The organism is Pseudomonas jilinensis, from assembly GCF_003586265.1.
In the GTDB taxonomy this organism is placed as follows: Bacteria; Pseudomonadota; Gammaproteobacteria; order Pseudomonadales; family Pseudomonadaceae; genus Halopseudomonas; species Halopseudomonas phragmitis.
In genome coordinates this window covers 1-115,343 of the sequence record NZ_QJSA01000010.1, presented here as the reverse complement: position 1 = coordinate 115,343, position 115,343 = coordinate 1, and the positions used below count along the sequence as shown (strand labels likewise).

At 61.4% G+C, this 115,343-nt stretch carries 99 protein-coding genes (1 of these 99 running past the window's edge); 55 read left to right on the top strand and 44 right to left on the bottom strand.

Annotation, left to right across the window (positions count from 1 at the left end; genetic code table 11):
• Window positions 1-3,780 carry the 5' portion of a cobaltochelatase subunit CobN gene (cobN, locus tag C2846_RS12130; protein ID WP_119701554.1) on the bottom strand. Its footprint begins 96 nt before the window's first position, so 3,780 of the gene's 3,876 nt are visible here — the first part of the coding sequence; its start codon is at window positions 3,778-3,780; the stop codon falls past the left edge of the window.
• On the bottom strand, window positions 3,780-5,750 hold the full coding sequence (locus C2846_RS12125; RefSeq protein WP_240638199.1) for a TonB-dependent receptor domain-containing protein: 1,971 nt from the start codon (window positions 5,748-5,750) through the stop codon (window positions 3,780-3,782). The genes cobN and C2846_RS12125 overlap by 1 nt, the downstream gene beginning before the upstream one ends.
• Before the next feature lie 355 nt (window positions 5,751-6,105).
• Here C2846_RS12125 and C2846_RS12120 point away from each other — a divergent pair, with 355 nt between their 5' ends.
• Window positions 6,106-6,816, top strand: a complete 711-nt coding sequence (locus C2846_RS12120) for a DUF1294 domain-containing protein (RefSeq protein ID WP_080048997.1) — start codon at window positions 6,106-6,108, stop codon at window positions 6,814-6,816.
• Here the strand turns inward: C2846_RS12120 and C2846_RS12115 are convergent.
• A complete protein-coding gene (locus C2846_RS12115) occupies window positions 6,813-7,757 on the bottom strand; it encodes an arsenic resistance protein (protein ID WP_080048998.1) in 945 nt (314 codons plus the stop codon). The genes C2846_RS12120 and C2846_RS12115 overlap by 4 nt on opposite strands.
• A gap of 37 nt (window positions 7,758-7,794) precedes the next feature.
• Window positions 7,795-9,384, bottom strand: coding sequence for an ABC-F family ATPase (locus C2846_RS12110; protein WP_080048999.1), 1,590 nt, complete (start codon window positions 9,382-9,384; stop codon window positions 7,795-7,797).
• A 205-nt stretch (window positions 9,385-9,589) separates the two neighbouring features.
• Here C2846_RS12110 and C2846_RS12105 point away from each other — a divergent pair, with 205 nt between their 5' ends.
• The gene (locus C2846_RS12105; protein ID WP_080051624.1) at window positions 9,590-10,831 is read left to right on the top strand and encodes an SLC13 family permease; all 1,242 of its coding nucleotides are present in this window, start codon (window positions 9,590-9,592) and stop codon (window positions 10,829-10,831) included.
• Here C2846_RS12105 and C2846_RS12100 read toward each other — a convergent pair.
• Window positions 10,828-11,979, bottom strand: coding sequence for a GGDEF domain-containing protein (locus C2846_RS12100; RefSeq protein ID WP_240638201.1), 1,152 nt, complete (start codon window positions 11,977-11,979; stop codon window positions 10,828-10,830). The two genes, C2846_RS12105 and C2846_RS12100, sit on opposite strands and share 4 nt — an antisense overlap.
• A gap of 223 nt (window positions 11,980-12,202) precedes the next feature.
• Window positions 12,203-13,291 (bottom strand): NADH:flavin oxidoreductase/NADH oxidase, encoded by a 1,089-nt coding sequence (locus C2846_RS12095; protein WP_119701551.1) that lies wholly within the window; start codon window positions 13,289-13,291, stop codon window positions 12,203-12,205.
• 87 nt (window positions 13,292-13,378) lie between these two features.
• Between C2846_RS12095 and C2846_RS12090 the strand changes: the two genes are divergently transcribed.
• Window positions 13,379-13,681 carry an ArsR/SmtB family transcription factor gene (locus C2846_RS12090; protein ID WP_080049002.1) on the top strand — a complete coding sequence of 101 codons (303 nt, stop codon included), beginning with the start codon at window positions 13,379-13,381 and terminating at the stop codon, window positions 13,679-13,681.
• A gap of 3 nt (window positions 13,682-13,684) precedes the next feature.
• Here the strand turns inward: C2846_RS12090 and C2846_RS12085 are convergent, their stop codons facing one another.
• A complete protein-coding gene (locus C2846_RS12085) occupies window positions 13,685-13,963 on the bottom strand; it encodes a peptidylprolyl isomerase (RefSeq protein WP_080049003.1) in 279 nt (92 codons plus the stop codon).
• A gap of 3 nt (window positions 13,964-13,966) precedes the next feature.
• The gene (gene hexR, locus C2846_RS12080; protein ID WP_080049004.1) at window positions 13,967-14,842 is read right to left on the bottom strand and encodes a transcriptional regulator HexR; all 876 of its coding nucleotides are present in this window, start codon (window positions 14,840-14,842) and stop codon (window positions 13,967-13,969) included.
• A gap of 111 nt (window positions 14,843-14,953) precedes the next feature.
• Between hexR and zwf the strand changes: the two genes are divergently transcribed.
• Together zwf and C2846_RS12070 are read left to right on the top strand one after the other, a co-directional pair.
• Window positions 14,954-16,405, top strand: coding sequence for a glucose-6-phosphate dehydrogenase (gene zwf, locus C2846_RS12075; RefSeq protein ID WP_119701550.1), 1,452 nt, complete (start codon window positions 14,954-14,956; stop codon window positions 16,403-16,405).
• Between the two features lie 175 nt (window positions 16,406-16,580).
• Complete coding sequence (locus tag C2846_RS12070; RefSeq protein ID WP_119701549.1) at window positions 16,581-17,657, top strand: extracellular solute-binding protein; 1,077 nt, start codon at window positions 16,581-16,583, stop codon at window positions 17,655-17,657.
• A gap of 8 nt (window positions 17,658-17,665) precedes the next feature.
• Here C2846_RS12070 and C2846_RS12065 read toward each other — a convergent pair whose 3' ends face one another.
• Window positions 17,666-18,574: a LysR family transcriptional regulator gene (locus C2846_RS12065; protein ID WP_119701548.1), complete on the bottom strand. Its 909-nt coding sequence runs from the start codon at window positions 18,572-18,574 to the stop codon at window positions 17,666-17,668.
• A gap of 124 nt (window positions 18,575-18,698) precedes the next feature.
• Here C2846_RS12065 and C2846_RS12060 point away from each other — a divergent pair, with 124 nt between their 5' ends.
• Together C2846_RS12060 and speB are read left to right on the top strand one after the other, a co-directional pair.
• A complete protein-coding gene (locus C2846_RS12060; RefSeq protein ID WP_119701547.1) occupies window positions 18,699-19,778 on the top strand; it encodes an extracellular solute-binding protein in 1,080 nt (359 codons plus the stop codon).
• Window positions 19,779-19,795: 17 nt separating this feature from the next.
• On the top strand, window positions 19,796-20,740 hold the full coding sequence (gene speB, locus C2846_RS12055; RefSeq protein WP_119701546.1) for an agmatinase: 945 nt from the start codon (window positions 19,796-19,798) through the stop codon (window positions 20,738-20,740).
• Between the two features lie 9 nt (window positions 20,741-20,749).
• Here speB and C2846_RS12050 read toward each other — a convergent pair whose 3' ends face one another.
• The gene (locus C2846_RS12050; protein WP_119701545.1) at window positions 20,750-23,593 is read right to left on the bottom strand and encodes a putative bifunctional diguanylate cyclase/phosphodiesterase; all 2,844 of its coding nucleotides are present in this window, start codon (window positions 23,591-23,593) and stop codon (window positions 20,750-20,752) included.
• A gap of 219 nt (window positions 23,594-23,812) precedes the next feature.
• Here C2846_RS12050 and uvrD point away from each other — a divergent pair, with 219 nt between their 5' ends.
• Window positions 23,813-25,984, top strand: a complete 2,172-nt coding sequence (uvrD, locus tag C2846_RS12045) for a DNA helicase II (protein WP_080049011.1) — start codon at window positions 23,813-23,815, stop codon at window positions 25,982-25,984.
• A gap of 82 nt (window positions 25,985-26,066) precedes the next feature.
• Entirely contained in the window at window positions 26,067-27,167 is a 1,101-nt protein-coding gene (locus tag C2846_RS12040; RefSeq protein WP_080049012.1) for a TRAP transporter substrate-binding protein, read from the top strand.
• A 99-nt stretch (window positions 27,168-27,266) separates the two neighbouring features.
• Here C2846_RS12040 and C2846_RS12035 read toward each other — a convergent pair whose 3' ends face one another.
• Window positions 27,267-27,845 (bottom strand): hypothetical protein, encoded by a 579-nt coding sequence (locus tag C2846_RS12035; protein ID WP_080049013.1) that lies wholly within the window; start codon window positions 27,843-27,845, stop codon window positions 27,267-27,269.
• Between the two features lie 112 nt (window positions 27,846-27,957).
• Between C2846_RS12035 and C2846_RS12030 the strand changes: the two genes are divergently transcribed.
• From C2846_RS12030 to C2846_RS19170, 5 genes are all read left to right on the top strand, one after another.
• Entirely contained in the window at window positions 27,958-28,443 is a 486-nt protein-coding gene (locus tag C2846_RS12030) for a MarR family winged helix-turn-helix transcriptional regulator (RefSeq protein ID WP_119701544.1), read from the top strand.
• A 125-nt stretch (window positions 28,444-28,568) separates the two neighbouring features.
• Window positions 28,569-29,510, top strand: coding sequence for a hypothetical protein (locus C2846_RS12025; RefSeq protein WP_080049015.1), 942 nt, complete (start codon window positions 28,569-28,571; stop codon window positions 29,508-29,510).
• A gap of 98 nt (window positions 29,511-29,608) precedes the next feature.
• Window positions 29,609-30,454, top strand: coding sequence for a hypothetical protein (locus C2846_RS12020; protein ID WP_119701543.1), 846 nt, complete (start codon window positions 29,609-29,611; stop codon window positions 30,452-30,454).
• A gap of 383 nt (window positions 30,455-30,837) precedes the next feature.
• The gene (locus C2846_RS12015; protein ID WP_131038217.1) at window positions 30,838-31,641 is read left to right on the top strand and encodes a hypothetical protein; all 804 of its coding nucleotides are present in this window, start codon (window positions 30,838-30,840) and stop codon (window positions 31,639-31,641) included.
• A gap of 292 nt (window positions 31,642-31,933) precedes the next feature.
• The gene (locus tag C2846_RS19170; RefSeq protein ID WP_420849050.1) at window positions 31,934-32,332 is read left to right on the top strand and encodes a DUF4124 domain-containing protein; all 399 of its coding nucleotides are present in this window, start codon (window positions 31,934-31,936) and stop codon (window positions 32,330-32,332) included.
• Between the two features lie 133 nt (window positions 32,333-32,465).
• Here the strand turns inward: C2846_RS19170 and C2846_RS12010 are convergent, their stop codons facing one another.
• The 3 genes from C2846_RS12010 to C2846_RS12000 are packed head-to-tail and all read right to left on the bottom strand — an operon-like array spanning window position 32,466 to window position 34,831.
• The gene (locus C2846_RS12010; RefSeq protein WP_119701541.1) at window positions 32,466-33,836 is read right to left on the bottom strand and encodes a TRAP transporter large permease; all 1,371 of its coding nucleotides are present in this window, start codon (window positions 33,834-33,836) and stop codon (window positions 32,466-32,468) included.
• Window positions 33,836-34,396: a TRAP transporter small permease subunit gene (locus C2846_RS12005; RefSeq protein ID WP_080049018.1), complete on the bottom strand. Its 561-nt coding sequence runs from the start codon at window positions 34,394-34,396 to the stop codon at window positions 33,836-33,838. Before C2846_RS12005 ends, C2846_RS12010 begins: the two co-directional genes overlap by 1 nt.
• A 42-nt stretch (window positions 34,397-34,438) precedes the next feature.
• Window positions 34,439-34,831: an acyl-CoA thioesterase gene (locus C2846_RS12000; RefSeq protein WP_080049019.1), complete on the bottom strand. Its 393-nt coding sequence runs from the start codon at window positions 34,829-34,831 to the stop codon at window positions 34,439-34,441.
• Window positions 34,832-35,079: 248 nt separating this feature from the next.
• Here C2846_RS12000 and C2846_RS11995 point away from each other — a divergent pair, with 248 nt between their 5' ends.
• The 9 genes from C2846_RS11995 (at window position 35,080) to arsJ (ending at window position 45,326) form a co-directional block, all read left to right on the top strand.
• Complete coding sequence (locus tag C2846_RS11995; protein WP_080049020.1) at window positions 35,080-36,054, top strand: PstS family phosphate ABC transporter substrate-binding protein; 975 nt, start codon at window positions 35,080-35,082, stop codon at window positions 36,052-36,054.
• A gap of 144 nt (window positions 36,055-36,198) precedes the next feature.
• A complete protein-coding gene (locus tag C2846_RS11990; RefSeq protein ID WP_080049021.1) occupies window positions 36,199-38,496 on the top strand; it encodes an ABC transporter permease subunit in 2,298 nt (765 codons plus the stop codon).
• A gap of 23 nt (window positions 38,497-38,519) precedes the next feature.
• Entirely contained in the window at window positions 38,520-40,184 is a 1,665-nt protein-coding gene (gene pstA / locus C2846_RS11985; protein WP_080049022.1) for a phosphate ABC transporter permease PstA, read from the top strand.
• A 46-nt stretch (window positions 40,185-40,230) separates the two neighbouring features.
• The gene (gene pstB, locus C2846_RS11980) at window positions 40,231-41,076 is read left to right on the top strand and encodes a phosphate ABC transporter ATP-binding protein PstB (RefSeq protein WP_119701584.1); all 846 of its coding nucleotides are present in this window, start codon (window positions 40,231-40,233) and stop codon (window positions 41,074-41,076) included.
• A gap of 17 nt (window positions 41,077-41,093) precedes the next feature.
• Window positions 41,094-41,816 carry a phosphate signaling complex protein PhoU gene (gene phoU, locus C2846_RS11975; protein ID WP_080049023.1) on the top strand — a complete coding sequence of 241 codons (723 nt, stop codon included), beginning with the start codon at window positions 41,094-41,096 and terminating at the stop codon, window positions 41,814-41,816.
• 147 nt (window positions 41,817-41,963) lie between these two features.
• Entirely contained in the window at window positions 41,964-42,320 is a 357-nt protein-coding gene (locus C2846_RS11970; RefSeq protein WP_119701540.1) for a metalloregulator ArsR/SmtB family transcription factor, read from the top strand.
• A 9-nt stretch (window positions 42,321-42,329) separates the two neighbouring features.
• The gene (arsH, locus tag C2846_RS11965) at window positions 42,330-43,043 is read left to right on the top strand and encodes an arsenical resistance protein ArsH (RefSeq protein WP_119701539.1); all 714 of its coding nucleotides are present in this window, start codon (window positions 42,330-42,332) and stop codon (window positions 43,041-43,043) included.
• A 40-nt stretch (window positions 43,044-43,083) separates the two neighbouring features.
• The gene (locus C2846_RS11960) at window positions 43,084-44,088 is read left to right on the top strand and encodes an ArsJ-associated glyceraldehyde-3-phosphate dehydrogenase (RefSeq protein ID WP_119701538.1); all 1,005 of its coding nucleotides are present in this window, start codon (window positions 43,084-43,086) and stop codon (window positions 44,086-44,088) included.
• Window positions 44,089-44,093: 5 nt separating this feature from the next.
• Window positions 44,094-45,326, top strand: coding sequence for an organoarsenical effux MFS transporter ArsJ (gene arsJ, locus C2846_RS11955; RefSeq protein WP_119701537.1), 1,233 nt, complete (start codon window positions 44,094-44,096; stop codon window positions 45,324-45,326).
• Window positions 45,327-45,371: 45 nt separating this feature from the next.
• On the opposite strand, the gene C2846_RS11950 is transcribed toward arsJ, so the two are convergent.
• Window positions 45,372-45,683 carry a c-type cytochrome gene (locus C2846_RS11950; RefSeq protein WP_080049028.1) on the bottom strand — a complete coding sequence of 104 codons (312 nt, stop codon included), beginning with the start codon at window positions 45,681-45,683 and terminating at the stop codon, window positions 45,372-45,374.
• A gap of 258 nt (window positions 45,684-45,941) precedes the next feature.
• Between C2846_RS11950 and C2846_RS11945 the strand changes: the two genes are divergently transcribed.
• Entirely contained in the window at window positions 45,942-47,099 is a 1,158-nt protein-coding gene (locus C2846_RS11945; RefSeq protein ID WP_080049029.1) for an iron-containing alcohol dehydrogenase, read from the top strand.
• 123 nt (window positions 47,100-47,222) lie between these two features.
• Window positions 47,223-48,125, top strand: a complete 903-nt coding sequence (locus C2846_RS11940) for a response regulator (protein ID WP_080049030.1) — start codon at window positions 47,223-47,225, stop codon at window positions 48,123-48,125.
• Here C2846_RS11940 and phoR read toward each other — a convergent pair whose 3' ends face one another.
• The 4 genes from phoR to C2846_RS11920 all read right to left on the bottom strand — a co-directional run bounded on the left by phoR (window position 48,126) and on the right by C2846_RS11920 (window position 51,839).
• Window positions 48,126-49,418, bottom strand: a complete 1,293-nt coding sequence (phoR, locus tag C2846_RS11935; protein ID WP_269434101.1) for a phosphate regulon sensor histidine kinase PhoR — start codon at window positions 49,416-49,418, stop codon at window positions 48,126-48,128.
• 47 nt (window positions 49,419-49,465) lie between these two features.
• Complete coding sequence (phoB, locus tag C2846_RS11930) at window positions 49,466-50,155, bottom strand: phosphate regulon transcriptional regulator PhoB (protein ID WP_119701583.1); 690 nt, start codon at window positions 50,153-50,155, stop codon at window positions 49,466-49,468.
• Window positions 50,156-50,400: 245 nt separating this feature from the next.
• On the bottom strand, window positions 50,401-51,291 hold the full coding sequence (gene ubiA / locus C2846_RS11925) for a 4-hydroxybenzoate octaprenyltransferase (RefSeq protein WP_119701536.1): 891 nt from the start codon (window positions 51,289-51,291) through the stop codon (window positions 50,401-50,403).
• Entirely contained in the window at window positions 51,285-51,839 is a 555-nt protein-coding gene (locus C2846_RS11920) for a chorismate--pyruvate lyase family protein (protein ID WP_240638198.1), read from the bottom strand. The genes ubiA and C2846_RS11920 overlap by 7 nt, the downstream gene beginning before the upstream one ends.
• A 142-nt stretch (window positions 51,840-51,981) precedes the next feature.
• Here C2846_RS11920 and C2846_RS11915 point away from each other — a divergent pair, with 142 nt between their 5' ends.
• The 3 genes from C2846_RS11915 to C2846_RS11905 all read left to right on the top strand — a co-directional run bounded on the left by C2846_RS11915 (window position 51,982) and on the right by C2846_RS11905 (window position 53,794).
• The gene (locus C2846_RS11915) at window positions 51,982-52,149 is read left to right on the top strand and encodes a rubredoxin (protein ID WP_080049032.1); all 168 of its coding nucleotides are present in this window, start codon (window positions 51,982-51,984) and stop codon (window positions 52,147-52,149) included.
• A 15-nt stretch (window positions 52,150-52,164) separates the two neighbouring features.
• A complete protein-coding gene (locus C2846_RS11910) occupies window positions 52,165-53,316 on the top strand; it encodes an NAD(P)/FAD-dependent oxidoreductase (protein ID WP_119701534.1) in 1,152 nt (383 codons plus the stop codon).
• A 205-nt stretch (window positions 53,317-53,521) separates the two neighbouring features.
• Window positions 53,522-53,794, top strand: a complete 273-nt coding sequence (locus tag C2846_RS11905) for an HU family DNA-binding protein (protein ID WP_080049034.1) — start codon at window positions 53,522-53,524, stop codon at window positions 53,792-53,794.
• A 109-nt stretch (window positions 53,795-53,903) separates the two neighbouring features.
• Here the strand turns inward: C2846_RS11905 and C2846_RS11900 are convergent, their stop codons facing one another.
• The 3 genes from C2846_RS11900 to C2846_RS11890 all read right to left on the bottom strand — a co-directional run bounded on the left by C2846_RS11900 (window position 53,904) and on the right by C2846_RS11890 (window position 58,582).
• On the bottom strand, window positions 53,904-55,313 hold the full coding sequence (locus C2846_RS11900) for an aminoacyl-tRNA deacylase and HDOD domain-containing protein (RefSeq protein WP_080049035.1): 1,410 nt from the start codon (window positions 55,311-55,313) through the stop codon (window positions 53,904-53,906).
• A gap of 279 nt (window positions 55,314-55,592) precedes the next feature.
• The gene (gene recG, locus C2846_RS11895; protein WP_080051629.1) at window positions 55,593-57,674 is read right to left on the bottom strand and encodes an ATP-dependent DNA helicase RecG; all 2,082 of its coding nucleotides are present in this window, start codon (window positions 57,672-57,674) and stop codon (window positions 55,593-55,595) included.
• Window positions 57,671-58,582 carry a hydrogen peroxide-inducible genes activator gene (locus C2846_RS11890; RefSeq protein WP_080049036.1) on the bottom strand — a complete coding sequence of 304 codons (912 nt, stop codon included), beginning with the start codon at window positions 58,580-58,582 and terminating at the stop codon, window positions 57,671-57,673. Before C2846_RS11890 ends, recG begins: the two co-directional genes overlap by 4 nt.
• 79 nt (window positions 58,583-58,661) lie before the next feature.
• Here C2846_RS11890 and C2846_RS11885 point away from each other — a divergent pair, with 79 nt between their 5' ends.
• The gene (locus C2846_RS11885) at window positions 58,662-59,522 is read left to right on the top strand and encodes an NAD-dependent epimerase/dehydratase family protein (RefSeq protein WP_119701533.1); all 861 of its coding nucleotides are present in this window, start codon (window positions 58,662-58,664) and stop codon (window positions 59,520-59,522) included.
• 9 nt (window positions 59,523-59,531) lie between these two features.
• Here the strand turns inward: C2846_RS11885 and C2846_RS11880 are convergent, their stop codons facing one another.
• The 4 genes from C2846_RS11880 to gmk all read right to left on the bottom strand — a co-directional run bounded on the left by C2846_RS11880 (window position 59,532) and on the right by gmk (window position 63,100).
• Complete coding sequence (locus tag C2846_RS11880) at window positions 59,532-59,912, bottom strand: RidA family protein (RefSeq protein WP_119701532.1); 381 nt, start codon at window positions 59,910-59,912, stop codon at window positions 59,532-59,534.
• A gap of 18 nt (window positions 59,913-59,930) precedes the next feature.
• A complete protein-coding gene (spoT, locus tag C2846_RS11875) occupies window positions 59,931-62,066 on the bottom strand; it encodes a bifunctional GTP diphosphokinase/guanosine-3',5'-bis pyrophosphate 3'-pyrophosphohydrolase (RefSeq protein WP_119701531.1) in 2,136 nt (711 codons plus the stop codon).
• A 65-nt stretch (window positions 62,067-62,131) separates the two neighbouring features.
• Window positions 62,132-62,392, bottom strand: coding sequence for a DNA-directed RNA polymerase subunit omega (rpoZ, locus tag C2846_RS11870; RefSeq protein WP_080049040.1), 261 nt, complete (start codon window positions 62,390-62,392; stop codon window positions 62,132-62,134).
• 84 nt (window positions 62,393-62,476) lie between these two features.
• Window positions 62,477-63,100, bottom strand: a complete 624-nt coding sequence (gene gmk, locus C2846_RS11865; protein ID WP_080049041.1) for a guanylate kinase — start codon at window positions 63,098-63,100, stop codon at window positions 62,477-62,479.
• 634 nt (window positions 63,101-63,734) lie between these two features.
• Here gmk and C2846_RS11860 point away from each other — a divergent pair.
• The 12 genes from C2846_RS11860 (at window position 63,735) to C2846_RS11805 (ending at window position 79,515) form a co-directional block, all read left to right on the top strand.
• Window positions 63,735-65,045, top strand: a complete 1,311-nt coding sequence (locus C2846_RS11860) for a nucleotide sugar dehydrogenase (protein WP_080049042.1) — start codon at window positions 63,735-63,737, stop codon at window positions 65,043-65,045.
• 146 nt (window positions 65,046-65,191) lie between these two features.
• Window positions 65,192-66,619 carry a mannose-1-phosphate guanylyltransferase/mannose-6-phosphate isomerase gene (locus C2846_RS11855; protein WP_080049043.1) on the top strand — a complete coding sequence of 476 codons (1,428 nt, stop codon included), beginning with the start codon at window positions 65,192-65,194 and terminating at the stop codon, window positions 66,617-66,619.
• 11 nt (window positions 66,620-66,630) lie between these two features.
• Complete coding sequence (locus tag C2846_RS11850) at window positions 66,631-68,178, top strand: glycosyltransferase (RefSeq protein WP_095625852.1); 1,548 nt, start codon at window positions 66,631-66,633, stop codon at window positions 68,176-68,178.
• Between the two features lie 18 nt (window positions 68,179-68,196).
• Entirely contained in the window at window positions 68,197-69,360 is a 1,164-nt protein-coding gene (locus tag C2846_RS11845; protein ID WP_080049045.1) for a PilZ domain-containing protein, read from the top strand.
• Between the two features lie 10 nt (window positions 69,361-69,370).
• Window positions 69,371-70,855: an SEL1-like repeat protein gene (locus C2846_RS11840; RefSeq protein WP_119701530.1), complete on the top strand. Its 1,485-nt coding sequence runs from the start codon at window positions 69,371-69,373 to the stop codon at window positions 70,853-70,855.
• An 8-nt stretch (window positions 70,856-70,863) separates the two neighbouring features.
• The gene (locus tag C2846_RS11835) at window positions 70,864-72,252 is read left to right on the top strand and encodes an alginate export family protein (protein WP_119701529.1); all 1,389 of its coding nucleotides are present in this window, start codon (window positions 70,864-70,866) and stop codon (window positions 72,250-72,252) included.
• An 18-nt stretch (window positions 72,253-72,270) separates the two neighbouring features.
• The gene (locus C2846_RS11830; protein ID WP_119701528.1) at window positions 72,271-73,698 is read left to right on the top strand and encodes an MBOAT family O-acyltransferase; all 1,428 of its coding nucleotides are present in this window, start codon (window positions 72,271-72,273) and stop codon (window positions 73,696-73,698) included.
• Window positions 73,699-73,707: 9 nt separating this feature from the next.
• On the top strand, window positions 73,708-74,814 hold the full coding sequence (locus C2846_RS11825) for an alginate O-acetyltransferase AlgX-related protein (RefSeq protein ID WP_119701527.1): 1,107 nt from the start codon (window positions 73,708-73,710) through the stop codon (window positions 74,812-74,814).
• A gap of 17 nt (window positions 74,815-74,831) precedes the next feature.
• Window positions 74,832-75,476: an alginate O-acetyltransferase AlgF gene (locus C2846_RS11820; RefSeq protein WP_080049050.1), complete on the top strand. Its 645-nt coding sequence runs from the start codon at window positions 74,832-74,834 to the stop codon at window positions 75,474-75,476.
• A gap of 31 nt (window positions 75,477-75,507) precedes the next feature.
• Complete coding sequence (locus C2846_RS11815) at window positions 75,508-76,914, top strand: alginate O-acetyltransferase AlgX-related protein (RefSeq protein ID WP_240638197.1); 1,407 nt, start codon at window positions 75,508-75,510, stop codon at window positions 76,912-76,914.
• Entirely contained in the window at window positions 76,905-78,023 is a 1,119-nt protein-coding gene (locus tag C2846_RS11810) for an alginate lyase family protein (protein ID WP_240638196.1), read from the top strand. Before C2846_RS11815 ends, C2846_RS11810 begins: the two co-directional genes overlap by 10 nt.
• 16 nt (window positions 78,024-78,039) lie before the next feature.
• Window positions 78,040-79,515 carry a right-handed parallel beta-helix repeat-containing protein gene (locus C2846_RS11805; protein ID WP_165443815.1) on the top strand — a complete coding sequence of 492 codons (1,476 nt, stop codon included), beginning with the start codon at window positions 78,040-78,042 and terminating at the stop codon, window positions 79,513-79,515.
• Here the strand turns inward: C2846_RS11805 and arfB are convergent, their stop codons facing one another.
• Window positions 79,516-79,929, bottom strand: coding sequence for an alternative ribosome rescue aminoacyl-tRNA hydrolase ArfB (arfB, locus tag C2846_RS11800; protein ID WP_119701525.1), 414 nt, complete (start codon window positions 79,927-79,929; stop codon window positions 79,516-79,518). It lies immediately after the preceding gene.
• A gap of 7 nt (window positions 79,930-79,936) precedes the next feature.
• Window positions 79,937-80,803, bottom strand: a complete 867-nt coding sequence (locus C2846_RS11795) for a YicC/YloC family endoribonuclease (protein WP_119701524.1) — start codon at window positions 80,801-80,803, stop codon at window positions 79,937-79,939.
• Window positions 80,804-80,929: 126 nt separating this feature from the next.
• Between C2846_RS11795 and rph the strand changes: the two genes are divergently transcribed.
• Window positions 80,930-81,649: a ribonuclease PH gene (gene rph / locus C2846_RS11790; protein ID WP_095625863.1), complete on the top strand. Its 720-nt coding sequence runs from the start codon at window positions 80,930-80,932 to the stop codon at window positions 81,647-81,649.
• A gap of 36 nt (window positions 81,650-81,685) precedes the next feature.
• The gene (locus tag C2846_RS11785; RefSeq protein ID WP_119701523.1) at window positions 81,686-82,066 is read left to right on the top strand and encodes a DUF4870 domain-containing protein; all 381 of its coding nucleotides are present in this window, start codon (window positions 81,686-81,688) and stop codon (window positions 82,064-82,066) included.
• Window positions 82,067-82,083: 17 nt separating this feature from the next.
• On the opposite strand, the gene C2846_RS11780 is transcribed toward C2846_RS11785, so the two are convergent.
• Window positions 82,084-82,863 carry an exodeoxyribonuclease III gene (locus tag C2846_RS11780; protein ID WP_080049057.1) on the bottom strand — a complete coding sequence of 260 codons (780 nt, stop codon included), beginning with the start codon at window positions 82,861-82,863 and terminating at the stop codon, window positions 82,084-82,086.
• 71 nt (window positions 82,864-82,934) lie between these two features.
• Here C2846_RS11780 and pyrE point away from each other — a divergent pair, with 71 nt between their 5' ends.
• Together pyrE and C2846_RS11770 are read left to right on the top strand one after the other, a co-directional pair.
• Complete coding sequence (pyrE, locus tag C2846_RS11775) at window positions 82,935-83,585, top strand: orotate phosphoribosyltransferase (protein WP_080049058.1); 651 nt, start codon at window positions 82,935-82,937, stop codon at window positions 83,583-83,585.
• Between the two features lie 59 nt (window positions 83,586-83,644).
• Window positions 83,645-84,223 (top strand): DUF4124 domain-containing protein, encoded by a 579-nt coding sequence (locus C2846_RS11770; protein ID WP_240638195.1) that lies wholly within the window; start codon window positions 83,645-83,647, stop codon window positions 84,221-84,223.
• A gap of 121 nt (window positions 84,224-84,344) precedes the next feature.
• Here C2846_RS11770 and C2846_RS11765 read toward each other — a convergent pair whose 3' ends face one another.
• From C2846_RS11765 to coaBC, 5 genes are read right to left on the bottom strand one after another with little or no spacing between them, the layout of a single operon-like run.
• A complete protein-coding gene (locus tag C2846_RS11765) occupies window positions 84,345-84,779 on the bottom strand; it encodes an acyl-CoA thioesterase (protein ID WP_119701521.1) in 435 nt (144 codons plus the stop codon).
• Between the two features lie 2 nt (window positions 84,780-84,781).
• Entirely contained in the window at window positions 84,782-85,690 is a 909-nt protein-coding gene (argB, locus tag C2846_RS11760) for an acetylglutamate kinase (RefSeq protein ID WP_080051631.1), read from the bottom strand.
• A 19-nt stretch (window positions 85,691-85,709) separates the two neighbouring features.
• Entirely contained in the window at window positions 85,710-88,220 is a 2,511-nt protein-coding gene (locus tag C2846_RS18955) for a phosphomannomutase/phosphoglucomutase (protein WP_119701520.1), read from the bottom strand.
• A gap of 46 nt (window positions 88,221-88,266) precedes the next feature.
• Window positions 88,267-88,722: a dUTP diphosphatase gene (gene dut / locus C2846_RS11750; protein WP_080049062.1), complete on the bottom strand. Its 456-nt coding sequence runs from the start codon at window positions 88,720-88,722 to the stop codon at window positions 88,267-88,269.
• A 9-nt stretch (window positions 88,723-88,731) separates the two neighbouring features.
• Complete coding sequence (gene coaBC / locus C2846_RS11745) at window positions 88,732-89,949, bottom strand: bifunctional phosphopantothenoylcysteine decarboxylase/phosphopantothenate--cysteine ligase CoaBC (RefSeq protein ID WP_119701519.1); 1,218 nt, start codon at window positions 89,947-89,949, stop codon at window positions 88,732-88,734.
• 146 nt (window positions 89,950-90,095) lie between these two features.
• Here coaBC and radC point away from each other — a divergent pair, with 146 nt between their 5' ends.
• The 3 genes from radC (at window position 90,096) to rpmG (ending at window position 91,354) form a co-directional block, all read left to right on the top strand.
• Window positions 90,096-90,770: a RadC family protein gene (gene radC / locus C2846_RS11740; RefSeq protein WP_095625870.1), complete on the top strand. Its 675-nt coding sequence runs from the start codon at window positions 90,096-90,098 to the stop codon at window positions 90,768-90,770.
• 180 nt (window positions 90,771-90,950) lie between these two features.
• A complete protein-coding gene (gene rpmB, locus C2846_RS11735; RefSeq protein ID WP_080049065.1) occupies window positions 90,951-91,187 on the top strand; it encodes a 50S ribosomal protein L28 in 237 nt (78 codons plus the stop codon).
• An 11-nt stretch (window positions 91,188-91,198) separates the two neighbouring features.
• Entirely contained in the window at window positions 91,199-91,354 is a 156-nt protein-coding gene (gene rpmG / locus C2846_RS11730; RefSeq protein ID WP_003464575.1) for a 50S ribosomal protein L33, read from the top strand.
• Between the two features lie 68 nt (window positions 91,355-91,422).
• Here rpmG and C2846_RS11725 read toward each other — a convergent pair whose 3' ends face one another.
• Together C2846_RS11725 and desA are read right to left on the bottom strand one after the other, a co-directional pair.
• Complete coding sequence (locus C2846_RS11725) at window positions 91,423-92,322, bottom strand: peptidoglycan DD-metalloendopeptidase family protein (protein WP_080049066.1); 900 nt, start codon at window positions 92,320-92,322, stop codon at window positions 91,423-91,425.
• Between the two features lie 82 nt (window positions 92,323-92,404).
• On the bottom strand, window positions 92,405-93,592 hold the full coding sequence (gene desA / locus C2846_RS11720) for a delta-9 fatty acid desaturase DesA (protein WP_119701518.1): 1,188 nt from the start codon (window positions 93,590-93,592) through the stop codon (window positions 92,405-92,407).
• 138 nt (window positions 93,593-93,730) lie between these two features.
• On the opposite strand from desA, the gene C2846_RS11715 reads away from it, so the two are divergent.
• The 6 genes from C2846_RS11715 (at window position 93,731) to C2846_RS11690 (ending at window position 102,070) form a co-directional block, all read left to right on the top strand.
• Window positions 93,731-96,013, top strand: coding sequence for a putative bifunctional diguanylate cyclase/phosphodiesterase (locus C2846_RS11715; protein WP_119701517.1), 2,283 nt, complete (start codon window positions 93,731-93,733; stop codon window positions 96,011-96,013).
• Window positions 96,014-96,215: 202 nt separating this feature from the next.
• Window positions 96,216-96,734, top strand: a complete 519-nt coding sequence (locus C2846_RS11710) for an ATP-dependent zinc protease family protein (RefSeq protein ID WP_080049077.1) — start codon at window positions 96,216-96,218, stop codon at window positions 96,732-96,734.
• Window positions 96,735-96,939: 205 nt separating this feature from the next.
• Window positions 96,940-98,025, top strand: coding sequence for a pyruvate dehydrogenase (acetyl-transferring) E1 component subunit alpha (pdhA, locus tag C2846_RS11705; protein WP_119701516.1), 1,086 nt, complete (start codon window positions 96,940-96,942; stop codon window positions 98,023-98,025).
• On the top strand, window positions 98,022-99,017 hold the full coding sequence (locus C2846_RS11700; RefSeq protein WP_119701515.1) for an alpha-ketoacid dehydrogenase subunit beta: 996 nt from the start codon (window positions 98,022-98,024) through the stop codon (window positions 99,015-99,017). Before pdhA ends, C2846_RS11700 begins: the two co-directional genes overlap by 4 nt.
• A complete protein-coding gene (locus C2846_RS11695) occupies window positions 99,014-100,123 on the top strand; it encodes a dihydrolipoamide acetyltransferase family protein (RefSeq protein WP_080049080.1) in 1,110 nt (369 codons plus the stop codon). Before C2846_RS11700 ends, C2846_RS11695 begins: the two co-directional genes overlap by 4 nt.
• A gap of 114 nt (window positions 100,124-100,237) precedes the next feature.
• On the top strand, window positions 100,238-102,070 hold the full coding sequence (locus C2846_RS11690) for a putative bifunctional diguanylate cyclase/phosphodiesterase (RefSeq protein WP_165443814.1): 1,833 nt from the start codon (window positions 100,238-100,240) through the stop codon (window positions 102,068-102,070).
• On the opposite strand, the gene C2846_RS11685 is transcribed toward C2846_RS11690, so the two are convergent.
• From C2846_RS11685 to trhP, 5 genes are all read right to left on the bottom strand, one after another.
• The gene (locus C2846_RS11685; RefSeq protein ID WP_080049082.1) at window positions 102,048-103,217 is read right to left on the bottom strand and encodes a GGDEF domain-containing protein; all 1,170 of its coding nucleotides are present in this window, start codon (window positions 103,215-103,217) and stop codon (window positions 102,048-102,050) included. The genes C2846_RS11690 and C2846_RS11685 overlap by 23 nt on opposite strands.
• A 106-nt stretch (window positions 103,218-103,323) precedes the next feature.
• Window positions 103,324-104,382 carry an FAD:protein FMN transferase gene (locus tag C2846_RS11680; protein WP_205890199.1) on the bottom strand — a complete coding sequence of 353 codons (1,059 nt, stop codon included), beginning with the start codon at window positions 104,380-104,382 and terminating at the stop codon, window positions 103,324-103,326.
• Between the two features lie 13 nt (window positions 104,383-104,395).
• On the bottom strand, window positions 104,396-105,193 hold the full coding sequence (locus tag C2846_RS11675) for an undecaprenyl-diphosphate phosphatase (protein WP_080049083.1): 798 nt from the start codon (window positions 105,191-105,193) through the stop codon (window positions 104,396-104,398).
• A 107-nt stretch (window positions 105,194-105,300) separates the two neighbouring features.
• Window positions 105,301-106,656: a magnesium transporter gene (gene mgtE / locus C2846_RS11670; protein WP_080049084.1), complete on the bottom strand. Its 1,356-nt coding sequence runs from the start codon at window positions 106,654-106,656 to the stop codon at window positions 105,301-105,303.
• A gap of 259 nt (window positions 106,657-106,915) precedes the next feature.
• Window positions 106,916-108,199 (bottom strand): prephenate-dependent tRNA uridine(34) hydroxylase TrhP, encoded by a 1,284-nt coding sequence (gene trhP, locus C2846_RS11665; protein ID WP_080051634.1) that lies wholly within the window; start codon window positions 108,197-108,199, stop codon window positions 106,916-106,918.
• A 195-nt stretch (window positions 108,200-108,394) separates the two neighbouring features.
• Between trhP and C2846_RS11660 the strand changes: the two genes are divergently transcribed.
• Window positions 108,395-109,414: a cyclase family protein gene (locus tag C2846_RS11660; RefSeq protein WP_080049085.1), complete on the top strand. Its 1,020-nt coding sequence runs from the start codon at window positions 108,395-108,397 to the stop codon at window positions 109,412-109,414.
• Here the strand turns inward: C2846_RS11660 and C2846_RS19165 are convergent.
• The 3 genes from C2846_RS19165 to C2846_RS11645 form a co-directional block, all read right to left on the bottom strand.
• Window positions 109,347-110,057, bottom strand: a complete 711-nt coding sequence (locus tag C2846_RS19165) for a methyl-accepting chemotaxis protein (RefSeq protein ID WP_420849049.1) — start codon at window positions 110,055-110,057, stop codon at window positions 109,347-109,349. The genes C2846_RS11660 and C2846_RS19165 overlap by 68 nt on opposite strands.
• Window positions 110,058-111,735: 1,678 nt before the next feature.
• Entirely contained in the window at window positions 111,736-113,682 is a 1,947-nt protein-coding gene (locus C2846_RS11650) for a TRAP transporter permease (RefSeq protein WP_080049087.1), read from the bottom strand.
• A 66-nt stretch (window positions 113,683-113,748) separates the two neighbouring features.
• On the bottom strand, window positions 113,749-114,906 hold the full coding sequence (locus C2846_RS11645) for a TAXI family TRAP transporter solute-binding subunit (RefSeq protein WP_080049088.1): 1,158 nt from the start codon (window positions 114,904-114,906) through the stop codon (window positions 113,749-113,751).
• Between the last annotated feature and the right edge of the window lie 437 nt (window positions 114,907-115,343).

Below are 115,343 nucleotides of genomic sequence, written 5' to 3'. Positions count from 1 at the left end.
GTCTTCGGCTGCTGGTGGTTCGACGGGCTCCAGCATCTGTCCCTCAACCTGCTGCAAGGGCTGCTCGCTGGCTGTTGCGGCGGCTGCATTGCTGGTCTCGGCTGGGGCCGAGTTGGCAAGGTCTGGGGCTGTACCGTCCAGGCCGAAACCCTGGGCCATGTCGGCAATGAACTGGCGGGTCAGCGGGCTGCCGCTATCCACGGCAAACTCCTGTTGCAACTGCTGCCAGCGCTCGGCCAGTTGCTGACGGGTCTGTGCTGATGCATCCCAGTAGCCCTTGCGCATGGCTTCGGCCATGCGTTCGAGTATCTGTGCCTGGGCGGTGGGGTTGTGTTGCTCGAACCACTGGCCTGTACCCAGCTCGCGGGTATCGCTGACATAGGTATCGAACAGCGCCTGCCATTGATCATCACGCACGCTTGAGGTATCCACGGCTTGCCAGCCAAACAGGTTGTTGGTGGCGTTGAGTACCTCCAGCGTCCCGGCATAGCCTTCCTGCTGCATGGCGCCAATCCAGTGTGGATTGAGGTAGCGGACGCGCAACTCGTCGGCGAGAAAACGAGCCAGGGCAGTGGTTTTGACCTCATTGCTACGCAGGTCGGAAATCAGCAACTGCGGAGCCTTGCCGTCGAGGTGGCGGATGGCGGCGGACAATCCACCAAGAAACTCGAACGGGTGATCGGTCGACAGTACGCCGTGCAGGTTGGATGAGCGCGACATGATGGCGACCTGGGTGCCGCGCAACTGCTCGGCCAGCAGGTTAGCCTGTGGCGGGTTGTCACCCCAGCCTTGACTGCCGTAGGCGTGCCGGCTGCTGGCAAGAAACTGCTGGGCCAATTCGGCTTCGTCATCCCATTCTGTTGAGCGCAGTGCGAGCTCAGGCACGCCGGTGCCGTATTCACCCGGTGCGTTACTGAAGATCCGATAGCCTGCAGCGGCGGCCGCCTGCTCAGCACTCATGCCGTGATCCTGCAAGCTGGCGGCGATTCGGCGGTTGTTGTCGGCGATGGGGTTGCCGGGTTCATCCAGTTCGGCCAGGCGTTGCAGGGCATCGTCCAGCAGGCGCATGAAGCTGTCGAACTGGTCACGATAGACCCCGGTAACCTGCACCACCACATCGCTGCGCGGGCGGCCCAGCTCGGCGGCCGGAATGATCTCCAGCGTGCTTACCCGCCCGCCTGCGTCCCAGACCGGCCGCAGGCCCAGGGCGTGGAGTATCTGGGCCTCGGTAACGCCCAGATGGCGGATGGCTTCTGACGACCACAGACTGAAAGCCAGCTTTTCTGGCCATTCACCGCCATGTTCAGCCCGAAATGCCTGCAGCAGTTGCTCATGGGCGTGGGCCGCGCTTTGGTAGGCGGCCCGTGCCGGTATCTTGTCCGCCTCGAAGGCGTACAGGTTGCGCCCGCTGGGCACATCCGGGTTGCGGATCGGATCGCCGCCGGGGCCTGGAGCGACGAAGCGTCCGGCCAGGCCGGCCAACAGGGCCTCATTTTCCTGGGTATCGCGCAGGTGCCGGTCCAGTTCCCGGGCCCGTTCAGCATGGGCCGCTAGCGCAGCGGGCAAGTGCTGGGTCTGCTCGCTGTCGAGCATCTGGCGCACGGCACGGTAGGCCGGGCTGTCCGGCAACTCGGAGTGATCACTGACAAACAGCTCCTCGCTGTCGGTATCCAGGGTCGCATAGAAGGGCTCACCAAGCTGCTGCATGATGGTGCTGATGCGCTGCGCTTGTTCAGCCGGCTGACCAAAGGTGTGCAGGCCCAGTGGCATGGCTATACGGGCCAGTTCGTGCAGATGGTCGTGCAGTTGTTGGAAAAACGTGTCGAAATCGCTGGCGCTTTGCTGTTCGCTCCAGCCCAGATCCTTGTGCAGGTGGGCGGCAATCGCCGTCGTGCGGATCTGCTCGGAGACCTGATGGCGGACCATGCCGGCGTCCAGTTGCTCATATTCGTGAATCAGATGGTGCAGGTCTCGCAGTTGGTCGTAGAGTCCGGCCGGGGCGAAGGGGGGCGTTTGGTGGCTGATGGTCACCGCGCGGCCACGGCGTTTGGCCTGAATGGCTTCGCCCACGTTGTCCTGAATGTATGGGTAGAAGATCGGCAGGTGGCCGGCGCTCAGCCAGGGGTAGTCATCGGCCGCCAGGCCGCGATCCTTGCCCGGCAGCCACTCCTGGGTGCCATGGGTACCCAGGTGAATCAGGGCATGGCGGTCTTGCAGATAGCGATAGGCCGCCAGGTACAGATGGTCGGGGGCGCTGGCGGTATCGTGATAGTGATCGTGGGGTTCGGCCTGGCGCGGCATTTGCGGCATGATCAGCAGATTTCCGAGCTGCCAGCGCGGGATGATGAAATAGCGTTCGCCATCAATCTGGTGTACGGCGCGGTGTTGGCTTGCCGCGCCGGCCTGCTGCAGTTCGAGCCGGCGGCGTTGGGGCAAGCTGTCGAGCCAGCGTTGGTACTCGCTCAGCGGGTAAGAAACGGCCAGATCCTCAGCCAGCAGAGTGGTCAGGGCGACGCTGCCATAGAGCGCGCCGAGCATGCGCTGGGCCTTGCTGATCACCTGTTGTTCGGTAACAGGTGGGCCAACCCGATACCCTTCGGCCAATAAGGCCTGCTGGATGGAGACGATACTGCGTGGCAGGTTGAGGTTGGAGGCGCCCAGGTTTTTCTCGCCAGCCGGGTAGTTCCAGAACATCAGCGCCAGTTGCTTGTCCTGGGCGGCTGTGCGGCGCAAGGCGACCAGTCGTTGCAGTTTGGCAATCAGTGCATCGGCCTGGGCTGGCAACAGATCATCCACCCCCGCTGTGCTGGCCGACAGCACCAGGGGGTCACTAATCCCCCAGCCTTCAGGCCCGGCGAGGAAAACCGCGGTCGTGCCTGGGCTAACGCCACTGCTTGCCTGTGGCCAGTCACGGGCTTCACCGTCGCGAAAGCGCAAGGTCTGGATAACCGGAATGTCCAGTTCCAGGAAATCCCGGCTGCGGGCCGAGCCATTTTGCATGTGGGTCAGGTTGACCAGTACATCCGGGAATTGGTGGCTGAACACGCCAGGTAAGCCTTGCTCCTGCGAGGCGTCAAACCAGAACACCTGCGGCAGCAGGCCGGCGGCCTCGCTGTGCTCGATCAGTTGGTCTAGCTCGCGGGTCAGCATGTCGCCGACTACGCCCGAATGAATCAGGTAGGCGACGCTGCCGTTGAAATTCTGCGCCCGTGTTGCCTGCCAGGCCAGATAATCCTGCTGGCGGCTGAACAGCTGCGGTGCCTGCGGGTGGTAGAAGCCGGTGGCGGGCAGGCGTTCGGGAGCCGTCAGCAGGGCCGGCGGGATTGGCTCCCCGTGTAGCAGCGCGTGAAGCAACTGGAAGAACCGCTGGAAGTTGCTTACACCGCCAGCGCCATACAGTCCCGCCAGTGCGCCACCCACCGGGGCCGGCAGCCGCTCCCAGGCCGGCGGACCGCCGCCGACGGTCAGTAGCGGCTGGTCAGTGATCAGTGGCTGCACCACAGCGCTGACCCGGGCCCGGTCATTTGGCCGAGGTACATCGAGCACCACCAGCTGGCTACGCTCGATGGCCGCCAGCAACGCATCGGCGTCACTGGTTTCGACATTCAGATGCTCAAGCTGCAACTGTTGCGACTGGGCAGTAGGCTGCAAAAGATGGAACTTCTCCGCTGACACGAAGCTGTTGTGCAGGAACAGGACCACCGGGCCGGCGCTCTGGGCCATTGCCAGCCCGGACAGGAGTAGCGCGGCAACAGCGCTGAGACAACGCAGCAGCGGCATCAGAACCTCGCACTCAGACCGACAAAGTAGCGCCTGCCTTCATCGGCGCGGTCGTAACGCTCGGGGTCATCGTTGGCCAGGCGCTTGTCGGTCAGGTTCTCGATCCCGCCATGCAGGCTCAGGTTGTGGTTCAGCTCATAGTCCACATACCAGCTCAGCAGGGTATATCCGGGCCGATCGCGTTCGGTGGCCGAGCGGTACTGCGAGCCGTGGTATTCGCTGCGCAGCCGGGTGGCCAGTTGCGGTTGTACGGCCCAGGCCAGTGTGGCGTTGGCGCGGTGGCGGGAGCGGTCGGCCAGGCGCTGGTCGGCGCTGCGGTCAATAGCGTCCAGGTAGGTGTAGTTGCTGTCCAGTCTCAGGTTCGTCAGCAGATCCACGCCAGCGCTAAGCTCCAGTCCCTGCAGACGCACCTTGGCGATGTTTTCGTACTCCAGGCAGATGCGGCCTGGCTCGAAACAGGTGGGTTGGCGCACGGTCTCGATCAGGTTTTTCACATCGTTGTGGAACAGCATGGCGCTGGTGGTCCAGCGTCCCCGGTCAAGTGTGGCGCCGAGTTCGTGGGACTGGTTGGTTTCCGGCTTCAGGTCCGGGTTGCCGCGGATGATGCCGCGTCCACCGATGGCGGCGCGTGACTCGAATTCCGGCGACAGCTGCTTAAGCGACGGCGCCTTGAAGCCGCGCCCGGCCCCGGCCCTGAAGGTCAGCTCATCGTTGGCATGGAACATCAGGTAGGCCCGTGGGCTGGTTTCCCAGCCAAAGTCCTGGTGGCGGTCGAAGCGACTGCCCAATACCAGCTCCCATTGCCGGCCTAGCCACATTTCGTCCTGGGCGAACAGCGCGTAATGATCCTGAGACTGCTTGCCACGGCGGTTGACCGTAGGGTCTTCCAGGCTTTCACGCCGGGTTTCGGCACCCAGGGTCAGCTTGTGATGGCTGCCGACCATGAAGCCTGTCCGTCCGTCCAGTACGGTGTCGGTAAAGGTATTGGGGCCGCTGGCATTGCCGCCATCACTGCGGTAAGCCTTGCGCTCCAGAGTGGAACGATACAGCCGCAGTTGGGACTGGCCCCAGTGCCAGTCACCGCTATGCGATAGCGAGTAGCGGCGGCGCTGAACATCGTTTTCGACCTTGTAGAAAGGGCTTGCGGTGCTGCTGCGTGCGCCTTTCTGATCTTCATTGCCTGCCTCTAGCGAGGCGTCGATGCGCTGGTTGGCGTCGGGCGTCCAGCTTAGTCCCAGGTGGCCGTTCAGCGCTCGTTGATCATCCAGTGCCGCCAGGGCGCGGTTCTCTGCATCACGCAGGGCCTCCCGGTGCCTGAACTCACCCCAGGCATTCAGTCCCAGCTTGCCTGGCACCAGCGGCCCGCCCAGATAGAACCCAGTCTTGTACTGATTGCCGTCCAGGCTGTGGTCGTTGATCGTTGCATAACTGCTGAACGAACCTTGCCAGTGATCGGTGGCGGAGCGGGTGATCACATTGACGACACCGCCGAGTGCCTCGGAGCCATACAGCGATGACATGGGCCCGCGTACGATTTCGATCCGTTCGATGGCTTCGGTGGGTATCCAGCCCAGCTCGAAATCCGAGTGGGCAATGGCTGATGCGGAGATATTGATCCGCTGGCCGTCGATCAGCATCAGTGTATGTTCGGAACTCATGCCGCGAATGGAAATGCCGCGCCGCCCCAGGCCGACGTTCTCCAGATCGACCCCGACGCTGTTGCGCACGGCATCTGCCAGGTCATGGACGGGCTGGTTGCGCAGGGTGGCGCCGCGGATGACGCTCACGCTGGCTGGCGCGTTGCTCTCGTCGCGCACGGAGGCGGTAGCGGTGACAACCGTCGCAGGCAACCGGGTGATATCGTCCACTGCGGCTTGCTGGTGTGATCCGGGCTTTTGCGCCCAGGCACTATTCCCCATCAGTATCAGTGCGATCAGGCAACCTCTGGCGGCCTCACGTCTCGCGTTCATGGCTTGAATCCTTGCTGGCATTGTTGTGGTCCAACCGGCCGTGACATGGTGCCGCTGGAAGGTTGGCAGTTTTACGGGTATGGCTCGGATCGCCAGGCTCATACGCGCTTGTAGAAGGCGGTCGCAGAATGAGCCCGGGCATTGAGCGGGCTATTGTTGCTCTAATATTGTTATAACATAACAATTAAATGGGTTTCATCCATGAATTGGCCAGCACTGCGATTATTGAGCTGGCAGGTGTGTATGCTGGGGGTTGATAAGGGCGTTCTGGAGCAAGCCTGGATGTGGGGATAGCGGCCATCAGGTAACTGATAGACAATGGCGCGGCCTACTTTTGGATAATCGAGGTCGCTAGATGGAACAGCGCGGCACACTGCAAAGCTGGAATGACGATAAGGGGTTTGGCTTTATCCTGCCGGAGCAGGGCGGTGACCGCCTGTTCGTGCACATATCCGCCATGCGCGGTGATCGCCGGCCCAATCAGGGTGACAAGGTTCTCTATGTGGCCGGGCGTGACCAACAGGGGCGTCTGCGGGCTGAGCATATGCGTGCGGAAGGTTTGGCGCTGGATCGGCCGGCCATTCGTAAAAAGCCGCGAGCGGGTATGACGCCAACCGCTCGGCCGCAGCGCGCAGACTCGCCCAGATACCCGCCGGTAAAGGCGTCACAGGGCATGCGCAATCCCGGTCTGAAGTTGCTGGTCTTTGCCCTGTTGCTGGTCTTGCCGGCGGTTGCCTCAGTACAACTGCTGCTCACCGGCAACGGTTGGGTGCTGATGGCCTATCTGCTGGTCAGTGTGTTCTGTTTTCTATTGTATTGGTCGGATAAGCACAAGGCCAGCAAAGGTCGCTGGCGCACCGCGGAAACGACCTTGCATGCCGCTGAGCTGCTGGGTGGCTGGCCGGGGGCACTGGTGGCCCAGCAGGTGTTTCGGCACAAGACCCGCAAGGTGAGTTACCAGAGCACTTTCTGGCTGATTGTGGCGGCGCACCAGGTCTTTTGGGTTGATTGGTTGGTTCTGGATGGGCGCTATCTTGGGCATCTGCTGGTGCGCGCCCTGGGTTAGTGGCGGCGCGGTAGCCACCAGAGAAAGAACAGCATGCCCAGCAGCTCGACCAGGGACTGGACGACGATCACCAGGGCGGTGAGCTCCCAGCCGGCGGGCAGGGCCAGGGCCAGCGGCAGGACCACAAAGGAGTTGCGGGTGCCGAAGCTGAACGCCAGGGTGCGCTGCTGAGCTATCGGTAACCGCCAGAGTCTGGCCAGGGCCGCAGCCAGTAGCAGGGCCAGAGCCAGATAGGCCAGATAGATCGGGACCACGCTCGGAAGCAGCGGCAGCGCATCGGCCAGGGTCTCGGCCTGGCTGGCGGCAATCAGCGCAATGACCAGTGCCAGCAACGGAATTGGCCACCAGGCCAGTTGTTCACGCAGGTGCTCACGGCCGTTGCGTGCCTCGATCCAGCGCTCGCTCAGGGCTGCCAGCAGCAGCGGTAGCAACACCACCAGCACCGCGGCGGCCAATAGCTGCGGCGCCAGCGTCAGGTAGTCCGGAGTATCGCTCAGCAGCCAGAGGTACAGCGGCAACAGCAAGACCTGCAACAGCAGGTTCAATGGGGTGACGGCGATAGCGCGGGCGGTATCGCCACGGCCCAGTTGGGTGAAACTGATAAACCAGTCAGTGCAGGGCACCAGCAGCACCAACAGTACGCCCAGGCGCAGGGCCGGCTGATCCGGCAGCCACTGGATCAGGCCCCAGACCAGCACTGGTATGACCAGAAAGTTGCCGCACAGCAGCGCGGTGAGAAACCGGCGGTCGCCGAGCGCGGCGCGGGCATGCAGCAGCGGCACCTGCAGGAAGGTGCAGAACAGCAGCGCGATCAGCATTGGCCATATCAGCCGCTCCAGTGCTGCAGCCAGATCGGGCAGGCTGTGCCCGAGACCGAGCCCGGCGCTGATCGCCGCCAGATACAGCCATAGCTGATGGCGCTCCAGTGTCAGTCGGTCCACACCAGGCCTCCTCAGCCGCTTGTACACCCTCTGGAGCTTAAACCAGCACGCCCTGACTGCGCAGGTAGTCGTCGTAGCTGCCGGAGAAGTCGGTCACGCCATTGGCCGACAGCTCGATGATGCGGGTGGCCAGCGAGCTGACGAACTCGCGGTCGTGGCTGACGAAGATCAGCGTGCCGGGGTAGTTCTCCAGCGCCAGGTTGAGCGCCTCGATCGACTCCATGTCGAGGTGGTTGGTTGGCTCGTCCATCAGCATCACGTTGGCCTTTTTCAGGATCAGCTTGCCGAACAGCATGCGGCCTTGCTCGCCCCCGGAGATCACCTTCACCGACTTGCCGATCTCATCGTTGGAGAACAGCATGCGTCCGAGGGTGCCGCGCACCAGTTGCTCGCCACCCTGGGTCCACTGTGCCATCCACTCGAACAGGGTGCAGTCGGCCTTGAAGTCGTCGGCATGATCCTGGGCGAAATAGCCGATATCGGCGCTCTCGGCCCATTTCACCTCGCCATTGATCGGCGCCATCTCACCGACCAGAGTGCGTAGCAGGGTGGTTTTGCCGATCCCGTTGGGGCCGATGATCGCCACTCGTTCGCCCGCCTCGATTTGCAGATTCAGGCCCTTGAACAGCAGCTCGCCGTCAAAGCCCTGGCTGACATTCTCCAGAGTCACTGCCTGGCGGTGCAGTTTCTTGAACTGCTCGAAGCGGATGAACGGGCTGACCCGGCTCGAGGGTTTGACCTCTTCGAGTTGGATCTTGTCGATCTGCTTGGCCCGGCTGGTGGCCTGTTTGGCCTTGGAGGCATTGGCCGAAAAACGGCTGACGAACTGTTGCAGCTCGGCGATCTGAGCCTTCTTCTTGGCGTTATCCGAGAGCAGCCGCTCGCGGGCCTGGGTGGCGGCGGTCATGTATTCGTCGTAGTTGCCGGGGAACAGCCGCAGCTCGCCATAATCCAGGTCAGCCATGTGGGTGCACACGCTGTTGAGGAAGTGGCGGTCGTGGGAAATGATGATCATGGTGCTGTTGCGCGCAGTCAGCACAGTTTCCAGCCAGCGGATGGTGTTGATGTCCAGGTGGTTGGTCGGTTCGTCCAGCAGCAGTACCTCGGGATCGGAAAACAGCGCCTGGGCCAGCAGCACGCGCAGCTTCCAGCCGGGAGCGACTTCGCTCATCGGGCCGTGGTGCTGTTCCAGTGGAATCCCCAGTCCGAGCAGCAGTTCGCCTGCGCGGGATTCGGCGGTGTAGCCGTCAAGTTCAGCGTATTCTGTCTCCAGTTCGGCGACTTTCATCCCGTCTTCTTCGCTCATTTCCGCCAGCGAGTAGATGCGATCGCGTTCAGCATGCACTTTCCACAGTTCCTCATGGCCCATGATCACGGTGTTCAGTACCGTGTGTTCCTCATAGGCGAACTGGTCCTGGCGCAGCTTGCCCAGACGCACATTGGGCTCGAGCATCACCTGCCCGGCCGAGGGCTCCAGCTCGCCACCCAGAATCTTCATGAAGGTCGACTTGCCGCAGCCATTGGCGCCGATAAGGCCGTAACGGTTGCCATTGCCGAATTTGACGGAAACGTTTTCGAACAGCGGCTTGGCGCCGAACTGCATGGTGATGTTGGCGGTGGAGATCACGATGGAAACCTGCGGGTGGAGAATGTAGGACCGGGCAGAACGCGCGGGCCGGGCATTGTAGCGGGCAATGCGGCGCGATGACAGTCGTTGACGGACAGACAGGATGTGAGTGGCTTGTCAGACCCGGAAAAAACTGCTGCAGTTGCCCGGAGCCGACCGACTCAGGCCGCGCCACTTCAACAGACTCTAGAGAAGCCCCTTGATCATGTGGCCAACCTACTTATTGCTCGCGGTGTTTGTACTGACCTATATCGGCATGGCACTGGGGCGCATGCCCGGTATGCGCCTGGACCGTACCGGCATAGCGCTGCTGGCGGTTGTGTGCCTGCTGGTCAGTGGCTTGCTGGAAGTCGATCAGGCAGGGCAATGGATCGATCTGCCGACCCTGGTACTGTTGATGGGGCTGATGATCATTTCCGCTCAGTTCGCCGCCGCCGGAGCCTACGATGCGCTGGCCCGGCGGCTGGTCAATGCCCGACTGTCATCCCAGGCGCTGCTGGGGCTGACCATCGCCACGGCGGCATTGCTGTCGGCGCTGCTGGCCAATGACATCATTGCTTTTGCCATGGCACCGATCATTGCTGAGGGCACCCGCCAGCGCGGTCTGGACCCCAGGCCCTTTCTGATCGGTCTGGCCTGCGCCTGCAATACCGGTAGCGCGGCGACCTTGATCGGCAATCCGCAGAACATCCTGATCGGTCAGGCCGGCCAGCTGGATTTCTGGGCCTTCGCCGCGGTCTGTGCGGTACCGGCGCTGCTGGCCACGCTGGTGGTCTGGCTGGTAGTGGGTTGGGTGTGGCGTCAGACCCTGGCTGCCGAGCCCAGCAAGCCGGCCGAGTCTGGAGTTTTGCTGCGAGCCAATGGCTTTTCCACCTGGCAGACCAGCAAGGGCGTGGTTGCAGTGCTGGCCTTACTGGCGCTGTTTACCACCTCACAGGCCAAGGAAATCAGCGCGCTGCTGGTTGCTGCGATTCTGCTGATGAGCCGGGTGCAGGCCAGCCGGGATATGCTGGGGGCGGTGGATTGGCACCTGTTGTTGCTGTTCGCCTGCCTGTTCATCGTCACCGGTAGTCTGTCGCTGACCGGATTCGATCAGCAGGCCATGGCCTGGTTGTTGGGTTCAGGCTGGGACCTTGAACAGCCATGGTTGCTAGCACCGCTGATGCTGGCGGGCAGCAACAGCGTTGGCAATGTCCCGTTGGTGATCCTGATGCTCAGTGTCTGGCCCCAGGCCAGTGAGCAGGCGTTGTATGCCATGGCACTGCTATCGACCTTGGCCGGCAATCTGCTGATCGTCGGCAGCCTGGCCAATATCATCGTGGTCGAGCGCGCTGCCCAGGTCGGTGTGACCCTGAGTTTCCGCGCCCATGCCCGTTGCGGTATTCCTGTCACCCTGATCAGCATGGCGCTCGCGCTGGCCTGGCTGCACTGGGTTGGCGGATTCTAGGCGGCCATTTCTACCCGGTTGCGGCCATTCTGCTTGGCCAGGTACAGCGCTTGGTCGGCGCGGCTGATGGCCTGCTGGCTGTCCAGTTCGCCCCCCGGCTCCAGGCAGCACAGGCCGATGCTGATGGTCAGGGTCAGCGGTCGGCTGTCGCGGGTCAGGAAGGTAGACTGCTCAATGCTCTGGCGCAGTTGCTCGGCCAGCTCCCGGGCGCCGCTGGCCTGAGTATTGGGCAGTACCACCAGAAACTCCTCGCCGCCTAGCCGCCCGGCATGATCTTGGGCCCGCAGCCGCGAGCGCAGGGTGTCGGCCAGCAGTTTCAGCGACTGGTCGCCGACCTGGTGGCCATGCCGGTCGTTGATCAGCTTGAAATGGTCGGTATCCAGCATCATCAGGCTCAGGGGTTGTTGCTGGCGGTTACTGGCGGCCAGCAGGCGCTCCAGTACCTCCAGTATGTAACGGCGGTTGGGTAGTCCGGTCAGTTCATCATGCATGGCCAGCTTGAGCATTTGGGCGTCGGCCCGCTCCTTGACCATCAGAATCAGCCCCATGCCAACCAGAATCATGCTGACGGTCGCGGTCAGGAAGGTGGCCATCTGAATCGGGTTGGAACTGGTGATCAGCAACATCTGATCCATGCCCAGCGCTGTGCCTACGCCCCGATAGGCCATGGTGGCGATGATCATGCCGAAGGCGGTGATCAGGAAATACTGACCGCGCCCGTCAGTCTGGCGATGCCGGCTGAACACGATCACCAGTACCAGTATGGCTTGATACAGGACGATTGCAGCCATCACCACTACCCTGGCCGCCAACTGATCGAGCAGGGCATATAGCACCAACGGTACGACCAGTAGCGGCCAGTAGGTCAGCCAGCGGTTCAGTCGCCGTTGCTGAAATTGCATCAAGCCCTCGGCAAACAGCACGAACACACCGGCCAGCAGCGTGTTGGCAACGATAATGGTGAGAAAGTCGCTGAGTTCACCGCGCAGACTGTAGAGGGTATACACCGAGCTGTGCAGCGCCAGAGCCAGCGTCCAATAACCTAACCCTTCCTTGCGCTCCGGCCGCCAGACCAGGGCAGTGCAGATGGTCATGGTCAGGCTGACGATGATGACCATCATAAACATGGTAGGGATGTGCGCTTGCATGATGGTCACTGTACGTCTCGTGGCGCTGGCAAGAGTGATAGCTAAAGTGTGGCACTTTATGCTGCCCCGGGTGCAGGTTTTTCATCGGATTCATGAGTTGGAGGCTGAATGATTCAGCCGCGCAAACCGGTGGATAAAATCCGCCGGATAGGTTTGGGGGAGGTGGGCAGGGTGATGGCAGTCCCGGACAGGAGTCCGGGACTTTCAGGGGACGGTGTTGTGCTTAGTAGCGCGCCAGCCAGTGCGCGTAAGGCGCGGGCAGGGTCCAGGAGGCCTGGTCGAGCTTGAGCTCTCGGGCGGCATGGTAGGCCCAGTGCGGGTTGGCCAGGTGTGCCTTGCCGACCATGACAACATCCAGTTGCCCGCTATTCACTGCATTTTCCGCGATATTCGGCTCACCAAAGCCCCAGGCCGAGGAGACCGGAATGTCCGCTTCGCGACGCACCCGCTCGGCAATCGGGCCCATGAAGCCAGGTGCCCAGGGAATCTGAGCCTCGGGGGTATTGAAACCGATGCTGACACTGATCATGTCCAGGCCATCGGCTTTCAGGCGTTTGGTCAGGTCGATCGACTCGCTCAGGGTTTGCTCGTCGCGGCCGTCGAACTCGATGACCCCGAAGCGGATGGTCAGCGGCAAATGTGCTGGCCACACCTCACGTACCGCGGCGAAGGTTTCGCGGATGAAGCGGCTGCGGTTCTCGTAGCTGCCGCCATAGGTGTCGGTACGCTGGTTGGCATGCTCGGAGAAGAAGCTCTGGGCCAGATAGCCATGGGCAAAGTGCAGTTCCAGCCACTCGAAACCGACCGCCAGGGCACGCTGGGCGGCGGTGACGAAATCGTCCCGCACCCGGGCGATATCGTCCAGGCTCATTTCCCTGGGCTGCTTGCTCAGATGGGCACCGAAGGGCACGGCCGAGGGAGCGATGGTCTGCCAGCCGCGCGGGTCATCGTTGCCGATGTGATCATCGCCTTCCCAGGGCCGGTTGGCGCTGGCCTTGCGCCCGGCATGGGCGATCTGGATGCCGGGTACCGCGCCCTGGGCCTTGATGCTGCGCACGATCGGGGCGAAGGCCTGGGCCAGATCATCATTCCAGATCCCGGCGCAGGCCGGAGTGATGCGGCCTTCGGGGGCCACGGCGGTAGCCTCGACGATCACCAGGCCTGCGCCGCCACGGGCCTGAGCGCTGTAATTGGCCAGGTGCCAGTCATTGACCAGGCCGTCGACGGCTGAATACTGGCACATCGGCGGTACGGCAATCCGGTTGCGCAGGGTGACGTCCTTGAGGGTGAAGGGTTGAAACAGTGCGGACATGGGAAATACCTGTGGGTTAGTTGTTACGTTAGTTCGATAATATTGGAACTATGGCCGTAAAGTAAACCCTTGTGTAGAATTTGATCCATGCGACCGTTCAAACACCCCAATCCCGATGATTTTGTCCTTGAGCGCGTGCTCTATGCGCTGAGTGATCCGGTGCGCCTGGAAATTGTGCGTCGGCTGGCCGAGGTCGGCGAAGCCAGCTGTGGTGAGCTGGATGGCGGGCGGCCGAAGTCGAGCATGTCGCACCATTTCCGGGTGCTGCGCGATGCCGGGCTGGTATGCACCTATGGGGTGGGCACTATGCACATGAATTCGCTGCGCCGGGCTGATATCGACAGCCGCTTCCCCGGCCTGCTGGATGCTGTTCTGGCTAACAGTCAGTAAGCCTCAATCGCGGTAGAACACCTGCACCAGATGCCAGCCGAACTGGGTCTTGACCGGCCCATGCACCACTTTCAGGGCCTTCTTGAAGATGATCTGGTCAATCGCGCGGACCATCTGGCCCGGGCGCACTTCGCCCAGATCGCCGCCGCGCTTCTTCGACGCACAGGTAGAGTACTTTTTGGCCAGAACGTCGAACGCTTCACCGGCGGCAATGCGCTTTTTCAACGCCGCGGCTTCGGCTTCGGTCTTGACCAGAATATGGCGGGCCATGGCGACGGGCATGGGTTACTCCTGGGTATCGGCGCTGCGTGCCCCGGCCTTGTTCGAAAGGCGCAGGCCGCGCAGGCTGCGCTTGACGTTCTTCAGGTGGTTGACCAGCTCCGGGCCGCGGCGCATGGCCATGCCCATGGCCAGCACGTCGATCACTACCAGGTGGGCGATGCGTGAAGACAGCGGGGTGTAGATGTCGGTGTCTTCCGGCACGTCGATCGGGATATGAATACCGGCCAGCTCGGCCAAGGGGGTATGGCTGGGGCACAGGCTGATCAGGGTAGCGCCGGTTTCGCCAACCAGGCTGGCCGAGTGCAGCAGATCCTTGGTCCGCCCGGTCTGGGAGATGGCCACGGCGACATCCTGGGGCCCCAGGGTCACTGCCGACATGGCTTGCATATGCGGGTCGGAATAAGCGGCGGTAGAGACCTGCAGACGGAAGAACTTGTGCTGGGCGTCGCTGGCTACCGCACCCGAGGCGCCAAACCCATAGAACTCCACCCGCCGGGCCTTGGCCAGCGCGGCGATGGCGGACTCCATGGCCTGCGGGTCGAGGCGCTCGCGCACGTCCATCAGGGTCGCCAGGGTGGTGTCGAAGATCTTGTGTGAGAGTTCGTCGACGTTGTCGTCTTCACTGATCGAGAACTGGCCGAAGCTGGCGCCGGCGGCCAGACTCTGGGCCAGGCGCAGTTTCAGGTCCTGAAAGCCGCTGCAACCAATTGCCCGGCAGAAGCGTACGATGGTCGGTTCACTGACCCCGACTTCGCGGGCCAGATCGGCCATCGACGAGTGCATGACCTGGGCAGCCTGGGCCAGCACAAAATCGGCTACCTTGAGCTCGGATTTGCGCAGCGTAGGGCGGCTGACGGCGATATGCTGGAGTAAATTCACGTTGGCTTCTGGTAGTCTTGAGGGTCGAAATGGCCGAATTTCTTGTAGTTATACTACAAAAATGGTCAAAACGTCTTGAATGGGAGAATCGATGTGCCTGCACATCGCGGCATGGCCTGTGACATTGTAGTGCTGGGCGGGACCGGCGATCTGGCCCTGCGCAAGCTGCTGCCGGCGCTGTACTACCTGCACCGCGACGGTTATCTGCATGCGGGTACGCGGATTCTGGCGGCGGCCAGGGCCAAGCATGCGGCCGAGAGCTACCGCCGATTGGTGCAGCGGCATGTCAGCCAGCATGTGGCCCTGGGGGATTTCGACAGCGGGACCTGGGACGCTTTCGCCGAGCGGATTGACTACCTGAGTCTGGACGTCAGTCAACGGGTCGAGTTCCCGCGTCTGGCCCAGGCCTTGGGCAAGGTCCGTGGGCGAGTGCGGGTGTTCTATCTGGCAACCTTCCCCAACCTGTTCGCTGCTACCGCCAAGCACTTGGCTTCGGTGGGGCTGGTCGATGAGCAGGCCCGCATCGTGTTGGAAAAACCGTTGGGCGAAAGCCTCAAGACCGCGACCCAGATCAATGACCAGATCGGCGCCGTGTTTGACGAGTCACGGGTGTTCCGAATTGATCACTATCTGGGTAAGGAAGCAGTACAGAACCTGCTGGCGCTGCGCTTTGGCAACGCTCTGCTGGAGCCGCTGTGGCGCAATGCGCATATCGACCATGTGCAGATCAGCGTGCTGGAAACGGTCGGGGTCGAAAATCGCGGGGGCTACTACGATCAGGCTGGGGCGATGCGCGACATGGTGCAGAACCATTTGCTGCAGTTGCTCTGTCTGGTCGCCATGGAAGCGCCGGTGCATTTCGAGCCCGAAGCGGTGCGTAACGAGAAGCTGAAGATTCTCGAAGCCTTGCGGCCGATCACCGGTATGGATGTGCAGGATCGTACCGTACGGGGTCAATACGCCGCCGGAGAACGGGCTGGTGAACAACTGCCGGCCTACTACTTCGAAAAAAGTGTGGATCATGACAGCAATACTGAAACCTTCGTTGCGCTTAAGGCCGAGATCGACAACTGGCGCTGGGCTGGAGTGCCGTTCTATCTGCGTACTGGCAAATGCCTGGCCCAGCGCAAATCGGAAATCGTCATCCAGTTCAAGGCCGTACCGCATCGGCTGTTCTCCCAGAACGGCGGCGACCCGGCGCGCAACCGGCTGGTGATCCGCTTGCAACCGGATGAGAGCATCAGCCTGGCGCTGATGGCCAAGTCACCGGGACGGGGCATGGCGCTGCAGGAAGTTGAGCTGGATCTGAACTTTGCCAAGGCCTTCAAGCGCCGGCGCTGGGACGCCTATGAGCGGCTGTTGTTGGACGTGATCGAAGGTGACGCCACCTTGTTTATGCGCCGCGACGAGATCGAAGCAGCCTGGCGCTGGGTCGATCCGATCATCCAGGGCTGGCAGGACTGCTATCGCTCACCCAAGCGCTACGCTGCCGGCAGTTGGGGGCCGGACGCCGCTGACAGCCTGTTGGAGCGTCAGGGGCATTGCTGGTTCGATGAAAACTGATTCTGCTGTCGGCTGAAAGGATTGCGCTAAAGCGTCGGAGTGCCAGGTTGAAGGGCAAGAACTGACCTGGGTCACAATAAAGGCCTATAGCGGGCCGATTGAATTTATTTGAAGCAGGGCCTGTGTAAAGATGAGCCGGCATCATTTGAATTCCAACCGGCGTGAGATCTGAACCATGCGATTGCTTTGCTGTGTGTGGCTGTTGTGCTGCAGCCTGCCGTTGGCCGCCAGTCAGCAGCTCAACCTGTTCAACTGGCCAGAATATCTTCCACCTGAAGCGATTCAGCGATTCCAGGAACAAACCGGGATTGAAGTGCGTTACGACACCTTCGACAGTCCCGAAGTGCTGGAAAGTACGCTGCTGGCCGGCGCCAGTGGCTATGACCTGGTGTTCCCATCCACCACCGTGCTGGCTAAGGCAATCCAGGCCGGTGCCTTGCAGCAGATCGACGGCAGTCGCTATCAGTATGCTGCTGAGCTGGATCCAGAGTTGATGCAGTTTTTGGCGGTGGCCGATCCCAATAACCGCTATGCCATGCCCTACACCTGGGGCACGATAGGGTTGGGAATCAATCGCCAGGCGGTGGAACGACGCCTGGGACAGATCCCGCTTAACAGTCTCGATCTGCTGTTCAAGCCCGAATACGTCAGCCGCCTGAAAGATTGCGGCGTCTCGATTCTGGACTCACCACAGGAAGTCATCGCCATCGCCCTCAACTACCTGGGGCATGATCCGTATGCCAGTTACCCGCCGGCGCTCAGACAGGTCGCCGAGTTGCTGGCCGGGGTACAGCCGAATTTGCGCTATGTCGGCAGCGCCCAACATATTGACGATCTGGCCAGCGGCGAAATCTGTCTGGCACTGACCTTCAACGGTGATGCCGGGCTGGCGGCGGCACGGGCCGCAGAGTTGGGGCAGCCGTTCGAGGTGGTCTATCGTATTCCCCGTGAAGGGTCCGTGGTCTGGTTCGACAGTATGGCGATTCCGGTTGATGCGCCGAATTCCGAGGCCGCGCACCGGTTGATCGACTTCATGCTCCAGCCCGAGGTGCTGGCCGAAGTGACCAATGAGCTGTTCTTCGCCAACGCCAGCCTGGCAGCGGGGCCGCTGGTTGATCCGCAGATTGTCGCCGATCCGGACATCTATCCCACCGAGGCAGTCAGGGCGCGGCTGTTCGTCGAGCGTCAGTTGGGTGTGGCCGATCAGCGTCAGCGCACTCGATTGTGGAGCCGGGTTGTCGCCCAACACTGAGTAAGGACTCAAGGGTTCAGCGGGCTCTGAAAGCTGGCCAGCAGATCCGCCTCGAAGGCCTGTTGTGCATCACTGGGATGCTGGCCCCGATGGCGTGCCAACTGGAAGCCGACCTCAAAGCGCAGTTGCTCGGGCAGCAAGGCACGCAGACGTCCGCGCGCGACCCAGCGCGCGCCGATATGCTCGGGCAGATAGCCGATATGCTGGCCTGAGAGGATAAATGCCAGCGCACCTTCGACCTGTTCGGTCTGGGCGCTGCTGGCTTCGCTCAGGTGCGGCTCACGTGGCGGAAACAGTCGATAGGGATGGTGTACCCGGTCGGCCAGGCGCAGGTCCTCTGGGGTTGGTGCCGGGTTTGTGAACAGCGGGTGAGTACTGGCACAGTACAGGCACTGGCGCTCCTGAAATAGCAGCCGGTAATCGATGGCGGCCTGTTGCCCGGCAAAATAGCCGACTGCCAACTGCAACTGATTCTGCAACAACCGCCGTTCCAGCTCCGCCGGCATGGCGGTGATCAGCTCGATCTGCACCGCCTGATTGCGCTGCCTGAAGCGCCCGATGGCCTGGGCAATGCGCTCCAGCACAGCGTCGGCCAACCCTTCGGACAGTCCCAGATGCAGTTCGCCGAGCAGCTTGTCGGCCATGCCCTGAGCCTCGTGGCGGAAACTGTCGATGGCCGCAAACAGCCGCCGGGTTGCCTGCAGCACCTGCTCGCCCTTGGGGGTCAGGCGAAAGCCGGCCTTGCCGCGCTCGCACAAGCGAAAGCCCAGACGGGTTTCCAGCTTGGCCATCTGGGTGCTGATGGTCGACTGGCCCACCCCCAGTTCACCCTGAGCGGCGCTGAAACCACCACACTCGGCCACGGTGACAAACAGCCGCAACAGTTGCAGATCCAGATCGCGTAGCTGGCTGAGCATGGCGCCTCCAAACATTGATGAATGTCGATGCCAAAATAGAACACTTTGCATTTTTATAAAACAATGCCCATGCAAGCATGTTCAGGCCCGATAACAATTCATTAGCCTGTGCGAGATTCAGACCATGCGACTGTTCCTATTAGCGCTGCTGCTGGGCGGCAGCTTGCCACTGGCGGCCAGCCAGCAACTCAACCTGTATAGCTGGGCCGACTATGTACCGGCCCAGGCCTTGCAACGGTTTCAGGACACCACCGGAATCCAGGTCCGTTATGACACCTTTGACAGCCTGGAGGTGCTGGAAAGCAAGCTGCTGACTGGACGCAGCGGCTATGACCTGGTGTTTCCAGCCTCAACCAGCCTGGCCCGGGCGATTCAGGCCGGTGCCCTGCAGCCGATCGAGGCTGGCGAATTTACCCATGCCGCCAGCCTGGATCCGGAACTGCTGGCACTGCTGGCCGAGGCTGATCCGGGTAATCGCTACGCCATGCCCTATACCTGGGGCACCGTGGGCCTGGGGATCAACCTGCAGGCGGTCGAGCAGCGGCTGGGGGCTGACGCCCCGCTGAACAGCCTGGACCTGCTGTTCAAGCCGGACTACGCCCAGCGCCTGAAGGATTGCGGGATTGCCGTGCTGGACTCGCCCCAGGAAGTGATTGCCATCGCCCTCAACTACCTGGGTCATGACCCCTACGCCAGCGCTGGCCCGGCCCTGGAGCAGGCGGCGCAACTGCTGGCGGCGCTGCAGCCGAATGTGCGTTATGTCGGCAGTGCCCGACACATTGATGACTTGGCTCGGGGTGAAGTGTGTCTGGCGCTGACCTATAACGGTGATGCCGGCATGGCGGCGGCGCGGGCCGCAGAGTCGGGCCAGCCGTTCGAGGTGATCTACCGTATCCCGCGTGAGGGCACCCTGATCTGGTTCGACAGTCTGGCGATTCCGGTGGACGCCCCCAATCCGGCAGCGGCCCGGCAATTGATCGACTTTCTGCTCCAGCCCGAAGTGCTGGCCGAGTTGACCAATGAGCTGTTCTTCGCCAATGCCAGCCTGGCGGCTGAGCCGTTGATTGATCCACAGATCGCCGCCGATCCAGACATTTATCCGCCGCCCGAGCTACGGGCCCGGTTGTTCGCCGAGCGCCAGTTGAGTCTGGCCGAGCAGCGTCAGCGCAACCGTCTGTGGACCCGTTTTCGTACCCAGTATTGAGCCCGAGGAGCTTTCCTATGGATCACAGCCCCAGCAACGACCAGGCCTTCACCCGTGAGAGCCTGTACGGCACCGCCGCCGAACCAACCTATGCAGGCGTCACCAGTTTCATGCGTCGACGCTACAGCCGGGATCTCACCGGCGTCGATCTGGTGATCAGCGGCGTGCCCTTCGACACTGCCACCAGCAACCGGCCGGGTAGCCGCTTCGGCCCGCGAGCGATTCGCGCCGCCTCGGTACAGATGGCCTGGGCCCGGCACTACCCCTGGGAGTTCGACCCGTTCGAGCGACTGGCCTGCGTCGATTATGGCGACTGCCTGTTCGATCATGGCCGCCCGGAAAGCGTGCCGGCCAGTATCCAGGCCCATGCCGAACAGATTCTGGAGGCCGGCTGTGGGCTGTTGACCCTGGGTGGTGATCACTTCATCAGCTACCCGTTGCTCAAGGCCCACGCCCGGCGTCATGGCCCGCTGGCGCTGATTCATTTTGACGCCCACAGTGACACCTGGCCGGACCCGGAGCATGAGCGCATCGATCACGGCACCATGTTCTATCATGCCGCGCGCCAGGGGCTGGTCGACCCGGCCTGCTCGGTGCAGGTGGGACTGCGCACCACCAACGATGACGTAATGGGGTTCCAGGTGCTTGATGCGCGTGAGGTCAATCGCAGCAGTCCGGAGACGATTGCCGAGCGGATTCGTGCACGGGTTGGCCAGCAGCCAGTCTATCTGACCTTCGACATCGACTGTCTGGACCCGGCTTTCGCGCCCGGCACCGGTACCCCGGTGTGTGGCGGTCTGTCGACTCATCAGGCGCTGGAGATTCTGCGTGGGCTGCGTGGGATCAATCTGGTTGGGATGGATCTGGTTGAAGTGGCGCCAGCCTACGATAGTGCGGAAATCACCGCGTTGGCTGGTGCCACCCTGGCAATGGAGATGATCTGTCTGTATGCCGCTCGCTGAGTCCGGGGCCTAGTTCATCAGGCCCCGGTGCTCCTCCAGCATGGCGGTAAAGTCGGCCGCCGAGAGCGGCCGGCTGATCAGATACCCCTGCACTTCGTCGCAGCCGTACTGCTTGAGATAGGCCAGCTGCACATCGCGCTCGACCCCTTCGGCAACCACGCGCAGGTCCAGGCTATGGGCCATGGCGATGATCGCCCGGGTAATCGCCGCGTCCTGGCTGTGTTGGCCCAGATCGGTGACGAATACCCGATCGATCTTCAGGGTATCGACCGGGAAGCGCTTGAGATAGGCCAGCGAGGAGTAGCCGGTGCCGAAGTCGTCGACTGCCAGGCGAATCCCCATGGCCCGCAGCTCGGCGATATTGTGGGCCACCGCATCGACATGTTCGAGGAACATGCTTTCGGTCAGCTCCAGCTCCAGATACTCGGCCGGCAACTGGCATTCCTCAAGGATATGCTGGACCCGGCGGGCGAAGTGGCTCTGGCGCAACTGCTGCACTGACAGGTTGACCGATACGCAGACCGGCGTTGGGCCCTGGTGATACCAGTGGCTGGCCTGACTGCAGGCTTTGTGCAGCACGGCATCGCCCAGGGCGATGATCAGCCCGGTTTCCTCGGCCATGTCGATAAAGTCGCCCGGCATCACCAGACCACGCTGTGGATGTTGCCAGCGTACCAGCGCTTCGGCGCCGCTGATGCTATCGTCGTTCAGGTGCAGCTTGGGCTGGTAATGCACCACCAGTTGGTTGTCTTCGATGGCCTTGCGCAACTGGTTTTCCAATTGCAGGCGCTCCAGGCTGTAGGCCCGCAGTTCTCGGGTGAAGAACCGGTAGGTGTTGCCGCCCAGGTGCTTGGCATGCTGCATGGCCTGGTTGGCCTGGGTGATCATCAACAGGCTGTCACGGGCGGTATCCGGGAACTGGCTGATGCCGATAGAGGCAGTGACCACCAGTTCATGGCCCATGATGCTGACCGGCTGGCGCAGGCCTTTGAGCAGTTGAGCGGCCAGTTCGCTGAGCTGTTCGAGGCTGGTGTCGCGTTCGACCAGAATCACGAACTCGTCGGCCGACAGGCGCGCCAGGGTATCGGCCTCGGGAGCCAGATCGCTCAGGCGCCCGGCCACCAGTCGCAGCAACTGGTCGGCTACGTCATGCCCGAGGGTGTCGTTGATGTACTTGAAGCGGTCCAGGTCGATATGTAACAAGGCCAGCCCGTAGCGGTACTGACGGGCCCGGCCGGTGGCTTCCTGCAGGCGCTGGTTGAACAGGTTGCGATTGGCCAACTGGGTCAGCGCGTCGAAATTGGTCAGGTACTGAAGCTGTTCTTCGGTCTGGCGGTGGGTGGTCAGATCGGCGAAGAAGCCGACCAGATGGGTGGTTTCACCCTTGTGGTTGCGCACGACGGTCAGTTGCAGCCACTGTGGGTAGCGCTCGCCGCTGCGGCGTTGTTCGAGCAGCTCGCCCTGCCAGCGATCCTGGGTATGCAGCAACTGGCTCAGGCGCTGATAAGTGTCGAAAGCGTCGGCCAGATCGTTCAGGCGGTAAATCGGTTGACCGATCACATCCCCGGCAGCGTAGCCACTGATTACGCTGAAAGCCTGGTTGACCGCCAGGATTTTCAGCTCGGGATCAAGAATGTAGATACCTTCGGAGGTGGCCTCGAATACGGTTGCTGCCAACTGCGCCTGTTCCTGCTGGTGCTTGCGGGCGGTGATGTCGCGACGGGTGCCGATCATCCGGGTTACCCGGCCGCTGTCATCGCGGGCCACCGCCCGGCCACTGTCTTCGACCCAGATCCAGCGGCCATCGGCGTGCCGAACCCGGTACTCGATGCGATAGGACGGGGTATTGCCACGCATGTGCCGAACCAGGGTTTCCTGCAGCGGCCGCACATCGTCCGGGTGCAGGCGTGGGCGCAGATCCCTGAGCATGCTGGTGACCGACTCGGCCGGTAAGCCGAAAATCTCTTGCAGGTGGGAGTGAAATACCTGATCGGTTTCCAGGTTCCAGTCCCATAGCCCCAATTCACTGGCTTCCATTGCCAGGCTGAGCTGGGTTTCGCTGGCACTCAGGGCCCGGGTTGCCTGTTCCAACTCGGCGGTACGCTGACGTACCCGCTCCTCCAGGGCGTCATGGCTGTCTCGCAGATGCTGTTCGGCCTGGCGCCGCTGCTGGATTTCCCGGGTCAGTTGCTGGTTCAGTGCCTCGGCCTGTTGTCGGGCATCGTCCAGCCGCGCCACCAGCGCCTCGTTGCGCTGATTGGCCCGGGCAGTAGTGATCGCCGAGCGATTGATGAAAGCTGCCGCCAGCATCAGGCAACTAAACAGCGCCAAAGCCATCAAGCCCCAATAGGGGCTGGAAGGGTCGTCGCGACTCAACAGATAGATGATTGGCGGCAACCAGCAAGGCAGGGCAAAGGTGATGAACGCCAGAAACCGTTGAGCGTAGATAATGCTTACGCACAGACTGACCCCGGTGACCAGCCCGTAGGCTGGTGCTTGCAGACTGAAGTTGTCGAGCGGCACCAGGAACAGATGCACATAGGCCATGCTCAGGCCGGACAGGGCATTACCCAGATAGAACAGCAGGCGCCAGCGCAGGCGCAGCTTGATTGCGTTGGAGGCTTGCCGGTAGCGGTTCACCAGATGGCTGCGCAGCAGCACCAGCAAACCGATCAGCAGTAGCCAGGCCAACAATACAGGGCGCTCGGTATGCTCCCAGACAAGCAAGCTGATGGCGCTGGCCGAAAGCAGGATCAACCACTGTGGCAGACGCGAATAGTGATACAGCTTATCGAGCTGGCGTAGGCGCTGCTCGGTGTGGCCACTGGCAAATGGGCTGGTGTCAAACGTCATGATGACGTGGTCCCCTGAACGCTGAGCGTTTCTTGTTGTTACGTGTTGTCGTGGCTGGCCGAAGATCTGTACCGCGACAGTATCAGATTTTGCACCATACACCAGAGCGCTGATCCGGCCCAGCCTTTTTTAGTCGCTGCTTTATAGCGCCAAAGCCTCTGGACCGCGGGCTTGGGCAAATTCTACCGAGGGACCGGCGGTCGCTGGTAGAATGCCCCGATGGATATTTCACACCTTATCAACTCGCTTAACGACGCCCAGCGCCAGGCGGTCACCGCCAGCCCTGGGCAACAACTGGTTCTGGCTGGCGCCGGCTCGGGCAAGACCCGGGTGCTGGTGCATCGCATCGCTTGGTTGATCCAGGTCGAGAATGCCTCGCCCTGGAGCATTCTGTCGGTGACCTTTACCAACAAGGCCGCCTATGAAATGCGCCAGCGTATCGAGCAACTACTCGGTATCTCGCCGCAGGGCATGTGGGTCGGCACCTTCCACGGCCTGGCCCACCGCCTGCTGCGCGCCCATTGGCGTGAGGCCGGACTGGCCGAACAGTTCCAGATCCTCGACAGCGATGACCAGCAGCGGCTGGTCAAGCGGGTCATCCGCGAACTGGGGCTGGATGAGAACCAGTGGGCGCCGCGTCAGGCTCAGTGGTGGATCAACGCACAAAAGGACGAAGGCCTGCGCCCGCAGCACATCCAGCCGGCCGGGGACCTGTACCTGACCACCATGCTGCGCATTTATGCGGCCTATGAACAGGCCTGCGCGCGTGCCGGGGTGGTGGATTTCGCCGAACTGCTGTTGCGCTCGCTGGAGCTGTGGCGCGACAACGCCGGGTTGCGCGAGCAGTACCAGGCGCGTTTCCGTCACTTGCTGGTCGACGAGTTTCAGGACACCAACGCTGTGCAGTATGCCTGGCTACGCCTGATCGCCGGTAGCAACCCGAGTCTGATGGTGGTTGGCGATGATGACCAGTCGATCTACGGCTGGCGCGGCGCGCGGATCGAGAACATCCAGCAGTTCCAAAGCGACTACCCCAACGCCGAGCTGATCCGGCTGGAACAGAACTACCGCTCCACCGCGCTGATCCTCAAGGCCGCCAACGCGCTGATCGGCAACAACGCCGGGCGTCTGGGCAAGGAGCTGTGGACCGACGGCAGCGAAGGCGAACCGATTGCCCTGTATGCCGGTTTCAACGAACAGGACGAGGCGCGCTATATCGTCGAGCGTATCGAGCAGGCGGTGGGCGAGGGCATGGCCCGCCGTGAAATCGCCATTCTCTATCGTTCCAACGCCCAGTCGCGGGTGCTCGAAGAGGCTCTGCTGCGTGCCGGCATTCCCTACCGCATCTACGGTGGACAGCGCTTCTTCGAGCGCGCCGAGATCAAGAACGCCATGGCTTACCTGCGTCTGGTCGCCAACCGCGGCGATGACGGCGCGCTGGAGCGGATCATCAACCTGCCGACCCGGGGCATTGGCGACAAGACCGTCGAAGCGCTGCGCGAGCACGCCCGCGCCTGCAACGTCACGCTGTGGCAGGCAGCCTGCGACATGCTCGATATGAAAGCCCTGCCCGGGCGCGCGGCCAATGCGGTCCAGGGCTTTTTGCAACTGATTGAGGAAATGGCCCAGCGGGTCGAAGGTCTGCCGCTCTACAGCATGACCCAGCAGGTCATCGAACACAGCGGCCTGCTGCGTTTTCACGAACAGGAAAAGGGCGACAAGGCCCAGGCACGGGTCGAAAACCTTGAGGAACTGGTGTCGGCTGCCCGCGCCTTCGAGAATGATCAGGCTGAGCTGGAAGAAGAGGGCAATGTGCTGCTGGCCTTCCTCGCCCATGCTTCGCTGGAGGCCGGCGATACCCAGGCCGACCAGTTCGAGGACAGCGTCCAGCTGATGACCCTGCACAGCGCCAAGGGCCTGGAATTCCCGCTGGTGTTCCTGGCCGGAGTGGAAGAGGGCCTGTTCCCGCACAAGATGAGCCTGGAAGAGCCCGGCCGGCTGGAGGAGGAGCGGCGTCTGGCCTATGTTGGCATCACTCGCGCCATGCAGCAGTTGGTGATCACCTGGGCGGAAACCCGGCGGCTGTATGGCAGCGAAACGTTCAACAAGATTTCCCGCTTTGTGCGCGAGATCCCATCCGAGCTGATTCGCGAGGTACGCCTGGGCAACCAGGTCAGCCGTCCGTTCGGGCCGAAGAACAAGCTGTTCCAGGCCGAAGCCACCGAAAGCACCGGCTTCGCCCTGGGTCAGCGAGTGGCGCACGGCCTTTTCGGCGAGGGCGTGGTACTCAACTACGAAGGACATGGCGCCCAGGCCCGTATCCAGGTCAACTTCGACGACGAAGGCAGCAAATGGCTGATGGTCGCCTATGCCAAGCTGCAGCCGCTGTAATCACACCGAGTGCGACAATTACTACAGCAATAGCCGGCGCTGAGGACAGCGCTTGAGCGAGTAGAAGTCAGGAGCTTGATTGATGAAACGACGTGAACTGATCACCGCCGCCGGTCTGGGCCTCGGTGCCATGGCCCTGGCCGGTTGCCAGGACCAGGACAAGGCCATCGCCGAGGGCGGTGAGCAAAGCCAGCAACGCTTTCGCTGGAAAATGGTCACCTCCTGGCCAAAGAACTTCCCCGGCCTTGGCACCACGGCCGAGCGCTTCGCCGACACGGTCAACCGTCTGTCCAGTGGCCGCTTGCGCATCCAGGTGTTTGCCGCCAACGAACTGGTTCCAGCCCTGGAAGTGTTCGATGCAGTCTCCAGCGGCACCGCCGAGCTGGGCCACAGCGCGGCCTATTACTGGAAGGGCAAAAGTGCCGCTGCGCCGTTCTTTACCGCCGTGCCTTTCGGCATGAACGCCCAGGAAATGAATGCCTGGTTGTACGAAGGCGGCGGCCTGGAACTGTGGCGCCAGGCCTATGCTCCGTTCGGTGTCCTGCCGTTGCCCTGCGGCAATACCGGGGTGCAGATGGCCGGCTGGTTCAACAAGGAAATCAACAGCCTTGATGATCTGCGCGGGCTGAAGATCCGCATGCCCGGCTTTGGCGGCGAAGTGCTGGCCCGTGCCGGTGCCACCACGATCAACCTGCCGGGTAGCGACATCTTCACCTCGTTGCAGAACGGCATGATCGATGCGACTGACTGGGTCAGCCCTTACAACGACCTGGCCTTCGGTCTGCACCAGGCCGCCAAATACTACTATTACCCCGGCTGGCAGGAGCCCTGTGCGGTGCTTGAGCTGACCATCAACCAGCGCGCCTTCGAGGCCTTGCCGGCCGATCTGCAGAGTATTGTCGAAGAGGCCGCACGGACCACCAACCAGGCCATGCTCGATGAGTACACCCGGCGCAACGCCGATGCCCTCAATACCCTGGTCAACGAGCACCAGGTACAACTGCGCCGGTTGCCCGATGAGGTGCTTGAACGGCTGCGTGAACTATCGATGCAGGTGTTGGACGAAACCGCCAACCAGGATCCGCTCAACCGCCAGGTCTGGGACTCGATGGAAGCTTTCCGGCAAAAGGTCTGGGCCAACCATGCGCTGGGCGAACAGGTGATGTACGGTTTGCGTGGTTGAGTAGTGAAATGTAATGTCCCTGCGGGTGCGGTTCGTTGCAGTACTTGAACCACGCCCTCAGCGTTTGCCGGACTTCAGCAAATCAGGCCGGTTTTTTCCTCACCCGCCAAACACCGCCCGCAGCGCTTTCAGCGCTTCCATTTCCTCGCTGCTCAGCTCGGTCGGGGCGCAGCGCGGGTCGGTTTTCTGCAGGGCGCGCGACATGGCGGCGGTCAGCGGGATGGGATCGCAGCCGTGGCCCTGTTCGCAGATCATGTCGCGCTGCGGCTCGGCCTTGACGTGGCAGGCAAAGCAGTTGCCACCAAACTTGTTGTTGACGTCGGCAAAGCCGCGGGCACGGATGCTGGCGCCCTCGGCGCTGACGTCCAGTTCGATGAACTCCCAGTCTTTGGTTACCGGGCTGAAACCGGGGTCGCGCTTGACCATTACCTCGGTGGGGATCAGTTGCACCACCGAGCCGGGCGGGTAGACGCCGCCGTCGAGGGCGTTGGCAACCGCCAGGGTGGCTTCCAGATCGCCCTTCAGGTTGTCGACAAAGAAGCCGCGTACCGGGGTCATGTCGCGGATGCAGCCGAAGCTGTCAGCGCTGATCGGGTCGGCCGGTGCTTCGGCATGGGTGGTGATGGCCAGACTGGTCAGTGCGGCGGCGAGCAGCAGGCGGCTGTGGCTGAGGTTCACGGGGAGGCTCCTGAATTTATATTGTGTGCAATATAATTTGCCTGATTGGCCGTAGTGTCAACCGCTGGCGCCCGATAGAATGATGTCTGACTTCACCGATGGACTCTGTTGCATGTCTTCTCCCTCTCACTTGCACCTGCGCAACCAGATCTGCCTGGCCCTGTATTCGGCGGGCAATGCCCTGTCGCGGGCCTACCGGCCGTTGCTCGAGCCGCTGGATCTGACCTATCCGCAGTACCTGGTGATGCTGGCGTTGTGGGAGGAGGACGGTGTGTCGGTGACCGCCATCTGCGAGCGCACCCGGCTGGATACCGGTACCGTGACGCCGTTGCTGAAACGGCTGGAGGCCAAGGGGCTGCTGCTGCGTGCCCGTTCAGCCGAGGACGAGCGCCGGCGGGTGATTAGCCTGACCGACAGCGGCCGGGCGCTGCAGGCGCGCGCCGAGGACATTCCCCTGCGCATGGCCTGCCTGGGCGTGCTGACCCCGGCGGAGGGCGCTGAGCTCAAGCGCCTGTCGGAAACCCTGTATCGCAATCTGCTGGCGTTGGAGCAGCTGCGTGCCGATCCGGGGGATAACGGGGACGGGTTGGCGGGTTAGCTCTGTCGCTGTTCGATGGCAGTTAAAGGCTGATCAATGTAGCCCTTGTGGAACACCCCGCCCTTGAGCCTCTGCGGTCAGGTCGCTAAACTGCCGGGCTTTGTCACACTGCACAGGACGTAAGGATGCGTAACCTTCTCTGCCTGGTTCTGATCGGCATGCTGGCCGGTTGTAGCCAGGATTTCGCCCGCCTGACCTTTGAAGAGTCGGCCCGCGCCGACCGCCACTGGAGCAAGCCTGCCTCCAAGCCCGAAGTCTTCGCCGCCTACAAGCAAGCCATCGTTGGTCAACTGCAGGAACAGGGTATTGAGCCGACCAAGGTATCGATGCGCATCGATCCGGACGACGATCACTCGGTGATCCTCAGCATCAGTAACGGCGGTGCACAGCCCGAGCAACTGCAGGCCTTTCAGCAGAGCCTGCAAGCGATTGTCGAAGCCCGTGAAGCATTGCCACTGACTGTGACCTTCAACCTCAGCCGTCAGCCCGGTGGGCAGGAAGAGACAGAGGCTGACAGCGAAGAGCTGGGCAGCTATCAGGCTGAAATGACTCTGGGCAGGGTCGTGCTTAGCCACAGCTACGGCCTGGGCGACATGCTCGCCGCCGCCTTGACAGGCAACAGCGGAGCCAGAAGCTCAGTGTTCTGTAATATCAGTGTCAAGCTTGAACCCCATCTGCCGTTCAACTACCTCGCCTACAAGCTGGACGAGGACAGCGAAGAGGGTCGTTATGTGGTTGGCCGGCGTAGCTCGGAAATACTGAACGCCGAACTACAGTTCAACAACGCCCGGCTGCAGGCCATGCTCGATAACGATGAAGTAGGCATCAGCCCCCCTGTCGAAAGCCGCGGACGGGCCAGCATGTTCAGCGGCCGCCTCAACCAGATCGACCTGCAGCTCGGCCCGGTTGGCGACGTACGCCACCAGAGTGGCAAGATCGACTCGATAGTCCACTCGCGGCTACGCGGCCAATGCAGCGAGCTGGCCATCGGCCTCGGCCAGCCGTTCAGCTTCTATATGGGCAACACCATCGACCGTCTCACCGCGGTCAGCGCCATCGAAGGCTAAGCGAGATTCTGATGGCGAGTACTGATCGGGAGTGCTTCGGCACTCTCACTGTGCTTGTTGTCGCGCAGTAAACAAGGAATAACTGTCAAGGAATGGCAATGGACAATATCAAGACCTTCGCAAGTGGTTTCTGGGACAACCTGGATCTGATCATGATTGCCCTGACCACTACCGGCATGACACTGCTGGGGCTGGTGGCGGGCGTATTTGTGGTCGTTCTCATGCAGCGCCGGGGCTGGTTGGCGCGCAAGAATGCCTGGCACCACTGGCTGCTTAAACTCTATTGGCTGGCGCTGCCTTGCCTGGGCGGTTTTCTCGGACTCCAGTACGGCATTCTGTCGACGTTGGAACAGCAGGTACACAGCGAGATCAAGCGCCAGCGGCCAGTGGTGGAAGATATTGCGCTGGGCTTCACTGCCGAATATCACGCCTATATCAGTCAGCAAGGGCCGCGACTGGAGCTGGAGAAATATCGCAGTTACAGCGTTGAGCAGGTACTGGTGGAGCTGGTCGATGCCTATTTGGCCGAGGTGCCGTTGGCCTATCTGCAAGCCACTGATACTGCTGGGCCGATGCAGCGCCTGGCTCAGCGCGGCTGGGAATCGTTACGCCGCACCGTGCTGCGCGAATATATGGTGCGCCAGATAGTCAACAAAGTGATCATTCCGGCCGGGACCAAATACACCCGACTCGACGAGCGCACTTTGCGCGATCTTACCCAGTTGCGTTTCGATACGCTGATGGACGCCGACGGCATCATTGCCTTCGTCAATCAACAGGTCAGTCGCTTCATGCGCCAGTTCTATCTGATGGTACTGTTGCAGGCACTGGCGCTGCTGGTGTTGATCGCAGCAGAGGTCGGCATTTCGTCCTGGCTGGGCCAGCGCCGTCGGCGCGAAGAGCCTGATGACAAGCTACAACCGACAGCGGCAACGGCCGGATAAGGCGATCACGTTCAATCCTGCTTTTGGGGGGCGCAAGCACCTGCTCGTGTTTTCCTAATATCAGCCCACAAAAAGGACAATCTTGGCTGTCCCTGACAAGTCCTATCTCATTGAATGCAAGCTTTGGGTGCGATGACGGTCAGAGTCCACGCGACGGAAAATAATCTCAGCAGATTCCAAATCTCCCAAAGAGTAGAATTTCTGGCCAACCAGAGGCTACAGTGAATAGAACACTTGAGATGGCTCGAAATGGACGCACGGGGCTCAAGGAGCGTTGGTGAAGCTCCCGCACGTTGTAGGTATCGTTCAAAAAGGGCGGGATTTGCTGCGAGAGCGTTCCTGGGGAGGTGGCAATGTTTGGATGGTTAGCAGAGCGAACTAGGATGGCGAAAGTCGCAGGGCTGTGGGCCGACGCCACTCAGATTAACCCGGGCGATGGTGGGCAAATTGTTATGATGGCTTCCGGTCTCGTCAAGAGCGCTAACATGAGGGCAGAAGACGCGTGGTTAACTGCACTGACTAACTGGGCATATAATAATCCAGACCCTGAATCAAGATTCATACTGGCTAGCGGTCTAGTTCGGTTCCTTGGTATCTACGGTTTCAGCGCAGGCCTTAGCCCTGAGTGTCGTAATGCTTGTTGCGTCGTTGCTGAGAATATTTTGTCAGCGCATGCTATTTTCGATCCTGCTATCCGCAAATCTACCCAACAGCAGGTAGGGTTAGAAAACGAGGGTGAAATAAAAAAGCTCTTGGAGCCTTCAGCATTTCCTCGCAGTACTCATGTTAGGGGGAGAGTCTCAAACTCAATACAATCGCCTAATAAGCCAAACAAGAGTGAGCTTTATAAATTTGCTCTAGAGTTCCTTAGCCTAAAGCTGTGCGAGGAAGGCTATGCAATAATTCTGATGGCCGAAGATCGAGGAAATATTCCGAGTCTAATAATAGAAAAAAATGGCGAGGAGTTTCATGTCTTGTTGCATTTGGATGTTTGGCCTGAGAGCACTACGCCGCCGTCATTTTTGATTAATACATTCCTTGATGTTGCTGGGGACTCCGGGGTCGAGTTAAAAATTGCAAAAATTTGTGCTTTCAATAAGTATGCCGAGAGTGAGCATGATAAAGGTGATATTACAAGTTCAAATTTCGAGTTCAGCTTCGGTGCTTTCGAAAGCTGGAGGCAGTAATTGTAATAATAGCCTCGAAAACTAAGTGGTCCGCTCAGCTGAGTAGGGGCTAAATGTGCCGTCAGCTAGGTGGGCCGGTTCTGGATAGGACTAAAATCCGACAGGGCGGCCGCAGTATCTGGATAAACACGAAAGAGTCGACCAATTATTCTTGTGCTGGGAGTTGGTGAGGTTTTCTGTATTTTCGGGGTTTGATATTTATCTTTTGGTCAGGAGGTTTAAGGCGGTAATTTAATGGCTGATTAATATGGAGGGGAAAGTTTAATATGGCGGCGTTAATTTTTTAATTTTGGTGATTTTATTCCCCCAATTTGCTCTGGGGCAGATTTATAAGTGTCAAGAAGAAGACGGTTGGGTGATTTTTGCTCAGGTGCCGTGTCAGAGTGAGACAGAAAGGGCTGAAGTCGTAGAAGTTAAGCTTAATCAAGTTGGGTCGTTAGCAAGTCCTTCGGAGATTGAAGAGATGAGACGGGAGCAGTCTCAGCGTGGAGAGGGTAGGAAGCCTAAAATCGTGTATGACTCCAGTGGTGAGGAGCAGCATACACATACTGGACGCCTTAAAAGGCGTTTGCGGGAATCCCAAGAAGCGGTTAACGAAATTTCTGGAGATATTGAGTCACTACGAGAAGTAAGGGGGTATGACGTCAACAGGCGCCTGCGAGAGAATGAACGCAGACTGAATAAAGAGTGAGGGGAGTCTGCTAGTATACAGAGGCTGTTCCCGTACGTAATTTGAACTGCTCAATTTAGCGTATAGGGCTGGGTTTGGCAGACGACTGCACGGTGGTCGTAATCTACCCCAAAAACCACACACCGCCAACCTCCTACAACACCCCCGGCAACCAGGTGATCAGTCCCGGCCAGACGGCGGCGATGATCAGCATCAGGATCTGGATAGCGATAAACGGCAGTACCCCTCGGTACATGGCGCTGGTCGGGACGGTGACCGGGGTGACGCCGCGCAGATAGAACAGCGCGAAGCCGAACGGCGGGGTGAGGAACGAGGTTTGCAGGTTCAGGGCGATCATGACCCCCAGCCAGATCGGGTCCAGGCCCATCATCAGCAGCACCGGACCGACGATCGGAACCACCACAAAGGTGATCTCGATGAAGTCGAGGATAAAGCCGAGCAGGAAGATCACCAGCATCACCAGAATGGTCGCAGTGACCACCCCGCCGGGCAGGCTGGTGAAGGCCTGATGAATCAGCTCTTCGCCACCGAAGCCGCGAAATACCAGAGAGAAGATCGAGGCGCCGATCAGGATCATGAACACCATGGCGCTGATCTGGGTGGTCGATTCGACCACTTCACGCAGCCGGGTCAGATTCAGTTGACCCTTGATCAGCGCCAGCAGGGTAGCGCCCAGAGCGCCGACGGCGGCGGCTTCGGTGGCGGTGGCGATGCCGCCGAGGATTGAACCGAGTACCGCCATGATCAATAGCAGCGGCGGCAACAGGCTGCCGAGCAGGCTGAGCAGTTTGAGCTCTCCGCGCTCTTCGGCCGGGATCGCCGGCAGCTTGTGCGGGCGTAGCAGGGCCACGCCAGCCAGATACAGCAGATACAGACCGACCAGCAGCAGACCGGGCAGCAGTGAACCGATGAACAGGTCGCTGACGGTGACGGTCTGGGGCGAGAAGATGCCCTGGCGCAACTGGGCCTGCTGATAGGCGCTGGACAACACATCGCCCAGCAGAACCAGAATGATCGATGGTGGAATGATCTGCCCCAGAGTACCGGTGGCGGCCAGGGTGCCGGTGGCCACCGCCGGGTCATAGCCGCGCCGGAGCATGGTCGGCAGGGCCAGCAGGCCGAGGGTGACTACGGTGGCGCCGACAATGCCGGTACTGGCGGCCAGCAGCGCGCCGACCAGACAGACCGAGAACGCCAGCCCGCCGCGCAGCCCGCCAAACAGCCGGGACATGGATTCGAGCAGGCTTTCGGCGATCCGCGATTTCTCCAGCATCACGCCCATGAACACGAACAACGGCACCGCCAGCAGGGTCTGGTTGTTCATGGTGCCGAACAGCCGGCTGGGCAGGGCGCCGAAGAAGCTTGGATCGAAGTTGCCAAGCACCACCCCGAGCCCGGCGAACAGCAGTGACAGCCCGCCCAGCGTAAAGGCTACCGGGTAGCCGACCAGCAGACACAGACACAGACACAGAAACAGGGCGATGGCCATGAACTCGGGCGGCATCACAGCTCCTCCTGTGGCTGGCTGTCGAGATGCCGGGGCAGGGCGCCGCGCAGGACCGCGGTAGTCTTGATCAACTGGGCGATGGCCTGCAGCAGCAGGCTGGCGACCAGCAGCAGGATGATGCTCTTTTGCAGATAGACCCAAGGCAGGCCGCCGGCATCGGCCGAGCGCTCCTGGCGGGCCCAGGATACGGCGACATAATCCCAGCAGCTCCAGGCCAGAAACAGGCACACCGGCAGCAGGAACAACAGGGTGCCGGTCAGGTCGACCAGTGCCTGGCGTTTGGCACTGTGGCGGCGGTAGAAGATATCCACCCGGACATGAGCGTCACGCTGCAGGGTCCAGGCGGCTGCGCCCATGAACACCAGCGCGTGGGCGTACATGATCAATTCCTGGGCGGCAGTAGCACCCAGGCTAAAACCGTAGCGCAGCAGCACCACGTAGCAGGTCAGCACGACCATCAGCAGCGTCAGCCAGGCCAGCGTCCGGCCGAGGCCGGCGTTGACCAGATCGATGACCCGGGCCAGACGCAGGGCGATGGCCATGGGGGAACCGGACATGTGCGGGAACCCTATGCGGCGCGGGGCCTGATGCCCCGTCGGTCAGGAAGGAATGACGCGGGTGCGGCCGCGGTCGTCGATTGCGACGAACACGAATACCGCTTCGGTCACCTTGCGGCTTTCATCGTGGGCCAGGTCTTCGCTCCAGACCTCGACCAGCACCTTGATCGAGCTGCGACCGATATCCAGCACATGGCAGTGAAACGCCAGTTGCGCGCCGACCGGCACGGGGACCATGAAGCCCATGCGGTCGATGGCCACGGTAGCGACCCGGCCACGGGCAATGCGCGAGGCGGTGCTGGTACCAGCCATATCCATCTGCGAGACCAGCCAGCCACCATAAATGTCGCCGAAGCTGTTGCAGTCGCGGGGCAGAGCGGTGACCTTGAGCGCCAGCTCACCCTTGGGAACAGGTTCCTTGTCTAGATCGTGCATGTATCACTCGATAAGGTATGTTGTAATTGTTGTCTTCCATCAACCCGTGGAATCAGGCTTGACAGGGCAGAAACAGCGCTATGTTAAGGGATTGCGGGGGCCCTCTCAATCTTTGTCGACGGGCTGCGCGGCTTAATGGCGCATACTGGCAGCCTTCATACAATTGTCATATTCCTTGAATAGGGTTGTCACACGGCTTCCAGATACTTGGTCGCGTGTTGCCAATACATACTCTCAAGGAGTTATTCATGAAACTGAAGCAATTGTGCGTCGCCATTTCCTTCGCCGCTGTGGGCGCGATCAGCACTGCCGCTGTAGCTGACATTGATCCGAACCTGCCGAAGTATGAGCGCGCCAGTGGCGTGTCCGGTAACCTGTCCAGTATCGGTTCCGACACCCTGAACAACCTGATGACTCTGTGGGCTGAAGAGTTCAACAAGTTCTACCCGAACGTTAACGTCCAGATTCAGGGCGCTGGTTCCTCCACTGCGCCGCCGGCCATCACCGAAGGCACCGCCAACCTGGCGCCGATGAGCCGCGCCATGCGTGACTCTGAAATCCAGACTTTTGAAGGTCGTCATGGCTATGCGCCCTACGCGCTGCCGGTCGCCGTCGACATGCTGGCTGTTTATGTCAACAAGGACAACCCGATTGAAGGTCTGAGCCTGCCGCAGGTTGATGCCATCTTCTCCGCTACCCGTCGCTGCGGTTACGAAGCCGACATCACCCGCTGGGGCCAGTTGGGTATGACTGGCGCCTGGGCTAACCGTGACTTCGCCCTGTACAGCCGCAACGCGGTATCCGGCACCTACGGTTTCTTCAAGGACAACGCCCTGTGCGGCGGTGACTTCAAATCCAGCATCAACGAGCAGCCGGGTTCTTCCTCGGTGGTTCAGGGTGTGACTGAGTCGATCAACGGTATCGGCTACTCCGGTATCGGCTATCGCACCTCGGGTGTGCGCGTCGTTCCGCTGGCTACCGAGGAGGGCGCTGACTTCGTTGAAGCGACTGCCGAGAACGCTGCCAATGGTACTTACCCGCTGGCCCGTTACCTGTACGTCTACATCAACAAGAACCCGAATCAGGATCTGGACCCGCTGACCCGCGAATTCGTCAAGATGCTCTACACCCAGGAAGGTCAGGGCGTAGTTGATCGTGACGGTTTCGTGACTGTGCCCAAGTCGGTTGCCGACAAGGTACTGAGCGACCTGAACATCAAGTAACGGATTGCGTTTACCGCCAGGGATGGCGGGTTATCGGAAAAGGGGCCTGCGGGCCTCTTTTTTCATGTCTTTGTAACATTGCTGTCACACAGACTCCTTAGCCTGTGCTGACCATAGTGCCAGGACCGGATAGAGCAGCCTGTTATGACTGACATTACCTCAACGATCGGCAAGAGCGCCCCTCCGCGCTCCTTGCTGCCCGATGCCGAAGCCAGAAAGCGCCTGCGCCAGCGCCGGCTATTCAAGGACAATGCCTCGCGTTGGGGCATCAGCGCCGCCGGTTTCGGCGTGGTGTTCGCTTTGGCGCTGATCTTCATTTACCTGTTCTATGAGGTGGCGCCGATTCTGCGCGGCGCCTCGGTCACCCCACTGACCAGTCAGCCGGTGCCAGTGGCTGACGCCCGAACCCAGGCCATTCTGATCGAGCGTTACGAGGAGCTGGGTTTCCAGTACAGCGACGATGGCCAGGTCAGCTTCTTCGAACTGGCCAACGGCAATCTGCGCAGCCAACTGCCACTAAATCTGCCCGAAGGCGCTAAGGTCACCAGTTTTGCCGCTACCGAGCCGGGTACCCAGGTGACCGCCCATGGCCTGGATAATGGCCAGGTCGTGGTGGTGCAGCATGCCTATACTCTGAGCTTCCCCGAGGGTCGCCGGGTGATCGCGCCGCGGCTGGAAGCTCCGCTGGGCAGTGATCCTATTACCCTTGACGAACAGGGCCAGGCACTCAAGCTGCTGGCGATTGAAAGCCGCACCCGTGGTCGGGCCGGGACCATGATCGCCGGGGTGACCGAGGACAATCGACTGCTGCTGGCCAACCTGGCCACCCGTACCAACCTGATGACCGGAGCCACCAGTGTTGATCGCCAGGTCTACAGCCTGCCGCCGATCCCGGGTGAGCCGGTGCGCCTGCTGGTCGACAAGGCCCTGCGCAGCCTGTATGTGGCTGACCGCAGCGGCAAGATCCACTATTACGATGTCAGCCAGCCGGCCAATGCCCGGCTGGTGACCAGTGTCGATGCCGGTAACGGCAGCCCGATCACTGCGATGGAGTTCCTGGTCGGCACCGTGTCGTTGATCGTGGGTACCGAGCGCGGCGAGCTTAGCCAGTGGTTTCTGGTGCGTGATGCACAGAATCGCTATGACCTGACCCGTATTCGTGATTTCAAGAACCATGGCGCGGCGATCACCGCCATTGCCCCGGAATACAACCGCAAGGGCTTTATTGCCGGTGACGCCAAGGGCCAGATCGGGGTGCATTACGGCACCTCGTCACGCACCCTGTACCTCAAGTCGTTGATTGACCGGCCGATCGAGCAGGTGGCGGTGTCGCCGCTCAATGGCCGGATCATGGCCCAGGATGATCAGGGCCAGCTGCACATTGCCGAGCTGTGGAACCAGCATCCGCAGCTGTCGTTTGCGGCGATGTGGAACAAGGTCTGGTATGAGGGCCGGGCCGACCCCGAATACATCTGGCAGTCGTCCTCGGCGACCGATGAATTCGAGTCCAAGTTCAGCCTGGTGCCGCTGTCGGTCGGGACCCTGAAAGCGGCCTTCTATGCCATGCTGTTTGCCATGCCGCTGGCGATTGCCGGGGCGATCTACACCGCCTACTTCATGACTCCCAAGCTGCGCGGCATCGTCAAGCCGAGCATCGAGATCATGGAAGCCTTGCCGACCGTGATCCTGGGTTTCCTTGCCGGCCTGTGGCTGGCGCCGTTTACCGAGGAACACCTGCCGGCAATCTTCAGCATTCTCTTGCTGCTACCGGTGATGATGCTGGTGTTCGCCTTCATCTGGACCAATGTCATTCCGGCTGGCCTGCGCCAGCGGATTCCCGATGGTTGGGAAGCAGCGCTGCTGGTGCCGGTCATCATCGGCTTTGTCTGGCTGGCAGTGTTCATGAGCCCGCTGCTGGAGATCTGGTTCTTCAACGGCAGCATGCGCCAGTGGTTCACCGATATTGGCATCACCTACGACCAGCGCAACGCCCTGATCGTTGGTATCGCCATGGGCTTTGCGGTGATCCCGACCATCTTCTCGATTGCCGAAGATGCGGTGTTCACCGTGCCCAAGCATCTGACCCAGGGCTCGCTGGCGCTGGGCGCCACCCGCTGGCAGACGGTGATCGGGGTGGTGCTGCCGACCGCCAGTCCGGGGATTTTCTCGGCGGTGATGATGGGCTTTGGCCGGGCCGTAGGCGAGACCATGATCGTGCTGATGGCGACCGGCAACAGCCCGGTAGTTAACTTCAACATCTTCGAAGGCATGCGCACGCTGTCGGCCAACATCGCCGTAGAGCTGCCGGAGACCGCCGTGGGCTCGTCGCACTTCCGCGTACTGTTCCTGGCCGCCCTGGTGCTGCTGGCGCTGACGTTCATCGTCAACACCCTGGCGGAAATCATTCGTCAGCGGCTGCGCGCCCGCTACAGCAACCTGTGATGAACCGGATTTAGGGGAAAGACATGAAAGCGTGGTTCAAGAGTGGGGCACCCTGGATCTGGCTGAACGCCGGAGCGGTAGCGGTGTGCATGATCATGGTGGTCGGCCTGATCGGGCTGATCGCGGTACGTGGGTTCGGCCACTTCTGGCCGGCCGATGTGGCCGAGGTGGTGATCACCGACGAGCAAGGCAATCGCAGCGTGGTGCTGGGCGAGGTGGTGCGTTCGCAGACCATCCCGGCAGCGGTTGCCCGCGATGCTGGCTACTACGTACCGGAAAACCGTGAGCTGGTCACCCGTTTCCTGTTCAAGCAGGGCAACCGCGACCAGACCGGACGTGACTTTGCCTGGTACACCGAGATCGGTATGGGCGAGTTCCAGTACCCGGAAAACGCCTTCGTCATCGAGCGCCGCGAGTGGGGCAACTTCTACGGCTACCCGGTCAAGCTGTCGCAGGACGGGCGGACCATCAGCGCCGAAGCGCCGGAGTTCTGGCAGGCGGTGCAGGCCTCGGTGGATCGCAGCCTGGAGCTGCACGACGATATCAAGGCCATTGAGCGCCGGCGTATCGGTCGGATCAACAGCGACATGGAGCAACTGCGCCTGGAGCGGCGGATGCTCGATCTGCGCAACGTCGAGGGGCTCGAGCGTGACCAGGCCGAGGCCCGTATCGATCAGCGCAGCAGTGAGCTGGACGCTGAGTATCAGGTGCTGCGCACTGAGCTGGACGCGCTGTACGCCAGCACCCGGCGCGACAGCCTGACCTTGCGCATGGCCGATGGCAACGAACTGGAGATCAGCTTTGCCACCATCGTCCGGGTCAGCCAGCCGAACGCCATGTCGGTGTTCGGCAAGCTAGGCCAGTACGTGGTGCGTCTCGGCGAGTTCATGACCGATGATCCGCGTGAGGCCAATACCGAGGGTGGGATTTTCCCGGCGATCTTCGGCACCGTGACCATGGTGTTCGTGATGTCGATCATCGTTACCCCGTTCGGCATCGCCGCCGCCATCTACCTGCGCGAGTACGCCAAACAGGGCACCATGACCCGGATCATCCGGATCTCGGTGTATAACCTGGCCGGGGTGCCGTCGATCGTTTACGGGGTATTTGGTCTGGGCTTTTTCGTCTACTTCCTTGGCGGCAGCATTGACCGGATGTTCTACGAGGCCTCGTTGCCGGCACCGACCTTCGGTACGCCGGGGCTGTTTTGGGCCTCGCTGACTCTGGCCCTGCTGACCCTGCCGATCGTCATCGTTTCCACCGAAGAAGGTCTGGCGCGGATTCCCAGCACCATCCGCCAGGGTAGCCTGGCGCTGGGCGCAACCAAGGCCGAGACCCTGTGGAAGGTGATCGTACCACTGGCCACGCCGGCGATGATGACCGGGCTGATCCTGGCGATCGCCCGGGCTGCTGGCGAAGTGGCGCCGCTGATGCTGGTTGGGGTGGTCAAGCTGGCGCCGACCCTGCCAATCGACGGCAACTTCCCGTTCATCCATATGGAGCGCAAGATCATGCATCTTGGTTTCCATATCTATGACGTGGGCTTCCAGAGCCCTAACGTTGAGGCGGCCCGTCCGTTGGTATACGCCACCGCGCTGGTCCTGGTCCTGTTGATCGTGGTGCTCAACCTGACCGCCATTTCGATTCGTAACCACCTGCGTGAGCGCTATCGCAGCGCTTCGGACTGATCGCCTTCAAGACAGGTAACACGACATGACTACCGAGACTGCAAGCATGAACACCCCCGCGCAACAGGGTAAAGTATCCGTTTCTGCTGCCAATGCCCTGGCAGACAAACAAGGCGGAGCACTGTCCATGGCGGATGAAAAAGCCAAGATCGAGGTACGCAACCTCGAATTGTTCTACGGCAATGACCGGGCCCTGAACGGTATTGACCTGACCATTCCGGAGAAGAAGGTCACCGCCTTCATCGGCCCGTCCGGTTGCGGCAAGTCGACCCTGCTGCGCTGCTTCAATCGCATGAACGATCTGGTCGATATCTGCCGCATCGAAGGCCAGATCCTGATGGACGGCAAGAACATCTACGACCGTGATGTCGATGTGGCTGAACTGCGCCGCAATGTCGGCATGGTGTTCCAGAAGCCCAACCCGTTCCCCAAGTCGATCTACGAAAACGTCGCCTATGGCCTGCGCCTGCAGGGCGTCAGCTCCAAGCGCGACCTGGACGAAGTGGTCGAGCGTTCGCTGCGCGCCGCGGCGCTGTGGGATGAGGTCAAGGATCGTCTGAACGATAACGCCTTCGGCATGTCCGGTGGTCAGCAGCAGCGTCTGGTGATCGCCCGGGCCATCGCCATCGAACCGGAAGTGATCCTGCTCGACGAGCCGGCTTCGGCCCTGGACCCGATCTCGACCCTGAAGATTGAGGAGCTGATCAACGAGCTCAAGGACCAGTACACCATCGTCATCGTTACCCACAACATGCAGCAGGCCGCGCGAGTCTCGGACTACACCGCGTTCATGTACATGGGCGATCTGATCGAGTTTGGTGACACCAACACCTTGTTCACCAACCCGAGCAAGAAGCAGACCGAAGACTACATCACCGGCCGTTACGGCTAACCCGCAGGGAGACTGCCATGAATCAAGACAAAGAAGCATTCAGCCATCACATCTCCCAACAGTTCAACGAGGAGCTGGAGGAAATCCGCACCCTCATGCTGGAGATGGGCGGTCTGGTGGAGATGCAGGTCAACGATGCCATCGTCGCCCTGATCGAAGGTGATGCCAAGCTGGCCGAGCTGGTGCGCGAGAAGGATGACGCGATCAACCAGATGGAGCGCAAGATCGACCAGGAGTGCATGCGCATTCTGGCCCGTCGTCAACCGGCGGCCAGTGATCTGCGACTGGTGATTAGCATCAGCAAGATCATCGTCGATCTTGAGCGCATCGGTGACGAAGCCTCGAAGATTGCCCGTCGGGCCCAGTATCTGGTCGAGGAAGGCCAGGCCCCGCGGGGCTACGTCGAGTGCCGGCATATCGGTTATCACGTGCGCAAGATGGTGCAGGACGCGCTGGACGCTTTCGCTCGCTTCGACAGCGATCAGGCCTTCGCCGTTGCCCGCGAGGACAAGGTGGTCGATCAGGAGTACAAGACCGCCATGCGCGAGATGGTCACCTACATGATGGAAGATCCACGCTCCATTACCCGGGTGCTGAACATCCTCTGGGTACTGCGCTCACTGGAGCGGGTCGGCGATCACGCGCGCAACGTTGCCGAACATGTGATCTATCTGGTCAAGGGCACTGACGTGCGCCACCTGGGCCTGAAGAACATGGAAGAGCAGTTGAAGAAGGACTGATCCGGTAGCTACACCAGTGACGCTTACGGCGGTCTGCAAGCCGCCGGGCGTCACCCTGTTACCCAGGGCAACCGCCCTCCAGCTTATGCTCGACAGCATATCTGATATTCCGTATATTCGAAAAACCGAATATAACGGAGTCCCACCATGTCCCAGTCCATGACGCCGACCGAGCTGTTCAAGTGCCTGGCCGATGACACCCGGGCCCGGGCCACCCTGCTGATCGCCCGCGAAGGCGAACTGTGCGTCTGTGAGTTGACCGAAGCGCTGCAGCTCAGCCAGCCGAAAATCTCCCGTCACCTGGCGCAACTGCGCACCTGCGGTCTGTTGCAGGACCGGCGTAGTGGCCAGTGGGTCTATTACCGCCTGCACCCGCAACTGCCAGCCTGGATCAATGACACCCTGAAGCGGGTGCTGACGGCCAATACCGAGTGGCTGGCACCTGATCTGCTGCGCCTGGACAGCATGCGCAACCGGCCGCAGCGCGCCGCCCTGTGCCAATAAGGAGCTAACATGTTTGACGATCTGCCGAATGTCGAGGCCGAGCTGTTTCAGCGTCCTGACCAGGACCAACTGGCACCTCGCCAGCCGGCCAGCCACAAGCCCCGGATTTTGCTGCTGTACGGTTCCACCCGTGAGCATTCGTTCAGCCGCCTGCTGGTCGAGGAAGCGGCCCGGCTGCTCGAAGGCTTTGGCGCCGAGCCGCGCATTTTCCATCCCTCCGGACTGCCTCTGCCGGATGATGCCGGCGATGATCACCCCAAGGTCCGCGAACTGCGTGAGCTGATGCAGTGGTCCGAAGGCCAGGTGTGGTGTTCGCCCGAGCGCCATGGCGCCATGACTGGGGTATTCAAGGCGCAGATCGACTGGGTGCCTCTGGCCATGGGCGCGATCCGTCCGACCCAGGGCAAGACCCTGGCGGTGATGCAGGTCTGTGGTGGCTCGCAGTCGTTCAATGTGGTCAACCAGTTACGAGTGTTGGGTCGCTGGATGCGGATGTTCACCATTCCCAACCAGTCGTCGGTGCCCAAGGCATTTCTCGAATTTGACCAGACCGGGCGGATGAAACCATCGTCCTACTATGACCGGGTGGTGGATGTGATGGAGGAGCTGGTCAAGTTCACTCTGCTGCTGCGCGATCGTCAGGACTATCTGGTTGATCGCTATTCCGAGCGCAAGGAATCGGCCGAGCAGCTTTCGGCGCGAGTCAACCAGCGCAGTATTTAAGTGGTGTGGGGCGTTCAGTCAAATTAGCGGAGAACACAGCATGACAATCAAGGTAGGTATCAACGGTTTCGGCCGGATCGGCAAGCTGGCCCTACGTGCTGCCTGGGACTGGCCGGAACTGGAGTTCGTGCAGATCAATGATCCGGCCGGCGACGCCACAACCCACGCGCATTTGCTCAACTTCGACTCGGTGCATGGGCGCTGGCAGCACGAGGCGGTAGCCGAGGGTAATGATCTGCGGATCGGTGGCCGGCGACTCAAACTGACCGCCAACAAGACTATTGCCGAGACCGACTGGTCGGGCTGCGATCTGGTAATCGAGGCCAGCGGCAAGATGAAGACCGTGGCCGTACTCCAAGGTTATCTGGAGCAGGGCGTCAAGCGGGTGGTGGTCAGCGCCCCGGTCAAGGAAGCCGGTGCGCTGAATATCGTCATGGGCGTCAACCAGCAGTTGTTCGACCCGGCCCAGCACCGGATCGTCACTGCTGCCTCCTGCACTACCAACTGCCTGGCTCCGGTGGTCAAGGTGATCCATGAGGCGCTGGGCATTCGCCATGGTTCGATCACCACCATTCACGATCTGACCAACACCCAGAGCATTCTCGATCAGCCGCACAAGGATCTGCGCCGGGCTCGGGCCTGCGGCATGAGCCTGATCCCGACTACCACTGGCTCGGCTACCGCGATTGCCGAAATTTTTCCCGAGCTGCGCGGCAAGCTTAATGGCCATGCGGTGCGGGTGCCGCTGGCCAACGCCTCGCTGACCGACTGCGTATTCGAGGTCGAGCGCGCAACCACGGCGGATGAGGTCAACGCGTTGCTCAAGAGCGCCGCCGATGGCGCGCTCAGGGGTATTCTGGGTTACGAGGAGCGACCGCTGGTATCGATCGACTACCGTACTGACCCGCGCTCGTCGATCATCGACGCACTGTCGACCATGGTGGTCAACGCCACGCAGGTGAAGATCTACGCCTGGTATGACAATGAATGGGGCTATGCCAACCGCACGGTTGAGCTGGCCCGTTTGGTCGGTCAGGTAGGCTGAGGCGCATGAGCTGGCTGGCGCAGCTCAGTCCGGGAATTCGCCAGTATCTGGTGGTGACCGGCAATTACTGGGCTTTTACCCTCACCGACGGCGCCTTGCGGATGTTGGTGGTGCTGCATTTTCACAGCCTCGGCTATAGCCCGCTGCAGATCGCCGCGCTGTTTCTGTTCTACGAAATCTTCGGCGTGGTGACCAATCTGGTCGGTGGCTATCTGGGTGCCCGCATCGGCCTCAACCGGACCATGAATATTGGTCTGGCATTGCAGGTGCTGGCGTTGCTGATGCTGACGGTGCCCAGTGAATGGCTGACGGTACTCTGGGTCATGGCCGCCCAGGCATTGTCCGGAGTCGCCAAGGACCTGAACAAGATGAGCGCCAAGAGCGCTATCAAGCTGCTGGTGCCGGACGAGCAGCAGGGCACCTTGTATCGCTGGGTTGCGCTGTTGACCGGCTCGAAGAATGCGCTCAAGGGTGTGGGCTTTTTCCTTGGTGCCGGACTGCTCACGCTGCTGGGTTTTGCTGGCGCGGTACTGGCCATGGCGCTGGCGTTAGGGGTGGTCTGGTTGCTCAGCCTGTGGCTGTTGCAGCAGGATCTGGGCCGGGCCAAGGCCAAGCCGAAGTTCCGTGAGCTGCTGTCCAAAAGCCGGCGGATCAATATTCTTTCGGCAGCCCGGCTGTTTCTGTTCGGTGCCCGGGATGTCTGGTTCGTGGTCGCTCTGCCGGTGTATCTGAGCAGCGTGCTGGGCTGGGATTTCTGGTCGGTTGGCGGTTTTCTGGCCCTGTGGGTGATTGGCTACGGCATCGTCCAGTCCCAGGCTCCGGCCTTGACCGGCAAGCGTCAGGGCCGGGTGCCGGGGGCGCGGTCCGCTTTCGGCTGGGCGTTGGCACTGGCCTTGCTGCCGGCGGCCATGGCCCTGGGGTTGCATATGGGCGCGCCGGCCCCGAGCCTGTTGATCACGGGGTTGCTGCTGTTTGCCGTACTGTTTGCGATCAACTCGTCGCTGCACAGCTATCTGATCGTGGCGTACGCCGGGCGTGATGGGGTCTCGCTGGATGTCGGCTTCTACTACATGTCCAACGCCCTGGGGCGGTTGATCGGCACCCTGCTGTCGGGCTGGGTTTATCAGACTCAGGGGCTGGAAGCCTGCCTATGGATTTCGGCACTCTTTGTATTGGCGGCTGCGCTGATCTCGTTGGGTCTGCCCAGAGGCATGGCAGACATCAGCGCGGCACGCTAGCCGCTGATGGAGCCCGGGCACGGCCGGGCTCCGCCTGCGGGTCTCTCAGTTCAGCGTCAGTACCCACTCGGCCAGTTGCCGGGCTTCCTCATCGCTCACCTGATTCGGCGGCATCGGGATCGGCCCCCAAATGCCAGAGGAGCCATTCTTGATGTGGCTGGCCAGGGTATCAACGGCACCGTCTTCACCGGCGTACTTGGCGGCGACTTCCTTCAGGGCCGGGCCAACCATCTTGGTGTCTACGGCATGACAGGCCACGCAGGGTTTGCTCTTGAACAGGGCTTCGCCATCGGCCAGCGCGGCATGACTGGCAAACAGGGCGCCAGCGGCAAGTGCGGGGATCAGCAGGTTTTTCATCAGGTATCCTCGGATGTTGGTGAGGGTTAAATTCCCATCTTTTAATAGGTTTCATTATGGGCACTTTGCCGATTACGTTGCCGGCTTATTGCTGGTTTGGCAAGTGGTCGATTGTCGCAGAACGTCTCGCAAGACATAGACTAAAGAACTGGCTTTGGGTATGTTGCGGGACATAAAACGATTTTGTATCCCCGGACCGCTGCCGGGGTTCCGCTTCAATACACCTACTACAACGCCTGATGGCTGCGGAGAGCTCCCATGGAAATTTCGTCTTACAGTATCAACTGGCACTATCCTACCTCGGTCCGGGTTGGCCCCGGGCGCATCGGCGAGCTGGGCAAGGCCTGCAAACAGTTGGGCATGCAGGCACCGCTGCTGGTGACCGATCCGGGCCTGGCGGCCTTACCAATGGTTGAACAGGCGCTGCAGAACTGTCGTGATGCCGGTTTGAATCCGGGCTTGTTCAGTGCCGTCAAGGGTAACCCCACCAGCGGCAACGTGGCCGATGGCGTGGCGGCACTCAAGGCCGGCAGCCATGATGGGGTGATTGCCTTCGGCGGCGGCTCGGCCATCGATGCGGCCAAGGCCATCGCCCTGATCGCCCACCAGAGCATTTCGCTGTGGGAGGCGCAGAAACCGTCGAACGTCGATGTCAGCAAGATGCTGCCGGTGGTTGCCGTGCCGACCACCGCCGGGACCGGTTCGGAAGTGGGTCAGGCGGCGGTGATCAGCGACGAGGAAAGTCACGCCAAGCGGATCCTGTTCCACGCCAAGATGGTGCCGCCGGTGGTGATTCTCGATCCGGAGCTGACCGTTGGTCTGCCGCCTAAGCTGACCGCGGCCACCGGGATGGATGCCCTGGCGCACAACCTGGAAGCTTTCTGTGTGCCCTTGTTCCACCCAATGGCTGAAGGCATTGCCCTGGAAGGTATGCGTCTGGTCAAGGAATACCTGCCGCGGGCGACCGGCAACGGCAACGATATCGATGCGCGGATGCAGATGATGGTGGCCTCGACCATGGGTTGCGTGGCATTCCAGCGCGGCCTGGGCGCGATCCACGCGCTGTCGCACAGCCTGGGCGCACTCTACGATGCCCACCACGGCACCTTGAATGCGATTGTCATGCCCTATGTGCTGCAAATGAACCGTACCGCCATCGAGGCGGAAATGCAGCGGGCTGGCCGTTATCTGGGGCTGGCCAAGCCCAACTTCGACGGTATTCTGGACTGGGTGCTGGAACTGCGCAGCGAGCTGGACATGCCGCATACGCTGGCCGCTATCGGTATTGACGATGCCCAGGCCGAGACCATTGGCGCAATGTCGGTCAAGGATCCCAGTGCCCGGACCAACCCGATCCAACTGGAAGCGGCGCAGTATCAGCAACTGTTCCTCAATGCCTTGAACGGCACGCTCTAACCTTGCCTGACACCGCCTGGTACTGTTCAGTATCAGGCGGGTCGTCAGCCTGCCGGCATTCACACTGGGTAATTGCTATTACTCTGCGCTAAGCTATGCGGACATCGGAAAGAGAGAGTCAACATGGCGAAAGTGTCAGTCCTGGTGGTGGACGACGCCCCCTTCATTCGCGACTTGGTCAAGAAGGCCTTGCGCAGTCATTTTCCTGGCTTGCAGATTGAGGAGGCGACCAATGGTCGCAAGGCTCAGCAGGTATTGAGCCGCAGCAGCTTCGATCTGGTGTTGTGCGATTGGGAAATGCCGGAAATGAGCGGTCTGGAGCTGTTGCAATGGTTTCGTGGCCAGCCGGAAATGGCCAAGGTGCCGTTTGTTATGGTGACCAGCCGCGGCGACAAGGAAAATGTGGTTCAGGCCATTCAGGCCGGGGTCAGCGACTATATCGGCAAACCCTTCAGCAATGAGCAACTGGTCGGCAAGGTCAAGAAGGCCCTGCAGCGCTCAGGCAAGCTGGCGGCATTGCAGGCGCGACCGGCTACACCCAGTGTCGGCACTGCCCAGGACAGCATCAGTGCCTTGACCGGTGGTCGCCCGGCGGCATCGCCCCCCTCCAGTGCGGCAGCCAAGCCAGCACCCAAGGCTGTTACTCCCACCGTCTCGCCCAGCCCCGCTGCGGCCAGCAGCGCCCAGAACGTGCGCGGCCAGGCGCAACTGCGCCTGGCTGATCAGCAGCAGGCTTGCGTGATCAAGACTCTGAGCCTGCGCGATGCGCTGGTAGTGGTGCGCCGTGCTGAACGCTTACCGCAGGTGTTTGAAAGTGTCGTGCTGGATCTGGAACAGGACAGCGACCAGAGCGTGGCGCGGATCAACGCTTATGTACATGCGGTGGCGGCGCTGGAACCCAAGCTCGACTGCGAATGGGTCAAGGTGACGCTGAAGTTCGTCGATCAGGATCAGGACAAGCTCAGCTATCTGTCCCGGCTGATTGCCTCAGGCACGGCTCAGCAGCATTACTCGCCCGGGGCCTGATCAGACTATCCGTCCGCTGGGAAAATGGCAGGTGAAGGTGCTGCCTTTGCCCGGAGTGCTGGTGATTTCCAGCTTGCCGTCGTGGCGCAATAGCACGTGCTTGACGATCGCCAGCCCCAACCCGGTGCCGCCGGTACTGCTGTTGCGGCTGGAGTCTACCCGGTAGAAACGCTCGGTCAGCCGGTTGATGTGTTGCGGGGCGATACCTACGCCATTGTCACTGACGCTCAGGTGAGCACCGCGCTCATCCTGCCACCAGCGAATCTGGATCTCACCCTCGTCCGGGGTGTACTTCACTGCATTGAACACCAGATTGGAGAAGGCGCTACGCAGCTCGCCTTCGATACCGCGTAGTCGCAGTTGGCTGCTGGCTTCCAGGCTGATGTGGTGGTTGCGTTCGGCCGACAGGGCCTGGGCGTCCTGGCGAATGCCGAGCAGCAGCAGGTCGACCGCCACTGGTTTTTCATCGTCGACAGTATCCGAGGTTTCCAGCCGGGCCAGTAACAGCAGGTCGTTGAGCAGGGTCTGCATGCGCCGGGCCTGTTGCTGCATCTGTTGCAAGGCTCGCTTCCAGCGCGGATTGATCGAGTCTTCGGCGTCAAGCAGGGTTTCCAGATAGCCGACTACCACGGTCAGCGGGGTGCGCAGTTCATGGGAGACGTTGGCGACGAAGTCTTTGCGCATCTGTTCGAGGTTGTGCATGCGCGTGACATCGCGCACCACCATCAGGCGGTCGCCACGGCCATAGCGGGTGATGGCGTACTGCAGCCAGCTATTGATGTCGATCGGCGAGGGGATGTCGAGCGGTTCCTTGTAGCTGTCCTGGTCAAAGTAGGCCACAAAGCGCGGGTCACGAATCAGGTTGGTGACGTGCTGGCCGCTATCATCCGGAGCACGCAGCCCCAGCAACTGTTCTGCAGCGTGGTTCCACCATTCCAGGTGGCCGTCCGGGTCGATCATCACCACCGCATCGCTGAGCGCCGCAGTCGAGGCTTGGATGCGGTCGATCACCGCTTGCAGGCGGGCTCGCATGCGGCTGTCCCGGCGCTGCATATGATAGATGCTGTCGAAGATTTCACCCCAGACGCCCTTGGCTTCCGGAGGTGGGTCATTGGGGCGGGTCCGCAGCCAGTGGTGGAAGCGGAACATCTGACGCAGTATCCAGAACAGATAAAGGGTGAGGCCGGCGACCAGGGTCCAGGCCACTGCGTCGAGGATCAGCCCGGCCACCAGGCACAGCAGCATCAGCCAGAACAGCCTGTTCAGTACCGCTGTGAACCAGTTGTTACCCAAGCGTCAGCTCCTTACTCGGCCGGTGGTCCGATGTGATTGAGCCGCTCTCAGGCCTTGGTGGAAAACCGATAACCAGTACCGCGCACGGTCTGCACCAGATGCTCGTAGTTGCTGCCCAGGGCCTTGCGTAGCCGGCGGATATGCACGTCTACGGTGCGCTCTTCGACGTAGACATTGCCACCCCAGACTTGATCAAGCAATTGCCCGCGAGTGTAGGCGCGCTCCTGGTGAGTCATGAAGAACTGCAGCAGGCGGTATTCGGTAGGGCCCATCTCCGCTGGCCTGTCGTCAATGGTCACCCGGTGGCTGACCGGATCCAGGTGCAGGCCGGAGACTTCAATCGGCGCTTCGCTGTCAGCCGGGCCGGCGCGGCGCAATACCGCCTTGAGTCGGGCCACCAGTTCGCGCGGTGAAAAGGGTTTGGTGATGTAGTCGTCGGCGCCGACTTCCAGGCCCTGGATCTTGTTGTCCTCTTCGCCTTTGGCGGTGAGCATGATGATCGGAATGTCGGCTGTCATGTCATCGCGCTTCAGGCGCCGGGCCAGTTCGATGCCGGTGGTGCCGGGCAGCATCCAGTCGAGCAGGATCAGGTCCGGCTTGCTGTCAATGATGCTGGCATGGGCCTGCTGGGCGTTTTCGGCCTCGAGGCACTCATAGCCGGCCATTTCCAGCGCTACAGCAATCATCTCCCGGATCGGGGCTTCATCATCGACGATTAGAATGGTTTTGCCTGCCATGGTGTTTACCATCTCGTTGCGGATTCCTGACATGCGTCGATTAGATAACACTTTTATTGCAGTTGTATGACGTTCATATAACCACTTGATGAAGCTTGGGAACCTCTGAAAAACTACCTGCGTTGGCAATACAGCGTTAAAAACAGCCTCAAAATGCTCATTTACACCACGTAAACTCCGCTTTTTCGGCTGTTTTTGCCTTGTCTTGCCTGCCTCGCCTACGTTTTTCAGAGGTTCACTTGCTGTCAGCGCATGGCGTAATCCAGGGCCAGGCCGATGAACACCAGCATCCCGGCCCAGTGATTGGCCAGGAAGGCACGCAGGCAGGCCTGGGGCTCGCGTTCGCGGATCAGCCACTGCTGCCAGGCAAAGCCCAGAGTCATGGCCAGCAGGCCCAGATGATAGTACAGCCCCAATTCGAAGCGGCTGCCGACCAGCAGCAGGCAAATCAGGGTCAGGCCCTGGAGCAGGCCTATGATCAGGCGGTCGGCCTCGCCGAACAGGATTGCGGTGGATTTGACTCCGATCTTCAGGTCATCTTCGCGGTCGCACATGGCGTATTCGGTATCGTAGGCCACGGTCCACAGCAGGTTGGCGATAAACACCAACCACAGGGCGATGGGCAGCTCTGCGGCCTGGGCGGCGAACGCCATGGGGATGGCCCAGGAAAAGGCCGCGCCGAGCACCACCTGGGGGTAGAAGGTGAAGCGTTTGCAGAACGGATAGATGGCGGCCAGAGCAATGCCGACGAATGCCAGCTTGATGGTCAGGGCATTGGTCAGCAGTACCAGCAGACCACTCAGGCCGGTCAGGATGGCGAACAGAATCAGTGCTTCGCGGGCACTGATCCGGCCAGTGGCCAGTGGGCGCTGGCGAGTGCGGCTGACGTGGCCGTCAAAATTGCGGTCGGCGTAATCGTTGATCACGCAGCCGGCGGCGCGCATCAGGATGACGCCGACCACAAAGATTACCAGCACCTTGATGTTCGGCATGCCTTCGGCGGCCAGCCACAGCGCCCAGAGTGTGGGCCAGAGCAGTAGATAGGTACCGATCGGGCGATCCAGACGCATCAACTGAATGAAGTCGAGGGCGCGGGGGTGCACTCGCTGCAGGGGTTTGATCAGCAGGCCTAGCACGGGGAGGTCTCCATGGCATGGGGTTGGCTGGCCGGAGGCCAGCCGGTCAGGAACACTTCGCAGACCAGCAGTCGCGACTGGCCGCCACGACCGAAGCTTGAGCGCCGGGCCCAAAGCTGCTCGGCGCGGACCTGGGCTGGCAACCAGGCGGCGGGGTAGCGGCTGATCTGAATCGGACCGCGCTGGATTTCCGGATCACTGAACAGCAGCTCGCCAAGGCTGCGCGTGCCCAGGCTATTGAGATCGACCCGAGCTTCGCGCAGGGTCTGCAGGGGGGCAACACTGCGGGCAAAGACGCGCGGTGCGCCGGCGGTATGCAACAGCACCTCGCGGACCCACAGCGGTTCACCGCTGGCCAGACCGAAGGCCTGCAGTTCATCGCCCCGACCGGTCTGGATGCCCTGCCAGAGCAGCTCAACCCGGAAGTCGTTGGGTCCGGCGGCAGTCAGACGCTGAGTCAGCGAGCCCTGACCGCATAGCCAGTCGAACAGGGCACCGGCAGGCGCATCGGGGTGTTGAGCGGCGGGAAACCAGTCGGGTACTGTCACGTTTTGAATCGGTTCATGGTCAATCGGTGTGGTCCACAAGGGTATCATGAAGGTAGGCGGTGGTGCTGCCCGGTCCTTGGCCGGATTCGGTATATAAGGTAGTGTCGCGGCAATTCGGAATTCTGTTGAGATGAGTACTTCAATGAAAAAGTGGCAATGTATCGTCTGTGGCTTCATCTATGACGAGGCCGAAGGCTGGCCCGACGAGGGGGTCGCTCCGGGTACCCGCTGGGAAGATGTGCCTGCCGACTGGCAGTGCCCGGACTGTGGGGTAGGCAAGGAAGATTTCGAGATGATCGAGATTGGTTGAGACTTGGGGGGAAGAGTGTCCACAACCGCACCGCTGGTAATCGTCGGGACCGGCCTGGCCGGCTATAACCTGGCCAAGGAGTTCCGCAAACTGGATGCTGAGCGCCCGCTTATGTTGATCAGCGCCGATGATGGACGCTTTTACTCCAAGCCGTTGCTGTCTACCGGATTTGCCAAGGGCAAGCAGGCTGATGAATTGGCGATGCAGGATGCTGCCAGCATGGCTGGGCAACTGCAGGCCGAGATTCTCACCCAGACCCGGGTCGAGCGGATTGATCCGCAACAGCGCCGCCTGTGGCTGGCCGGGCACGAGCTTGAATACAGCGATCTGGTACTGGCCTGTGGTGCTTCGCCCCGGCAGTTGCCCTGGGCCCGGGATCTGGGGGAGCGATTGCTGTCGATCAACGATCTGCAAGACTACGCCCGTTTCCGCCAGGCTTTGGAGGGACGCAAGCGAGTCCTGATTATCGGTGCCGGACTGATCGGCTGCGAGTTTGCCAATGATCTGGTGCTGGCCGGTTTCGAGGTCAGCGTGCTGGCCAGCGATCCTTACCTGATGCCCGGGTTGATTCCCGAACCAGTGGCCGAACCGATCCAGGCCAGCCTCGAAGCGCTGGGTGTGCGCTTCTATCTGAATCAGAACATTGCCCAGATGCTGTTGAGTTCGTCTGGGTTGCAGGTGCGACTGGAAAATGGGCAGGTGCTGGAGGCCGACCAGGGGCTGTCGGCCATCGGCTTGCAGGCCAATACCCGGCTGGCAGCGGAGGCGGGGCTGGCGGTCAACCGCGGCATTGTGGTTGACCGTCAGTTGCGCAGTTCTGATCCCCATGTGTTTGCGCTGGGCGACTGCGCCGAGGTTAGCGGGCTCAATCTGATGTATGTCATGCCGCTGATGGCCGGGGCCCGAACCCTGGCGCAAGTGTTGGCCGGCCAGACTGCGCAGCTGAGTTACGGACCAATGCCGGTGACGGTCAAGACTCCGGCCTGTCCGCTGGTAGTTGCCCCACCGGTGACCGCCAGTGCCGGTGCCTGGACCTTCAGTGGTGAGGGCCCGGATCGACGAGCGCTGTTTCATGCGCCGGATGGGCAGCTACACGGTTATGCCCTGACGGCCGGGGCATTGCCGGAGCGGTTGCAGTTGAATCGGCAGTTGCCGCCCTGGTTGTAGAGAGAACGGGCCAAAATGGGACGCTTTGGCCTTTTGTCGGGAAATCCGCGACACAATAGCCAAAAGATGGATTTTCCGACTGGCGCTATGGGGCGAGTCGTGCCATGCTGGTTGAGCTGTGACAGGCGGGCCAGACGGCTCGGCCCCTGCCAGACCGCTGCGAGGAAGCAGCGGGAAAACAACAACAACAGACTATGAGGCTATTATGCGTAAACCGGATCTCGCAGCGGCTATTGCCGACAAGGCTGACCTGAGCAAGGACCAGGCCAACCGAGTACTCAACGCAATTCTCGATGAAATCACCCAGGCTCTGAGTAAAAAGGACACGGTAACCCTGGTTGGTTTCGGTACTTTCCTTCAGCGTCATCGCGGCGCTCGTACCGGCAAGAATCCCCAGACCGGAGCCCCGGTCAAGATCAAGGCCAGCAACACCGTCTCCTTCAAGCCAGGCAAGAGCCTGAAAGACGCCGTTAATTGAACAAGGCGTCGCGGTGGGCCCAGTAAGCGCTGCTGGGCCTTACCGTTGCAGATAGTCCGTTTTGTGGCGGCTAGCCGCCGCGAGTGACCTCGAACAAATTCGATCCGCCTCAACTGCGCCAGGTATGCTGATACTGGTTGACCAGCACCCGCAGCGCATCGCGCGCATCCAGCACTTTTTCCACCACCGTCGTTGCCTGGTCTCGCTCCAGACCAAGACGCTCAAGCAGCGACTCGGGAATCGCCATCAGCGGCCCGCCGCCAATACCTCGTTCGCGCAATAGCGCCAGACTCAGGTAAATCAGGTTGGCGTAGACGTGATCATCACCGCGGTAGTCAGGTTCATGCTGGTGGCGAACGGCGCTGGCGATTTCATCAGGCATGTCCCAGTAGCGCATCAACCAGCTGCCAATCTGGTCGCGGGTCACTCCCAGCACATGCTGCTCGATCTGGTGCGGGGGCACATGCGGGTTGGCTTCCAGGTGTCGGCAGATCATCTTGAAATAGGGCGGGAAGATGTAGGCCAGCACCAGATAGCCGAAGTTGTGCAGTAGCCCGCACAGGTAGTTGAGCCCCAGCTCCGGGCGCTTGTCACGGGGCATGACCTTGGCCAGGCCCTCGATCACGGCGGCGGTGTAGATTGCCTGCTCCCAATAGGGCGTTGTGCGCTCCGGGGCGTCCTTGGGCAGGTTGAAGGTTTTGCCCAATGCCAGGCCGACGGCCAGATTGATCACCAGATCGAACCCCAGCACCCGGCCGATGGCATCTTCGACAGAACGGATCTTGCCCGGCGCGGCGTAGAATGGCGAGGCGGCCCAACTGATGACCTGAGCAGCCAGGCTGGGATCGGTTTCGACCACATCGGTCAGGTCGTCAATATTAGCGTCGGGGTCGACCCGCAATTTCATGACTTTCTGTGCGGTTTCCGGCAGCGGGGGGATTTCGATGGTTTCTTCCAGCCGTTGGCGCATGCGCAGTGCGGTGAAGTTCTGCACGGCGGCGTGGATGTCCTGATGATCCTGGTCGGGGTCGCTCGGCAGCGGCGCGATGCTGCTCAGTGGGACGGCAAAGCGGGCGCCACTGGCCTTGGCGACCAGCGCCTTGGCATCGGCCTGCTCAAGCTCCAGACACCAACCCTCCAGGCCGCTGTCGAGCCATAGCCGGGGATGTTCGAGCAGGCTTTGTTCGTAGACACAGGGCGAGCTGAACAGAATCGGCAGGCCAGGTAGCTGATTGAGCTGATGCTTGGCCAGGATATGGCTGAGCTGGGCATCGCGCATGGGCTCAAGCTCGCGGCCGAGCAGTTCAGGCATGCGCTTGAGGTCAAGTAGGTGATCTTTGGGAATAAGTATCAATACAGTGCCGATATTGTCGCTCAGCAGGCAGGCCTGAATCTGCTGCGCCGCCGGGCCGGCATGGCGCTGCTGGCGCATCCGATAGCTTACGCCCTGCTGCTGCAGCAGTTTTTCGATCAACTGGGGGAGGCTGGCATTACCATCGGTGGCGGCTACGGTATTCATGGAGCAGGATCCTTTCACTGGGCCTGGCACGCGCTAGCCGGCCGAACAAGCTTTTCGCTGATCTTAGCATGCACTGGGTAAGGTTGCTGGTTGTTCAGAGCTATCTTAAGGAACCGCTGAAAAACTTAGGCGAGGCGGCAAGACAATACCGATGGCGGCCCCGCAAAAACAGCCGAAAAAGCGGAGTTTACGTGATGTAAATGAGCATTTTGACCGGGCTCGCGATCGAGGCTGTTTTTAACGCAGTATTGCCAACGCAGGTAGTTTTTCAGAGGTTCCCTAAACCTGTGCAAACTGCTGGCCTTGAGCCAACCAGCGGTCGATCAGTGCCGCAGCCTGCCCTGGATACCGCTGGGCCAACAGCTTGGCGGCCTGCTGGACCTGGGGCAGCAGGTCGGCATCGCGCACCAGATCGGCGACCCGGAACTGCACCAGCCCGGTCTGTCGGGTACCGAGCACTTCGCCAGGGCCGCGCAGGGCCAGATCCTTTTCCGCAATCACGAAGCCATCGGCGCTTTCACGCATGATCCCCAGGCGTTCGCGGCCCAGTGCCGAAAGTGGCGCATGGTAGAGCAGTACGCAGTGGCTGGCGGTGCTGCCGCGACCGACCCGACCCCGTAACTGATGCAGTTGGGCCAGACCCAGGCGCTCGGGGTTTTCGATGATCATCAGACTGGCGTTGGGTACATCGACCCCGACTTCGATCACCGTGGTAGCCACCAGCAGATGCAGGTCACCCATTTTGAAAGCGTTCATGATTTCGGCCTTGTCGGTGGCCTTCATGCGCCCGTGAACCAGCCCGATCGACAGTTCTGGCAGGCTTTCGCACAACGCTTGCCAGGTAGCCTCGGCGGCCTGGGCCTGAAGCTGCTCGGACTCTTCGATCAGGGTGCAGACCCAGTAGGCCTGACGGCCTTCGGCGCAGCCGGCGCGGACCCGCTCGATGACCTGTTCGCGGCGGCTGTCGGCGATCAGCACGGTGTTGATCGGCGTGCGTCCGGGAGGCAGTTCGTCGAGGATCGAGGTATCCAGGTCGGCGTAGGCGCTCATCGCCAGCGTCCGAGGGATCGGGGTGGCAGTCATGATCAACTGGTGGGGTGAGAATTGCCCGGCACTGCCCTTGTCGCGCAGGGCCAGGCGCTGCTGGACGCCGAAACGGTGCTGTTCATCGATGATGGCCAGACCCAGATTGTGGAATTGCACCTCATCCTGGAACAGCGCATGGGTACCGACCACCATCGCCGCTTCACCGCTGGCGATCATCTGCAACTGGTTGGCCCGGGCCTTGCCCTTGAGTTTGCCAGCCAGCCAAGCCACGGAAATGCCCAGGGCCGAGAACCAGCGCTGGAAATTGTTGAAGTGCTGTTCAGCCAGAATCTCGGTCGGTGCCATCAACGCCACCTGCCAACCAGCTTCCAGTGCATGCAGGGCGGCGAGGGCGGCGACCACGGTCTTGCCGGCACCGACGTCGCCTTGTACCAGGCGCAGCATAGGTTTGGCCTGGGCCAGATCACGGCTGACCTCAAGGCTGACCCGCTGCTGGGCGCTGGTCAACGGAAAACCTAACTGGCGACAGAATTGCGCGGCCAGCTCGCCGCTGGCCTGCATGGCCGGAGCCCGGTGGGCACGGATCTGCGCGCGCAGCCGCAGCATGGCCAACTGATGGGCTAGCAACTCTTCGAACGCCAGTCGGTGCTGGGCCCAGTGGCGGCCTTCGTGCAGGGCCTCCAGATCGACATCCGGTGGTGGTCGATGCAGGGTGCGCACGGCTTCGCGCAGCGCCGGCAAGTGATGTTGCTCAGCCAGTTCGGGCGGCAGCAGGTCGTCCAGTGCATGGCCCTGATCCAGCCAGGCCAGTGCGGCTTCGCTGAGGCTGCGCAGGCGCAGTTGCGACAACCCTTCGGTGCTTGGGTAGATCGGGGTCAGGGTTACGGCCACTGGCGCGGTGCTGTGCTCGTCGAGCTTCTGCATTTCCGGGTGGTAGATTTCCAGCCCGGAGGCGCCGGGCCGCACTTCGCCATAACAGCGCCAGCGGCTGCCGCGGCTGAGGCTGGCTTTGAGTGCAGCGGAGAAGTGGTAGAAGCGCAGGCTCAGTGTGCCGCTGCCATCCTGTAGCCGGCACAACAGGCTGCGGCGTCGGCCCATGACCACATCGGCGCCGAGCACCACGCCCTCGATCACCGCATCGGTGCCGGGCCGCAGGGCGCCAATCGGAGTAATCCGGGTCCGGTCCTGGTAGCGCAGCGGCAGATGGAACAACACATCCTGAACGTTGCGCAGGCCGAGTTTTTCGAGCTTTTCGGCCAGCGCCGGCCCTACGCCCTTGAGCGCGGTCAGCGGGGTGATCGGTGTCTGACTCAATGCGGCTGGCTGACCGAGCACAGGCGGATCGAGTCGCTCAGCATTTCGATCGCTTTGGGCCGTGGGAAGCTGGCGCGCCAGGCGATGGCGACGGTGCGATAGGGCACAGGGCTCTGGAACTGCTTGGTGACCAGCAGATCAGAGCTGTAGTAGCGGTCATCGGCGGCGGACATCGGCAGTACGGTCATGCCGATACCGGAGGCGACCATATGGCGAATGGTTTCCAGTGAGCTGGACTCGACCGTGGTGTGCTTGTGCTGTTCTTCACTCTTGCGGATGCTCGGGCAGGCTTCCAGTACCTGGTCGCGGAAACAGTGACCCTCGCCGAGCAGCAGCAGCTTGTTGTCGTCGAGCTCATCCAGGCTGACATGGTCGCGCTTGGCCCAGGGGTGGCTGGACGGGATCAGCAGGCTGAACGGCTCGTCGTACAACGGCTTGGTCAATACGTCGGGCTCATTGAACGGCAGCGCGATGATGATGGCGTCGAGTTCGCCGTTGCGTAGCTTGTCGCGCAGGATATGGGTGAAATTCTCTTCGATATACAGCGGCATTTCCGGCGCCACCCGGTGCAACTGCGGGACCAGGTGAGGGAACAGGTAGGGGCCGATGGTGTAGATGGCCCCGACCTTGAGTGGAGCCGCCAGCTGATTTTTGCCGGTGCTGGCCAGTTCGCGAATGGCCAGGGCCTCTTCCAGCACTTTTTGCGCCTGGGTGACGATCTTCTGGCCGATCGGCGTAACCCGCACGGCACTTTTGCTGCGCTCGAAGATCATCACGCCCAGCTCGTCTTCCAGTTTTTTCACCCCGACGCTCAGCGTGGGCTGGGACACGTGGCAACGTTCGGCCGCATGGCCAAAGTGCTGTTCCTGGGCCAGGGTAACGATGTAACGCAGTTCGGTCAGGGTCATGGCGTTATACTGCCTGCGGTGAAAGTCGGACTAGGATCGATAGTTCGTAGCATAGCGCCTTGATCGATAGAGGAAAACAATGAAACGGGTTCTGGTGGCAGGATGTGGAGATCTGGGGTCAGCATTGGCTTTGCGCCTGCTGGCACGCGGCTGGCAGGTTTATGGTCTGCGCCGCGACACCTCTGGGCTGGCGCCCGGAATAGAGCCGTTGACGGCGGATCTGTGCGAGCCGCAGCAACCTGCTCAGTGGCCGGCCCAGATCGACTATGTGGTCTACTGCCCAGCCGCTGGGCGGCGTGATCCGGAGTTGTATCAGCGTTTGTATGTGGACGGTTTGCACCACCTGCTGGGCTGGTTGGCTCAGAACAAGCGCAAGCCGCGTTTCCTGCTGCAGGTTTCCAGCACCGCCGTCTATGCCCAGGCCGATGGTCAGTGGGTCAGCGAGAACAGTCCGGCACTGGCGGCCAGTGACACCGGCCGCTTGTTGCTGGCCGCTGAGGATCTGGCTTTGCGCAGCGGTATTCCAGCCTCGGTGGTGCGCCTGGCCGGTATCTATGGTCCGGGGCGGACCCGGTTGATTGAGCAGGTGCGGGCAGGTCTGCAGGTAGCGACCGAGCCGGCCCAGTACACCAACCGCATCCATCGTGACGATGCCGCTGCGCTGCTTGAACATCTGCTGTTGTTGGCCGATCAGGACGAATTGCTGGCACCCTGTTACCTGGGCGTGGACGACGAGCCGGCAGCCATGCACGAGGTAGCGGCCTGGCTGGCTGGACAGCTGGGGGTTGAGTCGCGTGAAGACGGGCCGGTCAGCACCCGCGTAGGCAGCAAGCGCTGCAGTAATGCCCTGGCGCGCGAAAGTGGCTGGGCGCCGCAGTATCCGAGTTATCGGGAGGGTTATGCCGCCCTGCTCGGTGAACAGGACGGCGCTGGTAGCTGACAGTAACTGTCAGCCGACCACCATCACCCCATCCATTTCCACCGGTACGCCCTTGGGCAGGGCGGCGACGCCGATCGCGGCGCGGGCCGGGTAGGGCTGCTTGAAGTAACGGGCCATGACCTCATTGACCAGGGCGAAATGACCCAGGTCGGTGAGGAAAATGTTCAGTTTGACGATGTCCTGCAGGCTACCGCCAGCCGCAGCGGCTACGGCGCTGAGGTTGTCGAATACCTGGCAGACCTGCGCTTCGATACCCTCGACCACTTCCATGGTGGCAGGATCAAGCGGGATTTGCCCGGACAGGTAGACGGTATTGCCGACCTTGATGGCCTGGGAGTAGGTGCCAATAGCAGCAGGCGCCTGGTCACTGGTGATGACTTGCTTGTTCATGGAATCTCCGGATCGGATTCAGTTTTTCAGGCGGGTGATTCGCATCACCCCGTTGAGGGCGCGAATGCGCTTGATCAGTTGTGACAGGTGCAGGCGGTCACGCACCCGGACTACCAGTTGCACCACGCTGACCCGGCCGTCGCGCTCATCGACACTGATCTTGTCGATGCTGGCGTCGGCCACGGTAATGCTGGTGGCGAGCTGGGCGATGATGCCGCGCTGGTGCTCCAGTTCGACCTTGAGTTCGACGGTGAATTCGCCGCTGACGTCCTTGTCCCAGGTCAGATGCAGAGTCTTTTCGGTATTGTGCCGGCTGTCGGCCAGGTTCTTGCAATTTTCCTGGTGGATCACCATGCCCTTGCCGGAGGACAGGTAGCCGACGATCGGATCGCCGGGGATCGGGTTGCAACAGCGGGCGAAGCTGATCACCAGGCCTTCGGTACCACGGATTGCCAGCGGCTTTTCGCGACTGTTGGGTTCGGTGACTTCGGGCTTGGTGGTTTCGGTCTCGACGCTATCGCGTTCCAGCAGGCGGCGGGCGACCACATAGGCCATGCGGTTGCCCAGGCCGATATCGGCCAGCAGGTCTTCCATCAGCTCCAGGCCGCAGTCGTTCAGAACTTGTTGGACATGGGGCTCGGGAATGTCGGCCAGGCAGGTATCGAAGCTGGCCAGGACCTTGTCGAGCAGGCGCTCGCCGAGTGCGATTGACTCCGAGTGGCGCTGATGTTTGAGGAAGTGGCGGATGTTGCCACGGGCCTTGCCGGTGATGACGAAGCTGAGCCAGGCTGGGTTCGGGCGGGCACCGGGAGCGGTGATGATCTCCACCGTCTGGCCGCTCTGCAAGGGTTCGGATAGCGGCGCCAGGCGTCGATTGACCCGACAGGCGATACAGCTGTTGCCGATGTCGGTGTGTACCGCGTAGGCGAAATCGACCGGGGTCGAGCCCTTTGGCAGCTCCATGATCCGGCCTTTGGGGGTGAAGATGTAGACCTCGTCAGGGAACAGGTCGATCTTCACGTTCTCGATGAACTCCAGCGAGTTGCCGGCCCGCTGCTGCAGCTCCAGCACGCCTTTGAGCCATTGCCGGGTGCGGGCATGGTTGCCGTTGAGCACTTCGTCCTTGGATTTGTACAGCCAGTGGGCGGCGATGCCATTGTTGGCCAGCTCTTCCATTTCCTCGGTGCGGATCTGGATTTCGATCGGTACCCCGTGCATGCCGAACAGCGTGGTGTGCAGCGACTGGTAGCCGTTGGCCTTGGGAATTGCGATGTAGTCCTTGAAGCGCCCGGGGAACGGCTTATACAGGCTATGTACGGCGCCCAGTGTGCGGTAGCAGGTATCGGCCTTGTCGACGATGATGCGGAAGGCGTAAACGTCCATGATCTCGTTGAACGCTTTGCGTTTGCCGCGCATCTTCTGGTAGATGCCGTACAGGTGCTTTTCGCGGCCCATTACCTTGCCCGGTAGGCCCTCGCGCTCGAGCAGACTCTGCAGTGACTCAAGAATCTTGTTCAGCAGTTCCTTGCGATTGCCGCGGGCGTTGCGTACGGCGCGCTCGATCAGTTGCGAACGCATCGGATACATGGCCCGAAAGCCCAGGTCCTCGAACTCGGTGCTGAGGCTGTGGATCCCCAATCGCTGGGCGATGGGTGCGTAGATCTCAAGGGTTTCCTTGGCGATCCGGCGACGTTTGGCCGGTTGCAGCGCGCCCAGGGTGCGCATGTTGTGCAACCGGTCGGCCAGCTTGACCAGGATCACCCGGATGTCCCGGGCCATGGCCAGGGCCATCTTCTGGAAGTTTTCGGCCTGGGCCTCGGCCTTGGTCTCGAAGTTCATCTGGGTCAGCTTGCTGACCCCGTCGACGAGATCGGCCACGGTCTCGCCAAACTGCTGAGTCAGGGCGTCCTTGGGGATTCCGGTGTCTTCGATGACGTCGTGCAGCATAGCGGCCATCAGGCTCTGATGGTCCATGTGCATGTCGGCAAGGATGTGGGCGACCGCCAGCGGATGGGTGACGTAGGGTTCACCGCTGCGGCGGGTCTGGCCGTCGTGGGCCTGCTCGGCGTAGTAGTACGCGCGCCGGACCAGATTGATCTGCTCTGGCTCCAGATAACTGCCGAGTCGGTCGGCGAAGGTCTCTATGCTGGACATGCAGTCCTCCCCTGGCCGCGGAAGCGGCTCTTAACGCTGGGGCAGGCAGACCTTCGCAATCGGCTTTACTCCGCGGTGAACTCGGATTCCAGCGAGTACAACGGCTCCTGCTGATCCTGCAGGGCTTCTTCAGCCAGGATCTCGTTGGAGACCAGGCCTTCAGCGATTTCCCGCAGGGCTACTACGGTGGGCTTGTCGTTTTCCCAAGCGACCTTGGGATCCTTGCCGCCGGTGGCGATTTGACGCGCACGTTTGGTGGCCAGCATGACCAGTTCGAAACGGTTATCTACATTTTCCAGGCAGTCTTCAACGGTGACGCGGGCCATGGTGTACTCCGGGGACGGCTAGCATAAAGAAACAGGCGCATTCCGCTCGGGAATGCTGGACCTGACAGTCTACTGAATCGCCGGTCACTCTGACAAGAGTGCCGTCAGCAGCGGGGTGTGGCGATTTTGCTGGTGCGCAATATCCAGTCGGCCGCTGCGCATGATCGCCTTGAGGTCATCCAGCGCAGTGTGGAAATCGTCGTTGATCACCAGGAAGTCGTATTCGACATAGTGGCTCATTTCATCGATGGCCTGGGTCATGCGCCCTTCGATCACGCTGTCCTCATCCTGGCCGCGATTGGTCAGGCGCTCGCGCAAGGCTTCACGCGAAGGTGGCAGGATAAAGATCGAACGGGCCAGGGGCAGGGCCCGGCGCACCTGTTGGGCGCCCTGCCAGTCGATTTCCAGAATCAGGTCATAACCTTCAGCCAGGGTGCGTTCGACGGTGCTCTGGGAGGTGCCGTAGAGATTGCCGAAAACTTCAGCGTGCTCGAGAAAATCGCCGGCACTGACCTGCTCAATGAACTGCTCGCGACTGGTGAAATGGTAGTTCACGCCATCCACCTCGCCGGGGCGGATCGGCCGGGTGGTATGTGAGACCGAGACGCGCAGGTCTGCGACCTGATCGATTAGTGCCTTGACCAGGCTGGTTTTGCCGGCGCCGGAGGGGGCGGAAACGATGTACAGGGTGCCGCTGGCGTGGGTCATGGATCCTGGTGTCCTGCTGGCTGGTGAATGGGCTGCTGGCGGGGATTATATAGGCACTTGCCTCTAAGGCGGGAATCACTGCGCACAAGAGAGTGTGGTTTGGCCCGGGTGTGGTAGTCGGAGTGGCTGGTCATATGTGCACTTTGCAGAGCGGAGCTGTTGGCCTTTTGCTACCGGATGATATAAGCGGCACAAACTTTAATAAAGTTTCGGCAATAAAAAGCAATGAGTGGAAGTGGCATTTTGATGTGTCTGAGTTAATATTGCAGAAACATTGCGAGGGCGGCGTTATAAAAATGGCGCCATAACTTTTACGCTAAAACTTGCGGCTCGTTGTTTTGGGTGTGTTTTGCATATAAAGAAGAATGCGCCGAAATAGCCGGCTTGACGGAGTTTTGGCGCCAGCAAAACTTCGGCAAAAAAAGTTGCCATAGAAAAAAACAATTATTATTACCGCGGTTGCCCCCTTGAAAACCCTCATTCTTCTGCGCATCCTGTGCGCAAGTTGGACACCCAAAGCTTAGTGCACCTCTTCGAGTGCAGCCCCGCACCGCAAAATAAATCCCACAAGGACGTCGGGTTTGGCTTTCGTCTTTTTTTACTCATTGCCAAATAACCATGGAGGGATATTCCCATGAATATCAGCATTTTCGGTTTGGGGTATGTTGGTGCAGTCTGTGCTGGCTGCTTGTCATCGCGTGGACATCATGTTGTTGGTGTTGATGTTTCACAAACCAAGATCGATCTGATCAACCAGGGTAAGTCTCCTATTGTTGAACCGGGCCTGGAAGAGTTGTTGCAGGCCGGATTGCAGTCCGGACGTCTGCGCGGCACGACCGATGTCCAGGAAGCGGTACTGAGCACCGATTTGTCTTTTGTCTGCGTCGGTACGCCGAGCAAGCGCAACGGTGACTTGGACTTGACCTACATGGAGATCGTCTGCCGGCAAATCGGTGAAGTGCTGCGCGACAAGTCCGATCGTCACACCGTGGTAATCCGCAGCACCGTATTGCCGGGCACCGTGCACAATGTGGTGATTCCGGCGCTGGAAGCCACCTCCGGCAAGAAGGCCGGTGAAGACTTCGGGGTGGCAGTGAACCCGGAGTTCCTGCGCGAAAGTACCGCAATCAAGGATTACGACTTCCCGGCCATGACCGTGATCGGTGAGTACGATCAGCTTTCCGGCGAGCTGCTCGAAGAGCTGTACCGCGATCTGGATGCGCCAATTTTCCGCAAGAGCATTCAACTGGCGGAAATGATCAAGTACACCTGTAACGTCTGGCATGCAGCCAAGGTGACCTTCGCCAACGAAATTGGCAACATCGCCAAGGCTTGCGGCGTCGATGGCCGCGAGGTCATGGATATCGTGTGCCAGGACCACAAGCTCAATATCTCCCGTTACTACCTGCGCCCGGGGTTTGCCTTCGGCGGCTCCTGTCTGCCTAAGGACGTGCGTGCGCTGACCTACCGCGCCGGGCAACTGGATGTCGAGCATCCGATGCTGGCTGGGATCATGCCGAGCAACCGCCATCAGGTCGATCGTGCCTTTGACCTGATCAGCCGCCATGACAAGCGCAAGGTCGGCATGTTGGGGCTGAGCTTCAAGGCCGGCACCGATGATCTGCGTGAAAGCCCACTGGTCGAGCTGGCGGAAAAACTGATCGGCAAGGGCTATGACCTGCGCATTTACGATCAGAACGTCGAGTACGCCCGGGTATTTGGTGCCAACAAGGAATACATCGAATCGAAGATCCCCCATGTGTCGTCGCTGCTGCATACCAGTCTCGAAGACGTGATCGCCCAGTCGGACATTATCGTGCTCGGCAATGGCGATCCGCGCTTCGGTGAGCTGGTCAAGCAGCCGCCACAGGGCAAGCAGGTCGTTGACCTGATCGGCTTCATGGAGCAGTCGAGCAACGGTGCTCAGGAAGGGATCTGCTGGTAACGCAGCAACAACAATAACGCAGGGGCGGCTAGTCGCCCCTGGCCCGGGGACGTCGGGCTTTCACTGCCTCGTGCAGATCAACGTGATCGGCTGTTGTGACAGTTGGGTGAGCCACCTGGTGGTTTCGCATTGACATGGAGAACGACATGATTCCTCTGATTCTTTCCGGCGGTAACGGCACGCGGTTGTGGCCGCTGTCGCGCAAACTGTTTCCCAAGCAATTCCACGCCCTGACCGGCGACCACACGCTGTTCCAGCAAACCCTGCTGCGCCTGGATCTGCCGGGCGTCGAATCGCCGCTGGTGGTGTGCAACTGCGAGCATCAGTTCATCGTCGAGGAGCAACTCGACAATATCGGCATGCGCGCGCAACAGGTACTGCTTGAGCCATTTGGCCGCAATACGGCGCCAGCCGTGGCGCTGGCGGCGTTGCAACTGGTCGAGCAGGGACGTGACGAACTGTTGCTGGTATTGCCGGCCGATCATCTGATCGCCAATACCCAGGCCTTCCATCAGGCCCTGGAGCGGGCCCGACTGGCGGCCGAGCGTGGTGCGCTGGTGTTGTTCGGAGTGCCGGCTCGGCAACCTGAAACCGGTTATGGCTACATCAAGGCCGGCGGCTCGGGTAGCGGCCCGGTACCGGGGGCGCTGGCGGTCGAGCGGTTCGTCGAGAAGCCCGATCTGGCCACCGCCCAGAGCTACGTTGAGGACGGCAGCTATTTCTGGAACAGCGGGATGTTCCTGTTCCGTTGCAGCCGTTATCTGGAAGAACTGCAGCGCCACTCCCCGGATATCTACGACACCTGCCGTCTGGCGCTGGAGCGCAGCCGGCGCGAGGGCGAGAACGTGCATATCGACCGTGAAGTGTTCGAGTGCTGCCCGGATGACTCGATCGACTACGCGGTGATGGAAAAAACCTCGGCGGCCTGTGTAGTGCCGCTGTCTGCCGGCTGGACCGATGTCGGTTCCTGGACCGCGTTGTGGGAAGTTCAGGACAAGGACGCGCGCGGCAATGTCGCCCTGGGTGACGTATTGCTGCAGGAGAGCAGCAACAACTATGTGCACGCCACCAACAAACTGGTGACGCTGATCGGACTGGACGATCTGGTGGTGGTTGAGACCAGGGATGCAGTGATGATCGCCCACAAGGACAAGGCCCAGCAGATCAAGGATGTCGTCAACCGCCTGGCTGCTGACGGGCGCGACGAGGTTCACAGCCATGTCCAGGTCTTCCGGCCCTGGGGCAATTACGACTCGGTTGATCTGGGTGAGCGCTTCCAGGTCAAGCGCATCACCGTCCAGCCTGGCGCCCGGCTGTCTCTGCAGATGCATCACCATCGGGCCGAGCACTGGGTGGTGGTCTCCGGTACGGCGCAGGTCACCTGTGACGACAAGACCTTCCTGCTGACCGAGAACCAGTCGACCTATATCCCGGTCGCATCGGTCCATCGTCTGGCCAACCCCGGCAAGATTCCGCTGGAAATCATCGAAGTTCAGTCCGGCAGTTACCTGGGCGAGGACGATATCGAGCGGCTGGAAGATGTCTATGGCCGCACTGCGGCCCTGGCCCGTTAATCGAGGACAACATGCAAGGATCCGAAGCAAATCAGGCGCCGGTGCGCGAGTTTCTGGATACCGAGTTCCAGCGCCCAGGGTTACGCAGTCTGTGTGGCTGGGCCTGCCTGTTCGCGCTGATCGCCCTGGCGTCGAACATGGTTGACCCCAGCTACCTGGACCCGGCCCACCACAAGTTCATCTTCATCATCGGGTTGTTGGGGATCTGGCGTTACAGCAACGCCATTACCCACTACCTGCGCGGGATGTATTTCCTGCACTGGCGCTTCCCGCGTATTCGCCGGGCGGTGGAGAAGATGGGGGACGATGCCCTGCCATCGCATATGTACATGGTGGTGACCAGCTTTCGGATTCCTGGCGAGACCACCTATAAGGTCTATCGCTCGGTGTTCGAGGAGTTGCAGCGTATGCCGGTGGCCAGCACGGTGATTGCTTCGATCGTCGAGAAGGCCGATGAAAACTTCATCAAGCAGATCATGCGCGATGTGGTACGTGAGCGGGCGGATATCCAGTTGGTGATCGTTCGCGCCCGGGGGACCGGCAAACGCGACGGCCTGGCCCATGCGTTTCGGGCCCTGTCTCGGCGGATGCCGGTACAGGGCGCCGTGGTCGGTGTGGTCGATGGCGACACCATGATGCTGCCGGGCTGTGTCGAACGGGCGGTCAAGCTGTTTGCCTATCTGCCCAGCGTCGGCGGTCTGACCACCAACGAGTTCTGCCAGGTTGAAGGCGGCAAGCTGATGAAGGAGTGGCACTCGATGCGCTTCGTTCAGCGCCATATCAATATGTGCTCGATGGCGCTGTCCAAGCGGGTCCTGACCATGACCGGGCGACTGTCGTTCTTCCGCGCCGAGGTGATGATCGACCCCGAGTTCATTCGTGATGTTGAAGCCGATTTTCTCGAGCACTGGCGCCTGGGCAAGTTCCAGTTCCTGACCGGGGATGACAAGTCCTCCTGGTTCAGCCTGATGCGTGCCGGCTGGGACACCTTCTACGTACCCGACAGCCACACCCTGACCGTCGAGCATCCACCGGACCGCAACTTTTTCCGGGCGACCCGGCAGTTGATGTATCGCTGGTACGGCAACTCGTTGCGGCAGAACTTTCGCGCCACCCGGGAACTCGGCCTGCGCCGGCTCGGCCCGTTCGCCAGTTATGTGCTGTACGACCAGCGGGTGGCGATGTGGACCTGCTTGGTGGGGCTGACGGGGGCGCTGGTTGCCGGCCTGGTGTTCGGCATCCAGTACCTGCTGATCTATCTGTTCTGGATCCTGTTGTCGCGCAGCCTGGTGTGTTTGTTGTTCTTTCTGACCCGGCACCCGGTGGATCCGCTGTACCCCTTCGTTCTGTATTACAACCAGATCGTCGGTTCGTTGATGAAGGTGTACTCGATGTTTCATATGGATCAACAAAGCTGGACCCGACAGAAAACTACGCTGAAAAGCAGCAACAACCTTGATGCGGCACTGAACCGCTGGACCTCGAAAGGGATGCTGATGGCATCGATAGCCATCTTTTTCGGCGTCATTACGGTTCTTCTGGACCTCTCACAACTCTGAAATTAAAGGCCATAGGATATGAGCACTTCGGTTCTTTCTGACCAGGTCGTCCATGAAGCGATCGACGAGCGTCAGCACATTCGCACCAGAATTCCGGCCAAGGCCCGGTTGACCGGTGGCAGCGGGTCACCCATCACCTGCGATGTTCAGGATATTTCCCTGGGCGGCGTCGGGCTGGTGTGTGCCGAGCCACTGAAGATCGGCAGCCTGTACGCAGCGGTCATTCGCCTGGGCATCAACGGCGTTGATCTCGACCTCAAGGTCAAGATCAAAGTGGTCAAGCAGGATGGCGATATCGTCGGTGCCCAGTTTGTCGATATGGACCCGAAAAAGGCCGACATTCTGCGCTACATCATCTCGTCCTACATGTCGGGTGAAATTGCCGATATCAATGGCCTGTTCAACGTGATGCAGCGCGAGAACTACATTAAGGAACGCAAGCAGAAGTACGACACCCGGCGTACCCCCCTGCAGCGCCTGCGAGCTGGTCTGGGAACCCTGGTGTTTCTATTGATCGGTCTGTTGGCGCTGACCTATGTGGTGCACAAGGCCTATCTGCTGTTTTTCCGGATTCCGGCGGCCCAGGCGCTGGTCACGGCTAACGCCTATCGCATCATCATGCCGGAGAACGGCAATGTCAGCTTCCTGATCCCGCCAAGCCTCACAGAAGTCAGTGCCGGTCAGCCGGTCGCCAGCGTTTCGACCCAACTCAACACCAGCCTGAGTTCGCCGGCCGATATCGCGGCGATGATGGATCTGGCCCCGGGTGACGTCGAAGCCCTGCTGGGCCGCGCCACCATCGAAACGGTGATCGCCAGCCCCTGCGACTGCACCCTGTTTTACCCCGGCAGCCAGCTTGACGGCTTCGGTTACAAGGGCGAGCCGCTGGTGCATCTGCTGCCCAAGGACCAGCCCCTCTATGTCAAGGCCAGCGTGCCGTTCGACAAACTTGAGAAGCTGCGTCGTACCCGCAACGTCAGCCTGACCGTTTATGGCGCTGACGCAGCCGTGGCTGGCACCATCGTTAACGCTTCGGTGAACGAGCAGTCGCAGATGCTGGTGCTCGATATTCTGCCAGAAGCGCCGCTGGATCTGGGCAGCTACCAGAAACCGGTCTGGGTTGATTTCACTCTGGGGCTACCCGGCATGCCGGGGCTCGAGATCATGGACGAGATGCTCTGAGGGAGCTGGTATGCGCGCACCTTTCCTGATACTGAGCCTGCCCTTGCTGGCGGTGTTGCTGGCCAGCGAGGTGGAGGCCAGGAACTTCGAGCAGGTCCGGTATGCGCTTTACCTGGACCCCCATGCCGAGGTCGTCCCAGACCTTGAGCAACTGGCCAAACTGGGCGATCACCGGGCTCAGCGCCTACTCGGCGATATTCTCGCCGAGCGTGATCCGGCCGGCGCCAGCCGGGTGCTGGAGCTGTACCGCCAGGCCTTTGCCGGTGGTCGCGGCGAGATCAGTGCCCTGGCTGCCATGGCCCGTTATCTGGGCCAGCGGCCACGCTTGCGGCAACAGCACCGTGCCGAGGTGGCCGAAGGTTTGACCCGTTATCGGCATGACCGCGACCCGGTCAATGTGCTGGCCACCCTGGAGGTGTTCAATGCCTATCCAGAGTTGTTTGAGTCGGCGGCGGTTGAGCACCTGATCAGCCGCTATGAGCGGGCCTGCATCGAGAACTGCCTGACCCTGCTGTACCGCGGCCGACTGGCTGAACACCAAGGTAACCATGAGCTGGCCGAGAGCCTGTATCGCCAGGCGGCGCTTCAGGACCCCCGCGCCATTGAGGCTTTGTACCGGGTCATGGGTAAAGACGTGGCCCTCAAGTTCAGGGGCTTTGCTCGTGATGCCAGCCCACGTATCGCCAGTCTGCCGATTGAGGTCGTGCACCGTATTGGCCTGCATCTGGCCAATACCAGTAACGCTCTGGCCAATGAGTGGGTGTATACCCGCCAGAGTGTGATCGGTGAGGTCGAAATTCCCGATGCCGAGCAACTGGCCGCAGCCGAAGCGGCCCAGCGGGCTCAGGACGCGATGATCGATGAACTCGACCGCGAGATTCTCTATTGGCTGGATCACGCGGTGGCACGGGGTTACACCCCGGCCATGTCGACCAAGGCCAGTTTCATGATGGCCGGCAACAACCGCTTCAGCAGTGAAGCGGTTGAGCACCTGCTGCGTCAGCTGGAGAGCACCGAAACCGCACGGAGCAGTGCCGGCGAGCATTATCAGGACCGGGTTGGGCCGCAGCGGATCAAGGCGCTGTGGGCCAGCTATTACATGGTCAACTGGCTATCGATGAACCCCACCAAGGCCCACGGGCTGATTCGTGAACTGATCGAAGAAGGCTACGACGATGCTCGCCTGATGGAGGGTGACCTGTATAGCCGAGGTTTGCTCGATGAGCCGGACCAAGCCCGGGCGCTGGGCATTTATGGACAAATGGCCGAGCGTGGCTGGGCCAGTGCCCACCTGCGTATTGCCCGTCTCAATACCTATGGTCGCGCCATGCGGGGCGACTTTGTGACGGCCTACAGTCATGCCCGGGCGGCCCTCGAACTGGGGGATCTGCGTGCCGAGGGTCTGGTCAACTTTTTGGAGCAACGTTTGCCGGCAACGCTGTTGGAGCAGGGTAATGCCATGACCGAGCAAATGCTGCGCAACTCTGTTTTGTGAGGACACGGATGAGAACGCGACAATGCCATGCCATGGGCGGCCTGCTGCTGGCCCTGCTGTACCCGACTGCGATGTTGTCTGCGCAGGAAGGTGAACCTCAGCTCGGCCAAACGCCGGAGACCTCGTTGATCACTCACAAACTGTCGGTGCGCGGCGGTTATGGTCCGGAAGAGACTCGCCTGGGCGAGGATCGCAAGGAGTTCATCAGCATCCGCTATGAGCCCACCTTGCATTGGTTCAGTCCCGATATCCAGTGGCCGCGCTGGGAGGCGGTTGCCAAGGCCTGGTTCAACTACGACAGCCAGCCCAATGCGATCATTCAGGATGAAGGCAATCTGCAGGTCAGCCGCAAGCGGGACAAAACCTGGGCCGAGATGCGCGAGTTCTACGTGCGCCGCAATCTGCTGGGCAATGACCCCAGGTTCTCGTTGACGGTTGGCCGCCAGCGTTTTGCCGAGCGTTTCGGGGTCTGGTGGGACGACAGCCTCGAAGCAATCCGCTTCGACTATCGCGACAGTCAGGCCGAAGGCTTCATTGCCGTGGCCGAGCGCTTCTATTACTACAATACCGACTTCAATAGCCTCGAGCCCGAAGACGAGGATATTCGCTATCTGATGGGCGATTATCGCCGGTTGTGGCGAGCCCAGCAGTGGGCCGGGGTGCGTACCCTGTATGAACACGACTACTCGGACAAGGACCTGCGCGACCGCGACGACTTCAAGGGATGGCGGTTGGGCGCCTACCTGAACGGTCAGTTCACCGACCTGGCCTGGCTCAGCGACTATCACGCCGAGCTGATCGGCATGCGCGGTGATCTGCGCACGGTCGGCAGCTTTGGCCAGTTCGACACCGGCCGCATCGATGGCTGGGCTGCGCTGCTGGATGCCGGCAAACGCTTCGATGAGCACCCCTGGCGCCCGCGTCTGGGGCTGACGCTGGCCCTGACCGACAAGCCGGATGACGATGGCCGCGACGGCTTCTACCTCAACCGGGTGCAATCGGACCGGCGTACCGACCCGATGAGCTACAGCAACCGGCTGGTGAGCAATTTCGTCACCGTCAATCTGACCAACCTGCAGGTAGTGGGGGTAGGAGTGGACACCGAGCCGGCACCGGGCACAGTGGTGGGGCTGCGGGTCAGCGATCTGCGGTTGCGCAATTCGGAAGGTCGTCTGCCGGTACGGGTGGTCAACGAGCCGGGGATTCGCAACACCGACTCGCGGGCGCTGGGCCAGGTGGTTGATCTCAACTACTACTGGCGCATGTATCCCATGGCGGTGCGTGAACGGCGGCTTAACCTGAATACGCTGGTCAGTGCCAGCTACTTCAAGGCCGGCAGCGCGTTGAACACCGGCGACGACTTCCAGGTCACCCTGGGTTTGACCCTTTTCTATTGATGCCGGGTAGCGATCAGGATGATCTTCGCCTCCAACGTCTTTCTGTTTCTGTTCCTGCCGGCATTCTTGCTGTGCTATTACCTGGTCGGCTTTCGCTGGCGCTCGCTGGTAATCGTGCTGGGCAGTTACCTGTTCTACGCGTGGTGGCGTCCGGATTTTCTGTTCCTGTTCATTGGCATCACCTATTGGAACTACTGGTTCGGCTTACGGATCAAGGCCAATCTGGAGGCGGGTAACAAGGAGCGGGCATTCCGCCTGCTGACCATCGGGGTGGTGGGAGACCTGGCCACCCTGGGTTACTTCAAGTACGCCAACTTTGGCGTCGAGGTCATTGCCGGAGCGTTGGCTCCGCTGGGGATCGATACCTTCACCCTGGAGCACATCATCCTGCCGCTGGGCATTTCCTTCTATGTGTTCCAGGCGATCAGCTATATCGTCGACATCTATCGACGCAAGGCCGAGCCAACCGATCGTTTCATCGACTTTGCCGCCTTTATCTCGCTATTTCCGCAACTGATCGCCGGGCCGATCCTGCGCTACAACCAGATTGAACAGCAACTGCGATCACGCACTCATTCGATGGAACTGTTCTCGCTGGGCGCCAGCCGTTTCATGCTCGGCTTCATCAAGAAAGTGCTGATCGCCGACTCGCTGGCACCGATGAACGTGCTGTTTCTCGGTGAGTCAACGCCGCAGATGGCCGACGCTTGGTTCGGCCTGCTGATTTCGATCATGCAGCTGTATTTCGACTTCTCCGGCTACAGTGATATGGCCATCGGTCTGGGCATGATGATGGGCTTCAGGTTCCAGGAGAACTTCAACCAGCCCTATCTGGCCCAGAGCATCACCGAGTTCTGGCAGCGCTGGCACATGACCCTGGCCGACTTCCTGCGTGACTATGTCTATATGCCGCTGGTGCGTCGGCGCATTGCCGGGCCAATGCTGGGGCTGGTGATCACCATGATGCTGTCGGGGTTCTGGCATGGCGCCAGCTTCTCGTTCATCTGCTGGGGCTTGTTCTTCGGGATAGGCATGGTCCTCGAACGGCGTTTTGACCTGGCTACCAAGGTCACCACGCCGTACCGGTTCTGGCGCAACATGCGCACCTTCGTCCTGCTCAACCTGAGCATGCCGCTGTTCTACACCGGTGATTTGCGCCACAGCCTGGAGATTTACGCTGGTTTGTTCGGCCTCAACGGAGTTGGCAGCCTCAACGGCTATTTGTATGGCACTTCGCTGATGACCCTGAGCTTCACCGCCGTTGGCCTGCTGTGGATCTCGGTCGCCGGGCGGATCAACCTGCGTTATTACGCCAGCGACGGTCAGGCCTATTTCATGCAGCACGTCGGTGGTGTCCAGGCGCTGTTGCTGTGGGCCGGGTTTCTGCTGGCGCTGAGCCGGTTGGCAGCCAACTCCTTCTCACCCTTCCTGTATTTCCAGTTCTAGGAGGATGTCATGAACCTGCCCGTCATGCGTAGCGCCAGCAAGCTCAACGGCATCGCTTTCTGCATCATGCTGGGCGCTATGTTCCTGTATTCGCTGCCGGCGTTGTATGGGTTTGCCCGGAGTCAGGAAAACCCCGGTTCGTTGTTTTTCGACGGCAAACTGGTCAGGCATTTCGAGCAGTTCTACGACAAGCAACTGTTCCTGCGCGACCCTTCGATCAAGCTGTGGGCCAATGCGCAGCAACTGATCTTCGGTGAGGCCACCAGCGGCGCTGTGCTCGGTCGCGATGGCTGGCTGTTCACCAGCCAGGAGTACCGGGTACCGAACGATCTGGAGGCGAGCATTGCCCGCCAGGTCAGCCACATTACCCAGGCCCGAGACCAATTGCAGGCCGAAGGTATGCGCCTGGTGTTGCTGCCTGTGCCGATGAAGCTGGAAGTCTATGCCGACTATCGTCTTCGTCAGCCGGCCGAAACGGTCGAAACCCTGTATCAGCGGTTGCAGGCTGAACTGCAGGCTCAGGCGGTCGAGGTAGTCGACTTGCGTGACGGTTTCCGCGCTGCGGCGAGTAGCCAGGAACTGTTTCTCAGCAACGATACCCACTGGAGTCCTGCAGGTGCACGTCTGGCCGCCGAGCTGCTGGTTGCCCGGCATCCGGAGCTGCGGGGGCCGACCCGATTCGTGACCGAGCAGATCGGTAGCAAGCAGCACAGCGGGGACCTGCAGCGTTACCTGCAGTTTGATCAGCGCTTGCGTCCGGATTACTTCGAGCCGGTCGAGCTGACGCTGTATGAAACCCGCCGTCAGGAGCAACTGGTCGATGCCGACAGCCTGTTCGGCGATATTGGCCTGAGTACCGCTGTGGTTGGCACCAGCTACACCCAGGTCGCTGAATGGAACTTCATTGGCGCGCTGAAACAGGCTCTTGGACAGGATGTGATGAGTGTGGCGGTTGAGGCGCACGGCCCATTTCATGCCATGGACAACTTCCTGAAGCTGGAGCCCAAGCAGCGCCATGGTATTGAAACCGTGATCTGGGAGTTCCCGGTGCGCACGCTGCTGGCCCAGCAAAACACGCGCCGGGCCTCACTCGACCCTTTTGAACGACAGTTTTAGCCCTAGGAGAAGTCATCATGAATGTGCGCATCTACCGCTGGTTGTGTCTGCCCTGCCTGCTGTTGCTGGCCACCCTGGCCCAGGCTCAGGATGGCAACGCCGACCTGTATGACGGGGTGGCACCAGCCGATTCGGCCTTTGTCCGGGTATTCAACCTGGGCAGCACCAGTATCGGTTTCGGCTTGAGCGGCAAGCAGCGTGAACAGCGCATCGCTGCCGGGCAGTTGGGTAGCTACCGCTTCACCTCGCCGGGCCCTGGGCGGCTGACCATTGAGGGCAACAGTCTGGAGGCCCAGTTCGAGGCCAGCAGCGCCACCACCGTGCTCTACAAGGACGGCCAGTTCGTGCTGATTGCCGATAAGTTCGTTGATGACCCGCGCAAGGCCCAGGTCGGATTCTATAACCTGACCTCGCAACCTGTGGCGCTCAAGACCCGCGATGGCAAGCACACCGTGGTTGAGGCGATCGGGACTAATGAAACCGGGCTGCGGGCGGTCAATGAGATCAAGATCGGCTTTTCCGCCTACGCTGGCGAGCAGGAACTGGCCCAGTTTGACGAAGTGTTTCTCAAGCTGGGCAACACCTACAGCTTCATGGTGGTGGAGGAGGCGGGCGGGCTGAGAACCCTGTCCATGTCCAGCACCATCGACCCGACCGAATAACGTTGTGCAACCGACCAGGAATGAGCCAAGGATGAAACCTGCGTACCCCTCAACTCTCGGCTTGCTGATGGCCCTGTGGTTCACTGTGCCGGCGGCCCAGGCCCAGGCTGGCCCCAATCAACCCTGCCTCGGCCCCGAGTGCCTGATCTGTCCGGCGCTCAGTGATCCGCAACAGTACGCCGAGGGCGGGATGAAGATCATGCGCTTCATGGCCCCGGGCAGGGGGAGCTGGCTATTTCGCTCGGATGTGGATCTGACCACCGATTTCGGCATGCCGGCGCACATGGAGCCGGAGCTGGCCCGGCTGATTTCCACCTTTAACCGCCAGGGCACTGAGGTGGCGATCGTGATTCAGCCAACGCGTGGCCTGATGCATCGTGACAAAGTGCGCCCGGACTTTGCCTACGGTTTCGACTACGCCGAAGGGGTAGCCAATCTGCGTCATTTTCTCACCCAGCTGAGAAACGCCGGGGCCATCGTGCCGGACGTCATGAATCTGGTGGAAAACCCGCCGCAGGAGGAATACTTCTTCCGCCGCGATACCCACTGGACTCCGGCCGGAGCCAAGGCCACCGCGCAACTGGTGGCGCAGGAAGTACGTCGTCAGCCGGTCTATGCCGGGTTGACCAAGAGCACCTATCGCACCGAGCCCAGCGTGATCATTCCCAAGGATGGCGCCCACAACATGGCCTTCAGCCGCCTGTGCGGCAATGATTTTGGCTATCAGTATGTGCAGAACTTCCAGACCGTGCCGGAAGTTGATGAAGTCAGTGCGCTGTTCGACGATATCCCCGAGCCGGAGGTGACGCTGGTCGGTACCAGTAACTCGGCGGCCCGTGACGAAGACACCAAGCAGTACAACTTTGATGGTTATCTGAAGGAGTATCTGTCGGTCAACCTGATGAATTTCTCCTTGCAGGGTGGTGGTCAGGATGGTGCCTTGATGGAGTTCCTGCTGTCACCCAGTTACTCCCCGAGCACCCCGCCGAAGCTGATCATCTGGGAGCTGCCTGCCAACTACAAGCTGGCCAGCGAGGTCATGTACCGGCAACTGGTGCCTGCGGCCGAGGGTGGCTGCGCAGCGCGCACCACGGTGCTGAGCGGGCGTGCCGAACGTTCGGGCTATCGGGAGAACGACCGGATCGAGGTGCTGAGCAACAGTGGTGCCCAGCGTCAGGCGTTGACTGGGGCCGACGGGGTGCTGGATATCAAGATGTCCGACCGCGATCTGCGCAACTTCTACGTCATCGTCTATTACGACAATGGCAGCCGTGACAAGGTCTGGATTCGGCGTCCGGGCATCGTCAGTGGCGGTCAGTACTACCTGGAGCTGAGCAAGGCTGCCGAGTTCCGCAACGCCAACCTGCTGTCGGTGTTCATCGAGCCGACCCAGGCGTCCGACAAGCCGATTGATCTGGAGGTCAGCCTGTGCCGTTAGTCCGCCTTAAGTCTTCCGTCATCGCCCTGCTGATGGTGCTGGCCAGCCTCTGGGTGGTGAGTGCCAGTGCCGCCACCAGCATGTGGCCGCCGCGGGCCACCAGCCAGTCGGCCATGATCGGTGACTACCGTGCCCTGAGCTGCCCTCGCTCACCGCCGCCAGCCTATACCGGGCACCTGCGGGTTGACAGCAAGTACGACCAGAGCGAAGCGAGCAAGACCACGCTGGTGCCGCTGCCCCAGGAGTCTGAGCGCATTCGTCAGCAGATCACCGAGTATCATCGGGGTTTGCAGGAGATCATCACCCGCTATGAGCGGGCCCGCAATGAGCAGGAGGTCAATCTGAGCCTGGCCTGCCTGCATCAATGGCTGGAGGCCTGGGCTCAACCCGGTGCCATGCTCAGCCGCGAGGTCAGCGGCACTGGCCGTGCCGTGCGCAAATGGTCACTGGCAGCTCTGGGTTCCGGGCTGCTCAAGGTCAGGGCCCTGAGTAACGGTGATTATCAGTTGTCGACTGCTCAGCGCAGTTGGCTGGAGCGCCTGTCCAACGCCGTGATCAGCGATTACAGCCCGCGTCAGACCCTCGACTTCGCCTGGTTCAACAACCACGACTATTGGGCCGCCTGGGCTGTCAGCAGCACCGGTATGCTGCTGGACCGCAATGCCCATATCGATTGGGCGGCAAAAACCCTGCAACTTGCCTTCGAGCAGATGCAGCCCGGTCAGGCCGGAGACTACGTGCAGTTGCCGCTGGAAACCGCCCGTGGTCGGCTCGCGGTCGACTATACCCACTATGCCCTGGTACCGCTGGTACTGCTGGCCGAAAGCATGCAAGTCAACGGTCGCAGTCTGAGTACGGATCAGCAACGCAAGCTTGGCCAGTTGGCCAACTTCGCCGTACGTGGCGTGCTGGAACCGGCCAACCTGCCTGAGCTGGAAGCCGGCCAGGAACGCCCACCGAACCACAAGATGGTCTGGCTGATCCCGTTCCTCAAGCAGCAACCCGACCATGTCCTGGCTCGGCAATTGTATGGTCAGGCCGGAAGCGAGCTGGGTTACTACGGCCAGGTCGGCGGCAACATCCGCTTCTTCTATCCGAATATCGACTGATTTGAGGGCTCCATCCATGTCTTTGTCGTCATTCAAGCGTAGCGCTCTGGGCCTGTTCGGGGGCCTGGCACTGGCGCTCGGCAGCGGTGCCTTGCAGGCGGACAGCCGGTTGCCGCTGGTGGTGCTCGATAGCGCCGACCAGCAAGGTCAGCTTAGTGAGCAGCGTGCAAGGCTTGAGGCCGCCACCGCAGTGCCAGAGCTGGCGTTTCGGACCCCGGCCGGGCGCGCCGAGGTCAGCCTGTTGACCATGTACTCGGCTCAGCAGGGCAGTTGGCCGTTCGAGCCCTTTGTGCACAATGGGCTGTTCCGGGCCATTGCCGGCTACCAGAATCAGCATCCACGGGCGGTGGTGATCCAGGGAGGCAGCATCAGCCTGCAGCAGCTTCATGCCCAGCTCAACAACGAACGGATTCTCAGCCGGCATGAGGGCGGCTACCTGTTGCACTATCCGCTGATGATCGACCCGGACGCGGCTCTGCTGATCGAAGGCACCCAACTGCATCTGCACAGCTATTCCGGCACGGCCTTGATCAACCGCGGATTGTTGAGCCTCAGGCAGGCCAGCCTGATCGGCTACAGCGACGGCCGGCCTCACGCCACTGATAGGCCCTACCGGCCGTTTTTGATGAACTGGGCCGGCAGCCGTCTGCGTATCGAAGACTCGCAACTTGAGCGCCTAGGCTACAACGAGCACCTGTCGCGCGGGGTGACCAGCGCGCGCAGTACCCAGCAGGCCGCCAGCGTGGCGCCTGTGCAGATGCTGATCAGCGGCAGCCGTTTCGAGGACATGTCGGTCGGCCTGGACCTGACCCAGACCCTGGCCAGAGTGACCGGCAATCATTTCAGCGATATGCAGCAATATGCCCTGGATGCCAGTGGCAGCCGCCTGTTGGTCAAAGGCAACCGGATTGAGGACGTGCGCAATATCAGTGCGATCCGGGTCAGCGGGCGCAGTCTGGGCCGGCTGGAGAACAACCGGATTTTCCGCGCCAGCAAAAGCGCCATTGAGCTCAGCGCGCTGGACGGCAACCTGATCGTGCGTGACAACCAGATCGGTGCCTCCGCCGGCTATGGCCTGCTGCTGCGGGATATGACGCCTGCCACCGGCCTGCTGATCGAAGACAACCTGATCGGCAACAGCCGGCTGAGTGCGATCGACGGCGCCGGCCTGCACCAGGTCAGCATTATCGGCAACCGGATCATCGGTACGCCCGAATACGCTATCAGTATCCGCAACAGTGAGGCGGGGAGTGGACCGCTGCGTCTGACCGGCAACCATCTGGAGCGGATCGGCAAGGCCATGATTCGGGTGCAGGGCATGCACAACCTGGTGCTGGGCGCTAATGACTATCGGGCCAATCCGGTGCAACAGAATCTGTTGATCGGTGACCTGCTGCCGTTCCAGGCCCCGCTGCTGGACATGACGCTGCGCCAGGGTCGGCTGGTCGAACTGGAGCTGGAGCGGGTCAGCCTGCTGCCCGCCGAAGGCTGATTACAGCGGCACCTTGCCGCGCAGTGCCTTGGTCCGACCCTTCTGGGTTTTCTCGTCCACCCGTTTGCGCTGGGAGCTGCGGGTTGGCCGAGTAGGGCGGCGCGGCTTGCGCGACTTGAGCGCCTCCTGAATCAGTTGCTGCAGGCGCAGCAGGGCATCTTCGCGGTTTTGCTCCAGGGTCCGGAACGACTGCGCCTTGATCACCACCACCCCATCCTTGCTGATGCGCTGGTCAGACAGCGCCAGAAGGCGCTGCTTGATCTCGGCCGGCAGGCTTGAATGCGGGATATCAAAGCGCAGGTGCACGGCTGAAGACACCTTGTTGACGTTCTGCCCGCCCGCACCCTGGGCCCGGATCTGGCTGATCTCGATTTCCCAGTCGGCCAGAGTTATGTCGTCGGTGATCTTCAGCATGGCGATGTCACTCGATATTCTGCACCTGCTCGCGCATCTGCTCGATGAACACCTTGAGGTCGACTGCGGCCTGGGTGCTGCGGCTGTCGATGGCCTTGGAGCCCAGGGTGTTGGCCTCGCGGTTGAACTCCTGCATGAGAAAGTCCAGCCGCCGACCGATGGCGCCCTTGTCGTCGAGTACCCGGCGGGTTTCGCTGACGTGGGTGGCGAGCCGGTCGAGCTCTTCGGCCACATCGATCTTTTGCGCCAGCAGCACCAGTTCCTGCTCAACCCGGGTGCCGTCAAGTTCCAGCCGGGCTTCGTTGAAGCGGTCGATCAGTTTTTGCCGGTGGGCACTGAGCAGGGTCGGCATCATCTCGCGCAGGCTGGCGACCCGATCACTGATGGCGTCCAGGCGCTCTTCGATCAGTTTGCGCAGCTCGGCGCCTTCGCGGGCACGTTGGACCTTGAGTTCTTCCAGCGCTTCGTTGAACAGTCGCTCGGCCTGCTTGACCAGGTTGCTCTGGTCCTGCTCGCTGCCGGCCAGTACGCCCGGCCAGGCCAGTAGTTCCAGCGGGTTGATCGGCGCCGGGTTGTTGAGCTGGCCGGCAAGTTGTTGGCTGACGCGGATTAGTTGATCGAGCAGCGGCTGGTTCAGGCTGAGCTCGCTGCTGCTGGTTTCCTGTGGGTTGAAGCGCAGGGTGCATTCGACCTTGCCGCGCCCCAGTTGCTTGCGCAGTCGTTCGCGTAGCGGGCCTTCCAGTTCACGGAAGGCCTCCGGCAGGCGCAGGCTGGCTTCCAGATAACGATGGTTGACCGAGCGCATCTCCCAAGCCAGGTTGCCCTGTTCGGTGCTTGATTCACGGCGGGAAAATGCAGTCATGCTGTAAACCATCGGAAGCCTCTCGTCCCTAGTATTGATGCCCGGATTGTACCCCTTAGCGCTGGCGGGTGTCGCCTGGCCGGTTGGGCCCGTATAATCGGTGCACATTCAATACACCGCAGTACAAAGGACCCTGACATGAAACGACCCAGTGGCCGCAGCGCCGACCAGATGCGCCAGATCACGCTGACCCGGCATTACACCAAGCACGCGGAGGGTGCAGTGCTGGTCGAGTTCGGCGACACCAAGGTGATCTGCACGGTCAGCGTTGAGTCCGGGGTACCGCGCTTTTTGCGTGGCTCCGGTCAGGGCTGGATCACCGCCGAGTACGGCATGTTGCCACGCGCCACTGGCGAGCGCATGCAGCGTGAGGCCAGCAAGGGCAAGCAGGGCGGTCGGACCCTGGAAATCCAGCGGCTGATCGGCCGTTCGCTGCGCGCGGCGGTGGATCTGCACAGCCTGGGCGAAAATACCCTGCATATCGACTGCGACGTGATCCAGGCCGACGGTGGTACCCGCACGGCGTCGATTACCGGTGCCTGTGTAGCGCTGGTGGATGCTCTGCGGGTGATGAAGCAGCGCGGGGCGATCAAGAAGATCCCCGAGATTCAGATGATCGCGGCGGTGTCGGTGGGGATTTATCAGGGCGAGCCGGTGCTGGATCTGGACTACCTGGAAGACTCGGCTGCGGAAACCGACCTCAATGTAGTAATGACTGACAAGGGTGGTTTCATCGAGGTGCAGGGCACTGCCGAAGGGGTGCCGTTCAGTCCTGAGGAGCTCAATGCTATGCTGGCATTAGCGCGCAAGGGCGTGGACGAACTCTTCGCCTTGCAGCAGGCGGCGTTGCAGGACTGACACCGACCGCCATGCGACTGGAAAAGGGGTGCCGTTATGACCGATGAACAGCCTCAACCCGCTGTGCTCGACAGTCCCAGCCCGGATGCCCGGCGTTGGGCGATGTTCGCTCATCTGGCCGGCTTTGCCGGCTACCTGTTTCCGTTCGTTGGCAACCTGATTGCGCCGCTGCTGGTCTGGCAACTGAAAAAGGATAGCGACCCCTTTGTTGATGATCAGGGCAAGGAGGCACTGAATTTTCAGATCAGTGTCAGCCTGGCCGCGATCCTCAGCTTCATGCTGATGGTGGTGCTGGTCGGGTTCGTGCTGATTGCGGTAGTGGTGGCCGGCGCTGTGGTGCTGATGATCATTGCCGCGATCAAGGCTAACGAAGGCAAGGCCTACCGTTACCCGTTCTGCTGGCGGATTATCAAATAAACCCAGGGGTTCCCTGGTCAGATGCTCAGCGTCCAGTCATAGTCAATAATCACCGGCGCGTGCTGGGAGAAGCGGACGTCACGCGGGATGCGGGCGTTCTTGACGAAACGGCGCAGGCCCGGAGTAAGGAACTGGTAGTCGAAACGCAGACCCAGATTGAGGCTTTCGGCCTGTTCGCTGTCGGGCCACCAACTGTATAGGTCGGACTCGCGGGTCACTTCGCGTAGCGCATCGACGTAGCCCAGGTTACCGAAGATTTCATCCATCCAGGCCCGTTCCGGGGCCATGAAGCCAGGCTGGTGCTGGCAGTCACGCCAGTTTTTTACGTCCAGTTTCAGGTGCGCAACCTGCAGCGAGCCACAGTAGATGAACTCGCGGCGCTTGCGGCGCTGCTTGTTCAGGTAGGTGGTGAAGTCGTTCATGAACTTGAACTTCTGGTTCAGGTCGGCATCACCGTCACGACCGGAGGGCAGCAGCAAAGAACCAATGCTGACCTTGTCGAAATCAGCTTGCATGAAGCGACCGTAACGGTCGGCCAGCTCGAAGCCCAGGCCTTTGATGATGGCCTTGGGCGCGGTGCGGGTGTAGATCGCCACACCGCCCTGACTGGGCACTTCTGCTTCAAAGCAATATTGCCAGTAGCCATCCAGCCAATAGGGATCCTGTTCGAGCTCGGGTTCGGTTACGCGAATGTCCTGCAGGCAGATAACGTCGGCGTCCTGTGTGCGCAGCCAGTCAAACAGTCCTCGAGCCGCTGCGGCCTCGACACCATTGACATTAAGACTGATGATTCGCATACATGGCTCCCCCAAAATCGAGGGTGTATGATAACCGAGCTTGCGCCATTTTTGTTAACAAGAGGCTGGGGATGCAGGAATATCAGCGGGAATTCATTCGTTTTGCTCTGGATAAGCAGGTTCTGCGGTTTGGCGAGTTCACGCTGAAATCCGGGCGTAAGAGCCCTTACTTCTTCAATGCCGGGCTGTTCAATACCGGTGGCGCACTGGCCCGGCTCGGGCGCTTCTATGCCCAGGCTCTGGTTCACAGTGGCCTGGAAGCGGTTGATGTGATCTTTGGTCCGGCCTACAAGGGCATTCCGCTGGCGGCGGTAACCGCAGTCTCACTGGCCGAGAGCTTTGACCGTGATCTACCTTACTGCTTCAACCGCAAGGAAGCCAAGGACCATGGCGAAGGCGGTACGCTGGTTGGGGCGCCACTGGAAGGCCGGGTGCTGATCATCGATGATGTGATCACTGCCGGCACTGCGGTGCGTGAGGTCATGCAGATTATCCAGGCGGCAGGCGCCACGCCGGCGGCAGTGATGATCGCGCTCAACCGTGAAGAGCGTGGCCAGGGCGAACTGTCGGCGATCCAGGAAGTCGAGCGTGACTACGGCATCCCGGTGATCAGCATCGTCTCGTTGAGTCAGGTCATGAGCTTCCTCGAAGAGGATGCCGAATTGCGCCACCATCTGCCGGCGGTTCAGGCCTACCGGGCCCAGTACGGTATTCAGGGCTGATGCCGGGCGTAGCCCGACTACAATAGCAACAAGCGGGAGGCTTCATGCCGGGGAGGGCTATGATGCGAAGGCTGGGGGTTGCAATCGGGCTGGTCGTAGCCGGATTGTCGCTGGGGGTGCAGGCCGACCTGTATCGCTATACCGATGAGCGTGGCGTGACGGTGCTCGACAGTCGAGTGCCGCCGGAGGTGATTGGCCGCGGTTATGAGGTACTTGACCCCCAAGGGCGAGTCAAGGAAGTGATCCCTCCGGCCCCGACTCTGGAGGAGCTGGAGGCCCGGCGCGAAGCTGAGCGCAGGGCAGTAGCCGATGCCACGCTGTTGCGTCTGTACAGCAGCGTGGCGGATCTGGACCGAGCCCATGCCCGTCAGATCGAGCAGATCGACAACCAGATTCTCACGGCCCAGGGCAATCTTCAGCAACTGGCTAAACAGCGGGAAAACCTGCAGCAACGGGCGGCTGCTCAGGAGCGGGCCGGCCGGGCGGTGGATGCACGCATTCTGCAGGAACTCAATGAGCTGGATTCCGAGCAGCGTCGGTTGAACCGGCTGATTGAGCGCTCACAGCGCGAGAAAGCTGAGGTCAACAGCAGCTTCGAGCAGCGCCGCCTGCGTCTGAGTACGCTGCTGGGTAATTGAGGGTGTTAATCGCGCTATGCTGCGGTAGGAGCGGCCCGCGGCCGCGAAGCGGATTGGCGGTGATCGCAAAGCCCGTTCGCGCTCGCAGAGCGCTCTTACCGATGCGGAGTGTTGTTGCGCGCTAGCCTTCCGGTGTGCACTGTTCGAATTCACGTACCGCCGCACGGAAAGCCTCCGGAATCCGGGTCGGCTGGCGACTGCTCTGATCGGCATGCACATAGACGATCTCGCCGTTGACCAGCAGTTCATCATCGCGATAGATCCCGATCAGAAACTGCATGCTGGAGTTGCCCAGCCTGGCAATTCGTACATGCACATCCAACTGTTCGTCGAAACGAGCCGGTGAGCGGTATTCGAGCAGGGTGCGCACGGCGAAGAAGTCGGCGCCCTTGACCCCGGTTTCGGCGCTGTAGGCCTGGCCCAGTTCACGGAAATACTCGGTAATGCCAACGTCGGCATAGGTCAGGTAGTGACCATTGAAGACGATACCCTGCAAATCGGCCTCGGCCCAGCGCACCCGCAAGCGGTGGCTGAAACGGAAATCGCTCTTGTGCATGCTTAGCGAACCTTCTGCTGATTGGTGATCAGGGTGCCGACCCCGGTATCGGTGAACAGCTCCAGCAGCACCGCGTTGGGTACCCGGCCGTCAACGATAATGGCGCTGCCAACCCCGCCCTGCACCGCATCCAGGGCACAGCGGATTTTCGGCAGCATGCCGCCGTAAATGGTGCCGTCAGCGATCAGCGCGTCGACCTGGGCAGTGGTCAGCCCGGTCAGCACCTTGCCTTCCTTGTCCATCAGCCCGGCGATGTTGGTCAGCAGCATCAGCTTCTCAGCGCCCAGTGCTTCGGCGACCTTGCCGGCTACCAGATCGGCATTGATGTTGTAGGAAGCGCCGTCCTCACCCACCCCGATCGGAGCGATGACCGGAATGTAGTCGTCCGAGACCAGCCGGTTGATCAGGTGGGCGTTGACGCTGGCGACTTCGCCGACATGACCGATGTCGATGATTTCCGGCTTGTCCATGCCCGGCGTGTGGCGGCTGACCTTGAGCTTGCGCGCCTTGATCAGGCCTGCGTCCTTGCCGGTCAGACCGATGGCGCTGCCGCCATGCTGGTTGATCAGGTTGACGATGTCCTTGTTGACCTGGCCGCCCAGCACCATCTCCACCACGTCCATGGTCTGGCTGTCGGTTACCCGCATGCCTTCGATGAACTGGCTTTCGATGTTCAGGCGTTTGAGCAGGTCGCCGATCTGCGGGCCGCCGCCGTGAACCACCACCGGATTGATGCCGACGGTCTTCATCAGTACCACGTCGCGGGCGAAGCTGTTCTTCAGCTCCTCGTTTTCCATGGCGTTGCCGCCGTACTTGATAACGATGGTCTTGCCGGTGAAGCGCTGAATATAGGGCAGAGCTTCGGTCAGTACCCGGGATACCTGGGCGGCGGCGTCGCGACTCAACATGATGCTTGGATGTCTCCTGTATTCAGAACGTCGGTTCAAGATCGGGGGCCACTGCGGCCAACTGCTCACGGAACAACTGTCTTACCCGCTCAAGTGCTTCGGGCTGCTCGGCCTCGAACCGCAAGACCAGCGCCGGCGTGGTGTTGGAGGCGCGGATCAGGCCCCAGCTGTCGGGATAGTCGACCCGGATCCCGTCCAGACTGGTGATCTTGGCCTGGGCACCCCAGTCAGCCTGGTCCCGCAGGGCCTCGACCAGCTCGAACTTGCGCGCTTCGCCAACCGTCAGGGTCAGCTCTGGGGTGCTCAGCCCGGCCGGATAGCGAGCCAGCAGGGCATCGCTGTCGCCCGGCTGCAAGGACAGTAACTCAAGTACCCGGCTAGCGCTATACAGCCCGTCGTCGAAGCCGAACCAGCGCTCCTTGAAGAAGATATGGCCGCTCATTTCGCCACCGAGCAGAGCCCCGGTTTCCTGCATTTTGGCCTTGATCAGCGAGTGCCCGGACTTCCACATGACCGGCCGGCCGCCGGCGCGACTGATCAACGCCGGCAGGCGGCGGCTGCACTTGACGTCAAAGATGATGTCCGCACCTGGGTGGCGAGTCACAATATCTTCGGCCAGCAGCATCAGCAGGCGGTCGGGGTAGACGATCTGACCGCTGCTGGTGACTACGCCCAGACGGTCGCCATCGCCGTCGAAAGCCAGCCCGATATCGGCCTGATGAGTCCGCACGGCGCTGATCAGATCCTGCAAATTGTCTGGCTGGCCGGGATCGGGATGATGATTGGGGAAGTTGCCGTCAACCTCGCAATACAGCGGGATCACACTGCAACCCAGGGCCTCGAACAATTGCTGGGCGATGACCCCGGCCACGCCGTTGCCACAATCAATGACCACCTGCAGGGGCCGGGCCAGGATCACATCGTCGGTGATCTGGCGCAGATAGGCGTCCAGCAAATTAAGTTCGCGGCGGCTGCCGGCCCCCTGGCGCAGGCTGTTCTGACGCAGCCGCTGATGCAGGCCCTGGATACGCTCACCGGACAGGGTCTGGCCAGCGATCACCACTTTCAGGCCGTTGTACTCTGGTGGGTTGTGGCTGCCGGTCAGCATCACGCCGGAGCTGGCTTCGCTGGTGTGGGTGGCGTAATACAGCACGGGCGTCGGCACCATACCGATGTCGGTGACGTGACAGCCGCTATCGACCAGCCCGCGAATCAGGCTTTCCAGCAGTGCCGGGCCGGACAGCCGACCGTCACGGGCGACCGCGACCTTGGCCTCGCCGTGCTCCAGTGACTCGCTGCCAATGGCCCGGCCGAGCCAGTACAGGCTCTCTTCGGTCAGGCTCTGGCCAACCACACCACGGATATCGTAGGCGCGAAAGATTTCCGCCGGCAGTGCTGGAGCGCCCGTCGTTTGGCTCGGTTCGGGCGTACTGCTGACGCCCATGCCGAACGGGTCTTCGTCATCAACGATATCGATGTCGAGGATGTCAGTGTTCTGGAACAGCGGATTGATCAGGTTTTCGTCGCTCTTGCCCGGTGCCGCGGGCACAGATTCGCGCGCGGGGTTGGGGCCGGGGCTCTGGCCGCTGCGCTTGGCCAGTTGGCTAATGTGCTGAGCCAGCGTTTCCAGTTGTGGCAGGCGCAGGCCGGCAGCCTTGTGGCCGAAGGTCAGCTGGCTGAGAGTCTGGCTATCGGCTTGCAGGCGGCTACTCCAGTTGCGCTGCAACAGCAGCAGACCGGCCAGGCTACCCAGCAGGGCCAGTCCGGCAGCCAGCAGCACCAGTAACGGATTGCTCGGGCTCTTGACCAGTGCCGGGCCGGGGGTGAACTCCAGACGCCAGGCCGGATTGCTGGTCGGCAGGCTAAGCGGCCGGGCGCTGGCCTGACCGCGCTGCCACAGCACCTGCTCGGGCGCGGCGCTGAACTGCTGGATCAACCGCAGTTGGCCAACCTCGGGCGGGAGCGCAGGCAGATTGTCGAGCAACCGGTTGAGTTCGAACACCACCATCAGGCTCCCGCCGATGCGGGCGTTGCCGGAGGCGCGCAATGGTTTGGCGGTATACAGTCGCCAGTCGTTGCCGACCCGGTGAGCCTCCGGCGCAACAGGCTGGTCGCGCTCGGCGCGGCGCAGCATGTCGAGCGCGGCGAAGCTCAGCGGCGCTTGCGCATCATCGCGCATGGATGCCCCGCCGGGGGCATGGATATAGACCGCCAGGCTGTCGGCAAAGTGGTAGCGTAGGGTCCGTTGCAGGGCCGCGTTGCCACCCTGTTGTACCGCGACTTGCAACTGGGGGTTGGCGGCCATCTGGGTCAGGTCGGCATCCAGCTGCGCCAGGGCCCGGTTCAGCGCACCTTGCTGCTGACTGGCGTAGGCCTGGGCCAGATCCTGCTGATAGCGCCGTTCAGTGTCGCTGATCAGCGCTTGCCAGCAGAGCAGAGCGGCCAGCAGAACCCCGCCGACGCTCAGCAGCAGGGGCAGCAACAGCCCGGAAAACTGCGAAACCCGGGACGCAGAGGCAGGCTTGTTGTTCATCGCGGTGGGGCTCCATGCTCGTTTTTATGTATTTGGTTTCAGTGGCTCAGTTGCTTCCGGTGTGACCAAACCCGCCGGCCCCGCGCTGGCTGTCATCGAAACTGTCGACGATCTCAAGTTTAGCCTGCAGTACCGGTACCAGCACCAGTTGAGCGATCCGCTCGCCCGGCTCGATGCTGAAGGTCTGGTGACCACGATTCCAGCACGACACCATCAGTTGGCCCTGGTAGTCGGAGTCGATCAGGCCGACCAGATTGCCCAGCACGATGCCATGTTTGTGGCCCAACCCTGAGCGCGGCAGGATCATTGCGGCCAGACCCGGATCGGCAATATGGATGGCCAGCCCGGTGGGCAGAAGCTCGGTCTGCCCGGGCTCCAGGGTCAGGGGCGCGTCGAGCATGGCCCGCAGGTCCATACCGGCCGAACCTTCAGTGGCATAGTGCGGCAGGGGCCATTGTTGACCTAAACGCGGGTCGAGAATCCGGGCTTGCAGGGCGTGCATGGGTACTCCTCAGTCTGGGCTGCCGGGCAGGTGCTCGGCGATAAAGGTGATGATTTGGCGGGCCAGCTTGGCTTTGCTGGCGTGGGGCAGAGCATGCTGCTGCAACTGCCGGTCGATCAGGGTGACCGCGTTGTCATCGCTGTTGAAGCCGATGCCAGGCTGGCTGACGTCATTGGCGATGATCAGGTCGAGATTCTTGCGCTGTAGCTTGCCGGCGGCGTAGTTGAGTACATCGTCGGTCTCGGCGGCGAAACCGACACACCAGCGCGGGCGCTGGTCGTGGTCAGCCAGCGTGGCGAGGATGTCAGGATTGCGCACCAGCGTCAGGGTCAGGCCATCTTCGCAGCCAGGGTCTTTCTTGAGCTTGTTGTCGGCACATTCGGTGGGCCGGTAGTCGGCCACCGCCGCCGAAGCAATGAACAGATCGGCCGGCAGCGCTGCTTCGCAGGCGACCAGCATGTCGCGGGCACTGACCACATCAACGCGCTTGACCCGAGCCGGGGTCGGCAGGTTGACCGGGCCAGCGACCAGGGTCACCCGGGCGCCAGCTTCGACGGCGGCTTCGGCCAGGGCGAAGCCCATTTTGCCCGAGCTGTAGTTTGAGAGGTAACGCACCGGGTCCAGCGCCTCACGGGTTGGCCCGGCGTTGATCAAGACGTGCCGGCCGCTGAGCAGCCCGCGTTCAAAACAGTCGGCGGCCTGGGCGGCGATATCGGCCGGCTCCAGCATTCGCCCTGGGCCGATGTCGCCACAGGCCTGCTCGCCTGCGCCAGGGCCGATGACCTTGATGCCACGGGCCAGCAAGGTGTCGAGGTTGGCCTGAGTGGCCGGGTCACGCCACATGGCCTGATTCATTGCCGGGGCAACGGCAACTTGGGCGTCGGTGGCCAGCACCAGGGTGGTCAGCAGGTCATCGCCCCGGCCCTGGGCCAGGCGCGCCATCAGATCGGCGGTAGCCGGCGCAATCAGCACCAGATCGGCCCAACGGGCCAGCTCGATATGGCCCATGGCGGCTTCGGCGGCTGGATCAAGCAGTTCGCCGTGCACCGGGTTGCCGGACAGCGCCTGCAGGGTCAGTGGCGTAATGAACTCGCGGGCGCCGCGGGTCATCACCACCCGCACCTCGGCCCCGGCATCACGTAACCGCCGTACCAGCTCGGCACTTTTATAGGCGGCAATGCCGCCGCTGATGCCCAGAACCACCTGTTTGTTGACCAACCGCTGCATGCTCGACTCCCGGCCAGAAACTGATGGCTAAGATATCACAGGGGCCCAGACTGTGCGCTGGTACCCGGTCACAGGCTGACAAAGCTGATAGCCTGTGGCCATTGAGGCGCACAGGGGGTGCGCCAACCGGGCAGGGAGCCTGAATCATGCCAATCACTGACTGGCCGCTGGCCGAGCGGCCACGGGAAAAGCTGCTTAATCAGGGCGCTGCGGCGCTGTCCGACGCCGAGCTGCTGGCAATCTTTCTGCGTACCGGGCTGCCTGGGCGTAGCGCGGTTGATCTGGCGCGCGATCTGCTCAGCGCCTTCGGTAGCCTGCGGGCTCTGCTGCAGGCCGATCTCAAGGGCTTTTGTGTGCATGCCGGGCTGGGGCCAGCCAAGTACGTGCAGTTGCAGGCGGTGATGGAAATGGCCCGTCGGCACCTATACGAAGAACTGCAGCGTGGTGATGCACTGACCTCGCCGGGCGCGGTGCGACGTTACCTGAAAAGCCGCCTGGCGGCCTTGCCTCACGAAGTGTTTGCCTGCCTGTTCCTGGACAACCAGCACCGGGTGATTGCCTTCGAGGAGTTGTTCCGCGGCACCCTGGATAGCGCCAGTGTTTATCCCCGCGAGGTGCTCAAGCGGGCGCTGGCCCACAACGCCGCTGCGTTGATTCTGACCCATAACCATCCGTCGGGTGTGAGCGAGCCGAGCCAGGCTGATGTGCAACTGACCCGGCGCCTGCGCGAAGCGCTGGCACTGGTGGATATCCGGGTGCTCGACCATCTGGTGGTGGGCGATGGCGAGCCGCTGTCACTGGCCGAGCGCGGGTTGATGTAAGTGAAAAATCATTGCTTGTGGGGGCCGGTTTTGGTATAAAGCTCCGCTCTTCTCGGGGCTGCGCCTGTAACTGTGCATTTTTATTACGGGTTTTGCGTGATCGGTTGCCCCGGCTGGACAACAGATTCTTTTAGGCTTCCAACCAGTTAGGGTTGGGTAAGTGGTTGGAGAGGGTTAACCATGTCTCGAGTATGTCAGGTAACCGGCAAAGGGCCGGCCGTCGGGAACAATGTTTCCCACGCGAACAACAAGACCAAGCGTCGTTTTCTGCCGAACCTGCAGTATCATCGCTTCTGGGTTGAGTCGGAAAAGCGTTTCGTGCGTCTGCGCACTTCTGCCAAAGGCATGCGCATTATCGACAAGCGTGGTATCGATGTCGTTCTGGCCGAAATCCGCGGTCGCGGCGAAAAAGTTTAAGGAGCATCATCATGCGTGAATTGATTCGTTTGGTGTCTTCTGCCGGTACTGGTCACTTCTACACTACCGACAAGAACAAGCGCACTACTCCCGACAAGATCGAAATCAAGAAATTCGATCCGGTTGTGCGCAAGCACGTGATGTATAAGGAAGCCAAGATCAAATAAGATCTTTGCGACCTGACAAAAAAACCCGCCTCGGCGGGTTTTTTTGTGGCTTGTGGCATGTGAGGCGCTTAGCGTTCCCCGTCACCGCCCAAGGCAAAGTTCGGCATGCTGTTGACCGGCTGGGCGAACTCGAAGGGAATCGACACGGTATTCAGGCCGACATTCTTCTGCACCACGAAGTGCAGATGCGGGCCGGTACTGTTGCCGGTGTTGCCAGACTGGGCAATCTGGGTTCCGGCCCGCACCCACTGGCCTTCCTGTACCGCCACCGAATGGCGCTTGAGGTGCAGGTAAACGCTCATGGTGCCGTCGGCATGCAGCAGCCGGACGAAGTTGCCGGCCGGGTTGTTGCCACGCCCGCTTTGATTATTCTCGATCTTGATCACCATGCCGTCGCGGGCGGCCAGAATAGGCGTGCCCTCGGGCATGGCGATATCGATGGCGTAGCGGCCTTTGGGGCCGGTATGGCTGTAGCGCCCGCCGGGGCCCTGGGTCATGCGGAACGGGCCACCGCGCCAGGGCAGGGGGTAATGGCTCAGGCTGTGCTCGGCCCGTGGATCGCCAATGGCGTGGCGCAGGCGGTACTGGTAACGCGGTGTACCGGTTCCAGTGGGAGCCAGGGTTACCAGGCGGATCTGCTGGCGCGGCGGCAGCACCCAGCGTACCGGCTGCTCGGGCGCGCCGCTGAGGTGCTGTACTGAGTGGACTTCCAGCTCGATCTCGACCGGCGCATACAGGTCATTGTGGACGATCAGAGTTTCGCCGCCGGCGTGCTTGTGACTACGCACGTAAACCTGCTTGTCGAAGGTTTCAACCATGCGGTCACGGAATACAAAGACCTGGGCGCCAGGAGTAGCCCGGTCGGTATAGGTGACTACACCGTTTTCATCGGTGTACTTGTAGATGGTCGACGCCAGCCCACACGGGCTGCCGGCCAACAGGGCCAGGCCCAGAACCCAGGTACGCATCCAATGCCAAACCTTCATGCTCACCGGGACTTGATTTTTTGGGGTGCGCCGCAGGTCCCGGTTAGCCGCGGCGCAGCCTTATTTATTGTGCTGGTGCAGGCTGCAGCGAGTAGGTCCGCAGAGTGGCGGCGAATTCCTGCAATGCCTTGATGCCGCTGGCTTCGGCCTGCTGGCACCAGTCGCGCAGCGCCTGCAGCATGTCATGCCCGTTGGCGCTGGTGCGGCCCCAGATCTGTTGCAGCGCCAGGCGCTTCTCGTAAATGACCTTAAGCGCCTGACTGTGATCGAGCATCCGCTCAATGCGCTCTTGCTGCTGGTTGCCCAGCAGGCTGGTTTCCCGGCTGAGCAGCTTCTTGGCGCGGCGGAACAGGTGGCGGACCGAGGCGTCGACCCGCTCCAGCTCCTGCTGGACCAGCGGCTTGATCACCAGCTTGCGATACTGCGCCATGATCTGGAAGCGGTTGTTGAGAATCGCCATGGCGGTGTCCATATCCAGGGTCTTCTTGCCCTCGACCCTATGGGCGATCGGCGCGGTGCGGCGGACCTTGGCCAGCCGACACAGGCTGAACAGGCGAATCCACATCCAGCCCAGATCGAACTCCCATTTCTTGACCGACAGCTTGGCCGAGTTCGGGTAGGTGTGGTGGTTGTTGTGCAGCTCCTCACCGCCGATCAGAATGCCCCAGGGCAGAATATTGGTGGCGGCGTCCTTGCACTCGAAGTTGCGGTAGCCCACGGCATGGCCCAGGCCGTTGACCACGCCAGCGGCCAGTACCGGAATCCACAGCATCTGGATGGCCCACACGGTGATGCCCAGGACCCCGAACAGGGCCAGGTCGATCAGTGCCATCAGGGTCACCCCGGCAATCGGGAAGCGGCTGTAGACGTTGCGCTCCATCCAGTCATCCGGGCAGTTCTTGCCGTAGATGCGCAGGGTGTCTTCATTTTTGGCCTCAGCCATGTACAATTCGGCGCCTTTGCGCAGCACAGTCCACAGGCCCTTGTGTACCGGGCTGTGCGGGTCGTCAGGGGTTTCGCACTTGGCGTGGTGTTTGCGGTGAATTGCGGTCCATTCGCGGGTGTTCATGCTGGTGGTCAGCCACAGCCAGAAACGAAAGAAGTGTTGCAGGGCCGGGTGCAGCTCCAGCGAGCGGTGGGCCGAATAGCGGTGCAAGTAAACCGTGACGCTGACGATGGTGATGTGCGTCAGTACCAGGGTGGTCAGCACCAGTTGCCAGACCGAAAGATCGAGAAAACCGTTGTACCACATAGGGCAGATAGACCTCAGTAACGTAGGAGTGCAATTGACTCGATTATGGACCAACACTATGGCAATTGACATGACCTTGGGTCGAACCGTGGCCAGCTGCTATAGTAAATCAACGACCGTACAGGAAGCCTCGGCTACATGACTTCATCGCGCAGCGCCTGGCATATTACCCTGATCTATCTGGTCGTTTCCGTGTTGTGGATTCTGTTTAGCGATCAGGCTCTGGTGCTGCTCGGCCTGGACGAACAGGCTCAGCGGCGCCTGCAAACCTACAAGGGGCTGATGTTCGTCGGCGTCACCGCGACGCTGATTTTCTTCGTCGTGCGTGGTCATCTGCGGCGCCTGCAGCAGCAGGGTCGTGCTCTGCGGCGTAGCGAAGAGCGTTTCGACCTGGCGCTCAGCGGCGCCAACGATGGGGTCTGGGACTGGGACTTCGAGGCCGGGCGAGGGTTCTTCTCCAGCCGCTGCAAGGCTATTGTCGGCTATCCTGCCGATGCCGAGCTGGACGTGCGCCAGATCTGGATCCAGCGCCTGCATCCCAGTGACCGTGATGCTGCTGTGCAGGTCCTGCGAGCGCACCTGCTGGGTGACATACCCCGTTACAATCACACCCATCGCATTCGTCATACCGAAGGTCACTTCATCTGGATCCAGGCCAGCGGTCGGGTGATCAGGGATGAGCAGGGCCAACCGCAGCGCATTGTCGGCATCGTGCGCGACGTCACCGAGCTTAAGAGCAATGAAGAGCGCCTGCGCCAGGCCGCGGTAGTGTTTGACAGTACCAAGGAAGGAGTGGTGATCACCGATGCCCGCAACCGCATTCTTAACGTCAACCAGGCCTTTTGCCGGATCACCGGCTACAGCCGCGAACAGGTGCTGGGGCAGAATCCGGGGTTTCTCAAGTCAGGCCGGCATAATCATGGCTTCTACCGGGAGCTGTGGGCCAAGTTACAAGCAACCGGCAGCTGGCAGGGTGAAATCTGGAACCGGCGCAAGGACAGCGAGATCTATCCCCAGTGGCAGACCATCAACGCCGTCTATGACAGCGACGGTCGGCTGACCCACTACGTTGCAGTGTTTACCGATCTTAGTCAGCTCAAGCGTTCGCAGCAGGAAGTCGATTTTCTCGCCCACCATGACCCGCTGACCCGGCTGCCCAACCGCCTGCTGATCATGGAGCGGCTGAACAATGCCGTGTTGCGGGCGCGTCGGCACAGCCACCGGCTGGGTCTGATCTCGATCGACCTGGATCGGTTCAAGAACGTCAACGACAGTCTTGGCCACAGCGCCGGTGATGAACTGCTGCGCATCGCCGCTGAGCGCATGACCGGAGTTTGTCGCGAAGAGGACACCCTGGCCCGCCTTGGCGGTGACGAGTTCGTCCTGCTGGTCGACCAGCTGGACCAGGTCGAAGACCTGGCCTTGATCGCCGGTCGCATTCAGCAGGCGTTCGCCCAGCCCTTCGAGATCGATGGCCAGCGTATTCATCTGACCGTCAGCCTAGGACTGAGTGTCTTCCCCGATGACTGCCAGGACGCTGGCGACCTGCTCAAGAATGCCGATACCGCTGTCAGTCAGGCCAAGAACAGCGGGCGCAACAGTTACGCCTTCTATACTCAGGCTCTGACCGAGCAGGCTCGCCGCCAGCTGGCGCTGGAATCGAATCTGCATCAGGCTCTGGCCCAGCAACAGTTGCAGGTCTATTACCAGCCCCTGATTGCACTGCATAGCGGGCGGCTAAGTGGCTTTGAGGCGCTGGTGCGCTGGCAGCATCCGGAGCTGGGCATGGTCGCCCCCGATGAGTTCTTGCCCGTCGCCCAGCGTGCCGGACTTATGGGCCTGATCGATGAATATGTACTCAGCCAGGCCTGCCGGCAAATGCGCACCTGGCTGGATGCCGGCTACCAACTGGACACCATGGCGGTCAACATGTCCGGCTACTGGCTAGAACGTGGTCAGGTACTGGGCAGTGTCGAACAGGCCCTGCACGAGGCCGGCCTGGCGGCCGATTACCTGGAGCTTGAAGTGACTGAAAGCGAAATCATGCAGCATGGCGAACAGTGTATTGAGCTGCTCGATGCATTGCGCCAGCGCGGCGTGCGGCTGTCGATCGACGACTTCGGTACCGGTTATTCCTCACTACTGCGGCTCAAGCGCCTACCGGTCAACAAGCTCAAGATCGACCGTGGCTTCATCGTCGACTTGCCCGGCGACAGCAACGACAGCGCCATCGCCCGCGCCATCATCGCCCTGGCCCAAAGCCTGCAACTGCAGGTCACCGCCGAAGGCATCGAAACCGAAGCCCAGCAAACACTACTGCGCGAACTGGGCTGCGACATCGGCCAAGGCTACTTCTTCAGCCGGCCCCTGCCGGCCCAGCAACTGCAAGGACTGTTGCAGGGGACGCGTATCGAGGCCTAAGCCCACTGGTCAGTTCACACCCCGAAACCCGGGCCCTTGCTCGGCTTTTTTGATAGTGTGCGCACCGGCCTGTATGGCCGTCGTTTTCAATTCAAATTGTTTTAATAAACCTCTCCTATTCTCTATCCCGAGTATAAAAACTGGGAACTGATATCCCGGTTTGGGGTTCCTATGGGGGAATGTTCTGAAAAATGAGGTAGCTATGTCTTTGAAATTGCTCACTCTTTTTTCCGGTTTGGTGTTGCTTTCGCTGACAGCAGGGGCGAATGAGCGGACCGTGTACGGACTCAGTGAAACCGCTCTGATCAAGGATCTGGAGTTGGAAGTGCCGGCCAAGCTGGACACCGGGGCAGTGACTTCGTCACTGAGTGCGCAGAATGTCGAGATGTTCAAGCGTGACGGCCAGGACTGGGTGCGTTTCGAGCTGGCGGTCGAAGGTGCGCAGGAAGGCAAGACGCTGGTCAAGCCGGTGGTGCGGGTCAGTCAGATCAAGCGCCGGGCCGATGATATTCCCGATGAAGACAGCAAGACCTATACCGTTCGACCGGTGATCGAAATGGCTGTGTGCATGGGCGACAGCCTGCAGCATATTGAGGTGAATCTGGCCGACCGTACCGGGTTTGAGTACCCGTTTCTGATGGGCGCTACCGCGTTGCGCGAGTTCAATGCGCTGGTGGCACCGGATTTGAGTTATCAGGCAGGTAGTCCCAACTGCGCCTGAGAGCCATCCGGCTACCTCTCCAATCCTGACCTATACTTGCCATGACGGGCGCGGTGGCCGCAAGAGTGCTGCTGCGCCTGTTGTCATTGCCTCTACCCGGGCGATGGCTGGGGGCCGGCCACAAGCTGGCTGACATGCACGGTCCGGCTTACCAGCCGACCCGCGATGCACCGGTACCCGTGTGGCGCCGGTAGGAGGGTTGTCGATGCCTCTGTCGGTTCAGATTCCTTTCACCCGTTTCCTCGATGACCAGGGGCGTGCCCTGGATACCTTGCCGGCCTGGGCCAGCGATGCCGAACTGCTGCGTGGTTTTTATCGGCACATGGTGCTGGTGCGGGCCTTTGACCAGAAATGCATTGCTTTGCAGCGTACCGGCCAGATCGGTACCTATGCTTCGACCCTGGGTCAGGAGGCCGTTGGTACGGCGCTAGGCCAGGCGATGAGCCGTGAGGATGTGCTGGTGCCCTATTACCGTGACACCGCCATTCAGTTGCTGCGCGGTGTCGCCATGCACGAGATCCTGCTGTATTGGGGCGGCGATGAGCGTGGCAGCGCCTGGACTGATCCGGCCTGCGCCGAGGATTTTCCGATTTGTGTGCCGATTGCCACCCAGGCCTGCCATGCCTGCGGGGTGGCGGCGGCGTTTCGTACCCGGCAACAACACCGGGTTGCGGTTACTACCTGTGGCGATGGCGCCACCAGCAAGGGGGACTTTTTGGAAAGCCTGAACCTGGCCGGTGTCTGGCAGTTGCCGGTGGTGTTCGTGGTCAACAACAACCAGTGGGCGATTTCGGTGCCGCGCAGCCTGCAGAGTGCTGCGCCGACGCTGGCGCACAAGGCGCTGGCGGCCGGGATTCCCGGTGAGCAGGTCGATGGCAACGATGTGCTGGCGGTCTATGACCGGGTTCAGGCGGCGATTGAGCGGGCTCGGGCCGGCAAGGGCGCGAGTCTGGTCGAATGCGTGACCTATCGGCTGGGTGACCATACCACCGCCGATGATGCCAGCCGCTATCGCAGTGACGAGGCGCTCAAGGAGGCCTGGCAGCATGAGCCGATCGGCCGTTTTCAGCGCTTTCTGCATGCCCGTGGCGAGTGGGACGAGTCCCGCGAGCAGGCCTTGCAGGCTCAGGTCGGGGAGTTGATCGCGGCGGCGGTGGAAACCTATAAGGCGGTGCCGCCCGCGGCGCCGACGGCGGCGTTCGATCATCTGTATGCGCGCTTGCCGGCGTTCTATCAGGCCCAGCGAGAGCAGTTGGCGGCCCGTATCGAGGCCCTGGGAGGTGAGTCATGACCGAGACTGGCAAGCTGACCATGGTCGAGGCGATCAACCTGGCTTTGCACCGGGCCATGGCCGACGATCCCGATGTGGTGGTGCTGGGTGAGGATATCGGCATCAATGGCGGGGTGTTCCGGGCTACGGTGGGGTTGCATGAGCGCTTTGGCTTTCGCCGGGTGATGGACACCCCGCTGGCGGAAACCCTGATCACCGGCATCAGCATCGGCATGGCGGCTCAGGGGCTGAAACCGGTGGCCGAGATCCAGTTCATGGGCTTTATCTATGCTGGCATGGAACAGTTGGTGTCCCACGCCAGCCGGCTACGCAGCCGTACCTGCGGTCGATTGAGTTGCCCGATGGTGCTGCGCACTCCGCATGGTGCCGGCATCCACGCGCCGGAACATCACGGTGAAAGCACCGAGGCGATGCTGGCGCATGTGCCCGGTTTGCGGGTGGTCATTCCGTCATCGCCCAGGCGCGCTTACGGCCTGCTGCTGGCGGCAATTGCCGATCCTGATCCGGTGATTTTTCTTGAACCCTCGCGGCTTTATCGTTCGGTCCAGCAGGTGGTCGAGGACGATGGTCAGGCCCTGCCGCTGGACACCTGCTTCACCCTGCGCGAAGGGGCGGATCTGACGCTGGTGAGCTGGGGCGCGGCGCTGAAAGAAACCCTGGAAGCCGCCGCGCGGCTGGCCGAGGAGGGTATCGACTGCGAGGTAATCGATGTTGCCACGCTCAAGCCGCTGGATGCCGATACCTTGGTGGCTTCGGTCAGCAAGACCGGGCGCTGCGTGGTGGTGCATGAGGCGGCGGCCTCCTTTGGTCCGGGGGCCGAGATAGTCACGCTGCTGCAGGAGCGCGCCTTCTATGAACTGCAGGCGCCGGTGCACCGGGTAACCGGCTATGACTGCGTGATTCCCTATGCCCGGCGGGAAATGGCCTGGCTGCCGGATGTGGAGAGCATCTGCCGGGCGGCCCATGAGGTAATGCAAGGAGGTGAGGCATGAAAACCTTCCGGCTGCCCGATCTGGGCGAAGGCTTGCAGGAGGCGGAAATCGTCGAGTGGCACGTCAAGGCGGGTGATAGCGTGGCGGTCGATCAGTTGCTGGTGTCGGTGGAAACCGCCAAGGCGATTGTCGAGGTGCCCTCGCCGCAGGCCGGGGTGATTAGCCGCTGTTATGGCGAGCCGGGTGATCTGCTGCACGTTGGCGAGCCATTGGTGACGTTCGAAGGGGTAGGGGATGACAGCGGTACTGTGGTCGGCAAGCTGGGCCCGGCCAGTGGTGACAGTGACCTGGCCAGTGATGACTTTCATATCGGCGCCGCCCCCAGCACCCGCGAGTTTCAGCCTGCCAGGGCGGCCCCGGCGGTACGTCGGCTAGCGCAGGAGCTGAAGGTCGAACTCAGTGCGCTCAGCGGCAGTGGCGCGGGTGGGCTGGTGACCGAGCAGGATGTGCGCCAGGCTGCCGGCAAGGGGGCGGGCGAGGCGCTGCGCAGTGTGCGCCGGACCATGGCTAAGAACATGTCGCGCGCGCATGCCGAGGTGGTGCCGGTAATGATTGTCGAGGATGCCGATCTGCATCGGTGGCCGGGTGGTGCACGCGATCCGATGCTGCGTCTGGCGCGGGCGATTGCCCATGCCTGCACTCAGGAGCCGGCGCTCAATGCCGCTTTCGATGGTCGGCGGTTGACGCTGGAGCGCCACGCCCAGGTTGATCTGGGCGTGGCGGTGGATACTCCGGATGGGCTGTTTGTGCCGGTATTGCGTGATGTTGCCCGGCGCAACCCGGACGATCTGCGCGAGGGTCTGGCGCGGCTGCGCCGGGACGTTGCCAACCGCTCGATTCCGCCCCAGGAGCTGATGGGCGCGACTATCACCCTGTCCAATTTCGGCACCCTGTTTGGTCGCTACGCCAACCCGATCGTCGTGCCGCCGCAGGTGGCGATCATTGGCGCCGGGGTGATTCGCGATGCGGTGGTGGCCTGGCAGGGGCAGCCAACGGTGCACCCGCTGTTGCCGTTGTCGCTGACCTTCGACCATCGGGCGGTGACCGGCGGCGAGGCGGCGCGCTTTCTCAAGGCACTGGTGGCGGACCTGGAAAAGCCGGACTGAGCCTGGCTGGTTGGCCCGTAACGGATGGGGTTGTCGGGGTAACTTGATCGGGATCAAAACCCGCTCTCTCGGCTACCCCTACACTGGCAGCCTTATGCCATGATGGAGCCAGCCATGCCGGGCTTACAAAGGATGCCATTGCGCTACAAGTTCTGGGCGGTCAACGCACTGGCACTGCTGTGCGTGCTGATTCTGGTGCTGGTGGCCATGACGCTGGAGCAGCGCAGCGTCAATCAGGCCCGTCAGGAACAGGCCCGGGATCTGTTGCGCATCTGGCATGGCGCTGATCCCGGCGAATTGTCCGGTCCTTTGCAGCCGCTGGTGATTGAGCCCGATGAACAGGATCCGCAACTGCGCCATCTGGCGCAAAGTGCCAACAGCGAGCCGCGCTGGGTGCCTGTTAGCGGCTTGGTGTTGTGGGGTGAAGAGCAACTGATCGGGGCCTGGACTTTGTACCAGCCGGGTGCCCAGGTCCTGGCAGTGCAGGTTCGGGGCAAGAGCTTTCAGCAGATCTTCATCCAGCGTGCCGGGCTATACGCCCTGGCGGTATTTCTGTTGATGCTGGCAGTACTGGCCGGCTCGCAGTTGCTGATTCGCTTCATCGAAGGTCATCAGCGCCAACTGCGGCGCATGGCCCACTATGATGGGCTGACCGGACTGCCCAACCGGGTGCTGGCGATGAACCGCCTGCAGCATGCGCTGGAGCGGATCAAACGCCGCGGTGGACATCTGGCGGTGGTGTTTATCGATCTGGACCGGTTCAAAACCATCAATGACAGCTACGGTCACGGCTTTGGCGATGCGGTGCTGCAGGCGGTGGCCGAGCGCCTGCAGTCACGTTGCCGTGAAGAAGACACCCTGTCACGCCTTGGCGGTGACGAGTTCCTGCTGATTCTCGAGTCGTTGTCGTCACCCTGGCAGGCCAGCCAGGTGGCGCGCGACCTGTTGAGTCTACTTGAGCGCCCGTTGCTGCTGGCCGATGAGCGCGAAGTGTATGTCAGTGCCAGCCTGGGCATTGCTTTGTTTCCCGGTGACGGGCTGGATGCCACCGAACTGGTGCGCAATGCCGATGCGGCAATGTTCCGGGCCAAGTCCCGGGGGCGCAATACCTACAGTCACTATCTGCCATGCCTGACCGAGCAGGCGCGCGAGCGTTTCGAGCTGGAGCGAGCGTTGCGCACGGCGCTGGCCAACGGCGAGCTGAGTCTCAACTACCAGCCGTTAGTTAGTCTGGAGCACGGCCAGGGGCTGGGCGCTGAGGTCCTGTTGAGCTGGCATAGCCCCAGCCATGGCCAGGTGCCGCCCGCGCGCTTCATTCCCCTGGCCGAAGACAGTGGCCTGATCGTCCCCATCGGCAGTTGGGTGCTTAATCAGGCCTGTCAGCAGGCCCAGCAGTGGCGCAGCCAGGGGCTGGAGCTGGAGACGCTGGCAGTCAACCTGTCGCCAGTGCAGTTTCTGCATCAGGATATCGTTGCGCTGGTCGGTGCGGCACTGGAAAGCAGCGGTTTGCCCGCGCAGCATCTGGAGCTGGAGATCACCGAGGGAGCGCTGATGCACCACAGTGCTCAGGCCGAGCAGACCCTCAAGGCGCTCAAGGCGCTGGGGGTAAGGGTTGCCCTGGATGACTTTGGCACCGGTTACTCGTCACTGGCCTATCTACGGCGCTTCCCGCTGGACAAGTTGAAGATCGACAAGAGCTTTCTCGCTGAGGTACCGGCCAATCAGGGCGACTGCCAGTTGGTGCACACCATCATTGAACTGGCCCACAACCTGGGGCTGCGGGTGCTGGCCGAAGGCATTGAGCGCAGCGAGCAGTGGCACTGGCTGCAAACGCAGCACTGCGAACTGGGCCAGGGGTTTCTGTTTGCCAGGCCGATGCCGGCAGAGGCCTTCGCCAACTGGTGGGCGGCCCAACCGCTGTCGGCTACGCCACAGCCGGTGAGCTGAGAGCGCACAGGCGATTGCGCCCGGCGGCCTTGGCCCGATACATGCGCTGGTCGGCCAGTTCCAGCAGATCCCGGCGACTCTGGAGCTGGTCGTAGCGGTATTCGGCCAACCCGATGCTGGCGGTCAGCGGCTGACCATCGGGGCGAAAGCCCAGGCCATTGGCTTGTACCCGCTCCAGAGCCTTGCGGGCCTGGGTCATGTCAGTGTCGGGCATGATCAGCAGAAACTCCTCGCCACCCCAGCGCACCAGGCTGTCGGTGCTGCGGACGCTGAGCTGGAGCTGCCGGGTGGCGTTGATCAGGGCTTGGTCGCCGGCTTCGTGGCCGTGCTGGTCGTTCAGCGCCTTGAAGTGATCAAGGTCGATAAAGGCCACCGCCAGGGCGCTGTTGTTACGCTGGGCCGCGTCCCAGTGCAGGCTGAGAATTTCCTCGCCGCTGCCGCGGGAAAATACCCCGGTCAACGGATCGCGGATCGCCTGACGTACCAGCGCAATCATGAACGCCAACTGGCTGATTCCGGCCAGGCTGGTGACCCCGCCAATCAGCATCAGCAGCCAGAAGGCACCAGCGAACGACGGCCAGTTCAGGGTGGTCCAGCTCAGGTAGCCGGCAAAGGCCTGGGCCAGCAGCAGTACCAGCGCCATGACCAGATTTTCCGCCAGAGTCAGGGGAAATACCGCCAGCCCGGCCATCAGCACGAAGGGCAGAAAGGCATAGCCAGCACCGACGGCTGCGGAGAAACTGCTGAGCTGATAGGCCCCGAGCAAGGTGTGCGAAGCGATATAGAACAGGGTAGGGATAGCGAACAGGATTGCCAGTGCCCGATAGGCGTTGAACAGACTGCCATTGGGCTTGTACAGCCACAGCAGAGCAAAGAAGGCCAGGCACACCAGACCGCGCAGGGCTGCCAGTTTCAGCCACAGGGTTAGCGGAAACACCATAAGATCAATCACGCTCCACAGGGGCGTCAGCACGGCAAACAACAGGGCGAACAGTCGCACTCGGCTGACGATCAGGGTGGCACGGCGCTGGCTCAGCAGCAGGGGTTGGCCCAGAGGTGACAGTAGTTGGGGTAGAAGTTGGGGCGGCAGTTCGGTGGACAGCAGATTGCCCAGGCGCTGCCAAAGCTGTTCGCGACGTACGATCATTGTTATGGGCTTCCCATGCCGCAAATAGTGGCTTGATGCCATATTCAAGCACGGGCGGATTGAGCAAACCTTGATCAGGATCATGGTCAAGGCTGGGAGTGCGCGATTACGAGCTGAGCGGTTTAAGCGTCTCGCTGTCGAACTGCTCGTCCAGTGCCGGCGACGACCAACTGCTCCAGCGGCCGTCAGGCTCGCGGCTCAACAGCAGTACCATAAGGTTCTGCTGGCGGGCCAACTCCTGGGCCTGCTCCGGGCCGACCACCATCAGTGCGGTGGCCCAGGCGTCGGCGAGCATGTTCGAGGGATGCAGTACGGTGACCGAGGCCAGTCGATGCTGCATCGGCTGGCCGCTACGCGGATCAATGGTGTGCGAGTAGCGCTGGCCATCATCCTCAAAGAAGTTGCGGTAGTCGCCAGAGGTGGCCACCGACAGGTCATGAATCGGCAGGATATGCCGGGCCACCTGAGTTTGGCTGCTGTCCGGCAACTCGACCCCAATGCGCCAGGGCTGGCCGGGTCTGCGCTCACCCAGGCCAACCAGGTCACCACCGATATTGACCAGATGGTTATCCTGTCCCTGGGCCAGCAGCCAGGCCGAGACCCGGTCAACGCCATAGCCCTTGGCGATGCCGGACAGGTCAACGAAATGATCGCTCAGGCGCCGGGCCCGGTGCTGCTGCTGATCCAACTGCAGATGGGTGTGGCCGCTCTGGGCCAGGCGGGCGGCCAGCTCATCGGGTTCGGGAATCCGAGAGGGGCGGGCCTCAGGACCAAAACTCCAGAGATTGACCAACGCTCCGACGGTGATGTCGAAGGCTCCGTCACTGGCCTCGGCCACCTGTTGCGCGGCGCTCAGGACCGTCATCAGCTCGGCGGACAGTTCCAGCCATTGACCGACCGGCTGGCGGTTCAGGCGCATCAGCTCGGAGTCATCGCGATAGGTCGACATGCTGGCATCCACGGCCTCCAGCTCGGCCTCTATCCCTTCACGCAGGCGGGCCAGTTCGTCCTTGCCGAGCGAGCCGGGCAGGCTGATCTGGTAAAAGGTGCCAAAGATCTGGCCATCCAGATGCTGGATTTCTGGTTCCCGTGGCTGGCAGGCTGCCAGCAACAGGGCCAGGGTCAGCAGCAGGAAGGGGCGCATGCTTGTGGACAGGGCAGTCATCACTGGGCTCCGATCAAAGGAAAATCCACAACAGGAACAGGCCCAGTACCACGCGGTAGATCACGAACGGCTGCATGCCGATCCGCTTGATAAAGGCCAGGAAGTAATGGATGCACAGATAGGCGCTGACGCCTGAGAGCAGGATGCCGGCTAGCATGAAGGTCCAGTTCACCGGCTCGCCCGATTGGATCAGGTCTTTGCCTTCCAGGCCGCAGGCCAGCACGATCACCGGGATCGACAGCAGGAATGAAAAGCGCGCGGCCGCCTCGCGGCTCAAGCCCAGCATCAGTGCGGCGGTCATGGTGATGCCCGAGCGTGAGGTGCCTGGGAACAGGGCGATAGCCTGGGCGATACCGATCAACAGCACGTCTTTCCAACGCATCTCGCTGACTTCGCGCTCACCCTTGTGGCGCCAATCGGCCCAGCCCAGCAGCAGGCCGAAGCCGATCAGGCCAACCGCAATCCAGACCGGTGAGCGCAATACGGTTTCAATGGTGCCCTTGAATGCCAATCCGGCCAGCCCGACCGGGATGGTGCCAAGGATCACCGCCCAGGCCAGCCGGGCGTCGGCGTCCAGTTGCCGGGTCGTCAGCGAGCGCACCCAGCTCTGGGTCATGTTGATCAGGTCGGCCCGGAAGTAGATCAGCACGGCGGCCAGACTGCCCAGGTGCAGGGCCACATCGAAGGCCAGGCCCTGGTCGGGCCAGTCGGTCAGTACCGGGACCAGAATCAGGTGCGCCGAACTGGAAATCGGCAGAAACTCGGTGAGGCCCTGGACAATCGCCAGGATGATGACTTGCAGCCAATCCATCAGAAAAATTCCGTTACTCAATTAAAGCAGGGCGTAAGTAGAACATGCCCGGTCCGGGAGCGCGAGTCCTGGACCGGGGTTCGTTCAGCACGGATTCAGCCTTGGCCTCAGCTCGGGCTGGGCAGGCCGAGAATGGCGGTGGCGATACCGAAGTACACCAGTACCCCACTGGCGTCGGCAATGGTGGTTACCAGGGGTGCCGAGGCGGTGGCCGGGTCAAGGTTCAGGCGGTTGAGCAAGAACGGCAGGCTCATGCCAATCAGGCTGCCGATCATAACGATCACCAGCATGCTCAGCGCTACGACCAAAGCGATATCGGGGCCGCCTCGCAGCCAGCCGAGACTGGCGATCGCCAGCCCCATGGTCAGCCCCAGAGCCCCGGCTACCAGCAACTCCTTGCCAAGCAGCCAGCCCCAATCGCGGAAGCGCACATCGCCAACGGCCAGACCGCGCACCATCAGGGTGGCGGCCTGGGCACCAGCATTACCACCGCTGCCCATCAGCAGGGGAAAGAAGAATACCAACACGATATAGGCTGAGATGGTGTCTTCAAAATAAGCGATACCGGCGCCGGAGAAAATGTTGGCGAAAGCCAACAGCACCAGCCAGCCGACCCGCTTGCGGTACAGGGTCAGCAGGCTGGCGCTGCGCAGGCCGCCTTCCAGCTTGCCGATGGTTGCGCCTTTATGCATGTCTTCGGTGGCTTCGGCTTCGGCCACGTCCATCGCATCGTCATAGGTGACAATACCCACCAGCCGGTCGCCACCGTTGGTGATCGGCAGGGCCAGAATGTCGTAGCGGGCGATCAGTTTGGCCACTTCTTCCTGCGGGGTATCGACGCTGGCTGATACTACCTCATGGGTCATCAGCGCCTCGATCCGGCTGTGTGGCGGCGCCAGAATCAACTCGCGCAGCGACAGGGTGCCGGCGATGCGCTGCTGCTCGTCAAGTACGTAGATCTGGTAGATGGTCTCGGCATCCGGCGCGGTCAGGCGGATCTGATCCAGCGCTTCGCGGGCGGTCAGATCGGCCGGCACCACCACGTAGTCGCTGGTCATGATCGCCCCGGCGGTGCCTTCGGCATAGCTGGCCAGGCGCCGCAGCTCTTCGCGCTCCTCCTTGGCCATGCCACGCAGGATGGCGTCCTGGCGAGCCGGGTGCAGCAGGTTGAACAGGTCGGCGCCTTCGTCGGCATTCATACGAGCAAGCAGCTGGCCAAGGCGCAAGTCGTCGAGATCTTTGGCTATTTCGAGCTGTTCGCTGGGCTCGAGATAGCCAAAGACATCGGCGCGCGCATCGATGGGCAGATAGTTGAGCAGTTGCAGGCTGGTGGCAGGCTGCTCGGTGCGGACAAATTCGGCAATGTCGGCGGTGGGCAGCTCGCTGAGCAGCAGACGGATGGCGTCGTGGTCCTGACGCTCCATGGCGGAGCGCAGGGATGCAGCAAGAGTTTCGTAGCTCATGGGTAACTCCTTGTAGCGCGTGCCGGCCAGTGCACGCAGGAGTTACCGGGGGATTACCGGCAGCAGGCTCCAGACGCGAACAGGCAGGCCGCGCGAACGCTGTGGTTCGGGGTACTGTGTTCAGTTGTCAAGCATCTACTGGGAAGGTCCATAATGGCCTCATGATTTCGCCGGCAAATTGCGGCGCGTGGAAGTTAAAGGATCGGTACCTATTGGTCAAGTCATGACCTGAAAAGTTCATCAGGCCGACAGCTTCTGTTCAGGCTGCCGGCAAATAGCGCAGCAGCAGAGCAAAGGCCGGATCCAGCTGAGGCGGGCAGGGGATCTGCACCTCATGACCATTGCCCGGCGCTACCTCGATGGCCTGGCCTTGGGTGTTGCGCAGTGCCTCCAGAGTAAAGCTGAGATTGCCCGATGGGGTCATCAGCTCCAGTTGGTCGCCCAACTGGAAGCGGTTCTTGACCGCCACGTGCAGCCAGTCGCCATCGCGTCGCAGGGCCTCGCCGACAAACTGGTGGCGGGTCATGCGCGAGGCGCCATGCTCATAGTTTTGGTATACCCCCGGTGGATGACGACGGTAGAAACCTTCGGTGTAACCCCGGTTGGACAGGCTCTCCAGATCATCCATCAGCGCCAGGTCGAAGGGTTTGCCGGCCACCGCATCGTCGATCGCCTTGCGATAGGCCTGTACGGTGCGGGCAACATAGAAATGGGTCTTGGTCCGGCCCTCGATCTTCAGCGAGTCGATACCCATCTCGACAAACCGCTGCACATGCTGCACGGCGCGCAGGTCCTTGGAGTTCATGATGTAGGTGCCGTGCTCATCCTCTTCGATGGCCATCGGCTCATCCGGCTTGCCGGTCTGGGTGATGATGTGGGCGCCGCCCGCTGGCTGGTAATTGCCCTCGGCGGTTTCCTCGGCCGGCTGGACCTCGTACTGCCAGCGGCAGGCATTGGTGCAGGCGCCCTGGTTGGCGTCGCGGTGATTGAAGTAGCCGGACAGCAGGCAACGCCCGGAGTAGGCGATACACAGCGCGCCGTGAACGAACACCTCCAGCCCGACATCCGGGCATTTTTCACGGATCTCGGCCACTTCTTCCAGTGACAGCTCGCGTGACAGGATTACCCGCTCGATGCCCTGATCCTGCCAGAACTTCACCGTGGCCCAGTTCACGGCATTGGCCTGCACCGACAGGTGAACCGGCAGTTCGGGCCAGCGCTCGCGCACCAGCATGATCAGCCCGGGGTCGGACATGATCAGCGCATCCGGGCCCATCGCTACCACTGGTTCCAGGTCCCGCAGATAGGTGGCTACCTTGCTGTTGTGCGCAGCGATGTTGCTGGCCAGGTAGAAACGCTTGCCCAGTGCCTGGGCTTCGCCAATCGCCGCAGCCATCACCTCGGGGTCGTGAAAGTCGTTCTCGCGCACGCGCAGGCTGTAACGTGGCTGACCGGCGTAGACCGCATCGGCGCCGTAGGCGAAGGCATAGCGCATGGCCTGCAGGGTGCCGGCCGGGGCCAGCAGTTCGGGGGTCTGGGGCATGGTGAGAATTCCTGTGTTCAAGACAAGATTGCGGCGCAGCATAGCCAGGCGTGCGGTACCCGGCATTGACCGAGATCATCGCTGCGGCCTATGGCCTGGCAACAGCCGGGCTAATGGGCATGACCGGAAGGGGAGCAACATGGCATCGTGGGACTACAAGAAAGCGCGTTATCAACAAGAACAAGGAGGCATCCGATGCGCTGGAAACACCGTCCAGAAGGCTCGAACTGGGGTGAGTTTGGCCCCGATGACGAACTCGGCCGGCTCAACCTGCTGACCCCGGACAAGGTCTTGCAGGGTGTGGCCGAGGTGCGCGAAGGGCGCAGCTTCTGCCTGAGCCTGCCGCTCGACTATCCCGGCGGCAACGCGCTCAACCGCCTGCGTCATCCACCCCGGCGCTTTACCTCTGGGCGTGGCGACAAGCTCAATTACAACTTCGAATTGCAGCGCATCAACCCGGCGTTCACCGATGTGGTCAGCGATGATGCGGTGCTGCTGTATACCCAGTATTCAACCCAGTGGGATGCGCTGTCGCATGTCGGTGCGCTGTTCGATGCCGACGGTGATGGTGTGGCCGAGCCGCTGTATTACAACGGCTGGCGCGCCGGCGAGCATATTCGTGGGCCGGCCGGGCATGAGGATGCGCTGGAAGGGGTGAATGCCGAGCGTCTCGGCATCGAGAAAATGGCCGAAACCGCGGTCAGTGGCCGGGCGTTGCTGATCGATCTGCAGAAGCACTGTGGCCACGAGCGGGTACTGGTCGATCATGCCCGCCTGCAGCAAATCATGCTGGCCGATGGCGTAGTGGTTGAGCCGGGCGATATGGTTTGCCTGTATACCGGCTTTGCCGATGTGGTACTGGGCATGGGCAGGCAGCCGGACGCCAAGACCCTGGAAAACAGCTGCGCGGTGCTCGATGGCCGCGATCCAGCGCTGTTGCAGTGGATCAGCGACAGCGGTCTGAGTGTGCTGATTGCCGACAACTACGCGGTCGAGGCCTACCCGGCGCGCGATGGCGGCAGTTGCTGCGCAGCCTTGCCACTGCATGAGCACTGCCTGTTCAAGCTGGGTATCCATCTGGGCGAGCTGTGGTATCTGACCGAGCTGGCGCATTACCTGCGCCAGTCCGGCCGTTATCGTTTCCTGCTCAGCGCACCGCCACTGCGCTTGCCCGGCGCGGTTGGCTCGCCGGTGTCGCCAGTGGCGCTGGTCTGAGCCGCCGGGCGGTTTGGTCGTCACTGACCTGGAAACTGTCGGACAACTGATTCAGGCGCTCGGCGGTTTCCCGGACCTGGGCTGAGCTGCTGCGCAGTGTGCGGATTACCCGGGCCATCGAGCTGCTGGTCTGGGCGACCCGGTCGGCCTGGCGACCGTGCTCCTTGCTGTGACTGTCCATCAGGGCGATCACCTCGAACAGCTCCTCGACGTTGCGATAGAGCAGGTCGTTGTCATCCGAGGCGGTGCTGGCCTCCTGCAGTTGCAGATCGACATCGGCCACGCCCTGTTCCATCAGATTGACCGCCTCGCGGGTGGCTTCGTGGATGGCGTTGATGCCCTGGCTGATTTCCGCAGCCGCATGGGCGGTGCGGGCCGCCAGGGCTCGCACCTCGTCGGCGACCACGGCAAACCCCCGGCCATGCTCACCGGCCCGGGCGGCCTCGATCGCGGCATTGAGGGCCAGCAGGTTGGTCTGGCTGGTGATATCGGTGATCAGCGAAACCCGGCCGGCGATGTCGGCCGAGCGCTGGTCCAGCACCTGCACGCTGTTGGCCGAGGTTGCGACGATATCGCGGATCTTGCGGGTACCACTGCTCAGAGTGTCGAGGCGCTGGCGCGCCGAGTCGACCACGCTGGCCATGTTGGCTTTCATCTGCGCGGCGGTTTGCGAGGCGTCGTCGAGCGTCTGCAACTGGGTTTCGATCATCCGCAACATCTGCTGGATATCGCCGGTGACGGTCTCGGCGGTAGTGCTGGCCTGCTCATTGCGCGCGAGCATCTGTTCGCTGTTGCGCAGGGCATGGCGGCTGGCGCGCTTGACCCGACCGACGATGGTGTCGAGGTTGTCGATGAAGCTGTTGACCCAGCGTCCCAGTTCACCGGTTTCGTCCGCTACCAGACGGCTGGTGTCCATACGCTGGCTGAGGTTGCCTTCGCCCTCGGCAATGGTGCGGATGATTTCGGTCATCCGGCCCATGCGTCGGGCCAGCCGGCGGGTGCCACGCTGCCAGAACCAGAGCGCTGAGGCGCCCATCGCCAGCGCATTGCCGGCTATGGCGAGCAGTGGCCCGGCACCAACCAGGGCCAGTGCAGCCTGAGTGCCGGCGAGCAGCAGCAGAATCAGCAGGAACTGACGCATCAGGGTGTAGCTGAGCGAGCGGTAGCGATACACCTCTTGCAGGTCGGCCTCGCACATCATGCCCCAGCGATCGGGCGAGCCCGGCAGGCTGAAGGTCACCCCCTTGCCGATCACCGGAATATGCCGGTAGTCGGAGTAACCGGGGTAGGTAACGAACAGGTTGCTGCCGTTGCGGATGGTTTCCCGCACTCCGGGGTGCAACTGGCCGGTGGCCGGATCGGTGAAGCGAATCTCGAACTCGGTATGTGCGTTGACCCGTACCGTACCCCAGGCGGTGCGGATACCGTCCTTGAGGTTGTCGCCGTGACTGAAGGTGCTGTCTTCAAAGCGCGAGCGCGACAGTGCCCGGCCTGGCTCAATGCCAGGGTCGAAGCGCGACTCGACCATGAAGATGTAGTTGTCGCCGGATTCGGGATAAATGTGTCCGGCTTCGCGCTGGATCAGATCGCCGAGCACGTCGTTGGGCACCCGGGCGCAAAGGCAGCCGCCCTGGGGCAACGGCAGAAAGAACATCAGGGTCACGGCATCATGAAAGCTGGAGCTGGATGGCCCCAGCGTCAGGGTCCGTGGGTCGATATACGGGCCGTGCAGCAGGCGCTGACGCAACCCGGTCTGTACCGCATGTGGATCCAGCGCAGCCGGTAGGTCGTTGGCGCTGCTGTAGAGCGCCTGGCCCTGGGCGTCGAGTACGAACAGTTCGTTGGCATCCGGCAGTTTTTCGCTCAACTGGCGCAGTTGCTGGGTGTCGATCTGTTCGGGCTCGGCCAGCAGGGCTTCGGCAATGCCTTGCAGCCCCGACCACTGGTTTTCACACCATTGCTGCAGCAGTCGGACCCGAGTGCTGGCAATGCTTTCGAAGATCTCTTCGAGCTGGGCATAACGGTTGTTGTTGAGGCGGCAGGCCCAGCCCATGGCCAGTTTGCCGCTGCTGCCGGTCCAGGGCAGCCAGTGGCGTTCGGCTGCACTCAGGCTCATTGAATGGCTACGTAAAGACATCAGGTACCCCCATACCCTTTTCTTGAACCGGTCACCAAGCAATAAGCGCACCAAAATGGCACGTAATGGCTAGATGACCTTATTGGCAGGGAGCTGATGAATTAGAGGTTTTTTACAGGGCGCGCAGATTTGGTGCGGAAGAAAAGAAACAGGGCGCATTGCGCCCTGTTTTAGTGCGTGCATGTTAAGCGGCGGGCCTTAACGTTCGATGCGCCAGGGTCAGCAGCACCGCCCCGGCAATGGTGGCGAATGACAGAATGAACAACTGCATTTCGCTCAAGGCCAGGAACGGGTTGTGCGGCATTGCCAGCAGCAGCCCGCCGCAGATGAACAGCAGGCGTAACGGCCAGTGCAGCAGCCCGCGCTGACTCAGGTCGCCAAGCCATGGCAGGTAACCCTGCAGGCCGCCGGCGACCAACAAAATACCGCCCACCGCGCAACTGATCGCCAGCAGAATATCGCTGCCATCACCCTGCAGCAGCAGCGCTGGCTCCAGCACGAAGAAGAACGGGATGAAGTAGATGATGCTGCCCATCTGCATCGACACGAAACTGGTCTTCATCGGGCTGGAGCCAGCCACCGAGGCAGCAGCAAAGGCACCGATCGCCACCGGCGGGGTGATGAAGCTGAGCATGCCCCAGTAGAGGATGAACATGTGCACCGCCATCGGGTTCATGCCGCCGTTGATCAGCGCCGGTGCCAGGGCAATGGCCAGGAAGATGTAGGCTGCGGTGACCGGCATGCCGATGCCTAGGATGAAGCTGGTCAGCGCGCCCATCAGCAGCAGCACGAACATGTCGCCGCCGGCGATGAACAGCAGGTCGTTGGCGATGGTGCCGGACATCCCCGACACCGCCAGCGCGCCCATGATCAGGCCGACCCCGGCCATCAGCCCGGTCAGCTCGGCAAACAGCGCACCGCAGGACTCGGCAAAGTCCTTGAAGTCCTTCCAGCGCCAGCGGCTGTGTTTGCGCAACTGGTTGATCACGATCAGCAGCGCGGTGGCGTAGAAGGGCGCAATCGCTTCCTGCTTCATGAACAGCAGCATCCAGATCAGGAAGGCGAATACGAAAATGTAGTGCCAGCCCTCCTTGAGGGTGTCGCGCACGCGCGGCAGGTCGATGGCCGGCAGGCCCTTGAGCTTGTTGCGCGCCGAGTAGAAATCGATCTGTACGAACAGGCCGAAGAAATACAGCGCCGAAGGAATCGCCGCGGCCAGGGCGATTTCACCGTAGGGAATGTCGAGGAAGGTCGCCATAACGAACGCGGTGGCGCCCATTACCGGTGGCATCAGTACCCCGCCGGTCGAGGCGCAGGTTTCCACCCCGGCGGCATAGGGCTTGGAGAAGCCGACCTTGCGCATCGCCGGAATCGACAGCGGGCCGGTGGTCAGTACGTTGGTCACCACGCTACCTGACATCGAGCCCATCAGGCCGCTGGAGAAAATCGAAACCTTGGCCGGACCGCCACGGACCTTGCCGAGCAGGGCAAAGGCCAGATCGATGAAGAACTTGCCACCGCCGGTGCGCTGCAGAGCGATGCCGAACAGCAAAAAGCCGATCACCAGATTGGCGAACGCCTGCGAGGGAATGCCGAGCAGACTTTCATCGCTGTTGGTGTGGTAGATCGCCACCAGATCGATTGGGGTCGAGATCCCGGCGAAGCTGTCCGGCAGCTTGCCGGCGAAGATCGGGAAAACCGAAGCCAGAAACACCACCACGAAGATCGGCCAGCCGCCGCAGCGGCGGGTGGCTTCCAGGGCCAGAGCCCACAGCACCAGGCTGACATAGACCACATACTGCGGCGCCGCGTATTCCCAGCCCTCATCGACTGACACCGCCTGATTGGCGATGAAGAAAATGCAGCACAGGCCGCTGGCCAGTGCCATCACCCAATCGTACCAGGGCACCGACTTGATCCGCCGGCCACGCCCGGCCGGGATGGCGATGTAAACCATCGGCAGCATCATTGCCAGCAGGCCGTAGATGTATTCGCCGGTCAGCATGGTGTAACCGGTCAGCGCGCCGAAGTTGAAGATATGGTAGATCGCCAATGCTGCGGTCAATACCGCAACGATGCGCAGCAACAGTCCGGTCAAGGGGTTGCGCAGGGCTTCTTGTTGTTCTGACATGGATACCGCCTCATGATCATGACAAAGGGCGTGGTCGTTAAACCCCGCCCCGTTAACGGGGTTGCCTTAGCGGCGGAAACCGGGATCAAAGCCGGCTTCGGTCAGGGCCTTGGCCCGACGCTGCATCCAGCTCATCTGGAAGTTCTCGGTCTCGCCAGCGGCCAACTGCTCCTGCCAGGCGGCCATCAGTATTTCCTGGCGGCGCAGCAGCGACTGGTTGTGAGCTTCGTATTCGTCGCTCCAGACCCCGGCTTCACGGAAGTAGCGCACCGCGCCTTCGTGGTAGGGCATTACCCAGTCGAACACCTGACGGTCCAGCGCCCAGCCTTCGGCCCCCGGCGCCAGATCCTTGAAGTGGTCGTAGTGTTGATCGATAAACTTGGTCAGCGCGTAGATTTCGTTGGCGTTGCGGCTGGCGTTGGTCACCAGGATCGGCAGCGCGTAACCGCCACCATGCCAGGGGTTGGCCTCGGACACACCGGCGCCACGGGTCTCGATCTGGGGGGTGTAGTAAGGAATCACCTGCTGCGCCCGAGCCCAGGCAGCCTTGTCGGTCTCGGTTTCGTTGGGCATGTGCAGCCAGCTGATGCCACGCGGACTGGCGGCGATGCGCTCCATCAGCGGGGTGCGGGTAGACATCGGCATAACGTCGGCGTGGCCGTTGATCAGCATCTCGATCGCCTCGTTGGTCCCGGCCGCATCAACCCGGCGCACGTCCTGCCAGCTCAGGCCGGCATAGGCGAGGATGGCGCTGGTGATCATGTTGATCGAGTCAGCACCGCGAATGAAGATGATGCGCTGGTTACGCAGCTCGGAAGGCAAGGTCAGGCCGGTATCGGCTGCGGCAGCCAGGCCAAAACTCTGGGTACCCTGGGACGCCAGCACCATGCGGATCGGCTGCGGGCCCCAGTCGGGTTTGTTGAACAGGAAGATGCCTTCCTGGCCGAAATAGCTGGCGATGCCGCACAGACAGTAATCGGCTCGACCGGTTTTCAGCGGGATCATCCGTGACACATCGTTGCGACCGGGGAGAATGCGGATATTGCTGCCGACCTCGTGCTTGAGCATGCCACCGAGAGCGGCAGCCTGGGCGTAACCGGCAGCGCCGGTGCCATAGGCGGTCCAGACCATGACGCGGGGCAGATCGGAATGCTCCGAAGCCGCCGCCGGTAAACCGAGCGTCAGAGCCAGTGCGCCGACAAAACTACGTAGGCGTGTGCGCATAGTGTGCCTTTCTTATGATTGGTTTCGCTGTGCGAAACACAATTAGTGTCATGTTTCGCTTGTCAGAATAACATTTTACTCAGCATGAGACACATTGCAAAAGGCATTGCGTAAGGAAAGGTTAATTCAGCTTAGTACAGGATCGGCTGGGTTTGAGGGCTAATGCGTAAGATCGAACCGCTCCTGCTTGCCACTGCCTGGGGCTGGTGCGCCTGGATTGCCACGGGCCTGCGGCCCTCGCAATGACGGTTGAGGTGGGTGCGTACTTCGTGCTTTCGCAGTGGCGGTTGAGGGGGGCGTACTTCGTGCGTTTCGCAGTGGCGGTTGAGGGTGAGGCGTACTCCGCGTGCTTCGCAATGGCAGTTGTGTGGGTGAGGCGTACTTCGTACGTTTCACCACGACGATTGCGGGCCACCGCACCCACTGTGCCCGTAATC

Coding starts and splice junctions, on each gene's coding strand:
- C2846_RS12125 (WP_240638199.1), bottom strand. CDS start 5,750: ATGAACGCGAGACGTGAGGCCGCCAGAGGTTGCCTGATCGCACTGATA.
- C2846_RS12120 (WP_080048997.1), top strand. CDS start 6,106: ATGGAACAGCGCGGCACACTGCAAAGCTGGAATGACGATAAGGGGTTT.
- C2846_RS12105 (WP_080051624.1), top strand. CDS start 9,590: ATGTGGCCAACCTACTTATTGCTCGCGGTGTTTGTACTGACCTATATC.
- C2846_RS12100 (WP_240638201.1), bottom strand. CDS start 11,979: ATGCAAGCGCACATCCCTACCATGTTTATGATGGTCATCATCGTCAGC.
- C2846_RS12095 (WP_119701551.1), bottom strand. CDS start 13,291: ATGTCCGCACTGTTTCAACCCTTCACCCTCAAGGACGTCACCCTGCGC.
- C2846_RS12090 (WP_080049002.1), top strand. CDS start 13,379: ATGCGACCGTTCAAACACCCCAATCCCGATGATTTTGTCCTTGAGCGC.
- C2846_RS12085 (WP_080049003.1), bottom strand. CDS start 13,963: ATGCCCGTCGCCATGGCCCGCCATATTCTGGTCAAGACCGAAGCCGAA.
- zwf (WP_119701550.1), top strand. CDS start 14,954: ATGGCCTGTGACATTGTAGTGCTGGGCGGGACCGGCGATCTGGCCCTG.
- C2846_RS12070 (WP_119701549.1), top strand. CDS start 16,581: ATGCGATTGCTTTGCTGTGTGTGGCTGTTGTGCTGCAGCCTGCCGTTG.
- C2846_RS12065 (WP_119701548.1), bottom strand. CDS start 18,574: ATGCTCAGCCAGCTACGCGATCTGGATCTGCAACTGTTGCGGCTGTTT.
- C2846_RS12060 (WP_119701547.1), top strand. CDS start 18,699: ATGCGACTGTTCCTATTAGCGCTGCTGCTGGGCGGCAGCTTGCCACTG.
- speB (WP_119701546.1), top strand. CDS start 19,796: ATGGATCACAGCCCCAGCAACGACCAGGCCTTCACCCGTGAGAGCCTG.
- C2846_RS12050 (WP_119701545.1), bottom strand. CDS start 23,593: ATGACGTTTGACACCAGCCCATTTGCCAGTGGCCACACCGAGCAGCGC.
- uvrD (WP_080049011.1), top strand. CDS start 23,813: ATGGATATTTCACACCTTATCAACTCGCTTAACGACGCCCAGCGCCAG.
- C2846_RS12040 (WP_080049012.1), top strand. CDS start 26,067: ATGAAACGACGTGAACTGATCACCGCCGCCGGTCTGGGCCTCGGTGCC.
- C2846_RS12030 (WP_119701544.1), top strand. CDS start 27,958: ATGTCTTCTCCCTCTCACTTGCACCTGCGCAACCAGATCTGCCTGGCC.
- C2846_RS12025 (WP_080049015.1), top strand. CDS start 28,569: ATGCGTAACCTTCTCTGCCTGGTTCTGATCGGCATGCTGGCCGGTTGT.
- C2846_RS12020 (WP_119701543.1), top strand. CDS start 29,609: ATGGACAATATCAAGACCTTCGCAAGTGGTTTCTGGGACAACCTGGAT.
- C2846_RS12015 (WP_131038217.1), top strand. CDS start 30,838: ATGGCGAAAGTCGCAGGGCTGTGGGCCGACGCCACTCAGATTAACCCG.
- C2846_RS12010 (WP_119701541.1), bottom strand. CDS start 33,836: ATGCCGCCCGAGTTCATGGCCATCGCCCTGTTTCTGTGTCTGTGTCTG.
- C2846_RS12005 (WP_080049018.1), bottom strand. CDS start 34,396: ATGTCCGGTTCCCCCATGGCCATCGCCCTGCGTCTGGCCCGGGTCATC.
- C2846_RS12000 (WP_080049019.1), bottom strand. CDS start 34,831: ATGCACGATCTAGACAAGGAACCTGTTCCCAAGGGTGAGCTGGCGCTC.
- C2846_RS11995 (WP_080049020.1), top strand. CDS start 35,080: ATGAAACTGAAGCAATTGTGCGTCGCCATTTCCTTCGCCGCTGTGGGC.
- C2846_RS11990 (WP_080049021.1), top strand. CDS start 36,199: ATGACTGACATTACCTCAACGATCGGCAAGAGCGCCCCTCCGCGCTCC.
- pstA (WP_080049022.1), top strand. CDS start 38,520: ATGAAAGCGTGGTTCAAGAGTGGGGCACCCTGGATCTGGCTGAACGCC.
- pstB (WP_119701584.1), top strand. CDS start 40,231: ATGAACACCCCCGCGCAACAGGGTAAAGTATCCGTTTCTGCTGCCAAT.
- phoU (WP_080049023.1), top strand. CDS start 41,094: ATGAATCAAGACAAAGAAGCATTCAGCCATCACATCTCCCAACAGTTC.
- C2846_RS11970 (WP_119701540.1), top strand. CDS start 41,964: ATGTCCCAGTCCATGACGCCGACCGAGCTGTTCAAGTGCCTGGCCGAT.
- arsH (WP_119701539.1), top strand. CDS start 42,330: ATGTTTGACGATCTGCCGAATGTCGAGGCCGAGCTGTTTCAGCGTCCT.
- C2846_RS11960 (WP_119701538.1), top strand. CDS start 43,084: ATGACAATCAAGGTAGGTATCAACGGTTTCGGCCGGATCGGCAAGCTG.
- arsJ (WP_119701537.1), top strand. CDS start 44,094: ATGAGCTGGCTGGCGCAGCTCAGTCCGGGAATTCGCCAGTATCTGGTG.
- C2846_RS11950 (WP_080049028.1), bottom strand. CDS start 45,683: ATGAAAAACCTGCTGATCCCCGCACTTGCCGCTGGCGCCCTGTTTGCC.
- C2846_RS11945 (WP_080049029.1), top strand. CDS start 45,942: ATGGAAATTTCGTCTTACAGTATCAACTGGCACTATCCTACCTCGGTC.
- C2846_RS11940 (WP_080049030.1), top strand. CDS start 47,223: ATGGCGAAAGTGTCAGTCCTGGTGGTGGACGACGCCCCCTTCATTCGC.
- phoB (WP_119701583.1), bottom strand. CDS start 50,155: ATGGCAGGCAAAACCATTCTAATCGTCGATGATGAAGCCCCGATCCGG.
- C2846_RS11915 (WP_080049032.1), top strand. CDS start 51,982: ATGAAAAAGTGGCAATGTATCGTCTGTGGCTTCATCTATGACGAGGCC.
- C2846_RS11905 (WP_080049034.1), top strand. CDS start 53,522: ATGCGTAAACCGGATCTCGCAGCGGCTATTGCCGACAAGGCTGACCTG.
- C2846_RS11900 (WP_080049035.1), bottom strand. CDS start 55,313: ATGAATACCGTAGCCGCCACCGATGGTAATGCCAGCCTCCCCCAGTTG.
- C2846_RS11890 (WP_080049036.1), bottom strand. CDS start 58,582: ATGACCCTGACCGAACTGCGTTACATCGTTACCCTGGCCCAGGAACAG.
- C2846_RS11885 (WP_119701533.1), top strand. CDS start 58,662: ATGAAACGGGTTCTGGTGGCAGGATGTGGAGATCTGGGGTCAGCATTG.
- C2846_RS11880 (WP_119701532.1), bottom strand. CDS start 59,912: ATGAACAAGCAAGTCATCACCAGTGACCAGGCGCCTGCTGCTATTGGC.
- spoT (WP_119701531.1), bottom strand. CDS start 62,066: ATGTCCAGCATAGAGACCTTCGCCGACCGACTCGGCAGTTATCTGGAG.
- rpoZ (WP_080049040.1), bottom strand. CDS start 62,392: ATGGCCCGCGTCACCGTTGAAGACTGCCTGGAAAATGTAGATAACCGT.
- gmk (WP_080049041.1), bottom strand. CDS start 63,100: ATGACCCACGCCAGCGGCACCCTGTACATCGTTTCCGCCCCCTCCGGC.
- C2846_RS11860 (WP_080049042.1), top strand. CDS start 63,735: ATGAATATCAGCATTTTCGGTTTGGGGTATGTTGGTGCAGTCTGTGCT.
- C2846_RS11855 (WP_080049043.1), top strand. CDS start 65,192: ATGATTCCTCTGATTCTTTCCGGCGGTAACGGCACGCGGTTGTGGCCG.
- C2846_RS11850 (WP_095625852.1), top strand. CDS start 66,631: ATGCAAGGATCCGAAGCAAATCAGGCGCCGGTGCGCGAGTTTCTGGAT.
- C2846_RS11845 (WP_080049045.1), top strand. CDS start 68,197: ATGAGCACTTCGGTTCTTTCTGACCAGGTCGTCCATGAAGCGATCGAC.
- C2846_RS11840 (WP_119701530.1), top strand. CDS start 69,371: ATGCGCGCACCTTTCCTGATACTGAGCCTGCCCTTGCTGGCGGTGTTG.
- C2846_RS11835 (WP_119701529.1), top strand. CDS start 70,864: ATGAGAACGCGACAATGCCATGCCATGGGCGGCCTGCTGCTGGCCCTG.
- C2846_RS11830 (WP_119701528.1), top strand. CDS start 72,271: ATGATCTTCGCCTCCAACGTCTTTCTGTTTCTGTTCCTGCCGGCATTC.
- C2846_RS11825 (WP_119701527.1), top strand. CDS start 73,708: ATGAACCTGCCCGTCATGCGTAGCGCCAGCAAGCTCAACGGCATCGCT.
- C2846_RS11820 (WP_080049050.1), top strand. CDS start 74,832: ATGAATGTGCGCATCTACCGCTGGTTGTGTCTGCCCTGCCTGCTGTTG.
- C2846_RS11815 (WP_240638197.1), top strand. CDS start 75,508: ATGAAACCTGCGTACCCCTCAACTCTCGGCTTGCTGATGGCCCTGTGG.
- C2846_RS11805 (WP_165443815.1), top strand. CDS start 78,040: ATGTCTTTGTCGTCATTCAAGCGTAGCGCTCTGGGCCTGTTCGGGGGC.
- arfB (WP_119701525.1), bottom strand. CDS start 79,929: ATGCTGAAGATCACCGACGACATAACTCTGGCCGACTGGGAAATCGAG.
- C2846_RS11795 (WP_119701524.1), bottom strand. CDS start 80,803: ATGGTTTACAGCATGACTGCATTTTCCCGCCGTGAATCAAGCACCGAA.
- rph (WP_095625863.1), top strand. CDS start 80,930: ATGAAACGACCCAGTGGCCGCAGCGCCGACCAGATGCGCCAGATCACG.
- C2846_RS11785 (WP_119701523.1), top strand. CDS start 81,686: ATGACCGATGAACAGCCTCAACCCGCTGTGCTCGACAGTCCCAGCCCG.
- C2846_RS11780 (WP_080049057.1), bottom strand. CDS start 82,863: ATGCGAATCATCAGTCTTAATGTCAATGGTGTCGAGGCCGCAGCGGCT.
- pyrE (WP_080049058.1), top strand. CDS start 82,935: ATGCAGGAATATCAGCGGGAATTCATTCGTTTTGCTCTGGATAAGCAG.
- C2846_RS11770 (WP_240638195.1), top strand. CDS start 83,645: ATGATGCGAAGGCTGGGGGTTGCAATCGGGCTGGTCGTAGCCGGATTG.
- C2846_RS11765 (WP_119701521.1), bottom strand. CDS start 84,779: ATGCACAAGAGCGATTTCCGTTTCAGCCACCGCTTGCGGGTGCGCTGG.
- C2846_RS18955 (WP_119701520.1), bottom strand. CDS start 88,220: ATGAACAACAAGCCTGCCTCTGCGTCCCGGGTTTCGCAGTTTTCCGGG.
- dut (WP_080049062.1), bottom strand. CDS start 88,722: ATGCACGCCCTGCAAGCCCGGATTCTCGACCCGCGTTTAGGTCAACAA.
- coaBC (WP_119701519.1), bottom strand. CDS start 89,949: ATGCAGCGGTTGGTCAACAAACAGGTGGTTCTGGGCATCAGCGGCGGC.
- radC (WP_095625870.1), top strand. CDS start 90,096: ATGCCAATCACTGACTGGCCGCTGGCCGAGCGGCCACGGGAAAAGCTG.
- rpmB (WP_080049065.1), top strand. CDS start 90,951: ATGTCTCGAGTATGTCAGGTAACCGGCAAAGGGCCGGCCGTCGGGAAC.
- rpmG (WP_003464575.1), top strand. CDS start 91,199: ATGCGTGAATTGATTCGTTTGGTGTCTTCTGCCGGTACTGGTCACTTC.
- C2846_RS11725 (WP_080049066.1), bottom strand. CDS start 92,322: ATGCGTACCTGGGTTCTGGGCCTGGCCCTGTTGGCCGGCAGCCCGTGT.
- desA (WP_119701518.1), bottom strand. CDS start 93,592: ATGTGGTACAACGGTTTTCTCGATCTTTCGGTCTGGCAACTGGTGCTG.
- C2846_RS11715 (WP_119701517.1), top strand. CDS start 93,731: ATGACTTCATCGCGCAGCGCCTGGCATATTACCCTGATCTATCTGGTC.
- C2846_RS11710 (WP_080049077.1), top strand. CDS start 96,216: ATGTCTTTGAAATTGCTCACTCTTTTTTCCGGTTTGGTGTTGCTTTCG.
- pdhA (WP_119701516.1), top strand. CDS start 96,940: ATGCCTCTGTCGGTTCAGATTCCTTTCACCCGTTTCCTCGATGACCAG.
- C2846_RS11700 (WP_119701515.1), top strand. CDS start 98,022: ATGACCGAGACTGGCAAGCTGACCATGGTCGAGGCGATCAACCTGGCT.
- C2846_RS11695 (WP_080049080.1), top strand. CDS start 99,014: ATGAAAACCTTCCGGCTGCCCGATCTGGGCGAAGGCTTGCAGGAGGCG.
- C2846_RS11690 (WP_165443814.1), top strand. CDS start 100,238: ATGCCGGGCTTACAAAGGATGCCATTGCGCTACAAGTTCTGGGCGGTC.
- C2846_RS11685 (WP_080049082.1), bottom strand. CDS start 103,217: ATGATCGTACGTCGCGAACAGCTTTGGCAGCGCCTGGGCAATCTGCTG.
- C2846_RS11680 (WP_205890199.1), bottom strand. CDS start 104,382: ATGACTGCCCTGTCCACAAGCATGCGCCCCTTCCTGCTGCTGACCCTG.
- C2846_RS11675 (WP_080049083.1), bottom strand. CDS start 105,193: ATGGATTGGCTGCAAGTCATCATCCTGGCGATTGTCCAGGGCCTCACC.
- mgtE (WP_080049084.1), bottom strand. CDS start 106,656: ATGAGCTACGAAACTCTTGCTGCATCCCTGCGCTCCGCCATGGAGCGT.
- trhP (WP_080051634.1), bottom strand. CDS start 108,199: ATGCCCCAGACCCCCGAACTGCTGGCCCCGGCCGGCACCCTGCAGGCC.
- C2846_RS11660 (WP_080049085.1), top strand. CDS start 108,395: ATGCGCTGGAAACACCGTCCAGAAGGCTCGAACTGGGGTGAGTTTGGC.
- C2846_RS19165 (WP_420849049.1), bottom strand. CDS start 110,057: ATGGCCAGCGTGGTCGACTCGGCGCGCCAGCGCCTCGACACTCTGAGC.
- C2846_RS11650 (WP_080049087.1), bottom strand. CDS start 113,682: ATGTCAGAACAACAAGAAGCCCTGCGCAACCCCTTGACCGGACTGTTG.
- C2846_RS11645 (WP_080049088.1), bottom strand. CDS start 114,906: ATGCGCACACGCCTACGTAGTTTTGTCGGCGCACTGGCTCTGACGCTC.